The sequence below is a fragment of the Xanthobacter sp. NM-25 genome, assembly GCF_022138605.1.
In the GTDB taxonomy this organism is placed as follows: domain Bacteria; phylum Pseudomonadota; class Alphaproteobacteria; order Rhizobiales; family Xanthobacteraceae; genus Xanthobacter.
The window spans coordinates 1-113,571 of the sequence record NZ_JACBFS010000003.1; the positions used below are offsets into that span (position 1 = coordinate 1).

At 66.0% G+C, this 113,571-nt stretch carries 105 protein-coding genes and 3 pseudogenes (1 of these 108 only partly in view); 49 read left to right on the top strand and 59 right to left on the bottom strand.

Annotated features, from left to right (window positions below):
- Positions 1-28 precede the first annotated feature (28 nt).
- The 3 genes and pseudogenes from MEU52_RS08820 to MEU52_RS08830 form a co-directional block, all read right to left on the bottom strand.
- Positions 29-436 (bottom strand): annotated as a pseudogene (locus tag MEU52_RS08820) (hypothetical protein); the annotation flags it as partial.
- Positions 437-518: 82 nt separating this feature from the next.
- A complete protein-coding gene (locus MEU52_RS08825; RefSeq protein ID WP_238121402.1) occupies positions 519-947 on the bottom strand; it encodes a CopG family transcriptional regulator in 429 nt (142 codons plus the stop codon).
- A gap of 5 nt (positions 948-952) precedes the next feature.
- Positions 953-1,453, bottom strand: a pseudogene (locus tag MEU52_RS08830) (type IV secretory system conjugative DNA transfer family protein); the annotation flags it as partial.
- A gap of 43 nt (positions 1,454-1,496) precedes the next feature.
- Here MEU52_RS08830 and MEU52_RS08835 point away from each other — a divergent pair.
- A pseudogene (locus MEU52_RS08835) lies at positions 1,497-2,643 on the top strand (IS3 family transposase).
- Here MEU52_RS08835 and MEU52_RS08840 read toward each other — a convergent pair.
- Positions 2,640-3,524, bottom strand: a complete 885-nt coding sequence (locus MEU52_RS08840; RefSeq protein ID WP_238120919.1) for a LysR family transcriptional regulator — start codon at positions 3,522-3,524, stop codon at positions 2,640-2,642. The pseudogene MEU52_RS08835 and the gene MEU52_RS08840 sit on opposite strands and share 4 nt — an antisense overlap.
- Before the next feature lie 101 nt (positions 3,525-3,625).
- On the opposite strand from MEU52_RS08840, the gene MEU52_RS08845 reads away from it, so the two are divergent.
- Together MEU52_RS08845 and MEU52_RS08850 are read left to right on the top strand one after the other, a co-directional pair.
- Positions 3,626-4,420 carry an enoyl-CoA hydratase/isomerase family protein gene (locus tag MEU52_RS08845; protein WP_238120920.1) on the top strand — a complete coding sequence of 265 codons (795 nt, stop codon included), beginning with the start codon at positions 3,626-3,628 and terminating at the stop codon, positions 4,418-4,420.
- Between the two features lie 203 nt (positions 4,421-4,623).
- The gene (locus MEU52_RS08850; protein ID WP_238121403.1) at positions 4,624-5,796 is read left to right on the top strand and encodes an isovaleryl-CoA dehydrogenase; all 1,173 of its coding nucleotides are present in this window, start codon (positions 4,624-4,626) and stop codon (positions 5,794-5,796) included.
- A 436-nt stretch (positions 5,797-6,232) separates the two neighbouring features.
- Here the strand turns inward: MEU52_RS08850 and MEU52_RS08855 are convergent, their stop codons facing one another.
- Positions 6,233-7,123 (bottom strand): alpha/beta hydrolase family protein, encoded by an 891-nt coding sequence (locus tag MEU52_RS08855; RefSeq protein ID WP_238120921.1) that lies wholly within the window; start codon positions 7,121-7,123, stop codon positions 6,233-6,235.
- Between the two features lie 72 nt (positions 7,124-7,195).
- On the opposite strand from MEU52_RS08855, the gene MEU52_RS08860 reads away from it, so the two are divergent.
- Positions 7,196-7,753 carry a TetR/AcrR family transcriptional regulator gene (locus tag MEU52_RS08860; protein ID WP_238120922.1) on the top strand — a complete coding sequence of 186 codons (558 nt, stop codon included), beginning with the start codon at positions 7,196-7,198 and terminating at the stop codon, positions 7,751-7,753.
- A 65-nt stretch (positions 7,754-7,818) separates the two neighbouring features.
- Here the strand turns inward: MEU52_RS08860 and MEU52_RS08865 are convergent, their stop codons facing one another.
- On the bottom strand, positions 7,819-8,775 hold the full coding sequence (locus MEU52_RS08865; protein ID WP_238120923.1) for a LysR family transcriptional regulator: 957 nt from the start codon (positions 8,773-8,775) through the stop codon (positions 7,819-7,821).
- 103 nt (positions 8,776-8,878) lie between these two features.
- Between MEU52_RS08865 and MEU52_RS08870 the strand changes: the two genes are divergently transcribed.
- The 3 genes from MEU52_RS08870 (at position 8,879) to MEU52_RS08880 (ending at position 11,094) form a co-directional block, all read left to right on the top strand.
- Positions 8,879-9,940 carry an LLM class flavin-dependent oxidoreductase gene (locus MEU52_RS08870; RefSeq protein ID WP_238120924.1) on the top strand — a complete coding sequence of 354 codons (1,062 nt, stop codon included), beginning with the start codon at positions 8,879-8,881 and terminating at the stop codon, positions 9,938-9,940.
- Between the two features lie 65 nt (positions 9,941-10,005).
- Entirely contained in the window at positions 10,006-10,575 is a 570-nt protein-coding gene (locus MEU52_RS08875) for a flavodoxin family protein (RefSeq protein WP_238120925.1), read from the top strand.
- Positions 10,576-10,632: 57 nt separating this feature from the next.
- On the top strand, positions 10,633-11,094 hold the full coding sequence (locus MEU52_RS08880; protein ID WP_238120926.1) for a DoxX family protein: 462 nt from the start codon (positions 10,633-10,635) through the stop codon (positions 11,092-11,094).
- 89 nt (positions 11,095-11,183) lie between these two features.
- Here the strand turns inward: MEU52_RS08880 and MEU52_RS08885 are convergent, their stop codons facing one another.
- Positions 11,184-11,801 carry a PadR family transcriptional regulator gene (locus MEU52_RS08885; protein WP_238120927.1) on the bottom strand — a complete coding sequence of 206 codons (618 nt, stop codon included), beginning with the start codon at positions 11,799-11,801 and terminating at the stop codon, positions 11,184-11,186.
- A 103-nt stretch (positions 11,802-11,904) separates the two neighbouring features.
- Here MEU52_RS08885 and MEU52_RS08890 point away from each other — a divergent pair, with 103 nt between their 5' ends.
- The 3 genes from MEU52_RS08890 to MEU52_RS08900 all read left to right on the top strand — a co-directional run bounded on the left by MEU52_RS08890 (position 11,905) and on the right by MEU52_RS08900 (position 14,060).
- Positions 11,905-12,828 carry an NADP-dependent oxidoreductase gene (locus MEU52_RS08890; protein ID WP_238120928.1) on the top strand — a complete coding sequence of 308 codons (924 nt, stop codon included), beginning with the start codon at positions 11,905-11,907 and terminating at the stop codon, positions 12,826-12,828.
- Between the two features lie 25 nt (positions 12,829-12,853).
- Positions 12,854-13,717: an aldo/keto reductase family oxidoreductase gene (locus MEU52_RS08895; RefSeq protein ID WP_238120929.1), complete on the top strand. Its 864-nt coding sequence runs from the start codon at positions 12,854-12,856 to the stop codon at positions 13,715-13,717.
- Between the two features lie 100 nt (positions 13,718-13,817).
- Entirely contained in the window at positions 13,818-14,060 is a 243-nt protein-coding gene (locus MEU52_RS08900; protein WP_238120930.1) for a metal-dependent hydrolase, read from the top strand.
- Between the two features lie 151 nt (positions 14,061-14,211).
- Here the strand turns inward: MEU52_RS08900 and MEU52_RS08905 are convergent, their stop codons facing one another.
- From MEU52_RS08905 to MEU52_RS08920, 4 genes are all read right to left on the bottom strand, one after another.
- On the bottom strand, positions 14,212-14,997 hold the full coding sequence (locus MEU52_RS08905; protein WP_238120931.1) for an IclR family transcriptional regulator: 786 nt from the start codon (positions 14,995-14,997) through the stop codon (positions 14,212-14,214).
- 74 nt (positions 14,998-15,071) lie between these two features.
- Entirely contained in the window at positions 15,072-15,962 is an 891-nt protein-coding gene (locus MEU52_RS08910) for an oxidoreductase (protein ID WP_238120932.1), read from the bottom strand.
- A 24-nt stretch (positions 15,963-15,986) separates the two neighbouring features.
- The gene (locus MEU52_RS08915) at positions 15,987-17,435 is read right to left on the bottom strand and encodes an NAD-dependent succinate-semialdehyde dehydrogenase (protein ID WP_238120933.1); all 1,449 of its coding nucleotides are present in this window, start codon (positions 17,433-17,435) and stop codon (positions 15,987-15,989) included.
- Between the two features lie 34 nt (positions 17,436-17,469).
- Positions 17,470-18,441 carry a Bug family tripartite tricarboxylate transporter substrate binding protein gene (locus MEU52_RS08920; protein ID WP_238120934.1) on the bottom strand — a complete coding sequence of 324 codons (972 nt, stop codon included), beginning with the start codon at positions 18,439-18,441 and terminating at the stop codon, positions 17,470-17,472.
- Between the two features lie 219 nt (positions 18,442-18,660).
- On the opposite strand from MEU52_RS08920, the gene MEU52_RS08925 reads away from it, so the two are divergent.
- The 7 genes from MEU52_RS08925 (at position 18,661) to MEU52_RS08955 (ending at position 27,187) form a co-directional block, all read left to right on the top strand.
- Entirely contained in the window at positions 18,661-19,827 is a 1,167-nt protein-coding gene (locus tag MEU52_RS08925) for an acyl-CoA dehydrogenase family protein (RefSeq protein WP_238120935.1), read from the top strand.
- Complete coding sequence (locus tag MEU52_RS08930; protein WP_238120936.1) at positions 19,824-20,921, top strand: acyl-CoA dehydrogenase family protein; 1,098 nt, start codon at positions 19,824-19,826, stop codon at positions 20,919-20,921. Before MEU52_RS08925 ends, MEU52_RS08930 begins: the two co-directional genes overlap by 4 nt.
- Positions 20,914-23,028, top strand: a complete 2,115-nt coding sequence (locus MEU52_RS08935; protein WP_238120937.1) for an acetate--CoA ligase family protein — start codon at positions 20,914-20,916, stop codon at positions 23,026-23,028. The genes MEU52_RS08930 and MEU52_RS08935 overlap by 8 nt, the downstream gene beginning before the upstream one ends.
- A complete protein-coding gene (locus tag MEU52_RS08940; RefSeq protein ID WP_238120938.1) occupies positions 23,025-23,810 on the top strand; it encodes an enoyl-CoA hydratase/isomerase family protein in 786 nt (261 codons plus the stop codon). The genes MEU52_RS08935 and MEU52_RS08940 overlap by 4 nt, the downstream gene beginning before the upstream one ends.
- A 220-nt stretch (positions 23,811-24,030) precedes the next feature.
- A complete protein-coding gene (locus MEU52_RS08945; protein WP_337927104.1) occupies positions 24,031-24,453 on the top strand; it encodes a tripartite tricarboxylate transporter TctB family protein in 423 nt (140 codons plus the stop codon).
- Positions 24,454-24,464: 11 nt separating this feature from the next.
- The gene (locus tag MEU52_RS08950) at positions 24,465-25,964 is read left to right on the top strand and encodes a tripartite tricarboxylate transporter permease (protein WP_238120940.1); all 1,500 of its coding nucleotides are present in this window, start codon (positions 24,465-24,467) and stop codon (positions 25,962-25,964) included.
- Positions 25,965-26,431: 467 nt separating this feature from the next.
- Positions 26,432-27,187 (top strand): thioesterase family protein, encoded by a 756-nt coding sequence (locus MEU52_RS08955; RefSeq protein ID WP_238120941.1) that lies wholly within the window; start codon positions 26,432-26,434, stop codon positions 27,185-27,187.
- Positions 27,188-28,190: 1,003 nt separating this feature from the next.
- Here MEU52_RS08955 and MEU52_RS08960 read toward each other — a convergent pair.
- On the bottom strand, positions 28,191-28,400 hold the full coding sequence (locus MEU52_RS08960; protein ID WP_238120942.1) for a cold-shock protein: 210 nt from the start codon (positions 28,398-28,400) through the stop codon (positions 28,191-28,193).
- 523 nt (positions 28,401-28,923) lie between these two features.
- On the opposite strand from MEU52_RS08960, the gene MEU52_RS08965 reads away from it, so the two are divergent.
- Positions 28,924-29,298: a hypothetical protein gene (locus tag MEU52_RS08965; RefSeq protein ID WP_238120943.1), complete on the top strand. Its 375-nt coding sequence runs from the start codon at positions 28,924-28,926 to the stop codon at positions 29,296-29,298.
- Between the two features lie 52 nt (positions 29,299-29,350).
- On the opposite strand, the gene rpsU is transcribed toward MEU52_RS08965, so the two are convergent.
- Positions 29,351-29,605, bottom strand: coding sequence for a 30S ribosomal protein S21 (rpsU, locus tag MEU52_RS08970; protein ID WP_238121404.1), 255 nt, complete (start codon positions 29,603-29,605; stop codon positions 29,351-29,353).
- 138 nt (positions 29,606-29,743) lie between these two features.
- Complete coding sequence (locus MEU52_RS08975; protein WP_238120944.1) at positions 29,744-30,550, bottom strand: transglutaminase-like domain-containing protein; 807 nt, start codon at positions 30,548-30,550, stop codon at positions 29,744-29,746.
- Between the two features lie 160 nt (positions 30,551-30,710).
- Here MEU52_RS08975 and MEU52_RS08980 point away from each other — a divergent pair, with 160 nt between their 5' ends.
- From MEU52_RS08980 to MEU52_RS08995, 4 genes are all read left to right on the top strand, one after another.
- A complete protein-coding gene (locus tag MEU52_RS08980; RefSeq protein ID WP_238120945.1) occupies positions 30,711-31,496 on the top strand; it encodes an N-formylglutamate amidohydrolase in 786 nt (261 codons plus the stop codon).
- 138 nt (positions 31,497-31,634) lie between these two features.
- Positions 31,635-33,047 (top strand): O-linked N-acetylglucosamine transferase, SPINDLY family protein, encoded by a 1,413-nt coding sequence (locus MEU52_RS08985; protein ID WP_238120946.1) that lies wholly within the window; start codon positions 31,635-31,637, stop codon positions 33,045-33,047.
- A gap of 357 nt (positions 33,048-33,404) precedes the next feature.
- Positions 33,405-33,650, top strand: coding sequence for a hypothetical protein (locus MEU52_RS08990; RefSeq protein ID WP_238120947.1), 246 nt, complete (start codon positions 33,405-33,407; stop codon positions 33,648-33,650).
- Positions 33,651-33,652: 2 nt separating this feature from the next.
- On the top strand, positions 33,653-33,886 hold the full coding sequence (locus MEU52_RS08995; RefSeq protein ID WP_238120948.1) for a hypothetical protein: 234 nt from the start codon (positions 33,653-33,655) through the stop codon (positions 33,884-33,886).
- Between the two features lie 153 nt (positions 33,887-34,039).
- Here MEU52_RS08995 and MEU52_RS22000 read toward each other — a convergent pair whose 3' ends face one another.
- The 3 genes from MEU52_RS22000 to MEU52_RS09005 all read right to left on the bottom strand — a co-directional run bounded on the left by MEU52_RS22000 (position 34,040) and on the right by MEU52_RS09005 (position 35,151).
- Positions 34,040-34,213 (bottom strand): integrase core domain-containing protein, encoded by a 174-nt coding sequence (locus MEU52_RS22000; RefSeq protein ID WP_443266411.1) that lies wholly within the window; start codon positions 34,211-34,213, stop codon positions 34,040-34,042.
- Positions 34,185-34,532, bottom strand: coding sequence for a DDE-type integrase/transposase/recombinase (locus MEU52_RS09000; protein ID WP_337927115.1), 348 nt, complete (start codon positions 34,530-34,532; stop codon positions 34,185-34,187). The genes MEU52_RS22000 and MEU52_RS09000 overlap by 29 nt, the downstream gene beginning before the upstream one ends.
- Positions 34,533-35,025: 493 nt before the next feature.
- A complete protein-coding gene (locus MEU52_RS09005; RefSeq protein ID WP_443266414.1) occupies positions 35,026-35,151 on the bottom strand; it encodes an integrase core domain-containing protein in 126 nt (41 codons plus the stop codon).
- Between MEU52_RS09005 and MEU52_RS09010 the strand changes: the two genes are divergently transcribed.
- A complete protein-coding gene (locus MEU52_RS09010) occupies positions 35,135-35,896 on the top strand; it encodes a hypothetical protein (protein ID WP_238121437.1) in 762 nt (253 codons plus the stop codon). The two genes, MEU52_RS09005 and MEU52_RS09010, sit on opposite strands and share 17 nt — an antisense overlap.
- 96 nt (positions 35,897-35,992) lie before the next feature.
- Here MEU52_RS09010 and MEU52_RS09015 read toward each other — a convergent pair whose 3' ends face one another.
- The 20 genes from MEU52_RS09015 to MEU52_RS09105 all read right to left on the bottom strand — a co-directional run bounded on the left by MEU52_RS09015 (position 35,993) and on the right by MEU52_RS09105 (position 56,819).
- Positions 35,993-36,865: a MaoC/PaaZ C-terminal domain-containing protein gene (locus tag MEU52_RS09015; RefSeq protein WP_238120950.1), complete on the bottom strand. Its 873-nt coding sequence runs from the start codon at positions 36,863-36,865 to the stop codon at positions 35,993-35,995.
- Positions 36,862-38,472, bottom strand: coding sequence for an AMP-binding protein (locus tag MEU52_RS09020; protein ID WP_238120951.1), 1,611 nt, complete (start codon positions 38,470-38,472; stop codon positions 36,862-36,864). The genes MEU52_RS09015 and MEU52_RS09020 overlap by 4 nt, the downstream gene beginning before the upstream one ends.
- A 7-nt stretch (positions 38,473-38,479) precedes the next feature.
- Positions 38,480-39,250: an enoyl-CoA hydratase/isomerase family protein gene (locus MEU52_RS09025; RefSeq protein WP_238120952.1), complete on the bottom strand. Its 771-nt coding sequence runs from the start codon at positions 39,248-39,250 to the stop codon at positions 38,480-38,482.
- A 57-nt stretch (positions 39,251-39,307) separates the two neighbouring features.
- Positions 39,308-40,036, bottom strand: a complete 729-nt coding sequence (locus MEU52_RS09030; protein ID WP_238120953.1) for a GntR family transcriptional regulator — start codon at positions 40,034-40,036, stop codon at positions 39,308-39,310.
- Between the two features lie 54 nt (positions 40,037-40,090).
- Entirely contained in the window at positions 40,091-41,626 is a 1,536-nt protein-coding gene (locus MEU52_RS09035; RefSeq protein WP_238120954.1) for an acyl-CoA synthetase, read from the bottom strand.
- Between the two features lie 107 nt (positions 41,627-41,733).
- Positions 41,734-42,972: an ABC transporter substrate-binding protein gene (locus MEU52_RS09040; protein WP_238120955.1), complete on the bottom strand. Its 1,239-nt coding sequence runs from the start codon at positions 42,970-42,972 to the stop codon at positions 41,734-41,736.
- Positions 42,973-43,025: 53 nt separating this feature from the next.
- Entirely contained in the window at positions 43,026-44,543 is a 1,518-nt protein-coding gene (locus MEU52_RS09045; protein ID WP_238120956.1) for an aldehyde dehydrogenase, read from the bottom strand.
- A gap of 23 nt (positions 44,544-44,566) precedes the next feature.
- Positions 44,567-45,265: an ABC transporter ATP-binding protein gene (locus tag MEU52_RS09050; RefSeq protein ID WP_238120957.1), complete on the bottom strand. Its 699-nt coding sequence runs from the start codon at positions 45,263-45,265 to the stop codon at positions 44,567-44,569.
- Positions 45,258-46,034 (bottom strand): ABC transporter ATP-binding protein, encoded by a 777-nt coding sequence (locus MEU52_RS09055; protein ID WP_238120958.1) that lies wholly within the window; start codon positions 46,032-46,034, stop codon positions 45,258-45,260. The genes MEU52_RS09050 and MEU52_RS09055 overlap by 8 nt, the downstream gene beginning before the upstream one ends.
- Entirely contained in the window at positions 46,031-47,068 is a 1,038-nt protein-coding gene (locus MEU52_RS09060; RefSeq protein WP_238120959.1) for a branched-chain amino acid ABC transporter permease, read from the bottom strand. Before MEU52_RS09060 ends, MEU52_RS09055 begins: the two co-directional genes overlap by 4 nt.
- Before the next feature lie 5 nt (positions 47,069-47,073).
- On the bottom strand, positions 47,074-47,949 hold the full coding sequence (locus MEU52_RS09065) for a branched-chain amino acid ABC transporter permease (RefSeq protein WP_238120960.1): 876 nt from the start codon (positions 47,947-47,949) through the stop codon (positions 47,074-47,076).
- Between the two features lie 91 nt (positions 47,950-48,040).
- Complete coding sequence (locus MEU52_RS09070; RefSeq protein ID WP_238120961.1) at positions 48,041-48,853, bottom strand: enoyl-CoA hydratase; 813 nt, start codon at positions 48,851-48,853, stop codon at positions 48,041-48,043.
- A 524-nt stretch (positions 48,854-49,377) separates the two neighbouring features.
- Positions 49,378-49,512, bottom strand: coding sequence for a hypothetical protein (locus tag MEU52_RS21790; protein WP_273546146.1), 135 nt, complete (start codon positions 49,510-49,512; stop codon positions 49,378-49,380).
- 282 nt (positions 49,513-49,794) lie between these two features.
- A complete protein-coding gene (hydA, locus tag MEU52_RS09075) occupies positions 49,795-51,192 on the bottom strand; it encodes a dihydropyrimidinase (RefSeq protein WP_238120962.1) in 1,398 nt (465 codons plus the stop codon).
- Between the two features lie 3 nt (positions 51,193-51,195).
- Positions 51,196-51,987, bottom strand: a complete 792-nt coding sequence (locus tag MEU52_RS09080; protein ID WP_238120963.1) for an aspartate/glutamate racemase family protein — start codon at positions 51,985-51,987, stop codon at positions 51,196-51,198.
- 3 nt (positions 51,988-51,990) lie between these two features.
- Complete coding sequence (locus MEU52_RS09085) at positions 51,991-53,364, bottom strand: amidohydrolase family protein (protein ID WP_238120964.1); 1,374 nt, start codon at positions 53,362-53,364, stop codon at positions 51,991-51,993.
- Between the two features lie 4 nt (positions 53,365-53,368).
- Entirely contained in the window at positions 53,369-54,178 is an 810-nt protein-coding gene (locus MEU52_RS09090; RefSeq protein WP_273546147.1) for an amino acid ABC transporter ATP-binding protein, read from the bottom strand.
- 5 nt (positions 54,179-54,183) lie between these two features.
- Positions 54,184-54,837, bottom strand: coding sequence for an amino acid ABC transporter permease (locus MEU52_RS09095; protein WP_238120965.1), 654 nt, complete (start codon positions 54,835-54,837; stop codon positions 54,184-54,186).
- Between the two features lie 81 nt (positions 54,838-54,918).
- Entirely contained in the window at positions 54,919-55,809 is an 891-nt protein-coding gene (locus tag MEU52_RS09100; RefSeq protein ID WP_238120966.1) for a transporter substrate-binding domain-containing protein, read from the bottom strand.
- A gap of 323 nt (positions 55,810-56,132) precedes the next feature.
- Positions 56,133-56,819: a GntR family transcriptional regulator gene (locus tag MEU52_RS09105; RefSeq protein ID WP_238120967.1), complete on the bottom strand. Its 687-nt coding sequence runs from the start codon at positions 56,817-56,819 to the stop codon at positions 56,133-56,135.
- A gap of 382 nt (positions 56,820-57,201) precedes the next feature.
- On the opposite strand from MEU52_RS09105, the gene MEU52_RS09110 reads away from it, so the two are divergent.
- Complete coding sequence (locus tag MEU52_RS09110) at positions 57,202-58,356, top strand: winged helix-turn-helix transcriptional regulator (protein WP_238120968.1); 1,155 nt, start codon at positions 57,202-57,204, stop codon at positions 58,354-58,356.
- Here MEU52_RS09110 and MEU52_RS09115 read toward each other — a convergent pair.
- The gene (locus MEU52_RS09115) at positions 58,346-59,587 is read right to left on the bottom strand and encodes an ABC transporter substrate-binding protein (RefSeq protein ID WP_443266431.1); all 1,242 of its coding nucleotides are present in this window, start codon (positions 59,585-59,587) and stop codon (positions 58,346-58,348) included. The genes MEU52_RS09110 and MEU52_RS09115 overlap by 11 nt on opposite strands.
- Positions 59,588-59,954: 367 nt before the next feature.
- On the opposite strand from MEU52_RS09115, the gene MEU52_RS09120 reads away from it, so the two are divergent.
- The 5 genes from MEU52_RS09120 to MEU52_RS09140 all read left to right on the top strand — a co-directional run bounded on the left by MEU52_RS09120 (position 59,955) and on the right by MEU52_RS09140 (position 64,467).
- Complete coding sequence (locus MEU52_RS09120; protein ID WP_238120969.1) at positions 59,955-60,422, top strand: acyl-CoA thioesterase; 468 nt, start codon at positions 59,955-59,957, stop codon at positions 60,420-60,422.
- On the top strand, positions 60,423-61,196 hold the full coding sequence (locus MEU52_RS09125; RefSeq protein WP_238120970.1) for an enoyl-CoA hydratase-related protein: 774 nt from the start codon (positions 60,423-60,425) through the stop codon (positions 61,194-61,196). It begins immediately after the preceding gene.
- A 27-nt stretch (positions 61,197-61,223) separates the two neighbouring features.
- Positions 61,224-61,985, top strand: a complete 762-nt coding sequence (locus MEU52_RS09130; protein WP_238120971.1) for an N-acyl homoserine lactonase family protein — start codon at positions 61,224-61,226, stop codon at positions 61,983-61,985.
- A gap of 48 nt (positions 61,986-62,033) precedes the next feature.
- Positions 62,034-62,786 carry an SDR family NAD(P)-dependent oxidoreductase gene (locus tag MEU52_RS09135; protein ID WP_238120972.1) on the top strand — a complete coding sequence of 251 codons (753 nt, stop codon included), beginning with the start codon at positions 62,034-62,036 and terminating at the stop codon, positions 62,784-62,786.
- Positions 62,787-62,874: 88 nt separating this feature from the next.
- A complete protein-coding gene (locus MEU52_RS09140) occupies positions 62,875-64,467 on the top strand; it encodes a class I adenylate-forming enzyme family protein (RefSeq protein ID WP_238120973.1) in 1,593 nt (530 codons plus the stop codon).
- Between the two features lie 89 nt (positions 64,468-64,556).
- Here the strand turns inward: MEU52_RS09140 and MEU52_RS09145 are convergent, their stop codons facing one another.
- From MEU52_RS09145 to MEU52_RS09155, 3 genes are read right to left on the bottom strand one after another with little or no spacing between them, the layout of a single operon-like run.
- Complete coding sequence (locus MEU52_RS09145; RefSeq protein WP_238121407.1) at positions 64,557-66,914, bottom strand: xanthine dehydrogenase family protein molybdopterin-binding subunit; 2,358 nt, start codon at positions 66,912-66,914, stop codon at positions 64,557-64,559.
- Between the two features lie 23 nt (positions 66,915-66,937).
- Positions 66,938-67,414 carry a (2Fe-2S)-binding protein gene (locus MEU52_RS09150; RefSeq protein WP_238120974.1) on the bottom strand — a complete coding sequence of 159 codons (477 nt, stop codon included), beginning with the start codon at positions 67,412-67,414 and terminating at the stop codon, positions 66,938-66,940.
- A complete protein-coding gene (locus tag MEU52_RS09155) occupies positions 67,411-68,298 on the bottom strand; it encodes an FAD binding domain-containing protein (RefSeq protein ID WP_238120975.1) in 888 nt (295 codons plus the stop codon). The genes MEU52_RS09150 and MEU52_RS09155 overlap by 4 nt, the downstream gene beginning before the upstream one ends.
- A gap of 122 nt (positions 68,299-68,420) precedes the next feature.
- On the opposite strand from MEU52_RS09155, the gene MEU52_RS09160 reads away from it, so the two are divergent.
- Together MEU52_RS09160 and MEU52_RS09165 are read left to right on the top strand one after the other, a co-directional pair.
- Positions 68,421-69,560, top strand: a complete 1,140-nt coding sequence (locus MEU52_RS09160) for a zinc-dependent alcohol dehydrogenase family protein (RefSeq protein WP_238120976.1) — start codon at positions 68,421-68,423, stop codon at positions 69,558-69,560.
- A gap of 120 nt (positions 69,561-69,680) precedes the next feature.
- The gene (locus MEU52_RS09165) at positions 69,681-70,496 is read left to right on the top strand and encodes an SRPBCC family protein (RefSeq protein ID WP_238120977.1); all 816 of its coding nucleotides are present in this window, start codon (positions 69,681-69,683) and stop codon (positions 70,494-70,496) included.
- Between the two features lie 40 nt (positions 70,497-70,536).
- Here the strand turns inward: MEU52_RS09165 and MEU52_RS09170 are convergent, their stop codons facing one another.
- Positions 70,537-71,541: a LacI family DNA-binding transcriptional regulator gene (locus MEU52_RS09170; RefSeq protein ID WP_238120978.1), complete on the bottom strand. Its 1,005-nt coding sequence runs from the start codon at positions 71,539-71,541 to the stop codon at positions 70,537-70,539.
- 268 nt (positions 71,542-71,809) lie between these two features.
- Between MEU52_RS09170 and MEU52_RS09175 the strand changes: the two genes are divergently transcribed.
- The 7 genes from MEU52_RS09175 (at position 71,810) to MEU52_RS09205 (ending at position 81,164) form a co-directional block, all read left to right on the top strand.
- Positions 71,810-72,886: an ABC transporter ATP-binding protein gene (locus MEU52_RS09175; RefSeq protein WP_238120979.1), complete on the top strand. Its 1,077-nt coding sequence runs from the start codon at positions 71,810-71,812 to the stop codon at positions 72,884-72,886.
- A gap of 21 nt (positions 72,887-72,907) precedes the next feature.
- Complete coding sequence (locus MEU52_RS09180) at positions 72,908-74,974, top strand: hydantoinase/oxoprolinase family protein (protein WP_238120980.1); 2,067 nt, start codon at positions 72,908-72,910, stop codon at positions 74,972-74,974.
- Complete coding sequence (locus MEU52_RS09185; protein WP_238120981.1) at positions 74,971-76,959, top strand: hydantoinase B/oxoprolinase family protein; 1,989 nt, start codon at positions 74,971-74,973, stop codon at positions 76,957-76,959. Before MEU52_RS09180 ends, MEU52_RS09185 begins: the two co-directional genes overlap by 4 nt.
- Positions 76,960-77,002: 43 nt before the next feature.
- Complete coding sequence (locus MEU52_RS09190; protein ID WP_238120982.1) at positions 77,003-78,046, top strand: ABC transporter substrate-binding protein; 1,044 nt, start codon at positions 77,003-77,005, stop codon at positions 78,044-78,046.
- A gap of 90 nt (positions 78,047-78,136) precedes the next feature.
- Entirely contained in the window at positions 78,137-78,985 is an 849-nt protein-coding gene (locus MEU52_RS09195) for an ABC transporter permease (protein WP_238120983.1), read from the top strand.
- Position 78,986: 1 nt separating this feature from the next.
- Positions 78,987-79,772 (top strand): ABC transporter permease, encoded by a 786-nt coding sequence (locus MEU52_RS09200; RefSeq protein ID WP_238120984.1) that lies wholly within the window; start codon positions 78,987-78,989, stop codon positions 79,770-79,772.
- 111 nt (positions 79,773-79,883) lie between these two features.
- On the top strand, positions 79,884-81,164 hold the full coding sequence (locus MEU52_RS09205) for an NAD(P)/FAD-dependent oxidoreductase (protein WP_238120985.1): 1,281 nt from the start codon (positions 79,884-79,886) through the stop codon (positions 81,162-81,164).
- 41 nt (positions 81,165-81,205) lie between these two features.
- On the opposite strand, the gene MEU52_RS09210 is transcribed toward MEU52_RS09205, so the two are convergent.
- The 14 genes from MEU52_RS09210 to MEU52_RS09275 all read right to left on the bottom strand — a co-directional run bounded on the left by MEU52_RS09210 (position 81,206) and on the right by MEU52_RS09275 (position 97,868).
- A complete protein-coding gene (locus MEU52_RS09210) occupies positions 81,206-82,408 on the bottom strand; it encodes an MFS transporter (RefSeq protein WP_238120986.1) in 1,203 nt (400 codons plus the stop codon).
- Positions 82,405-83,127: an arsenical resistance protein ArsH gene (gene arsH / locus MEU52_RS09215; protein WP_337927105.1), complete on the bottom strand. Its 723-nt coding sequence runs from the start codon at positions 83,125-83,127 to the stop codon at positions 82,405-82,407. The genes MEU52_RS09210 and arsH overlap by 4 nt, the downstream gene beginning before the upstream one ends.
- A complete protein-coding gene (gene arsB, locus MEU52_RS09220) occupies positions 83,124-84,179 on the bottom strand; it encodes an ACR3 family arsenite efflux transporter (protein ID WP_238120987.1) in 1,056 nt (351 codons plus the stop codon). Before arsB ends, arsH begins: the two co-directional genes overlap by 4 nt.
- Before the next feature lie 17 nt (positions 84,180-84,196).
- The gene (gene arsC, locus MEU52_RS09225; RefSeq protein WP_238120988.1) at positions 84,197-84,619 is read right to left on the bottom strand and encodes an arsenate reductase (glutaredoxin); all 423 of its coding nucleotides are present in this window, start codon (positions 84,617-84,619) and stop codon (positions 84,197-84,199) included.
- 9 nt (positions 84,620-84,628) lie between these two features.
- Positions 84,629-85,168, bottom strand: coding sequence for an arsenate reductase ArsC (locus MEU52_RS09230; protein WP_238120989.1), 540 nt, complete (start codon positions 85,166-85,168; stop codon positions 84,629-84,631).
- Entirely contained in the window at positions 85,161-85,523 is a 363-nt protein-coding gene (locus MEU52_RS09235) for an ArsR/SmtB family transcription factor (RefSeq protein ID WP_238120990.1), read from the bottom strand. Before MEU52_RS09235 ends, MEU52_RS09230 begins: the two co-directional genes overlap by 8 nt.
- 88 nt (positions 85,524-85,611) lie before the next feature.
- Entirely contained in the window at positions 85,612-86,709 is a 1,098-nt protein-coding gene (locus tag MEU52_RS09240) for a helix-turn-helix transcriptional regulator (RefSeq protein ID WP_238120991.1), read from the bottom strand.
- A 354-nt stretch (positions 86,710-87,063) separates the two neighbouring features.
- Positions 87,064-88,203, bottom strand: a complete 1,140-nt coding sequence (locus MEU52_RS09245) for an aminomethyltransferase family protein (RefSeq protein WP_238120992.1) — start codon at positions 88,201-88,203, stop codon at positions 87,064-87,066.
- Positions 88,204-88,264: 61 nt separating this feature from the next.
- Complete coding sequence (locus tag MEU52_RS09250; RefSeq protein ID WP_238120993.1) at positions 88,265-89,980, bottom strand: APC family permease; 1,716 nt, start codon at positions 89,978-89,980, stop codon at positions 88,265-88,267.
- Between the two features lie 169 nt (positions 89,981-90,149).
- The gene (locus MEU52_RS09255) at positions 90,150-91,118 is read right to left on the bottom strand and encodes an electron transfer flavoprotein subunit alpha/FixB family protein (protein ID WP_238120994.1); all 969 of its coding nucleotides are present in this window, start codon (positions 91,116-91,118) and stop codon (positions 90,150-90,152) included.
- The gene (locus MEU52_RS09260) at positions 91,118-91,912 is read right to left on the bottom strand and encodes an electron transfer flavoprotein subunit beta/FixA family protein (RefSeq protein WP_238120995.1); all 795 of its coding nucleotides are present in this window, start codon (positions 91,910-91,912) and stop codon (positions 91,118-91,120) included. Before MEU52_RS09260 ends, MEU52_RS09255 begins: the two co-directional genes overlap by 1 nt.
- An 8-nt stretch (positions 91,913-91,920) precedes the next feature.
- Complete coding sequence (locus MEU52_RS09265) at positions 91,921-93,339, bottom strand: hypothetical protein (protein WP_238120996.1); 1,419 nt, start codon at positions 93,337-93,339, stop codon at positions 91,921-91,923.
- A 2-nt stretch (positions 93,340-93,341) separates the two neighbouring features.
- The gene (locus MEU52_RS09270; protein WP_238120997.1) at positions 93,342-95,504 is read right to left on the bottom strand and encodes a heterodisulfide reductase-related iron-sulfur binding cluster; all 2,163 of its coding nucleotides are present in this window, start codon (positions 95,502-95,504) and stop codon (positions 93,342-93,344) included.
- A gap of 156 nt (positions 95,505-95,660) precedes the next feature.
- The gene (locus MEU52_RS09275) at positions 95,661-97,868 is read right to left on the bottom strand and encodes an oxidoreductase (protein WP_238120998.1); all 2,208 of its coding nucleotides are present in this window, start codon (positions 97,866-97,868) and stop codon (positions 95,661-95,663) included.
- Positions 97,869-98,248: 380 nt separating this feature from the next.
- Between MEU52_RS09275 and MEU52_RS09280 the strand changes: the two genes are divergently transcribed.
- The 9 genes from MEU52_RS09280 (at position 98,249) to MEU52_RS09320 (ending at position 107,677) form a co-directional block, all read left to right on the top strand.
- Positions 98,249-99,151: a LysR family transcriptional regulator gene (locus MEU52_RS09280; protein ID WP_238120999.1), complete on the top strand. Its 903-nt coding sequence runs from the start codon at positions 98,249-98,251 to the stop codon at positions 99,149-99,151.
- Positions 99,152-99,286: 135 nt separating this feature from the next.
- On the top strand, positions 99,287-100,300 hold the full coding sequence (locus MEU52_RS09285) for a nitrilase-related carbon-nitrogen hydrolase (protein ID WP_238121000.1): 1,014 nt from the start codon (positions 99,287-99,289) through the stop codon (positions 100,298-100,300).
- A gap of 115 nt (positions 100,301-100,415) precedes the next feature.
- The gene (locus MEU52_RS09290) at positions 100,416-100,844 is read left to right on the top strand and encodes a Rid family hydrolase (RefSeq protein WP_238121001.1); all 429 of its coding nucleotides are present in this window, start codon (positions 100,416-100,418) and stop codon (positions 100,842-100,844) included.
- A gap of 78 nt (positions 100,845-100,922) precedes the next feature.
- Positions 100,923-102,155, top strand: coding sequence for an ABC transporter substrate-binding protein (locus MEU52_RS09295; protein ID WP_238121002.1), 1,233 nt, complete (start codon positions 100,923-100,925; stop codon positions 102,153-102,155).
- Positions 102,156-102,183: 28 nt separating this feature from the next.
- Positions 102,184-103,050, top strand: a complete 867-nt coding sequence (locus tag MEU52_RS09300) for a branched-chain amino acid ABC transporter permease (RefSeq protein WP_238121003.1) — start codon at positions 102,184-102,186, stop codon at positions 103,048-103,050.
- A complete protein-coding gene (locus tag MEU52_RS09305) occupies positions 103,047-104,819 on the top strand; it encodes a branched-chain amino acid ABC transporter ATP-binding protein/permease (protein ID WP_238121004.1) in 1,773 nt (590 codons plus the stop codon). The genes MEU52_RS09300 and MEU52_RS09305 overlap by 4 nt, the downstream gene beginning before the upstream one ends.
- Entirely contained in the window at positions 104,812-105,516 is a 705-nt protein-coding gene (locus MEU52_RS09310) for an ABC transporter ATP-binding protein (protein ID WP_238121409.1), read from the top strand. Before MEU52_RS09305 ends, MEU52_RS09310 begins: the two co-directional genes overlap by 8 nt.
- A 140-nt stretch (positions 105,517-105,656) precedes the next feature.
- A complete protein-coding gene (locus MEU52_RS09315; protein WP_238121005.1) occupies positions 105,657-106,634 on the top strand; it encodes a ketopantoate reductase family protein in 978 nt (325 codons plus the stop codon).
- Positions 106,631-107,677 carry a tartrate dehydrogenase gene (locus MEU52_RS09320; protein WP_238121006.1) on the top strand — a complete coding sequence of 349 codons (1,047 nt, stop codon included), beginning with the start codon at positions 106,631-106,633 and terminating at the stop codon, positions 107,675-107,677. Before MEU52_RS09315 ends, MEU52_RS09320 begins: the two co-directional genes overlap by 4 nt.
- A 13-nt stretch (positions 107,678-107,690) precedes the next feature.
- Here MEU52_RS09320 and MEU52_RS09325 read toward each other — a convergent pair whose 3' ends face one another.
- Together MEU52_RS09325 and MEU52_RS09330 are read right to left on the bottom strand one after the other, a co-directional pair.
- Positions 107,691-108,887, bottom strand: coding sequence for an acetyl-CoA acetyltransferase (locus MEU52_RS09325; RefSeq protein ID WP_238121007.1), 1,197 nt, complete (start codon positions 108,885-108,887; stop codon positions 107,691-107,693).
- Between the two features lie 15 nt (positions 108,888-108,902).
- Positions 108,903-110,381, bottom strand: coding sequence for an OB-fold domain-containing protein (locus MEU52_RS09330; protein WP_238121008.1), 1,479 nt, complete (start codon positions 110,379-110,381; stop codon positions 108,903-108,905).
- Positions 110,382-110,530: 149 nt separating this feature from the next.
- Here MEU52_RS09330 and MEU52_RS09335 point away from each other — a divergent pair, with 149 nt between their 5' ends.
- A complete protein-coding gene (locus MEU52_RS09335) occupies positions 110,531-111,751 on the top strand; it encodes an NAD(P)/FAD-dependent oxidoreductase (RefSeq protein WP_238121009.1) in 1,221 nt (406 codons plus the stop codon).
- Here MEU52_RS09335 and MEU52_RS09340 read toward each other — a convergent pair.
- Positions 111,746-112,381: a TetR/AcrR family transcriptional regulator gene (locus MEU52_RS09340; RefSeq protein WP_238121010.1), complete on the bottom strand. Its 636-nt coding sequence runs from the start codon at positions 112,379-112,381 to the stop codon at positions 111,746-111,748. The genes MEU52_RS09335 and MEU52_RS09340 overlap by 6 nt on opposite strands.
- Before the next feature lie 286 nt (positions 112,382-112,667).
- Between MEU52_RS09340 and MEU52_RS09345 the strand changes: the two genes are divergently transcribed.
- Positions 112,668-113,571, top strand: the 5' portion of a protein-coding gene (locus MEU52_RS09345) for a phenylacetate--CoA ligase family protein (protein ID WP_238121011.1). The gene runs 422 nt beyond the window's last position; only the first 904 of its 1,326 coding nucleotides appear in the window; it begins with the start codon at positions 112,668-112,670; its stop codon lies off the right edge, out of view.

The window sequence follows — 113,571 nt, forward strand, 5'->3', positions numbered from 1 at the left end:
CACTGCTTCAAACAGTGAAGCGGTGCCTCTACACCGCCTCCCAGACGCGGTTCAGGATCTGTGCGGCGAGCGCTGCCTTGTCCTGCGGCAGGAAGCGCCCATAGTGCTTGGCCACCATGTCAGGCGTATCCTGGATGGCGTAGCTCGCCTGCACATAGGAGCCGGTCTGCTTCAGGATATGGGTGGCGAGCACATCGCGGATATTGTGTGGGCCGTGCGGCAGTAGCCCCTTGATCGCGCCGCGATCCGTATAGGGATTATGGATGCCGTAGCGCTGGATTGCGAGCCGCCAGGCCTCATGGAAGGTATTCTGGCAATAGGCGGCATCCTTTCTGGTGAGTTTCACCGTCTTCACGAACAGCGTCCCAGGATCGGCAGCGTTCTTCAGCAGTGCTCTCCGGTGCCGGTCGATGTAGACGTCGAGATAGTGGTAGATCCCATTGCGCTCGATTAGATCGACCTACAACGTCCGGCTTCGAACACCTCGTCAATGTCTATATCTGGCGGGGGCCCCTTTCTCACGCTTTATAAACGCCGCTGTCCTCAGAAACCTCATGCGCCAGCGTCGGCCCCTTCGCGAGCCGCCGCCCAAGCGCCGCGACGAACGCCTCGTACCGCTCCCCCGCCTTGGTTCGCGCGGCCTGGACCGCAGGCTCCGGCAATGCCGACGTGGTGGCCAGCCAGAACCGCACGAACACCGCGAGTGTCTCGACTGAGATGCCGAGGTCCCGCTCCAGCCGGGCCATCCGACGGTCCATCTGGTCAAGGCGTTTGGCGATTGCAGCTTCCCGCTGCTCCGCGGCGTCCGGCGACAGGAAGGACGCGATGGCCGCCTCGGCGATCAGGGACTGAGGCTCGCCGCGCCGCGCGGCATAGTCGCCCAACAACCCCATCGTCGTCGGATCCAGATAGACCGAGATCTGAGCCTTCTTCTTGCGTGGGGTCATCACCATCACAGCTCCATGCCATCATTGGGATCGAGCGAGACCTGACGCGCGACGCCCTGCATGACGCCCGTTATGCGACTGGTCCGGGCCACGTCGTCTTCAGTCTCATCGACCAGATCGATCTCGAACTCGTTCCGCACTTGCTGCGACGTCTCCACCGTCTCTACTCGTGCAAGCTCCGGCTGGCGCCGTTGCTCCGAACCTGTGGTGTCCTCATCGTCACCGCCCTCGACCATCAGGCTCAGCTGTGACGGCGCGGGCAGCGGCAAGACGGTCCAGTCGTCGGGCGGGCGATCGCGAGGTGCCGAAAGCTCCGGTGGGTGCAGAAGCCGCTCCCTGAACCGATCATCCTCATAGTACCGCGCCTTCTTCGCGCGGATGGGCGGCGTACCGGCCACCATGACGATCTCGTCGACCGGAGAAAGCTGCATCACCTCGCCCGGAGTCAGAAGTGGGCGCGCAGTCTCTGAGCGGGACACCATGAGATGAGCTGCTGCCGGTTTCATGGACACGAAGATAAGATCGTGACCAAGGACCTGGAGTGGAGATATGACGAGACGGAAGTTCAGCGCGAGTTCAAAGTTGAGGCCGTCAGGCTTGTGACGGATGGGGGCGTTGCGGTGGCGCAGGCGGTCCGGGACCTCGATGTGGCGGAGAGCGTGCTGCGCCGCTGGATGCGGGAACTGACCGCGACCCCGGCCACAGCATTTCCTGGGAACGGGCAGATGCGGGCTGACCTGGCCGAGATTGCTGCCTTGAAGAAAGAGGTCGCCCGGCTTCGGGCGGAGCGTGACATCCTCAAGAAGGCGGCGGCTTTTTTCGCGCGCGAGGCGATATGAGGTTCGCCTTCATCGCCAAACACCGCCACATCTGGCCGGTCAGCTGGCTCTGCGATGTCCTGGAGGTCTCGCGCTCAGGCTTCCATGCCTGGTTCAATCGCCCGACCAGCACCCGCGAGCTCCATGACGCGAAGCTCGTCACAGCGATCGAGGCGAGCTTCAGGGCCAGCGACCGGACCTACGGCGCGCGCCGCGTCTGGCGCGATGTTCTGGAAGAAGGGCTGGCCTGCGGGCTGCACCGCATCGAACGGCTGATGCGCGTCAATGCCATGAGGGCGCGGCCCAGGCGGCGCGGCACGCCGAAGGATGATGGCGAACGCTCGGTCATCGCCGGCAACATCCTTGATCGCGACTTCCAGGCCGACCGGCCGAACCAGAAGTGGCTGGCTGACTTCACCTATATCTGGACCGCGGACGGCTGGCTTTACGTCGCTGCCGTCCTCGACCTGTTTTCCCGGCGTGTCGTTGGCTGGTCCATGAAGGCCGAGCGGGATGCCTCCCTGGTCATGGATGCGCTGATGATGGCAGTCTCGCGACGTGGCAAGGCCGACGCTCTGCTTCATCACCCGGACCAGGGATCGCAATATACAAGCGTGCAGTGTCAACCGCTTTTGGCCGATAACGGCATCACCTGTTCGATGGGCCGGGCCGGGCACGTCTGGGACAATTCGGCGATGGAGAGCTTTTTCTCGTCGTTGAAGACCGGACGGGCGGCCCGTAAGGTTTACCGCAGCCGTCACGAGGCGCGCGCCGATGTCTTCGACTACATCGAGCGCTTCTACAACCCGCGCAGGCGGCATTCGAAACTGGGTTACCTCAGCCCCACGGAGTTCGAGGCGCGCACCATGCTAGCTTAACCCGCTGTCCACGAAGCCGGCAGCAGCTCACCATGGTAAATTTGGCGTAGGCTTTCTCCAAGGCCGTTTTCTTCAGTCTGTAAGCCGTACAGCAGGCCGATCTCGCGCTGCAGGTCGAAATCGAATAGGCGGACAAATCGCACGGCTTCGCTTTGAAAGCTCTCAGGCATCATGCCGACCCCCATTCCTGAGCGAACCAGCGACAGCATGCGTTCGTCGCTGTCCGTCTTCAGGGCGAAATGCGGGCGCACCCCCTTCTGAGTGAAGAAGCGGCTGATTTCCGCCATCGCCTCACAATGCCGCCGGACCACCATGCGATCACCGGCGAGTTGCTCGGCATGAATGCAATCGGCTTCTGCCAAGCGATGATCGAGTGGCAACACCAACAAGTAACGCTCAGTGACCAAGGGGGCGCAGCGAAAGCGTGCATGATGCGGACGTAGCACCGTCAAAGCGACATCGAGACGCCCACGATCCAGTCGGTCAATAAGATCACGCTCGCTGCCGTCGAATATCTCTAATGTTTCAGTGCTTTGCCGCCGTGCGTGAAGCAGGACGAGTCTTTCGACAATTGCGGTTGGGACTGTTGAGAGAATGCCAAATCGTAGCACCCGTGGTTCGGAAGTGCCCTTCAACTCTTGCACGGCCAAATCGAATTCGGCCGCGATGCGCCGTGCCCTGATCAAGAAGCGGCTGCCGGAGGGTGTCAGCGTCACGGATCGCTTATTGCGCTCGAAAAGCCGATTGCCAAGCTTCTCCTCCAGCTTTGCGATCCCGGCCGACAAAGTGGGTTGGGTTACCCCAACGCGGTTGGCGGCACGGGTGAAATTCCCCAGTTCCGCGACCGCGAGGAAGTAGCGCAGCTGATACTGATCAATCATAGACGCTGTCTATCATAAGGGCGTTGATCTTTCAATTTCTCATGGAAAGGCGGCTTGGCTAGTGTCGATCCATTCCTCCTTTATCTGACTAGGACGCTGACATGAACGCTTCGAAAGACGGGCCAGCCATTCTCGTTGAACGCGAAGGTCCGGTCATGCGCGTCACTCTCAATCGCCCGTCAGCCGGCAACGCCATCACCCGCTCCATGGCTCACGAACTGATGCAAGCGGTGACGGCGGCGGAGGCGGATCCTGCCGTTCGCTGTGTGCTGGTCACGGGCCAGGGCAAATACTTTTGCGTGGGTGGCGATCTTGGCGAATTTCCCGGGTCGGGCCCGGATCTGCGGATCTATTTGAGGGAGTTAACCACCTATCTGCACGCCGCGCTCTCGATGCTGCTTAAGATGGAAAAGCCCTTGGTCACAGCGATCAATGGACCTGTAGCAGGCGGGGGGCTCGGCTTAGCGCTCCTCGGTGACGTCGTGATCGCCGCGCAATCGTCCCACTTCACGACTGCATATAGGACGATTGGAGTTACCCCCGATGGAGGATCTACGTGGATCCTTCCGAGGCTGGTCGGACTTCGCAGGGCACAGGACATGCTGATATCCAACAAGCGCATCACGGCCAACGAAGCGGTTGATATCGGGCTTGTATCCCGAACCGTCGAAGACGGAGCGCTTTCTACGGCGGCGACGGAAGTGGCGCAGGAACTCGCTCACTTCAATACCTTCGCTTTGAGTGGGACGCGCAAATTGCTTCTCTCGAGCTATGGGAACTCACCCGAGGCACAAATGGAACTTGAATCGAACATGATTGCGATTTCCGCAGATTCTGCTGGCGGGCAAGAAGGCATTCAGGCGTTCTTGGGAAAGCGCAAACCAAAGTTCCACTAGGCGCGATATCTGCGGTGTTGGGGGAGCCCACTGGCCTGTCGGAGAAACCGGCGCACGAGCTTCACTTTCGCACAAGCGCGCGTGTTTTCAACCGAGGCCGGCCTTAGCTCGTTGTGGTGAAGAAAGCCAAGGGTACAGGATCTAACGAGCGTGTGATCGCTTTTAAAATCAATATTGGGCCGCCGGCCGCAGTGGAGGATGCGATGCTTCAGAACTCGCTGAAAGAGTTCAATTTCGACCTCGGTGAGACCGCCGATGCGATCCGCGACACCGTCCATGCCTTCGCGCAGGAGAAGATTGCCCCCCGCGCCGAGGAGATCGACAGGACGAACCAGTTTCCTCGGGACCTGTGGCCGGAAATGGGCGCACTCGGCCTGCACGGAATTACCGTAGAAGAGGAGTATGGCGGCGCCGGCCTCGGCTATCTCGAGCATTGCGTTGCAGTCGAGGAGGTTTCGCGCGCTTCGGCCTCTGTCGGGCTCTCCTACGGAGCCCATTCTAACCTCTGCATCAATCAGATCCGCCGCAACGGCACGGAAGAGCAGAAGCGGAGATACTTGCCGAGGCTGATCTCGGGCGAGCATGTCGGCGCGCTCGCCATGTCGGAGCCAGGCTCCGGCTCTGATGTCGTCTCGATGAGGACAGCGGCGCTGAAAAAGGGCGACCGTTATGTCCTCACCGGTAACAAGATGTGGATCACCAATGGCCCTGTCGCTGAGACGCTGGTGGTTTACGCCAAGACCGATCCCCACGCAGGCCAGCACGGCATCACCGCCTTCCTGATCGAGAAGGGCATGAAGGGCTTCTCGACCCACCAGAAGCTCGATAAGCTGGGCATGCGCGGCTCCGACACCTGCGAACTCGTCTTTGAGGAGTGCGAGGTGCCGGAGGAGAATGTGCTTGGTTCGGTCGGGCGTGGCGTCAAGGTGCTGATGAGCGGGCTCGACTATGAGCGTGTCGTGCTCTCGGCCGGTCCGCTCGGCATCATGCAAGCTGCGATGGACATCGTGCTGCCTTATATTCACGAGCGCAAGCAGTTCGGTCAGCCGATCGGCGAGTTCCAACTCGTCCAAGGCAAGATCGCCGACATGTATGTCACGATGAATTCCTGCAAGGCCTATGTCTACGCTGTCGCCAAGGCCTGCGACCGCGGAGAGACCACTCGCGAGGATGCCGCCGGTGCGATCTTGATCGCGGCCGAGAAGGCGACGCAGCTCGCGCTCGACGCCATTCAGCTCCTGGGGGGCAATGGCTACATCAACGACTATCCCACTGGCCGCCTGCTGCGCGACGCCAAGCTCTACGAGATCGGTGCTGGAACGAGCCAGATCAGGCGGATGTTGATCGGCCGAGAACTGTTCAAGAAAGCATCGTGAACACGGGCGGGCAGGGCGTCATGAGGCAGCACTTTGCGATCGGGCACGGGAACCGTGCCGGACCGAGCGGCTGCTTCAGCCTTCGGCAAAAAGGCGGCCTACCTTCTTGCGGTGGCAATAGGCTCATCCTACGAGACCGTGCTGTTCCCGTTCGGCCCAGCCCCGTATGCGGGGATGGTCATGTTGGCTCCCGACAACGCATGGCACGTCCCCTGCATCGGAGACGAGGATCGACGCAGCATTCTCCGCGACTATTGGGGCTGCCTCCGCAACTTGGACCAACGGCCCCGGTTGGTCGTGCCCTCGCTGGATGCGTTCGATCCGCAGATGCGACTGCTTCAGCCGTGTCCCGCTTCTGCCGAGGCGGTGCGTTCTGCGTCGCCCCGGTAGAGTTGGAGGTGCACCGTCACTCCGCCAGTATCGTTGGCCGAATAGATCAGCAGCTTAGCGTCTCGTCCTCCGGTGCCCAGGGGAGTTCCAAAATTGCCGGCCAGGCGGCGGCCGAGCGCTTGGAGAAGATCTCGATGTGCCGCAGACAGGCCAGGCCGAATTCCGCAGGCGTCAGCGCGCGATAGGCGACGCGACCTTGCGGGAATGCATCAGCATAGCGCCGGACGGCAGCCGGCGGGACGACCACGTCGTCCTCCATCGTCAGCATCCGCAAGGCCGGACCATTCATATGGAAGTCCGGCTCAGGCAGGCTTAGGCCGATATCGCCGTGAAAGAAGTCCCGCCGCGTGCACCACCTGCGCCATTGCCAATAGACCCCGGCGGGAAGGTCTTCCCCGAGGAGTAGCCGCTTGCCTGGCAGATAGCCCGCGAGCGACGTCCCGATGGGTCCCAGGGCGTACCAGAAGGCGAGGGCGAGAGGGCGGTAGCTCCAGGGGTGGTCGCTGACGTGGCCGAACCCCGCACCGACCGTGGTGATCCGCTCGACCCGGATATCATGCCTGCGGAATGGGAAGGCCAGTCCGCCAAGGGAATGACCCAGCACCCACAAGGGCCCTTGCGGGGCGATATCCACCAACGCGCGCTCGGCCGCCCCCTGGTCGCGGATCGCCCAATCCGCGAATGTGGCATCGCTCTCCCGCATCGGCCGATGCTGGGAGGCCCCGAAGTCGCGGTAGTCATAGGTGAGGACGCCGACCCCGTGCTCCGCGGCCCAGCTCGCGAAGGCCGCGTAATAGCGTTGCGGTACGCCGGTGGCACCATGGAGCACCATGTTCGCCCGCAACGGTCCCGTTGGGGGGAAGTAACAGGCCGCAAGCCCTGCGCCCTCCGCCTCGATGGTCATGCGCCGTTGTTCCGCGCCCTGAGCCTGCTCCATGCCCTACTCCATTAGACCGTATGGTCCAATGGAGTTATAGACCATATGGTCTAGACAATATAGAGGTTCGATATGTCGGAAAACTCCAATCGGGATCTCCTTTTGCGCACCGCGTCCGGCCTCTTCCGGCGGAAGGGCTATGACGGTGTCGGACTGAACGAAATCCTTGCCGCCTCTGGGCTGCCCAAGGGGTCGCTGTACTACCATTTCCCCAGAGGCAAGCGTGAATTGGCGGAGGCGGCGACCGCCTGGGCTGGGCAGGCTGTCGAGACTTTGGTGGAGCGGATCTTTGCGGCTGCCACCGATTTCCCGAGTGGCGCGGCGGCGATCCCGCGCGCAATTGCCGATACGGTGAAGCAGAAGGGGCAAGTCCTGGCCTGCCCCGTCGCCAGCATCCTACAGGCCGGGACACAGGACGAGCGACTACGTCTCGCGGCTCGGCAGGTCATATCGAGCTGGACCGTCTGTGTCGCCAAGCACGCCGGTCGCCTCGGGCACCCCTCTCCCCAGAGCGCGGCTGAATCCCTCATCATCCAGCTTGAAGGCGCGTGGCTGCTGGCTCTCGCCGAGCAGAATGGCGGCCCCCTCGAACGTCTGGCGGACCGGTTGTCCGAGCGCGCGATGGTCTGATCATCGCAACCGCACGAAACTGTCGTTGACCCCTAACTGAAACGCCGGGAAAACTTGCGTCAGCTTCACACCGCCGGTCCGCTGGTATCGAGATTTGCTTCCCAGAATGGTGGGTCGCGCAGTCGAGAGGCAATCCAAGAGATAAGAGTCTCGGCAATCGGACGCGGCTCGCGTCGACGTGAGTGCAGTGCCCAAAGATCGACGGGTGCAATAGAAAAATCGAGCTTCAGCGCGATTATCCGACCCGCCGCGATATCGTCGGCGACGAAGAAGCTCGGCAGGTTGCCGATGCCAATTCCTGCCAAAACGGCATCGCGCACGGCCTCGCCGTTGTTTGCGAGCAGGACGGTGCGAGGAGGTTTCGCATTGACCAACTTGCCACTGTCAGACTGAAATCGCCAATCCTGCGTGCTCTGCAACAGACTGTATGCGATGCCTCGATGATGTCCAAGTTCTCCGACTGTTCGAGGCCGGCCGTGGTTCTCAATATAGCTGGGGCTGGCACATATAATGCGGCGGATCGCACATAGTCGTCGCCCGACAAGATCGCTATCACGCATCTGACCAATACGCAGCGCCACATCATAGTTCTCTGCGGCGATATCGACGAAGCGGTCATCATAGGTGATCTCAGCGTCGACATTTGGATGCTCGGCCAAATAATCGGTAATGATCGCACCAAGATAGCGCACGCCCAGTCCCGCCGAAGTGGTGATCTTGATGCGTCCGCCGAGCTCCTCGGGGTTGATGGTTACGACTTGGAAGAGATCATCAAGGGACCCGAGCAGCGGCCGTGCACCCTCTGCCAATACACGTCCACGCTCCGTCAACGAAAGCCGTTGGCCGCGATTGAAAAGCGTCACTCCGAGCGCCTTCTCCAGCGCGGTTACCCGTTCGCTGAAAACGGACTTGGCGACGCCGCTCCTGCGCGCGGCCGCCGAGATTCCGCCCGCCTCGACCACGGCGAGGAAGGCGCGGAGAGTGACCAGATCGACGCTCGTGGCGCGTTGAGGCGAGATCATATGCCAGATCTATCGTTCGAAATAGCCGAACACAAGGTTCGCCATCTCCCATCTTTGAGAAAGGGGGCGGGACGGGCCATTGTGGCTCGAACAAGGATCGGCAATGGAAATCGGACTTTACACTTTTGGGGACCTCACGCCGCACCCGGTAACGAAGCAGCCTCCGTCCGGTGCGCAAAGGGTTGCCGAAATCACCGCAGCAGCGCGGCTTGCCGACGAAGCGGGCCTGGATGTGTTCGGCATTGGAGAACATCATCGGCTCGATTATGCGGTGTCGACACCGGCTGTGGTGCTGTCAGCCATCGCCGCACAGACGAAATCCATTCGCTTGACGAGTGCCGTGACCGTTCTTGCTGCCGCCGATCCCGTGCGGGTATTCGAAGATTTCGCGACGCTCGACCTCGTGTCGGAAGGCCGCGCCGAGATTATGGCGGGACGCGGCGCCTTCGTGGAGCCATTCCCCTTATTCGGCTACGATCTCGATCATTATGAGGAAGTCTTCGTCGAAAACTATGCGCTCTTGCGAAAGCTCGGAGCTTCGGAGCGCGTCTCGTGGCGCGGCAGATTCCGGTTAGAACTGCGTGATGCCGCTGTCGCGCCGCGCCCCCAACAGAAGGACATTCCTGTCTGGATCGCCGTCGGCGGAAGTCCCCAGAGCGCCGTACGCACCGCCGCTCTCGGCGCGCCGATGGTCCTCGCCGCGCTCGGCGGCCCGATCGCCGCGCGGCAGGGCATTGTCGATCTCTACCGTCGGTCAGCGCCAGAAGATGCCGTTGGTCTAAGAGTTGCGCTCGCCAGCCACACCCATATCGGGGCCACTTCGCAGGCGGCACGGGACACCTTCCACGCCCACTACTCGCATTATTGGCACCATGCATCGGGCGGGCGCATGCCTCTTATGTCGCGCGCGCAGTTTGATCAGGCGGCCGCGCCAGGCTTGGCGCTCATGGTCGGGTCGCCGCAGGAGCTCATTGACCGGCTGCTGCTGGCGCATGAATTGTTAGGCATCGATCGCTTCCTGGCGCAGATCGACGTCGGCGCGCTGCCCTACACCGAAGTTGCCGCCGTGATCGAGCGTCTTGCGACGCAGGTTGCTCCGGTTGTGCGCAAGGCGACTCGAACGCCATCAACCTCTGATGATCCCTTGCCTATGACAGCCCCATGATGGAGGGCGTTGCGTCATACGCTGAACCATCGAAAACAACCACTTTTAAACACGGAGCATCACCGATGATCAAAATCGCCATCGTTTTCCATTCTGGCTACGGTCACACTCGGCGCGTTGCCGAGCACGTCCGGCAGGGCGCGGCGAGCACGGGAGCTGAGGTCGAGCTGATCGCGATCGATGCCGAGGGCCATGTGCCAGAGGGGACCTGGGAGGGGCTCAAGGCCGCTGACGCCATCATCTTCGGGGCGCCGACCTATATGGGCGGGCCGTCTTGGCAATTCAAGAAATTCGCTGATGCGTCCAGTAAGCCTTGGTATGGGATGGAGTGGAAAAACAAGATCGCCGCCGGCTTTACCAATTCGGCAACGTTGAACGGCGACAAAGAATCAACGCTGATGTACCTGTCGACGCTGGCAGCCCAGCACAAGATGCTTTGGACGGGCAGCGGCATGCACCCATCAAACAGCAAGGCGTCGACCCGTGATGACCTGAATAATCTCGGCGGCTATCGCGGCCTGCTGGTGGTTTCGCCGTCGGACGCGGCGGTCGATGAAATGATCCCGGGAGATCTGAAGACGGCTGAAGCCTTCGGCGCAAACGTGGCCGAGGTGGCGCGAGAGGTTAAGGGCTAAGAGCGTGCCGTCTGAGTGCTTAAGAACGCGAACTATCTCTCATGTGCCGATCAAGGGATGACCGCTCAAATGCATCAGACAGTGTTGCAGAAATCACTTCTTCTCGCCATGCGGCTTCTTGTCGGATGGCTCTTTCTCCGAGCGGGGCTGCGTCAACTTTTCAGTGGTGAATGGACGGCTGCAAATCTTCTAGGGGGAGCCCAAAATCTGAAATTCGTTTTCGATTTCATGATGCAGCCGCCCCTCCTGAATATCATCGATACCATCGTGCCGCTGGTGCATCTCGTGCTTGCCCTGTCGTTCATTCTAGGGATCTTCGTGAGCTTGGCGGGGGCGGTCGGGGCGACCCTTATGATGCTCTATTTCCTTCCTGTGGTGCAATTTTCATGGAGTCCACCACCGGCGATTACGAATGAGCACATCGTCTACGCACTTATCATGCTTTATCTTGCTTCCGTTGACGCGGGTCGCGTTTGGGGGTTGCAGACAGTGATCGACAAATTAAGGAGCCGACGCTGATATACGCGTCGGCGCTGGCGGCTCGCGCCGGATGCTGAGGGCCGGAAGCAGCCCGCATTCGTCAGCAACACGGCATCGATCGGCGCCGATCAATCCGGCTTGGCCGTGCCTGCTGGGGTCCGCCCTTTGCGCAGTATCTTTTCTTTGCGCGGCCGGGGATTGCGTTCGTCCTCAACGATTGCGGGGGCTGCTGCCACAAGCTCCATCAGATACCCGACCTCAGCGGCAAGCCTGCGTTCGGTATGGCGCAGCGCCCATTCCTCGGCCACGCCGACGTAGGGGAGCGCGCCCTCGATCATGGCGCGACGCTCGTCCAGAAGCCTCTGCGTGCGCGCGAGCCGATCGGTCAGGAGGCCGGTAAAGGCGGCCGCGTCGGCCGGCTTGGCTTTGGTCAAAGCAAGGTCGAATGGGTCGTATCTGAACCAGATCTCCGTCAGGCCGCCATCACGCAGTTCCGCCAAAGCCTGGCGACCCGTTTCCGTAATCTCGTAGAGCTGCCGTGTGGGGCGGTTGCCATCCTTCTCCTGTCCGGCTTCGCGCAGCAACCCTTCGGCCGCCAGCCGTTTCATCGCGCCATAGACCGCGCCGACCGGAATGTCGGTCCAGAACGGCACCCGCTTCTTCTCCGCTTCAAGTCGCAGCCTGTGGCCGTGCATAGGTCCCAGTTCGGCGAAGGAGGACAGGATGAAGAGCCGGATCGAAGACATATTGCTTAAATGCTCCCGTGAGAGTATATACATGAGAGTATATCATGCGGGCTGACGCGCCGCAAACGTGAGCACCCGCCCCAGCCCCGTCCGAAAGGTCGCCATGAAATCCATCCGCATCCATGCCTTCAATGGGCCAGCGGTCATTGAGGAAGTTCCCGTCCCGGCATTCGCCGCGGACCAGATGTTGGTTCGCATCCAGGCTTCCGCGCTCAATCCGCTTGACATCGGCCTGCTGACAGGCTGGGCGGCGCAGTTCTTCCCGATCACCTTTCCTTATGTGCTCGGTAGCGACTTCGCCGGTGTCATCGAGCGGGTCGGCGCATCCGTCGAGGGCTTCAAGCCAGGGGACGCGGTGATCGTATGGGCCGACCCGCTGACGGGTGGCGGCTTGTCTGAATATGCCGCCGTGCCGGCCTCCCATTGCGTGCCGCTGCCCTCGGCGCTGACACCAGTCGAAGGGGCCGCCATACCCACCGCTGGCAGCACGGCCTGGCACGGTCTGTTCTCGGTCGGTCATTTGAAGGCTGGCGAGACTGTGCTGATCCACGGGGCCGCCGGAGGGGTCGGCATGTTCGCGGTGCAGTTCGCCAAAAAGGCGGGCGCGCGAGTCCTGGCCACGGCGTCTGGCGATGGCGTCGATCTGTCGCGGTCGCTGGGTGCCGATGAGGTCGTGGACTACAAGCAGCAGGATTTCGCGCAGGTCTTCAGCGGTGTTGATCTTGTCTTCGATCTTGTCGGCGGCGAGACGCAAGCGCGCAGCTATTCGGTCATCAAGCAAGGCGGGCGCCTCGTGACGCCGGTCAGCCCTCCGGATGAGGCGACGGCCAAGGCGCATGGCGTGTCAGCGACCATGATGTACGTCAAACCCTATGCATCGCAGCTCGGCGACGTCGTTCACGCCGTTGTTCAGGACGGCCTCAAGGTGGTGTTCGACACGTCTGTCCCCTTCGCGGCCTTCGGCGAGGCAATCGAACGTCAGAAATCCCGCCACGCGCGCGGCAAGATCGTCATCACCCAGGTCTGAACAACAGCCCGAAAGGAATAGTAACATGACAGATATAGCGAAAGCGGGCGTCTATAAGATGGGCGACCGCGCCGTGAAGCGGATGGGCTATGGGGCCATGCAACTTGCCGGTCCTCATGTCTTCGGTCCGCCGAAAGAGCATGATGCGGCCATTGCAGTCTTGCGCGCGGCTGTTGAAGCTGGTGTCGATCACATCGACACCAGCGACTTCTACGGCCCGCACATCACCAATCAGCTGATCCGCGAGGCGCTGCATCCTTATTCGGACAAGCTCACCATCGTAACCAAGGTTGGCGCAAAACGCGGCGATGACGGATCATGGATGCCGGCGCAGGCCCCCGACGAGCTGAGGGGGGCTGTCCATGACAATCTGCGGAACCTTGGCCTGGACGTTCTGGATGTGGTGAATTTCCGGGTCATGGGGGAAGTGATGGCCCCCTCGGAGGGCTCGATCGAAGAGCGTTTCACGGCTCTCGCCGAATTGCGCGAGCAGGGCCTGATCCGCCACCTCGGCCTGAGCAATGCCACGGCGGTGCAGGTGGGCGAGGCGCAGAAGATCGCCCCCGTGGTCTGCGTGCAGAACGAATACAACATCGTCAACCGCGCCGATGACCCCCTGATTGACCTGCTGGCCGAACAGGGGATCGCCTACGTGCCGTTCTTCCCGCTCGGCGGGTTCTCTCCGATCCAGTCGGATGCCCTGGCGGCGATCGCGGCACGGGTCGGCGCGACCTCGCGCCAGATCGCCCTCACCTGGCTGTTGGCGCGCGCGCCGAATGTGCTCCTGATCCCCGGTACGTCCAGCGTCAAGCATCTCCACGAGAACCTTGCCGCGGCCGAGCTGGAACTCTCCGCCGACACGCTTGCCGCGTTGGACGCCATCGCGTGAGCTTGATCAACACGATCCCGGCGGACCAACGCTCGTCGGTATCGACCAGGGTTCCGGCCATCTGCGCGGGAGGAACTGAAACCCATGCGGGAGCCGTCGAATGGATAATCTCGCCCACTCCCTGATCGGTGCAACGCTTGCACAGACCGACCTCAAGCGGCTGACCGGGTTGGGGACCGCGACCCTCGTTATCGGCGCCAATCTCCCCGACCTCGATGCGTTCGGGTTGCTCGTCGGCGAGAACCTTGCATGGCGGCGCGGTTTGACGCACGGTCCGCTCGGCCTGCTTTTCCTGCCCTTACTGCTCGCCCTTGGGGTGGTGGCGTTCGACAGATGGCAGTGACGTGCTCCCTGAGTTTCGGCCAGCGGGAGCTGGAAAACTCCGGGGTTTGAAGTGCTCCCCATTTCTAGGCCACCCGTAGCTGGAAAATTCCGGGGTTAGGGCTCTTGCCGGCGGGGATGCTGATGAGCCGTTCGGCTTCGAGCGGGCGATATCAACCGCCGCAATATTCGCTGACCAATCGCTTCATCGTGATTGCGACGTGCTCAATGCGTGGCTTGAGGCGATGGGTGGGGCCACCGACGCCGAGCGCCATGGGCGGCTGCCGCGATCTGGCTGGTAGCGGAATTGCTATGGCGCTTACGCTTTCGGTGAGCTGATCACTATAGGCATAGCCGCGCGCTCGCACCTCCTCCAACTCAGCCGTCAGAACATCCAGCGGCACCACGTCGGCCGGGTCGGTCCGGCGCGCCTCGATCCGCTTGACCAGTTTTCGGATCCGATCCAAGGGCTGCATAGAAAGAAGCGCCAACCCTACTGCGCTGCGGCAGATGGGACGCAGAAGCCCAGGCTTCAAATAATATCTCAGAAGCTCTTGGGACTGCACCGTGTGAATGTATTGGGCAAATATGTCATTCTGGATCGCCAGCATGACTGTTTCGCCAGTTTCTTCCTGTAGCTGTGTCATTAGGGCGATGACCGCCCCTTCTTTGAAGATCTGGCCCTGAACCCATTCCCCGAGCATCGCCACGCGAATGGTGGGGCAGTATTTTTTTTCTCCAGGATCGTAGCTGATGTAATCGAGTGACTGCAGACTCTTGAGCAAAGCGAGCGTGCTCGACGGCGGATAGCCAAGATGGTTGGACAGCTCGGTGAGCGACATCGGCTCCTGATGCCGGTCGAACAATTCCAATATTTCGATCACGCGCCGCGCGGATTTGACGCCCGCCGACCGGCGGGCATCGGGGCCGTCTTCCGGGCTCAGGGGAGCATCTCGCATGAACGATCAACCGTCGCAGAATGGGAGGCCACAATCGATATTGTGGCCGCCATGTTCAGCAGGCTGCCTTGCCGTCAATCCGGCAAAGCAGGCGCGTCGAACGCGACAGATAGGGCAATCGCCTCCCAGGCGTCAAACTCGGCTGTTCCCGCCGCGATCTTGCTGCGCACCCGCGCCAATGCATCCTCCCCCAGAGGAAGCCGCAGGGGCACCGCATCTAGCCGCGATAGGCGGACAAGGACTTTGCCGAGCTTCTTGGGATCATTGGGCTGTGCGCCATCGCGCTGGGCCATGCGTTCTTGCGTGGTGCTGACGGCGGTGCCGGCATAGGCTAGGATCTGGTGCGCCGGTTTGCGAAGTGAGGCTCCGGCGAAAAGGGTGCGAAAAGAGCCGGGTTCCAGGATCGTCACCTTGATCCCGAACGGCGCCACCTCCTGTGCGAGCGCATCGGAAAATCCCTCTACCGCGAACTTACTCGCCGCATAGAAGGCGAAGCCCGGCGACGCCGCATAGCCGCCCAGGGAGGAGGTGTTGAAGATGTGGCCGCAGCCGCGCCCGCGCATGTGTGGTAAGATTGCCTTGGTCACTTCCGCAAGTCCGAAGAAATTAACCTCGAACATCGGCCGATATTCGCTGGCAGAGGTTTCCTCGGCTGCACCTAGAATGCCGAACCCCGCGTTGTTGAGCAGGACGTCGATGGCGCCTGCGCGGGACAGGGCGGCCTCGACCACCTCTCCGATCCGTTGCGTATTGGTCACGTCGAGCTGGAAGCCGTGCGCTGTGCCCGGAAACGCATCGATGAGCGGCTTGATGTTCGCCTCGTCCCGGGCGGTGAGGATGACCGTGTCGCCATATTCGAGCACCACCTGAGCGACCGCGTAGCCCATGCCGGAATCGCATCCGGTTATGAACCAGACCTTGCCAGGTTCGGCATTGGTTGATCCAGTCCTGCCTGTGTTAGTCATGTTCAGAATTCCGCCGCCATTGACCTAAATGCCAAACGCCTGGGTAACCGTCTTTGAAACCGTATAGCTCCGTACCCCTTCGCTTCCGCCTTCCCGGCCGATGCCGCTGTCTTTCACGCCGCCGAATGGAATGCCATTGGTGGAAACGGTCAGATGGTTGATGGCGACAGCGCCGCATTCCAGTGAACCGGCGATGTGCTCAAGCCGGGCGGCATCCTGGCCGAAGACGTAGCCCGCAAGGCCATAGGGAAGCGCATTAGCCTGTGCCAAGACCTCATTGAGGTCCGTATAGCGTGCTAGGCAAGCCACCGGTCCGAAGGGTTCCTCGTGCAAGATCCTGGCGTGTGGCGGAATGTCGGCGAGAATGGTGGGGGGGAAAAAATAACCGGGTCCGGGCTGTTCCACGCCGCCGCACACGAGGCGCGCACCTTGATCGACGGCTTCTGACACCAGCGCATGCACCGCGCTCCGGCGCCGGGGGCTGGCCAGCGGCCCCACGGCCACGCCGGGCTCATGCGGGGCACCGACCTTCAACGCCTGCGTCGCCGCGGCGAACGCTTTCTCGAAATCCCCATAGACCTTCTCATGGATGAAGAACCGCGTCGGGGCGATACAGGCCTGCCCTCCATTGCGGAATTTTGCTGCCACGCAACGCTTTGCGGCGAGGTCGATATCTGCGTCCTCGCAAACGATGACCGGGGCGTGGCCGCCCAGTTCCATAAGGATGGGTTTCATATGCATGCCGGCCCTCTGGGCGAGTTGTTTGCCCACCGGGACTGACCCGGTGAACGTCACCATGCGCACCTCTGGCGCATCGATCAGCTGTTCGGAAACCAGCGCGGGATTGCCGAACACCATGTTGATGACGCCGGCGGGTACGCCCGCATCGGCGAAGGCCTGCACCACGGCCATGGCGCTGGCGGGGGTTTCCTCCGCAGCCTTCATGATGAGGGCGCATCCGGCCGCGAGGGCGCTGCCGATCTTGCGGCATGGCGTGAGAACGGGAGCGTTCCAGGGCGTGAAGGCAGCGACGATGCCCACCGGCTCGGGGACAACCATCTGGCGCAGCCCCGGATCTGAGGGCACAACGCGGCCATAGAGTCGGCGCCCTTCATTGGCGTCCCATTCGACGATGTCGGCGGCGCGCAGGACGTAATTGCGGGCATCGGACATCGGAGTGCCGAGCTCCAGCGCGGACCAGGCCGCGATGGCATCGACACGCTCGCGCAGCAGCCTGCAGGCTGCAAGCTGGATCTCGGTGCGGCGGGCCGGGCCATAGGTCCGCCAGAGAGCCTGGCCCCGCCGGGCGGAGGCCAGGGCTGCCTCGATGGTCGTCGTGTCCGCCTTGGGCACGCGCCCGATGACGGATCCGGACGACGGATCATCGACATCCATGAATGCCGACACCGGCGGGCTCCCCAGCGTCCAGTGGCCATCAATATAAAAGCGAATGTCGGGATAGTCGTAATGCATGAAGAGGTCGTCCCGATGATCGTGGATGCGTGGCTCAGAGGTCTCGAAGGGGCAACTTTTCCTCTGTGGCAAGCTGCTTCCACTCCTGGCCTTCGGTCTTGAGTTTGAGAGCCAGTTCTTCGGGCGTGTCGGGAAGAGGCACAAGACCGCTATGGGCGAGCTTCTCCTTCACGCTCTTTTCGGCAAGCGCCGTGCGCAGCGCTTTGGAGAGTGTGGCGATCTTGGCGGGATCGGTTCCCGTCGGAGCCATGAGCGCGTTCCAGATCTCGAGGACGAAACCGGGAACGCCCGCCTCCTCCATGGTAGGCACGTTGGGAAGGACTTCCAGGCGCGACCTTCCAGACACCGCGATTGCTTTCAACTTCCCCGATTCGATGAGTGGCCCAGCCACGGTGGGGGCCAGGAAGGACATGTCGATCCGCCCCGCAATAAGATCGCTGAGCACAGCGGACTGTCCCGGATAGGGGATGATGTCGAACTGCACGCCGGTGAGCTTGCGGAACAGGGCGATGGAGAGGTCGTCGACGTTCCCGACCGAAGCGATGGTCATGGGAAGCTTGGCAGACTTGGCGTTGGCGATCAGCGTTTTGAGGTCCGGAACTGCCTTGGCGGGCGGCATGACCAGGATGTGGGAATAGCCGGCGACCGAACCGATCGGAACGAAATCGCGCTCAATGTCGAACGGCAGTGACTTATAGCGCGCTCCGGCGACGGTCAGGATGCCGTTCGAAGCGAGCAGGAGAGAGTAGCCATCGGGCTGGCTGCTCATCAGAGCGCGCGCGGCGATGGTGCTGTTCGCTCCGGGCCTGTTCTCCACCACGACAGGCTGGCCGAGGGGCGTCGCCATGGCTTCAGCCACGATCCGCGCCGCCTGATCCGTCGGGCCGCCAGCGGCGAAGCCCACGATCATGCGCACCGCACGTTGCGGATAGGGCTCTGCCGCGTGGCTGGCAGTTGGAGCCAAGAGGGCCCCCACCACAAGCGCGCGAATTGTGTTTTTGAACATTCGGTTCCTCCCTCGGGGCTTTGCCCACGTTGAATTGGCGGGCGAACGTTTGTGCCGGACGCCTACCCGCGCAGCCGCTTGCGCCTTTCCGGTGGCGCGCGCCGCTTTAAAAATTCATATATGAAAAAAAATGTTTCACAAGTGAGAAAAGCATCTATTGTCCGTCCGCCGCGATTTGCGAGGCCCGCGATCCGGCACGAAGCGAGTGGAGCAGCGCCTTTGGTCAGTCAGTCCATTCAGTTCGAGCCCCTTCCCCCTCGGCCCGAGCTTGCAGCCCTAAGAGACGAGGTCAGGCGATTCCTGGCGGAGCGCCAGTCTTCCGGCGCTTACGCGCCAGGCGCGGAAGGCTGGGCTGGCTACGACCCAGCCTTCACCCGGGCGCTTGCCCGCAAAGGCTGGATCGGCATGACCTGGCCTAAGCGCTATGGCGGGCACGAGCGCACCGCCATGGAGCGCTTGGTGGTGACGGAAGAGCTGCTTGCCGCGAGCGCGCCGGTCAGGGCGCACTGGGTCGCGGATCGACAGAGCGGCCCGTTGCTGTTGAAATTCGGAACCGAGGACCAGCGTCAGACCTACCTGCCGCGCATTGCGGCCGGGGAGTGTTTCTTCTGCATCGGCATGAGCGAGGCCGATTCAGGCTCGGACCTCGCCTCTATTCGCACCAAGGCGGTGAAGGTGGAGGGGGGCTGGCAGGTCAATGGCGCCAAGCTCTGGACCAGCAACGCCCACCGGGTCCACATGATGATTCTGTTCGCTCGCACGGGCGAAGCCGGGCCGACCCGGCGCGAAGGCGTCAGCCAGTTTCTCGTGGACCTGTCGTCCCCGGGGATCGCGGTGCGTCCGATCCGCAATCTTGCCGGCGAACAGGACTTTAACGAGGTGGTGTTCGACGGCGTGTTTGTGCCGGACGCGATGCTGGTGGGTGAAGAGGGGCAAGGCTGGAAGCAGGTCACAAGCGAGCTTGTCTACGAGCGTAGCGGGCCTGACCGGTGGCTCAGCTCCTACTTCCTGCTCCGCCAACTGGCGGACCAAGCGAAAAGGAAAGGGCCGGACGCCGGTGCGACGCGTCAGGCTGTGGGCCGCCTCGCGGCCCATCTCTGGACCCTCCACCAGATGTCGGGCTCCATTGCCGGAATGGTAGAGGAGGGCTCTCTGCCCAACACCGAGGCGGCGCTCGTCAAGGATCTCGGTACGACCTTCGAGCGGGAGATTCCTGAGGTGGTGCGCAAGGTGGTGCCGGAACAGGCGCGCTTCGGCGCCGCAGGTAATCCGGCCCTCGCCCATGCGCTCGACCATATTTCCCTGCACGCGCCTTCATTCACCATTCGAGGCGGTACGCGCGAGATCCTGCGCGGAATCCTCGCCAAGAGCCTGGGCATGCGATGAACGAACTTACGAAAATGATAAGCGACTCGGCGACAAAGCTGTTCGCCGACACCTGCACGGAGGCGCTCCGCGTCCTTGCCGAACAAGGAGAGTGGCAGAGTTCCTTGTGGGACATGGCGGCCGACCTCGGGCTGACGATGATCCGTCCGGGCGGTCCGGAGGAAGACCCTCTGGATCTCGTGGCGCTCGTCACCATCGCCGGCGTCGCGGGTGCTCACGCGGTTCCCCTTCCGCTGATGGAAAACCTCCTCGCGCGACGCGCTCTGGCTGCGGCGGGGCTGGACGACGAGGCGCTGGAGGGACCCCTTACGCTCGTTGGCCTGCCGTCGGACCTGAACTTGACGGGCGAGCCGGGTAGCTGGCGCCTTTCGGGCCGGCTGGCACGCGTGCCCTGGGGGCGTAACGCGACCGCCGTCGTCGCCACGGCCGCAAGTGCCGACGGGCCTCGTACCGTGGTGGTCATGGGAGCGCAGCCGACCCATCTCGATATCAACTGCGCACACGAACCGCGCGATACGTTCGATCTTTCGGCTTGGCCGATATCGGATGCATGGGTTGGCCAACCGGGCACCGCCGCGTCTGCCGGTGTGCTCTATCGTGAGGGCGCGCTGATCCGCGCGGCGCAGATGGCTGGCGCCATGCAGGCTGTGCTGACGATGACCGTTCAATATGCCCGTGAGCGCGTGCAGTTCGGGCGGCCCATTGCCCAGTTCCAGGCCATTCAGCACCAGGTGGTCGAGTTGGCGTCGCAGGCCGCTGCGTCACAGGCCGCTATGCTGGCGGCGGCGCTCGCCGGCGATGGCGCGGCGTTCGAGGCCGGTGCGGCTAAGCTTCGCGCCAGCGAGGCCGCCGGAACCGTCATCGCCGCCGCCCATCAAGTGCATGGCGCTATGGGCTTCACCTATGAGCATCCGCTGCACTTCCACACCCGTCGGCTGATGGCCTGGCGCGATGAATTCGGCAACGAGGTCGAATGGGCGCGCTGGATCGGCGAGCAAGTGGCCTGCCTTGGCGGGGACCATCTGTGGGCCATGATCGTAGCCCCGGAGCAGTATCGTTCACTTCAAACCGGGGCCGTTGCTGGACATGCTTGATCGTTTCTTCAATCCGGCCGGCATCGCGGTGATCGGCGCGTCGGACAGTCCCAGCAAGATCGGCGGCAAGATCCTGCGCATGCTTCAGCGTCACGGCTATGCTGGCGCGCTCTATCCGGTCAATCCGGCCCGTCCCACCGTCGGAGGGCTGGCGGCTTTCGCCCGCGTGGAGGACCTCCCCGATCCCATCGACCTCGCGCTCGTCGCGGTACCGGCGGCCCAGGTGCCCGAAACGCTGGAGCGGTGCGCGCAGCGTGGCATCGGCGGGGCTGTCGTGTTCAGTTCGGGCTTCTCGGAAGAGGGTGAGGAGGGACACCGTCTCCAGCGTGAGATCGCTGAGATCTGCGCCAGCACCGGCCTAAGGGTCTGCGGGCCCAATGCGGAGGGCTTCTACACGGTGGGCGCCAATATCGCCGCCACCTTTAGCCCTGGCGTCAATATCGATGCTCCGGCCCTCGCCGACACGACCCCTCGGTTGGGGATCGTGTCCCAGAGCGGCGGGCTGGGCTTCTCGCTCTACAATCGCGGCTGCCGTCGCAATCTCGCCTTCAGCCACATCGTGAGCGTGGGCAACCAGGTCGATCTGGAGAGCAACGACTTCCTCGACTATCTGCTTGACCAGCCCTCGGTCAAATGCGTGCTGATGTATGTGGAGAGCGTGCGCGATCCCGAGGCCTTCCTGCGCTCGGCGGAGCGTGCCGCCCGCCTGGGCAAGCCCATCATCATGGCGAAGGTGGGCCGCTCCTCAGCCGGACAGCGCGCGGCACAGTCCCATACCGGCGCCATCGCCGGCTCGGTGCGGGTGTCCGACGCGGTGCTCGATCATTATGGCGTTCAGTCGGCCGACGATCAGGACGATATGCTGGACCTCGCGACAGCGCTCGCCCATCAGCCCCTGCCACGGGGCAACCGGGTCGCCATCGTCTCCACCTCCGGCGGAACCGGCGTGTGGCTTGCCGACACCTGCGAGGGGCACGGCTTTGTGCTCCCACCCATCGATCCGGAGCGGCAGGCGCGGCTGGCGAGCTTCATCCCGTCCTATGGCTCCACGCAGAACCCGGTTGACATCACGGCCCAAGGGGTGAACGGCTATGCCCAGAGCCTGGAGGTGCTTGGCGATTGCGATGGGATCGACGCCATCATCGTCGCGGCTTCCTTCGCCCATGAGGCGCGCCTTCTGAGCGAAGGCAAGGACATCGCGCGGGTCGCCAAGTCTCTGGGCAAGCCCGTGCTCTTCTACACCTATTCGCTGCCCTCGGAGGCGGCGCTGAAGATCCTGAACGAGCTCGGCCTGCAGTGCTACACGACCATCACCGGTTGCGTGCGCGGGCTTCAAAGCCTGCTGCATTACGGCGAGGTGCAGCGAGAAATCGACCAGAGATTCAGCGTCTCGAAGGGCGCCGCGCCCTCGGCAGACGCGGCCGATGTGCTGCGATCTCCGGGCGCCAGCCTGTGCGAGTATGAGGCCAAAGCCCTGCTTGCAGCTTATGGTCTACCGATCGCGCGCGAGCACTTGGCACAGAGCGCCACCCAGGCGATGGAGATGGCGCAGGACGTGGGCTTTCCCGTTGCGCTCAAGATCCAGTCGCCGGACATCCCCCACAAGACCGAGGCGGATGGCATCCGTCTCGGTCTGGCGAGCGCTCCTGTCATTGCCGAGGCCTATGATAGCCTCATCTCGGCAGCCGGTCGTCATGCGCCGCAGGCCGATCTGCGCGGGGTTCTGGTCCAGCCAATGGCCCGGCCCGGCGTGGAGATGATCGCGGGCATCCTGCAGGACAGCACGTTCGGTCCGGCGGTCATGATCGGTATGGGCGGGATCTTCGCCGAGATACTCGATGACGTGCAGATCGCGCCTGCTCCGCTCTCACCGGACACCGCGCGGCGGACCATCGAACGCTTGAAGGGATTTCCCATTCTCAACGGTGCACGAGGGCGGCCGGTGTGCGACGTGACGGCCGTGTCCGAGCTGCTAGTTGTGCTGGGCCGGATCGCGGTCGACACGAAGGACACGCTCAAGGAGCTGGATCTCAACCCGGTGTTCGTCCACGCGTCGGGCGAGGGCCTCACCATCGTCGATGCGCTGGGTATTTGGAGCGAGCCATGAGCGAAGTGCTTTATGAGGTGAAGGAGCAGGTCGCGGTGATCACGCTGAACCGCCCCGAGAAGCTCAACGCCTTCACCACCGAGATGCTGCATGCCTGGGCCGATGCTCTACTGGACTCTCAGCGCCGTGACGACGTGCGAGTCATCGTCGTCACTGGGGCAGGGCGCGCCTTCTGCGCCGGGGGCGACGTGGGTTCCATGGACGAGCGCAAGGACGATGGGCCGTTGGCCCGCAAGGAGGGGCTGCGCAGCCGGGTCTATCGGGTGCCGCTCGCCCTCCTGGATATCGACAAGCCGGTGCTGGTGGCGGTGAACGGAGTCGCCACGGGTGCTGGCATGGACATGGCGCTGATGGGCGATATCCGCATCGCGGGGCGCAGTGCGCGTTTCGCCGAAACTTATGTGCGCATCGGGATCATGGCTGGCGACGGAGGGGCTTGGTACCTGCCGCGCCTGATCGGCATGCCGAAGGCGCTCGAGCTGCTGTGGACCGGCCGCTTCGTGGAAGCCGATGAGGCGGAGCGCATCGGACTGGTGAATTCGGTGGTGGATGACGCCTGCCTGATGAACCACACGATGGATTTGGCGGCGCGGATCGCAGCGGGGCCGCCGTTGGCTATCCGTTTCATGAAGCGTGCCGCTTATCAGGGCGTGACCATGGATCTGAGGACGCACCTCGATCAGGTTTCCTCCCACATGGGGCTGCTCTTCTCGTCGCGCGACCACAAGGAAGCCGTTGCAGCTTATCGGGAGCGGCGCCCGCCCATCTTCGAGGGGCGCTAGCGAACGGCGCGGGGGCCTCCCATCGCAGCCGGTCATGGGGCCCGACCCGCCGCGGTGGCTGGCTTCGGCTAGGCGGACCTAAAGCGGCCACACCTTGCCCGGACTTCCAGATGAGTCTGGCGCCGCTTTCGTATTCAAGAAAAATGTACTGAGAACAGTACTATTGAGGGAGGGGTGCGTGCCTTTGGTCAAGAACCCAACGAATGTGTTGTGCGGGGCCGTGTTCATCGTCCTGGGTGGGGTGTTTGCGTTTCAGGCAAGCGGCCTCATGTTCGGGAGCGCGGGGCGCATGGGGCCGGGATACTTCCCCATGGTGCTGTCGGTGGTCCTCGCCTTGTTCGGGGTGCTGCTGGTGGTGCTCGGCCTGCGGGTGCCGGGCGCCCAGGTTCATGGCGTCTTCGCCTGGCGCGGCTTCATCATGCTGCTTTGCGCCGTCATTGCCTTCGCCGCCGCCATGCAGCCCCTCGGCTTCCTGCCGGCGGTGGCCGCCAGCGTGCTCCTCGCCTTCCTGGGCAGCCGGAGCTTCTCGCTTGCCGCCGCCCTTCCTCTCGCCGCCGGTTTCACCTTCTTCAGCTGGCTCGTCTTCATCAAGGGGTTGGGGCTGCCGATCCAGCTCATCGGGCCTTGGCTCGGCGGATACTGAGGGGCAGGGCCATGGAACTCATTGATCATCTCGGCCTCGGCTTCACCGTCGCGCTGAGCTTCCAGAACATCCTCTACTGCTTCATCGGTGTGCTGCTGGGCACTCTGATCGGTGTGCTGCCGGGCCTCGGGCCGGTGGCCACCATTGCCATGCTCCTGCCGATCACCTTCGGGCTGTCGCCCGTGGCGGCGCTCATCATGCTCGCCGGCATCTATTACGGTGCGCAGTATGGCGGCTCCACCACGGCGATCCTCATTAACCTGCCGGGGGAGAGCTCCTCGGTGGTTACCGCGCTGGATGGTCACCAGATGGCCCGCAAGGGCCGGGCCGGGGCGGCTTTGGCCACCGCGGCACTGGGCTCGTTCTTCGCCGGCTCGGTGGCCACCGTGCTGCTGGCGGTCCTTTCCCCGCCATTGGCGCAGGTGGCGCTGGCCTTCGGACCGCCGGAATATTTCTCGCTGATGGTCCTCGGCCTCGTCGCCTCGGTGACGCTGGCCTCCGGCTCCATGATCAAAGCCCTGGGCATGATCGTGCTCGGCCTCCTGCTCGGTCTCTCCGGACAGGACATCTATACGGGCACGAGCCGCCTCACCTTCGGTCTGCCCGAACTCGCGGACGGCTTCGACTTCGTGGCGGTGGCCATGGGCATGTTCGGCATCGGCGAGGTGATCCGGAATCTTGAGGACGAGACCAGACGTTCCTTCGTCTCCGCCAAGGTGAAGGGGCTTTTGCTCACCAAGGAGGAGTTCAAGGCCATCATCGCCCCGGTGATCCGTGGCACGGCGCTGGGCTCCATCCTCGGCATCCTGCCGGGAGGCGGGGCGATGCTGTCCTCGTTTGCCTCCTACTCGCTGGAGAAGAAGGTCTCCAAGCATCCGCAGGAGTTCGGCAAGGGTGCCATCGCCGGCGTGGCGGGGCCGGAGAGCGCCAACAATGCGGGGGCCCAGACCTCTTTCATCCCCATGCTCACGCTCGGCATCCCGTCCAATCCGGTGATGGCGTTGATGATCGGGGCGATGATCATCCAGGGCATCACGCCGGGGCCGAACGTGATGAGCGAGAAGCCGGAGCTGTTCTGGGGGCTGATCGCCTCCATGTGGATCGGAAATGCCATGCTGGTGCTGCTCAACCTGCCCTTGATCGGGCTGTGGGTGCGGCTCCTGAGCGTGCCGTACCACCTCTTGTTCCCGGCCATCGTGGCGTTCTGCTGCATCGGCGTCTACAGCGTGAACAACAACCCGACGGACGTGTACACCATGGCCGCCTTCAGCGTGCTGGGCTATGTGCTGGTGAAGCTGGAATGCGAGCCGGCCCCGCTGCTGCTCGGCTTCGTGATCGGGCCTATGCTGGAGGAACATCTGCGGCGGGCGATGCTGATCTCCCGCGGCGATCCCACGGTGTTCGTCACCCAGCCGATCTCTGCCGCGTTGCTGGCGCTGGCCGCTTTCGCGCTGGTCGCCGTCCTCCTTCCCGCCATCCGGCAGACACGGGACGAGGCCTTCCAGGAATAGCCGGCAGGGTGCAGGCAAGGGCAGGTTCAAAATAGCAGAACCCGCCCTTCGGGTCCCTGCGATGACGCGTCTCGCGTATCTGTCCATACGGTGACGCGATCGAGAACTGGAGGGATCGAGATCTGCGCGCAGGCGAGGTGACGCTGCGCTGCTGTGCAAGGGCCCGCGGCGTCGCGTGGGAGTGCCTCGCACTGCGCTGGATCATCCGGTTGCGTCGGTGTTATGGCTCGCGAACGCGCTAGCCGCTACGGACATCGGGTTGAGGATCGGCCAGTTGATCATTACCGGCGCGCTGACTGCTCTGGTGTGCGCCCGGGCTGGCGAAACCGATGTGGCGGACTTTGGGGCCTGCGGGTCGGTCAGTGTGGCCTTTGCTTGAGGACCGGATTGCATTTCGCAGGCTGGCCTCTATTCCGGTCGCAACAGAGGAGGGAATATTGCTTCAGACGTCGGCGGAGAGCGCGTGTGTGATCGAAGCGCTTGGCGGTGGTCGGTGGCAGCCGGGACCTTTTGCCCGCGGCCCATTCAATGGCGTCCATGGCGGAGTGGTCACGAGCATGATGGCCGCGGAAATGGAGCGGGCGGCGCCCGATGGCCTGCGGCCTCTCTCCGTTCGCACGGACTTTCTCCGGCCGACTCCTTTGGGTTGCCCGTTGCAGGTCAGCGTGCAACCGGTTCGCGTTGGCCGTCGCGTGGCCTTGTTCGATGCGACCCTAAGCGCTGAAGGTGAGATAACGGCGCGCTGCTCGATGACATTCGTCGGGGAGACGCCCATTTCGACCCTTGAGGCTGATTATGCTTCGGACGCGCCGCCGCCCGCAATCGACCCTGAAGCACTGCCGCCGCGTGTTTCTAGCGCATCTCATGGCCTGCCGTGGCTGCTGGATGTCCTGGATCCACGCGCGGCGCCGGATGGCGCCGTGTGGTTTCGCTGGAAGATGCCGCTTTTCCCCAGGGCCTCAGCCTTTCTTGCCGCTCTTTCTCCCGCTGACACCATCCATGGCATGGCGCGTCCCGGTCTGCCGGGTCCGCCACCGGTCGCGGGCTATCCCAACGTGGATCTCTCCGTGCACTTCACGCGCGCGCCCGAAGGTGAATGGATCGGCGTGAGGCCCGTGACGCGATGGCTGGCGAGCGGCGCGGGCCTCGGCTTCGGCGATTTGGTGGACCGTGCGGGCGCCTTCGGTCATGGCGCGATGGGCGTTGTGCTCCTGCCGGCCTGAAGTGCTCGGCTCAGGATCCATCGGTTTGTGGCGATCGATCCTATTCAGGCTCTTTGAGGAGACTGAATATGGGCGATCGGTACGGGCTGATCGACACGTAGAGGGCGTTAATACATGGAAATAAACGATATAATTATATTATATTATGGATAATTGAGTTTATAATTGTTTCAGTTATATGAATCGAGCCCAGCACTGTCCTTATCGCGAGTGCCCCATGTCTGTGACAGGGGCGGCCTATCAGGAGGATACGTTCCGCCCGCTGACCGATGGAGCCGAAGCAGGTCACCTGGGTAAAATCAGCGAATTCATGCGCTAAGGCTTTCATCACGGCCATGCTCGGTCTCCTAGCCCTCCTTCTTTGTAGGAACCGCGCCAATGCGGCCTTCCGGGAGCCGTGATCGAGAGCGTAGGCCGGCTGCTTGAACTCAATTCCGTCGCGTAGCCCTGATGATCATGATCGCCTACGCCTTCCTCCAGCATCGACGCCTGGAGCAGGCCATAGGAGAAAAAGCCGCCGGCGGGGACTTCCGCCACCGATCCTGCCTCAGGCCCGCAGAGCCGTCCTCAAGGCGCTCTCCTCGACATCGCCGCCCCCGACACGCCCACACTGCTGAAGGGCTATCTGGAGACCGCCAATTTAATTCCGCCAAAGTAGTGCTAGGCGGCCGACCGCCCCCAATAAAAGGCGGCCATAGGGCCAGGGACTTGTCGGCATCCGGAATGTCGCGATCGCACGACAAGCGCACGCTCCTGCGGTACGGTCAGCTGTATCTTAAAGCGCTGGCGATACGTCACACGGAATAAAGGGCGTCTGATGTCGTTGTGCATACAATAAACACGTCAATTGTGGCGCTTAAAATATTCAGAATATTCGGTTTCTATACAGAGGTGTCGGTTTAACAATAAAAAGCTCCGCCTTAATGAGGCGGAGCCTTCAACTGCTTTCTTCATGTGCGATTCTGTCGTTGCCAGTACATCCGTGATCAACGACACGAAAGCGTCACGCAGCCTGAAGATTGCCTGCCGAGCTTTTGCCGGTCCGGTCGTCCCGGACGATCTCGAACTGGAGCTTCTGTCCTTCAGAGAGGGACTGCATCCCCGCCCGCTCCACGGCCGAGATATGCACGAACACATCCGCTCCGCCGCTCTCAGGCTGAATGAAGCCGAATCCTTTGGTGGCATTGAACCACTTCACAATACCGATATTCATGACGATTTCCTTTCAATCGCGCAGCGAAACGTCTGCCTGAGGACTCAGGCAGACAAAAAGTTAGATATTGAAGGGAATTATCGTCGACGGCATTGGAGGCGCCGGAAGATCTGCCGTCAAAATCATATGAGGGAGATGTAAGGAACGATTGTGTTGATGGCAAGGCCCAAAAATATTTAATCGAAAAGGCCGGTTTTCGCACCAAAGCGACGCAACTCCGATTCGCGCGCAACCCGCTCAAAAGCCTCGCGCTCGCCCTTAACGCGATAGCTCGGCTCGCTCCGATCGGTGGGCAATTCCCGGATAATCCGAAATTGCCCGGGTGGCGAACGGACGCCAACAACGAATTCCACTCTATCATCAATCTTAAAATTTGCAGCCATCACATTTTCTAGCACATTTCTCATTCTCTGCGCACTCAATTCTTCTGAGTGGCCACGTTTTTCCTGGAAGCTTTCCGGCGACCGGGCAACTCGGCTGTGCTAGCCTGCGCAGGGCTTCCGGCCGGAAGCCCTGAGGAATCATGATGAAAACTTTAAGCGTGCTGATCTGCCTGCTTTGTGCAGGCGCCTCAAGTGCTCTCGCGCTGCACCCCGACATGACGCTCGACTTCACTTGGGTCGGAACGCCGCTCTGCACGCCGACGCCGCGGAGCCCGGAGTTCCAGGTGGACAACGTGCCGTCGGGAACCCTGCTGCTGCGCTTCGCATTGCTCGGGCCCAGCGGCCGTGAGTTTGGAGGGGCTGACGTTCCGCTCCCGGGCCGCGGGACAATCCCCCGAGGTGCGGTTTCCTATCGTCCGCCCTGTGTCGGCGGTATGTATACGTGGATCGTGGAGGCGATTGACGCCGACGGCAACAGTCTTGCGCAGGCCACGCTCTCACGTCCGTTCTACTGAAAGGGGTGCCTATCCGGGACACGGATGCTTCCTCCGGTCCCGGCATTGGCCTTCAGCTGGCTGAAGATCGCCCCGGTGGTTTCGCGCGGCGCTTGGGCCCGGCGATCAATCCCTCATACTGCGCCTTCTTGCGGGCCGCTTTGCGGTGGCGGCGGACAGCCTCGGCATGTTCCCGCACCCGCCGTTCCGATGGCTTCTCGTAGGCGCGACGCTGCTTCATTTCGCGAAAGACGCCCTCGCGCTGCATGCGCTTCTTAAGGACCTTGAGGGCTTGCTCGATATTGTTGTCTCTGACGAGAACCTGCAAAAGATATCCAATCTGAATGTCGATCCGAATCCCGGGCCACTGCATGACCGCTCGGTCGGGTGACCGGCCGTAGCCGGTGACGGCATGATAAAGACAATGGCGCTGCAAAGCGACCATCTCGGCGAACCGCCTTTGGCCTCACACGGTTTTGTCCGTCACGACGTTGAAGCCGGTGAGGGTCGACGGCCCGAAGGTGGTCACCATGGCGACGTCGGTCGCGTCGCGTCCCCGAGCCATGAGGATGCGGCCGATGCGCGGCATGTTGTGTCGGGCGTCGAAGGTGTACCAGCGCCCGCCGAGATACACCTCGAACCAGGCGCTGAAATCCATCGGCGCGGGATCGGGTGGCACACCGATATCGCCGAGATAGCCTGTGCAGTAGCGGGCAGGAATGTTCATGCAGCGGCACAGGGTGATGGCGAGGTGGGCGAAGTCGCGACACACTCCCCGGCGCTGGGTGTAGGCATCGAAGGCGCTCTTCAGCGGGCTTGCGTGGGCGTAGTCGAAAGCGACACGGTGGTGAACGAAATCGCAGATTGCCTGCACCAGTGGCCACCCCTTGGGTATGTGACCGAACATGGACCAGGCGATCGCGCTCATGCGATCGGTTTCGCAATAGCGGCTGCCCAACAGGAAGATGAGCGCCTCCACCGGCAGGTCGCCGAGCGCGTGCTGCTCCGCGCCTGTCGCTACCTCGTCGGGCAGACCGCTGTCGCGGATCACGAAATCCGTGTGCATGGTGAGCCGGCCGGCTGGAGCCTCGATCACATGGCAGAAATTTCCGAAGCTGTCGTGATAGGTGTTGGCTGCAATCGGCGGGTCGAACAGCACGCGGTCAGGGTTCACCAAGTCGTTGATCCGCGAAGGATGCACGCTCAAGGTAAGGATCATGGGCGTCGGCTTAGGGCATGTGTAGGAAATTTCGTAGCCCGCGTGAATCTGCATGGGGAACCTCTGATGGGCGCGGCATGGAGCCCGCCTATGTCGGACGTATCGGCTGTGGTGTGCGAAACTCAAATGGCCCCGGCACCGCGCCGCCGGCGCTGGAGGAATCTCAGACGTGACTCGGACTTCTTCTTTGCTCGCCGCGGATGATAGGCCACCGGTGTCGGTGTTCAATTCTGAAGGCAGTTCCGCGTTCCTCATTGTCGCGGATCATGCGGGCAATGCCTTTCCGCGCGCGCTCGGGGAACTCGGGGTCGCTGCGCGGGATCGGGACCGGCACATCGCATGGGATATCGGCATAGCGGGCCTCTGCCATATGCTGGCAGATCTACTCGATGCCACGTTCATTCGACAGAACTATTCTCGCCTCGTCATCGACTGCAATCGCCCGCACAACGCGCCGGATTCCATCCCCTCGGTGAGCGATGGTAGCCATGTGCCCGGCAATGTGGGCCTCAGTCCCGTGGAGCGCGCTGCGCGCAAAGCCGCGATCTTCGACCCCTACCATGCGCACATCGCCGCCGAATTGGACCGGCGACAGGCTGTGTCCCGGCCCACAGTGCTGATTGCCATGCACAGCTTCACACCGGTTTTTCAAGGGGTCGAACGCCCCTGGCATGTCGGCGTGCTCTATCACCACGCCCCCCGCTTCGCCCAGGCCTTGCTCGCGACGCTTCGACTAGACCGTGGCCTCACAGTCGGAAACAACGAGCCTTACGCCGTCGGTGACACGACGGACTGGACCATTCCCCATCATGGAGAACGGCGGGGCATCCTCCATGTGGGTATCGAGATCCGCCAGGATCTCATTGCCCAGCCGCGAGGCCAGCAGGAATGGGCGGAACGCATGGCCATGGTGTTGCCGCTCAGCCTCGCCGAGTGCTTTGCCGGACAAGAGGCAGATGAGCCGGGTGCCTGGCAGGCGGGTGGTCGCCTGGATCGGTGAATGACGTCACTCGGCGCATTTCTTGCTTGTATCGAAGAATCTGAACTTCGAGATTGCGGTTTGTCTCCTCTCCGCCAACTCGGCCGACAGATGCTCCGCGCCAGACGGCCGGGGTGAACGGCGAGGTGTGGTGGTCCCGTGGATAGTTTCGGACGTAAGCGCCAGATGTGCGAGTGGGACGAGCTGGCGAGTGACGATGCCGGCCTGAAAGCTGTTCTGGCGAGGGAGGACGGCCACCGTCTCGCCCCCTTCCACCTCTTGTCCGTCCCTGGCATGAGCGCGGCGCAGCAGCGCGCGTGCTCAGAGCTTTGGACGCGCGATCGCCGCTCGGAGGCCGCTGCGAAGCGTACGGCCCTGGGCTTCACCTTTCCTGATCCCGGATCGGGGCCCATTCGGCTCGGCTATCTCTCCAATGATTTTCACGAGCACGCCACCGCGCATCTGCTCATCGAGGTCCTGGAGGCGCATCGGCGTGACGATTTCGAGGTCTTCTCTTATTCCTTCGGCGCCGATGATGGCCTGCCCATGCGCCGCCGGCTGACGACGGCCTGTGATCATTTCGTGGACATCTGCGAACTTGACGACACCGCGGCAGCCCGGCGCATTCATGCGGACGGCGTGGACATCCTTATCGATCTGAAAGGGTTCACCGCCCGGGCGCGGACAGGCATCGTGCTGCTGCGGCCGGCCCCGATCATCGTGAACTATCTCGGTTATCCGGGCACCATGGGGGCCGGGGTCTGCGACTATCTGATCACCGATCCGTTTCTAACCCCCGCCGACACCGCGGAGGACTATACCGAGTCATTCGCCTATATGCCCCACTCCTATCATCCCCATGGGCGCACCACGCCGCTCGGAAAGCGGCCGGGCCGACGTGAAGCCGGGCTGCCCGGAGAGGGCTTTGTCTTCTGCTGCTTCAACCAGCCCTATAAGATTTCGCCCGACGTCTTCGACATCTGGTGTCGCCTTCTGGCCATGGTGCCAGACAGCGTCCTGTGGCTAATGGATCATCCCGACGCCGCCGGAAATCTGCGCAGCGAGGCGATCCGGCGGGGCGTGGATGCCCGACGGCTCATCTTCGGAGGGAACCTGCCCCAAGCGGAGCACCTCGCGCGGCTTCAGCTCGCCGACCTAGTGCTCGACACCTCGCCGTTCAACGCACACACGACTGCGAGCGATGCCCTGTGGGCCGGGGTTCCGGTGGTGACCTATGCGGGGCAGACCTTCCCATCCCGCGTTGCCGGCTCAATCCTGCATGCCATCGGGCTTTCTGATCTCATAGCTGACAGTCCCGAGGCCTATTTCGAGCTTGCCTACAAACTCGCCATGGATGAGGCGCGCCATGCCGGCATCACCGCGCGCCTTGCCGCGAACCGTCTGAAGACGCCGCTATTCGACGTGGCGAGTTATACCGCCAGTTTGGAATGCCTTTATCGAACCATGGTGCACCGCCACCGCGCGCACCTTCTGCCGGACGCAATCGGAGCCAGCGACAAAGACGGACACCTTCGGAGCGTCCATCGCGAAGGTCGATCTCTGGGCGAATAGTCAGTTGCCGGTCGTGGCGATCGGGCACATCGGTGCCGACCCGTTCCCGGAGTGTAGCGCTGCCTTTGGCGATGCGGCGCCTTGGAAGAAGAGCGCCCCGCCTGGTGATTAACGGGTCAGACGCGCCCGAACCGGGGCGCCGCTCGGGTGGATACTCAACAATGTCCTTGGCCACGAGGCTTCTTTCGAGCTGAGCTGCACCTTCTGTAATCGTCGCACGGGTTTGGCAAACACCCCTACTTGCTTCCAGCGGACATCCGAAAACCGCATTCCTCGCCGATAATGTCTCTATCGTAAGGCTCGCCGAATGGGTGGGTGGCTTGCGTGTTCGCAGCACCGCAAAATTCGGAGTCCTCCATGCCCCAGCCCAACAACCACGCGCTTCGACTTTCCGTCGACGGACAGATCCAAGTGATGCGCTCTCTTGAGGAGGCTGCCACCTTCGTTCGGCGTCATCCCATGGGGCAACATGCAGGTTCTTTGTTGGACCAGATCGAGGGGGCGGCCAATTCTCGCCTGACAGCCCAGGCCTGGGTCGCCGTGGCCACATTCGCCGATGCCATGCAGCGCTCTGGGAGCGTCACCCTCACACGCAGCGCATGAACATGGTCGCCCTCACCGATGAGATCGTCGCCCGTTCCGTCTGCGAACGCGGCCTGCGCGCGCGAGGGGTGATCGTCGAAGCCGACATCCAGTCCTTCGTCGACCGCTTCTGGCAGATCGTTGCCGCGCAGCTTGACGCACAGCTCATCGATGTTTCCGGTCATCCGATTCCGCACACCCTCGAACAAGGTGTTGATGCCTATTGGGATTGGTGCCTGAGACAATCGGCCATATAAATGCAGGAGGAGAGATGCCGGTGCGACTTCAATCCTTGGAGGTCGCGCACCGGCTTGATGCGGCCAAACAGCTCCTTCGACAGCCTGGGGGATGTGGCGTGCGTCCCGTTTTCCTGGCAGCTCTAAGTTGGGCCCGGTTGGGTCTTGAATATTTTATGGGATCGGCAGGCGAACATCGACGGAGACGGGCTGTCGAGGCTCGTATGGCTCCCGACGATGTGTCGTCGATCCGCACCAAGACTCGATGATCCGCCGCGCCTCGGCAAGCGAGGAGAAGGCGCGCTCATTGATGCACTCGTTATGTATGCAGCCGTTGAAGCTCTCCACGAAGGCGTTCTGGATCGGCTTGCCCGGGGGCAATGTCGTGCCATTGGATGGCGGTTTCCTCGCCGAAGCCGAGGATGGCCCGGCTGACCAGCTCCGCGTGCCATTGTCCGAGACGATCATGCGGGGGGCGGCTGCGACGGGCGATGAGCTCATTGAGCTCGCGCGCCACTCGGGAACGAGAAAGCGAGGTGTCTACCACCAGCGCCAGGCATTCACGAGTGAAGTCGTCGACAATGTTCAGTACCCAAAAGCGGTGGCCGTCGTCCAGGGCAGCGGGCACGAAGTCGAGGCTCCAGTGCTGGTTCGCTCCCGGCGGGATGGCCGCCCGTGCTCCTGGGAGCCGCTACGGAAGAGCCGTGATCGACCTATGAACCCGTCCGGTGGAGAGCCGTAGCGGGCCAAGCGTTCGAATAGCCCGCACAGGCTATTTGGCTATTCCCAATTTTGAGAGTTTCGACGCTTCTTCCGCTTCCCGTGCCTCTCGCTCGGCGCGGAGGCGAGAGGTCTTCTCGCGAACTGCATCGAATTCGCTCCTATAGCGGGCCATTGCGCGGTTCGTTGACTCCTCAAGTTGGCGTCGACGTTCAGGAGTAGAAAGATAGGCGTTCTGTGCGATATTTTGTTTCATAAATAAAATCATAGCGCAATTTTGCGTATAATAGAATATAAATTTCGTTAATTTAATCTAAAAATATATTCTGCACGACGGGCGAAATGGTGAATCCGCAAATAGCGTGACCGTTGCGCATGGTTCCTGATCTGATCCCCATTTTTCCCGGTTCAGGCGAGAGTCCGCAGGTTGGTTTGTGGCCTCAGGCGGCCACGGTTTCCAGTGTGAGTGTTGCGGCAAACTCGGCGGGGGATCGATGGCCCAGCGCCGAATGGGGTCGGTTCAAATTGTAGTCCTCCTTCCATGAGCTGATGGTGCGCGGGGGCAAGGGCGTGCGGCTGGTGCTGTCGCCTCTGCAGAATGCTCATGCTCAATGCCATGCGCCGGCGGACGCGGCGGGGCGGGGCGCCAGCAGGAAATACGCGCAGTTCATCCGCCCCGGCTTCGCGCCGGCGGATCGTGACGGGATCGCGGATGCCATTGCCAGCGCGGGTCTCGCTGAGGTCCGTGGCGGCGTGGTGTTCCGCATCCCGCGTGGTGCTTCGCCCGCGGCGGAAACTGCCAAGGCGGTGGATTGGAGCGCCCGCAGCGGCGTGCCGGCGCGGCTGATGATCCGTCTGGCCGGGGACAATCCTGCGGGCCTTGCGACCGATGACGGCGCCAATGCCATGCGGGTGCCCGCCTTGACCATCCCTTACCACTGCGCTCGCATCGGTCCTCGCGGGTCTGATATTCGCGAGCTAGGGGAGATGTGGAACGCCATGAAGGATGCGAGTCTTCAACCGGAACGCACCAGTCTTTCGTCGTCGCGGACCGGCCTTGCAACCATGCTGGTGGCCCTGCTTTCCGTCCGGATGGGGTTGTCCGCATTCTGTCTGTTTCATTTAAGCGCGGCCGTATTGCCGGCGGCGGCGGCCGGCGCCATGTGGTACCGCGGCCACCGCCACACGCATCCGGGCGCGGGCGCGGCTGTCATCGCTCGCCGCGCACGCAATATCTCTGCGCTCATCAGCATGACTGTTGCTGCTGCCGCGACGTTTCACTGTCTTGCGCTGCTCATTCGTCTGAGATGAGCTTGCGTATTTGATGCCAGGCTTTGGCGTCCTCTCCTTCGCAGGAATCGAAGGATGCGCGCGCGGGCGGGTTATCGGCAGCGCTGCTGCTCAGCATTACGCGATGATTGCCTTTCCATCAGCGAGAATAACCGCGCCACGGTCATCGGTGACCTGGAAGCGCCAGAGCCGCCCTGCTGCGGGTTCCACCGAGATGAAGAGCTCGCGTTCGACCAGAGCGGGAGCAGAGAAACGCCCGCCGAGGCGACGCAGCCGGGTCGGATCGCCTTCTCCCAGCAGATCGATCAGCGCGCGGCCGGCCGCGGCCCAGGTGCACGTGCCATGCAGCAGAATGTCGGGCAGCCCGGTCTCGCGTGCGCGGAGGCGTTCCGTGTGGATTGGATTCCAGATCGCCGATGCTTCGCTGTAGAGATGGGGCAGGGTCCGCTCGACCCGGAGCAGCGGTCGTGGGGGCGTTGAGAACCCGCCCGTGAGCAGGTCCGGTGGCGTCGCCACAGCGCGGTCGGGTCCATCCGGGAAGCGGTCGAGGAAGATGCCGCAGAACCAGCTTTCGACGAGGGGGGCGCCGGTCGCGGCGCAGCAGGTGGTCAGCCGGGTCGCCACATAGGCTCCGAGCCGGGTTCGGCGCACACATGCGATCTCGCCGGACGTGGCGATCCGCATGCCCGGATGCAGCGGGGCAAGGAAGGTGCTGTCCTGCTGCACGTGAAGGCAGGCCCACATGCCGGCATCGTCCATGCCCACCGCATCGCGATAGGGGCGACCGTTCATGATCTCCCACTCGGGCACGACGGCAAAGGGCGGCAGGCCGATGATGCCGCCGGCCCGCAGGTCGTCCATGTAGATGTCGTTCGTGGCGCCCAGGGCGGCGGCGTAGCTCATCAGCTTGCGGGGTGTGAGCTCGGTTTCCACCGGACCCAGCCGGGTGCCGCAGCAGGCCGCGTTGAGATGGGGCAGGGGGCCGGTCATCGACGCCTCCGGTAGCCGTGCTGCTCACGGTCCCAGGCCTCGCGGACGGCGGTTTCCCGCAGTTCTGTTTTGATCACTTTGCCGGTGGGGGTCTTGGGCAGCGGCTCGCGGCGCGGGGTGACATAGCGCGGCACGCAGAAATGCGGCAGGCGGTCCCCCAGGAAGTCGAGAAGCTCCTCCGGCGCAAGGCTCGCATCGGCCTTCAGGACCACGACCGCGAGAACCTCCTGCTCTCCATCCGCCGAGGCCACGCCCACCACCGCGGCTTCTTCCACGGCGGCGTGGCAGAGGATCTGCTGCTCGACTTCAAAGGAGGCGATATTTTCGCCGCGCCGGCGGATGCAATCCTTCATCCGGTCGAGAAAGCGATAGTGGCCTGGTGGATTTTCCACGAACAGATCGCCGGTGTGGAACCATTGGTTCCGCCAGGCGTCCACGGTCGCCTCGGCATTGCGCCAATACCCGCGGCTGATCTGCCAGGGCGTGTCGTGGCGCACCACCAATTCCCCCGGCGTGCCGGGCGCCAGCGGCCGATCGTCCGCATCCACGATCCGGACCATGGCCCCTGCCCGTGGCCGAAGAGGCAGCGGCTCGGCCATGTGAGAAAACCCGCCCGTGTGCAGGGGGACGCTGAGCTCGGTCATGTTGAACCAGCTCATGACGGTCACACCGAAGCGCGCGCAGAAGTCGGAAACATCTTCGAGCAGCGGCACCATCAGCACCTTGCGCAAGGGGTGCTTGCGGTCATCGGGAGCAACCGGGCGGCTGGCCACAAAGTTCGCCACCGAGCCGAGCATCATGGTGACGGTGGCACCATAGGCTCGGACGTCGCTCCAAAAGGAGCTGGCGCTGAACTTGGCGCGCACGGCAAGGGTGCCCCCCGCCAGCAGGGCGGCGCCCAGGCAGTGCGGCAGGCTCACATGACACATGGGATTTGTCATGTAGAAGACGTCCGTGGCGTCGAGATGTTCCGCCACCGTCCAGGCGGTCTGCCAGCTCTGTGTGTGGGTGTAAGCCACGGCCTTCGATGGTCCGGTGGTGCCTGATGTGTAGAAGATCGACTGAATGGCGGAGAGAGCCGGACGTTCGATGGGCGCCAGGGCCGCCGGATCGCCCGGCGCGCGCCACAGATCCACGACGCGCGCACCCATGGGGTAGGGTGCCGCGGCCGGGGCGGCGCTTGTGCCATGAAACACGGTGGCGCCCTCGATCTGGCTCTGGTCTGGCAGGGCCGCGAGCTTGCCGGCCTGGACCTCGTCCAGCACGAAGGCGTCGGGCGCGGCAAGGCGGAGCTGGTGCTCCAGAATATCCCCAAGATGGGCCTGGTTGATGAGGACGGAGATGGCCCCCAGGCGGGCCAGAGCCAGCCAGGCCAGGGCATAGTCGAGCCCGTTCTCCATCAGGATGACGCAACGTTGCTCCGACCCGATGCCGTGGCTGGCGAACACCGCCGCCAGCCGCTCGATGGCCTCATGGGTCTCCCGATAGGTGAGGCTGGATTCACCGTCACGCAGGAAGACATGGGTGGGGCAGGTTACAGCGTGGCGGGCGATGGCCTCGGGGAAGGTCTGCGGGCCCGCACGCGCGAAATCGACGGGGTTGGTCATGGTCGGCTCATCCCCGCCGCAGGAAGGCATCAATGCTGGCGCGGTGCGCGTCGGTGGACTGGCACAGCGCATACTGCTCCAGATCCATGTAGCTGACGGCATGGTTGAGGGGACCGGCGGCCTGGTTCACCGCATGCTTGGTCATGCGTAGGGGAGCAGGGGGCATGGCGGCGAGCCGCTCGGCGAGCTGGCGTGCGGCATCGAAGGCCTCGCCCGGCGCGCAAACGCTGTCCACGAGGCCCCAGTCGAGGGCGTCCTGGGCGCCGATGCTTTCGGCGAGCATCACCAGACGTCGTGCGCGCGCCGGCCCCACCAGCGACACGAGGCGGGGCAGGCTCTGCCAGCTCATGTTCATGCCATGGCGCAGTTCTGGCGCGCTGAAGGTGGCGGCCTGGGAGGCGACGCGGAAATCCAGGGCCGTGGCGAACGCGATGCCGCCGCCGATGCAGTGACCTTCGATGGCCGCGACGGTGACCGCATCCAGCTCCTCCCACGCCTTGCACGCGCGCGCGCCGAAGGCATGGATGTGCAGGCGTTGCTCGACGCTGAACTGCTCGAATGCGCTCACCTCCTGCTGCCGCAGGTTCATGCCGGCGGAAAAGGCATTGGTGGATCCTGTCACCACGACGACCCGAAGGGCGTCGTCGGCCTGCAGGTCGTGAGCGGTTCGCCACAGCTCCGTCAGCATGGCATAGGACATGAGGTTGACGCGTCCCGCGCCCATCAGGCGCACGACCGCCAGCGCCGCAGAGGGACGCTCCACCGCGAGATGTTCCATTTTTGCCTCCCCAGAATGCGGGCGAGCGGCCACCGACGGTGGCGCCGCCGTCCGTCGCTAGATGACGTGTTCGTTGTGCAGGATGCGGTGGGCGAAGCTCTCGAGATAGACGAAGAGCTGGCCCACCGCGGCGCCGGCCGCGGCTTCGTCGCCGGCGGCGACCGCGTCCATCACGGCGAGATGGTGGTTGATGGCCACCTGGGCTTCATCGGCGTGCCATTGGTGCCGATAATAATACCAGAAGCGCCGGGACAGTGCGTGCATTGGCGCGATGATGTTGCCGATGAACGGGTTGCGGCAGGCCTCGACGATGAGGTCCTTGTAGGCGCGGTCCGCATAGACGAAGATGGCCTGCTCAGGCTCCATCATTCCCGCGCGCAGCTCAGCCGCGAGCTGCGCCATCGTCTCCCGCTGCTCGGCGGTGGCGCGCTTGGCGGCGCGGACTGCCATGAACAGTTCGAGCTGCTGCCGCAGGTCCAGGAGATGAAAATATTGCTTCACCTCCACATCGGTGACGAAAGCGCCCTTGCGGGGAAGGATCTCGATGATCTGGTCGAGAGCGAGCCGCCGGAATGCTTCGCGAACCGGCGTACGGCTGATGCCAAGCTCCTGGCTCAGCTGGTGCTCGGACAGCGGAAAGCCAGGTGGATACTTGAGCTGAACGATGCGCGCCTCGATGGTCTTGTAGGCGCGGTCTGCAACCGAGATGACATCCTCGCCCGTTTCCTCCGCTCCTGCCGCGGCGGTCAGGTCGGCATTGGCATGGGTGGCGGAACGCTTGCTCATGGATCTCTCTTCTGTTCGACATCGCAGCCGGTTGGCGCGCCATGGTGGCCCCGCTCAGAGGGTCTCGGGTTGCAAAAGCCCGAGCAGCTTTGAACGGTCAACCTTTCCGGTTGCATTGCGCGGCAACTGTTTGGTGAAGGAAATGAATTTGGGGACCTTATACCCGGCAATCTGGCTGCGGCAGTATCTGAGGATGTCGTCCGCCGCAAGGGAGCGGGCCGGGTCGCAGACGACGAAGGCACGGCCGACTTCGCCCCATCTGGCATCCGGCTCGGCGACCACCGCGACTTCGACGATGCCGCCGAACCCTTCGAGCACCCGCTCCACTTCGGCTGGATAGACGTTCTCGCCGCCCGAGATGTACATGTTCTTGCAGCGGTCCACGATGTAGAAATAACCGTCCGCATCCTGCCGCGCCATGTCTCCGGTGCGGAACCAGCCGGCGCGGAACGCCATGGAGCTCTCCTCGGGTCGGTTCCAGTAGCCGGTGGTGATCGAGGGCCCGCGCACACACAATTCACCGATCTCGCCGCGGGTGACCGGGGTGCCTTCGCCATCGGCGATCATGGTCTCCACATGCATCACCGGCAGGCCGGCGGAGCCGAGCTTGTCGAAGCCGCGTTCGGCGGCAAGGATGGTGACTGTGGGGCCGGTTTCGGTCATGCCAAAGGTCTGCTGCATGGAGACCCCCTTGTCCGCATAGGCCTGCAGCAGGGGAATGGGCATGGGGGCGCCGCCGACGCCGAGGCTGCGCACGCCGCGCAGGTCGGCGGTCGCGAATTCCGGCAGCTGGCGCATGAAGAGATAGTTCGCCGGCACGCCAAAGCTGTGCGTGACGGGCGCCCTCTCCTGCGACAGCAGCGCGAGCGCGCGCGCCGGGTCGAAGCGGCGCATCACGGTCACGCAGCCCCCCGCGTGCAGGATGGGGTTAGCCGGCAGATTGAGCCCGCTGGTGTGAAACATGGGCAGGAAGGTGAGGCCGTGGCTGTCGCGCGTCACACCGGTGGAGAAGCCGTAATTGAGCGCGTGGAACACCACCATCTGGTAGGAGATGAGCACGCCCTTCGGTCGGCCGGTGGTGCCTGAGGTGTAGATCAGGGTCCACGTCTCATCGAGTGTGCCGTCCTGGCGCGGGCCCCGCGGCGGGCAGCGGCCGATGGCCGCCTCGTAAGGGCAGGGACGGCCCTCTTCGTTCATTTCCACCGCGACGATGCCGCGCGCGTGCGCGACCTGCGCGGCGACAGCGGAGAACTCGCTGTCGTGCAGCAGCAGGCGCGCACCGCAGTCTTCCAGCACCTCGGCGATCTCCGGCGCGGCAAAGCGCACATTCAGTGGCACGAACAGAGCGCCAAGGCGCATGCAGGCGAACTGGACCTCGAGGATGTTCGTGGAATTGTGTGCCAGGGTGGCGATGCGGTCGCCGGGCCCGATGCCGATCTCATCGGCCAAATAGGTGGCAAGGGCGCCGACCCTCCGGTTCAGGGTCTGGTAGGTGAAGGTCCGGCCGGAGACATCGTCCACGAGGGCCAGGCGGTCCGGCTGGCTGTCGGCGTGGCGGGCAATCCAGTCAAAGATGGCGATCTGTGTCATGGTCGATGGGCCGGTTCGGTGGGCCGGGGTGGCAGGCCACCCGCGGGGTCGATGGGAGAGGCTGGAAGTGACGGCTCCAGGCAGGAGCCGCCACAGTGCGCGTTCGGTCACTGGGTCGCGAGGTCGGCCTTGCGCTCGGCCTCGGGCACGACGATGTCGGTCCCCTTCGCCACGGACACCAGATCGTAGATGTCGCCAGGTTCCGCGGAGGTCTTCGGGTCTTTCATGCGGAAGACGAAGAAGTCCTGAACCCACTGGTGGTCCTTGGCGCGGATGAGCATGGGGTTTGGCTTCAGAGAGTCCTTCACCTCATGGTTCTCCAGTGCGGCGATGATCTTGTCGGTATCGGTGGAACCGGCGCGCTGGATCGCCCGCAAGGTTTCGCGTACAGCGAGATAGGCGTTGACGCTGTTGGTGGTCGGCACCGGATACTGCGCCTTCGGATAGGCCTTCTGGTAACGAGCCTTGAAGGCTTGAGCGTCCTTGGCGGGCACGGTGTCATGCCACTCCACGCCCGCCAGAGAGATGAGCCGGTTCTTCTCGGGTCCGATCGCCCAGCTGTCCTCGAAATCCAGCAGCGGCACCACGATCTTGGTGTTCTTGAACAGCTCGAACTCCCAGATCTGCTCGAACAGGGCCGTGGCATCGACGCCGGCCACGTTCACCACCACCATGTCCGGCTTGGCGTTGCGGATGGCGATGATCTGGCTGGAAAAGTCGCGGGTGTTTAGCGGCACCTTGATCTCGCCCACTTCCTTGACGCCTCCGACCTCCTTCAGCACCCGCCGCTGCTCGGCGGTCTGGGCGTGGCCGAAGGAATAGTCATGGGTGAGGAAGAGCACCGTCTTGCCGAGTTTGGCGGCCTCGGGCATCACCGCGTTGGCGATCATGCTGCTCGGCGCGGGGACAAGGAACGAATACCGGTTCGCCTTGGTGGTCACGAGCTCCTCGGCGTTGGGATCGATGGCCAGGTCGATCACCTTGTTGCGCTGGGCGAACTCGAACATGGCGGCGCTCACCGCGCTGCCGCCGCCATTGACGAAGAAGGCGACCTTGTCGCGCTCCAGCATCTGGGTGGCCTTGCGCGTCGCCTGGGCCGGCGTGCCGGAGTCTTCGTACACCACCTCCACCTTGCGGCCGAGCACGCCGCCGGCGTCATTGATCTCGGACACCGCCAGGTCGATGCCCATCCGCTCGCTCACGCCGAGGAAGCCGTAATTCCCGCTCAGAGGCAGCAGCGCTCCGAACTTAAGGGGATCGAGGACCTGGGCATGGGCGGCAGTGACGACGAGCGCCGCGCCGGCCGCCAGCACGAGGCGTCGTGAGATTTTTCCAGTCAATGTCATGTCGTGTCCTCCCAATAGTCTTTGTTTTTGGGGTCCCGAGGTGGCCTGAAAGCTCAGCGCAGGTTGATCCAGACCGTCTTGAGCTGGGTGTACTTGTCGAGGGCATGCAGGGAGCGGTCGCGGCCAAAGCCGGATTGCTTGACGCCACCGAAAGGCACGGTCATGTCGCCGGCGTCGTAGCAATTCACCCACACGAGGCCGGACTTCAGGCGCTGGCCGAGGCGATGGGCGCGGTTGAGGTCGCGCGTCCACACCGCGGCCGCCAGGCCGTACATGGAATCGTTGGCGATGCTGATCGCCTCGTCCTCGCTGTCGAAGCCGATCACCGAGAGCACAGGTCCGAAGATCTCTTCCTGGGCGATGCGCATGCCGGGCGCGACGTCGTTGAAGATGGTTGGCTCCACGAAGCAGCCGCCGGCCACCGGTTCCGGCGCTGTGCCGCCTGCCACCAGACGGGCGCCCTCGTCATTGCCGATGGCGATGTAGTCAAGCACCCGGCGCATCTGCTCGGCGCTCGCCATGGCGCCGAGGATGGCACCCGGATCGAGCGGATCCGCCGGCCGCAGGCGCGCGGCGAAGGCCACCAGTTTCTCGACGAAGGCGCCCCTGATGGCATTGTGGACCAGGAGCCGCGAGCCGGCATTGCACACCTGGCCCTGGTTGAAGAAAATAGCCATGGCGGCCGCCTTCACCGCGGCGTCCATGTCATAGACGTCGTCGAAGACCACGTTGGGGCTTTTGCCCCCGCATTCCAGCCACACCTGCTTCAGGTTCGATTGGGCGGAATAGCCCAGGAAATATTTGCCCACCTGGGTCGAGCCGGTGAAGGCGAGCACGTCCACATCCGGGTGGAGCCCCAGCGCCTTGCCGGCCGTCTCGCCGAAGCCCGTCACCACATTGAAGACACCCGGCGGAATGCCGGCCTCGCTGGCGAGCTCCGCCACGCGCAGGGCAGTCAGGGGAGATTGCTCGGCCGGCTTCAGCACCACGCTGTTGCCGGTGGCGAGCGCGGGGGCGAACTTCCATGCCGCCATCAGCAGCGGAAAGTTCCACGGCACCACGGCGCCCACCACGCCCACCGGCTCGCGCCGGATGGTGGCGAGGGCCTTGGGGCCGGTGGGGGCGACCTCATCATAGAGCTTATCGATGGCCTCGGCATTCCAGGCGATGGCGTCTTCCACCTGGGCCATGTCCACGCCGCGCGAGAAGCGGATCGGCTTGCCTACGTCTAGGGTCTCGATGAGGGCGAGTTCGTCGGCATGGGCGCGCACCAGCTGGGCGAAACGCTGCAGGATCTTCTTGCGCTGGGCGGGCGGCAGATCGGACCAGACGCCGGACTCAAAAGCCGCCCGTGCCGCCTTGACGGCCCGATCCACGTCCGCGGTGTCACCGGCCGCCACCTTGGTGAGCACCCGTCCGTCAATGGGGCTCACGCAGTCGAAGGTCTGGCCCGAAGCGGCGGGCTCGTAACGGCCATTGATATAGAGCTGGTTTCGCAGGGACAGGCCGGCGGCGCGCGCGGACCAGTCCTCGCGCGTGGTTTCAGGTGGTCGTGCGGGCTTGGTGCTCATGTTCATTCATCCTGGATGGGGGATCAGACGCCGAGCAGGTCGGCGCGGAGCTGTTCGTCGGCACGAATGGTGTCGGCGGGGCCTTCGGCGACCACGCTGCCGTGGTCGAGCACGTAGCAGCGGTCAGCGAGCGCCAGCGCCACGTTGATGTTCTGCTCCACCAGCAGCACCGTCATGGCCTCGCGCTTCAGCCGGGCGATGGCGTGGACCAGTTCTTCCACCACGATGGGCGCGAGGCCTTCGGTGGGCTCGTCGAGCATGATGAGGTCGGGATTGCCCATCAGTGCGCGGGCGATGGTGAGCATCTGCTGCTCGCCGCCGCTGAGGTTGCCGCCGCTGCGCTCGCGCAGCACTTTCAGCTTCGGGAAGACCTCATAGACCCGCTCCAGCGTCCAACGCGCCGTGCCGGCGCCCTTCTTCTCGCCGAGCCGCAGGTTCTCTTCAACGGTCAGGACAGGGAAGATGCGCCGATCCTCAGGCACCAGAGCGATGCCGGATCGAGCGATCCGGTAGGGCACGCGGCCATGGATCTCCTCCGCCTTGAAGCGGATGGTGCCGCGCCGCGGGGCATTCAGCCCCATGATGGAGCGCAACGTGGTGGTCTTCCCGGCGCCGTTGCGGCCCAGCAGCGACACGCATTCTCCCGCTCCAACCCTGAGGCTGATGCCGAACAGCACGTGGGCGTTACCGTAGAAGGTGTCGATCTCGTGAACCTCAAGCATGGCCGGCGCCCTCCTGCGGCAGGTCGTAACGTCCGGTGCCCAGATAGGCCGCCTGGACCTGAGGGTTGGCCTGGATCTCGGCGGGCGTGCCAGAGGCAAGCAGGCGCCCTTGGCTGAGCACCAGGATGGTGTCGGAGATGGACAGCACCACCGACATGTGATGCTCCACCAGCACCACGGTGAGATCCTGCGCCAGCTCGCGTACGAACTCGCCCATGACCGAGCTTTCGTACATGCCGAGCCCGCTCATGGGTTCGTCGAGGAGCAGTGTGCGTGGCTCCGTGGCGAGGGACAGGCCGATTTCCAGATGACGGCGATGACCGTGGGAAAGATCGTTGGCGCGGATGTTGCGCTTTTCCTTGAGGCGCACCCGCTCGATGATCGCATCGACCTCGTCCTCCACCGGGCCGTGCCGGTCCGGTGCGCAGAACATGTAGGCGGAACGTCCATGGCGGCGCTGCACGGCGGCACGGATGTTCTCCGCCACCGTCAGCGTGTCGAAGACGTTGAGGATCTGGAACGTGCGGGTCAGGCCGCTGCGCACCTTCTGGTGCACCGGCATGTGGGTCACATCCTGGCCGTCGAAGAACACCTTGCCACGGGTCGGTTGGTAGAGCCCGGTCAAGAGGTTGAAGAAGGATGTCTTTCCGGCGCCGTTGGGGCCGATGATCGAGGTGAGCCGCCCGGCGGCGATCTCCACGCTCACATCGTCCACCGGCTTCACCGCGCCGAACTGCACCGAGAGGTTCTCGGTCTTCAGGCCGCTCATGGTGTGGTCCCCCGGTTTGGCGCAGCTCGGACGGCCGCAGTGGAAGCATCGGTGGTGCGGGTGGGACGACGCACCAGAGAAAGGAGCCGCGCGAGCGCTTCCGGCAGGCCGTTGGGGAAAGCTGTCACCACCAGGATGAAGATCAGCCCGAAGAAGAACATCCAGTGTTCTGTGTAGCTGCTGATGAGATCCTGGGCGCCCACGAACACGGCTGCGCCGAGGATAGGGCCGAAGAAACTCGACAGGCCACCGCCGAGCAATGTGAGGATGACGATGTTGCCGGATTCGATCCAGAACAGGTTCTGCGGGTAGGCGGCATACTGGAACCAGGCATAAAGGCCGCCCGCCAGGCCGGAGAAGGCGCCCGAGACGACGATCGCGCCGAGCTTGTAGCGGGCCGTGTGGTAGCCCAGATACTGGGTCCGCACCTCGTTGCTCTTGATGGCGGCGAGCACGCTGCCGAACGGCGAGTGGGTGATGCGCCAGATGACCCAGACCGCCACCATGAAGATGGCGAGCACGAAATAGTAGAAGGTGATGTGGTCGTTCAGGTCGAGGCCGAAGGGCGCCGGGCGCTTGAGCCCGGTGAGGCCGGTCTCGCCGCCCGTCAGGTCATCCCAGCGCAGCGCGACGATGTAGAACATCTGTCCGAAGGCCAGCGTCAGAAGGCCGAAATAGATTCCGCGCTTCTTCATCACCAGCAGGCCCACCAGCAGCGCGGCCACGAGCCCCGCGAGGAAGGCGAGCACCAGATCAATGGCGGCACCGCCGAGGCCATATTGCTGGGCGATGGCGACGGCGTAGGCGCCGGAGCCGAAGAACGCGGCGTGGCCGAACGAGGCCAGGCCCGTGGTGCCGAGCAGAATATTGTAGCTCATCGCGAACAGCGCGATGATGAGCACCTCGGTGCCCAGGGTGAGGCTGATGTCCAGCCCCCGCAGCGCCAGCGGCAGGACCGCGAACACGCCGAGCAGGGAGAGGAAGGCCGCGACGGGCGGCTTGCGGTGCGATCCGGAGACAGTTTCGCGGGTCATGCGCTTCACTCCAGGACGCTGCGCGTGCCGAGGAGGCCGCGGGGACGGTAGAGCAGGACAACCGCAGCCAGCACGTACATCATGAGGTCCGCGAAACGCGGGACGAACATGACGGCCAGCGAATTGGTGATGCCCACGAGAAGGCCTCCGAGCACGCTGCCCCAGAAGCTGCCCATGCCGCCGATGACAACGATGAGGAAGGCTGGCAGCAGGGCGTCGAGGCCCATCTGCGGACGCACGCTCCAGAGCGGTGCCGCGATGATGCCTGCCAGCGCCGCCATGGCCGCCGCGAGGCCGAACACCAGCGCCCGGATGAGGGGCAGGTTCTTGCCCAGGATGCCCACCATCTCGCTGTCGTGGGAACCGGCCCGGATCATGGCGCCATAGGGCGTCTTGGCGAGGAACAGCCAGACGCAGAAGATGGAGACCAGCGCAAACGCGCCCATGAACAGCCGATATTTTGAATAGATCATGAAGCCGAGATCAATGCTGCCCCGGGCGAGATCCGGCGCGGCGATGGAATAGGCTAGCTTCCCCCAGATCATCTGGATGACATCCTCGCCCATCATGGCGATGCCGAAGGTGAGCAGCAGGACGAACAAGGGATCCTTGGTGTAGAGGCGGCGAATAAAAGCCTGCTCCAAGAGGATGCCGATGAGGCCCACCGCAAGCGGCGCAAGGAGCAGCGCCGGCCAATAGCCGACCACATCCACCAGGGTCAGTGACAGATAGGCGCCCAGCGCGAAGAGCAACCCGTGGGCGAAATTGATGATGCCCATCACGCTGAGCACCATGGTGAAACCGGTGGCGACCAGGGCCAGGATCAGCCCCAGGATGACGCCATTGGTCAGCTGGCTGACCACCTCTGCAACGCTTGGCATGCGTTTCTCCCGGCGCACGCCACCGTTCGGCGCTTTCACGCCGGCCGGATGGTGCGCTCTCGTGTTGTTGGGACTTTGTTTATTCTTAAGTCTACTGGCCGGTGAAGCGAGCGGGGCGCCGCTCCAGGAAGTGAGCGACGCCTTCCTTAAAGTCATCGCTCTGGATGCTGAAGTACATTTCGCGATTGGCCTCGGCGATCACCTCGCCGAGGCTGCGGAAGGGGGCGTCCCAGATCTGGCGCTTCATGACGCCGACGGAGCGGGGCGACACCTCTGTCGCAAGCTGGGTGGCGAGGGCGAGGGCTGCCGGCATCAGATCGTCGGGGGGCAGCACGCGGGAGACAAGGCCCATGGCCATGGCTTCGGCGGCGTCGATCTTGCGGGAGGTCAGCAGCAGATCAATGGCGTTGGCGTGGCCCACCACGCGGGGCAGGATCCAGGCGATGCCATGCTCGGCGATGAGCCCTCGCTTGGCGAAGGCGGTCGCGAAAACCGCCTTTTCCGAAGCCAGGCGGAAGTCGCTGTAAAGCGCCATCACCATGCCGAGGCCGGCAGCAGCACCGTTGATCGCGCAGATGATGGGTGTGCGGGCCGCCGGAAAATAAGAATAGCGGGTCTGATAATCGGCCCGCCGGTTCATGTCGTAAGGACGCATCCAATCCTGACGATGAATATCGTCGGGGGGAAGGACTTCCAGCTCCTCCATATCCATTCCGGCGCAGAAGGCGCGACCTGCGCCAGTCAGGATGATGGCGCGCACCGCAGGATCCGCGTCTGCGTCTTCTATTGCAGCGCGGAGCTCGTTCTCCAGCACCTGCGTCAACGCATTCATGCGATCGGGGCGGTTCAGGCAGATGGTCGCCACAGGCCCATCGATGCTGCAAGTCAGCTGCGTGAAGTCCATTTTTCCTCCCGGGCCGCCATTGTTGGCGTGCCATCTACGTCTTTCGTTGCATGGAGTATTAGTGGTACATCAGATGGACGTCAACAGTTCTCAAGGCGTTTCGAGGGGCTGGATGCGCGCCCGGCCGCTCCGGGCATTGATGGTGTTCCCGCTTCATGGGGGGCTGCGCCGCTGCCTGCAAGGACACCGCGTTTCGCACGGTCTCCTTCTCTCCGGTCTGACCGGCGTTCGGCGTGTGCGGATGCATCCTGCCGCAGGGCGAGCTTTCCGGCGCCATAGCCCATGAGCTGAACCTGCCCCTGAGGACCATCCTGTCGAACCCCGAGGCCGCTGAGCCCCTTAGCCGTCGATCTCAACGACGGGCGACGGCCACGCTGTGGCCTGTGAACCATGAGCTCATCGCGCGGCATATCGCTGTTGAGTTCCGGCGCGCTCCAAGCAGCGATCATTCCTATGACTGAGAGGTGTCTTGGGATCCCCGTCTCCGCCCGCAGGGTCCGTTGCGTCACTTATAGACCTGAGCGTCAACAGGGACAGGGTCGGCGAGAAGAGGAGGGCCACCGGCTGATGTCGCTGACCGTGGACCGGTTCATGCCCACCAGCAGCGTGACGATGATGGTGACCGAGATGATCTCCAGCACGCAGCCCAGCAGGACCAAGGGCGCGCTGATCGCCAGAAGAAAGGTGGCGGGTCCGATATCCTACGCGCTGATGCAGCCTGCGAGCTGCGCCCGCCGGTTCACCCCGCCCGGAAGGCGATGGAGGGTGGCAGTCATGGCCATGGCGTGGATCACGCGGGATTGCGAGCCCGCGCCGTCGTCAGGCCGGGCGCAGATGCCGCACGCATCGGGGAGAAGGCCGCGGTCGACAGCGGTTGCAGGGCCGGGCCGTGGCATTGCCCGGCCGCATCCCGCCGGCAGAGGCGGGCGCGTTCGGGTGGATCAGGCGAAGGCGCTGAGCGCGCGCTGCAGATAGACGCCGTGGCCCTTTTTCCCCGCAAGCTGGCCGTCGCGCACCATGACCTTGCCGCGCACCAAAGTCGTCACCGGCCAGCCGGTGATGTCCCGGCCTTCATACGGCGTGTAGTCGCAGCCATCGGCGAGCATGGCGTGGGTCAGCGTGCGGCGCTGCTCGGGGTCCCAAATGGCGATGTCCGCATCCGCGCCCACTGCGATGGTGCCCTTGCGCGGATAGAGGCCATAGGCCTTGGCGTGGTTGGTGGAGGTGAGGGCGACGAAGCGGTTGATGTCGATCCGCCCCTTCATCACCCCTTCCGAGAACAGGATCGGTAGGCGCGCGCCCACCCCGGGGATGCCGTTGGGCACCCAGCGGAAGCTGGTGCGGCCCTTCGGCACGAGCTTGCCCTGCGGGTCGTCATAGCGGAACGGGCAGTGATCGGACGAAAATACGGAAAAGACCTCCTGCTCGATCCCCTCCCAGCACGCCGCCTGGCTCGCCACGTCGCGGGGGGGTGGTGAGCAGACATATTTGGCGCCCTCCATGTTGAGGCCATCGAGATCGCCCTCGGTGAGGACCAGATACTGTGGGCAGGTCTCGCCGAAGATTTTCAGACCGCGCTGGCGGGCGCGGCGGATCTCGTCCATCGCCTCGCGATTGGAGACGTGAACCACCATCAGCGGCACGTCGGAGAGCTCGGCGAGCGAGATGGCGCGATAGGTTGCCTCGCGCTCGGCGATGACGGGGCGCGACGTGGCGTGGAAGCGCGGCGCCGTGTGTCCAGCCGCCTCCAACTGGTCGGTCAGAAAGCGGATGATGTCATAGTTCTCGGCATGGACCATGACCAGCGCGCGGCTCTCCCGCGCCACCGCCATGACCTCCAGCATCTGCCGATCCGTCAGCGCCAGCCCGTCATAGGTCATGAACACCTTGAAGGAGGTGTAGCCATCGCGCACCAGTGCGGGCAGCTCCTGGCCGAGCACGGCGGGCGTGGGATCACAGATGATGAGGTGGAAGGAGACGTCCGTGTAGCATTCGCCGTCGGCCTTGGCGTGGTAGGCATTCACCGCCTCGCGCAGGGACATGTCGCGTTCCTGCAGGCAGAAGGGCAGCACGGTGGTGTTGCCGCCGATGACCGCCGAGCGGGTGGCGCTCTCGAAGTCGTCGGCCATCACGATGCCCTCGCCGGAGGGCTGCGAGATGTGCACGTGGCTGTCGATGCCGCCGGGCAGCACCCATTTGCCGCGGGCGTCGATGATCTCGCGCGCCCCGCCGAGATCGGCACCGAGCGCGGCGATGCGCCCGTCGCTGATGCCGATGTCACAGGTGAAGGTGTCGGATGCAGTTGAAACGCGCCCGCCGCGGATAATGGTGTCGAACATGGTTCAGTTCGCCTCCTGCCGTGCGTGCGGCGCCGGCATCCCCGCCGCCTCGTTTCGATGCTCGATCCAGGCCGCCAGCGCCGGGGTCAGCCCGACGGCGGTCTTGGCGCCGGGACGCGCGAAGCGTCCAGCCTGGGCCGGGCGGGTGCGCAGCCGTGCGAGCAGCGTCGCCTGACCGATCGCCGCATCCAGGGGGTCCACCAGCGGTACGGGCACGCGCGCCGCAATCCGCGCGGCGAGCCCGGTCAGCGGGGCGCCGGCCAGCAGCACGACATCGGCCTTGTCTTCTTCAACCGCGCGGCAGGCGAGCGCCGCGAGGTCGTCCTCAAGCTCATGCTGCACGTCGTGGACCGACCGGAACGCGGCGCGCGGCACGCGGATGCTGGCGCAACGCGGCTGAAGACCGGCCAGCGCGACGGCGTCCTCGTACCAGGCGGTGAGGGCGTGGGAGAAGGTGATGATCGAGAAGCGCGGTCCGAGCATGCAGGCGGTCAGCATGGCGGCTTCCGCCATGGCGGTGATCGGCAGGTCGAACAGTTCGCGCGCGGCGATCAGGCCGGGATCGCCGAAGGCGGCGATGACCACGGCGTCCATGCCGTGCTGGTGCCGGGCGATCAGCTCCAGCGTGGTGGTGCCGGCGACCAGCGCCTCGGCGCGGCTGGCAATGTAGGGCACGCCTTCTTCGGCGGTGATGGCGATGAGCTCCACATCGGGCGCGAGGTTGGCGCGCGCGCTGGTGATCATCCGCTCGGTCATGGCGAACGAGGTGTTGGGATTGATGAGGAGGATCCGCATCGTTCAGCCCTCCCGCGCCCGCTGCCACAGGGCCGCGATGGCGGCAGCGGCATCGCGGCGGATCGCTTCCGCGTCGACGCGGGTCGGCCGGCCGTCCTCGACCATGATCTCACCGCCGACCGCCACCAGCTCGACATCGCGCCCCTGGGCGACATGCACGAGGTTGCCGAGCGGGTTGGTCGCCGGCGTCAGATGCGGCTGGCGGAAATCGAAGGCGACGAAGTCCGCCTGCTTGCCGACAGCGATGCTGCCGATCTCGTTCTCCAGCCCCATGGCGCGTGCCCCGCCCATGGTCGCCATCTCGAACACGGTGGCGGGCTGCCAGTCCGCCGTCACCGCGCCGAGCTGAATGCGCCCGACCGCGAGCGCCCAGCGCATCACCTCCACCATGTCGGCGTGCATGTTGTCGGTGCCGAGGGCGAGGCTGGCGCCTGCCGCGCGCAGCTTCTGGGTCGGCGCGATGCTGCCTCCGGTGGCATTACCCTTGGCGATGTGCGCCACATGGATGCCGGCCTTGCCGATGCGGGCGATATCGGTCTCGCTGACGTGAATGCAGTGCGCCGCCGTCAGCCGGTCGTTCAACAGCCCGACCTCCTCGAGCAGTTCGGGTGGGCTCCTGTCATCGCGCTCGCGAATGCGCGCCAGTTCCACCGTGCTCTGCGACAGGTGGGTGGTGACGCGAAGTCCGGCCTCTTCCGCCGCGCGGGCAATGCGGCGCAGGAACGGGGTTGAGCAGGTGTCGGGCGCGTGGGCGGCGAGCTGGACGCCAATGCGCCCTTGGCTCTTGCCCTGGTAGCGCGCGGCAAGGTCGAGGGCCAGCTGCAGGGTGCGCTCGCCGATGGCGTCCACATAGTCCCAGCGCCCCACCGACACGCCGGAGAAATCGACGTCGTGGATCCGCCCGCAGGACCAGACGCGCAGGCCGATCTCCGCCATGGCGGGGGTCACGATGTCCGGATGAACGAAGGTATCGTTGATCAGCGTCGAGCCGAAGAGCAGCGCCTCCAGGGCGCCGAGCCGGGAAATCGCATAGGCCTCCTCCGGCGTGACCATGTGGCCCTGCGGGATGCCGGGCGTGTAGGCCGGTGCGAAGCCGAGATCCTCGGCGACGCCGCGCACCATAGAGAGATTGGCGTGGGTGTGGACGTTGACGAGGCCGGGCGTGATCACGCGGCCGGGCAGATGAACCGTGCGCCGCGCGGGCAGCGGGGCACCGGTGACACCAGCCCGCTCGATGCGGGCGAAGCGGCCGTCGGCGATGGCGATGACGGCATTGTCTATGGTCTGGCCGGCGGGCGCGCCGGTGAGCACGGTGGCGCCGGTGACGACGAGATCATAGAGCAGATCGGCCGCGGGTTCGGAAGACGGGTTCGACATGGGTCTACCGGTTGAGAACGTGAGTGAGGAAGCGGCGCGTCTTGTCTTCGCGCGGCGCCGTGAAGACATCTTCGGGCGGGCCTTCTTCGACGATGTGCCCGTCGGCCATGAAGATGACCTTGTCCGCCGCGCGGCGGGCGAAGCCCATCTCATGGGTGACGACGATCATCGTCATGCCCTCTCGGGCCAGGTCGCCCATGACGTCGAGCACCTCGTGCACCAGCTCGGGATCGAGCGCCGAGGTCGGCTCGTCGAACAGGATGAGGCGTGGCTCCATCGCCAGCGCCCGCGCGATGGCGACGCGCTGCTGCTGGCCGCCGGAAAGCTGGGAGGGCCGCTTGTCCATGTGTTCGGCGAGGCTGACGCGGGCCAGCTGCTGGGCCGCGCGTGCCTGCGCTGCCGCTGCGGAAAGGCCGAGCACCTTGCGCGGACCAATGGCCACATTCTGCAGTGCCGTCAGATGCGGGAAGAGATTGAAGCGCTGGAACACGAAGCCGAATTTGCTGCGCTGGAGCGCCAGGCGATGCTCCGGCAGGGGAACCCACCTTGGCGGCTCGCCCACATAGTCGCCGCCGACGGGCTCGCCTGCGAGCTCGATGGCACCGGCGGTGGGCGTCTCCAGGTAGTTGAGGCACCGCAGCACCGTGGTCTTGCCCGAACCCGAGGGGCCGATGAGCACCAGGGTCTGCCCGGCCATGACGTCGAAGGAGATCCCCTTGAGGATCTCGCGCTCGCCAAACGTCTTGCGCAGCCCCCTGACGGACAGCAGGGACTTCTCGTGTGGGCGGCGGGCGAAAGGAGTGTCGGTTGTCATGGCGATCACCAGGCCGGCAGGCGCCGTTCGATCACCCGCGAGATCCACGAAAGCACGGAGATGATGGCGTAGTAATAGATGGCAAGCAGGGCGAAGATCTCGAGCGGTGCGAAATGCGAGGCGATGATGGCCTGGCCCGAGCGCGTCAGCTCGTAGACTGAGATGACGGAGAGCAGCGACGTGTTCTTCAGCAGGGTGATGATGTCGTTGGTCAGGGCCGGGACCATGGGACGGATCGACTGGGGCAGCAGGATATAGAACAGGATCTTGCCTTGGGTCATGCCGATGGATTTGGCGGCCTCCGTCTGTCCTTTCTCCACGGACCCGACGGTGCCGCGCGCGATCTCGGCGATATAGGCGGCACTGTTGAGGGAGAGCGCGATCACCCCCGCCCAGAACTCACCCAGCCGGAAGCCCATCAGGGGCAGGCCGAAGAAGACGATGAAGATCTGGATCAGCAGTGGTGTGCCGCGGATGAAATCCACATAGCCGCGCACCAGCCATCGCATCCAGGTCCACCCGCCCAGTGAGACGAGGCCGAGGGCGATGCCGCCCGTGAGGCCGAACAGGGTGGCGACCGACGCGATCTTCAGCGTCATCACCGTGCCCACGGCCAGAAGAGGAATGGCCATCTCGACGATGGCCCAGTCTATCGTCATTGCGTCGCATCCGCGATCGAAGGGCCGGAGGCGTCCGGCCGAACCCGCGGGGCGGGCGGATCACCCGCCCCGCACCACTGTTCAGGAAAAGTCGGGGACCTTGTCGGACAGCTTCATCTTGGTGCCGAACCATTTTTCCTGAAGCTTGTAGATCTCGCCATCCGCCTTCAGCGCTTCGATGCGCTCATTGAGGAAGTTGATCAGCTGGGTGTCTTCCTTGCGCGTGCCGATGCCGGCCCAGTTGCGCGGGCCGATATCGCGCACGATCGCGTATTTGCCGGGCGCGTCCTTCACAACCTGGGTCAGCGTGGCAAAGGAGTTGATCACGCCATCGACCGAGCCCTGCGCCAGGGCCAGATAGGCCGCGGGGTGATCGTCATAGGTCTTGACCTCGGAGAAGCCCTTGCCGGTGTCCGCCTTCAGCTTCTCCGCGAGCTTGGTCTTCATCGTGTCGCCGGCCGAGCCGAGCTTCACGCCGAGGATCTTGCCGGCCATGCCGTCGAGATTGGTGATGGTGCCGGCGTCCGAGGCGCGGATCAGCATTTCCTGCGTCGCCTCGGTGTAGGGGATGGAATAGCCGACCTTGGCGACGCGCTCCTTGGTGTAGGTGAGCGAGGTCATGATGACATCGAAATTGCCGGCATAAAGCGCGGGAATGACGCCGGCCCAAGCGGTATCGACGAATTCCACCTTCACGCCGAGGGGCTTGAAGATCTCCTTGGCGAGGTCGACGTCGTAGCCGACGATCTTGCCGGCATCGTCGCGGAAGGTGAAGGGCCGGTAGGAGGCCTCGACGCCCACCCGCACGACGCCCGCCTTCTTGATGGCGTCGAGGGTGAGAGGCTCGGCGTGCGCCGGGCTGGGCACAGCGGCGCCGCCGAGGGGCAGGGCCGTGGCGATGGCGAGGAACAGACCCGAAATCTGAAGGACGCGGCGTCGGGAGGCGCCGGCTGCGGAGAAGCGGAATGACATGAAAATCTCTCTATGTCTCAAGGCTTTCGGTGGCGGATCCTGCGGTCATCAGATTGCATTCCATCTGATTTATTTAAGCTTATACAATGACTTAAATTAAAATCACCAGTTCCGCGTCGCTGATTAATTGTGCAGCATATGCCTGCATCTGCGGCAGCCGACCTCAATTCCGCCGGATGCCGGCGGAGGCTCTTCACGCGCATGGGGGTGTTTTTTTGAGTGGCGGCGCGGCATTGGTCGGCTGCGTTGTCGGCGGCCGATCGCGAGGCGCGGTCGGTGTGCCTGCCGACTATTTCAGCATCGGGCGCGCGCCTATGGTCGCCTCAGGAGGCGTCGGCCTTCACCGCGGCCGACGTGGGATCGCCCGCAGCCCTCAGCACGGCGCACACGGTCTCCCCGGTCCTCAGCAGATGGCGCTTCCATACCCGGCGCGCGGCATCTGCGTCGCGGGCATGCAGCGCCCTCATCAGGGCCTCGTGCTCGTTCACAGATTCCTCCCAGCGCAGCGGGTCGATGATCGCCATGTATCGCCCGCGCCGGGCTCGCAGCATGAGGTTGGCGTGGGTGGCGATGAGGATCGGGTTGTCCGACAGGCGCACCACCGTGTCGTGGATGGCGCTGTTGAGCTCGAAATAGGGGTCCTTTTCCTGCTGTCGGTAGTGCTCAAGCATGCGCGCATGCATCTGGTCGAGCTGCGCAAGTGCGTCGGCATCCATGCGCGTGGCGGCGATTTCGGCGGCAAGGCTTTCCAGGCCGGCGATCACCTCGAACAGGTTCGAGGCCTCCTCGGGCGTGAAGGACATGATCCGTGCACCGCGGTTCTGCGACAGCTCGACCAGGCCCTCCACCTCCAGCAGCTTCAGCGCCTCACGCAGCGGCGTGCGGGAGACTTCGAGCATCTCGCACAGGCTGCGCTCGACGATCCGGCTGCCCGGTGCCAGATCGCCGCGAATGATCCGGTCCCGCAGCGTGTTCGCCACCTGATGGGCGAACGGTACCCGTCGCGACATGGGGGTTTTGCCGGCCGATGGCCGGGACCGCCGGGGTTCGTCGCTGCGTCTTGCCGGCACTTGTCGATCACCATCTCTATGGGACCCGCGAAAGCTCCGGGTCGCGCCTGCGCCTGTGCCTCCTCGTTTACCTGCTCCGCAGCGGACGACAAAGCCTCGTTCCGCATAAAGAAGGGGATGGAGCGGCTGCGGTTTTCATCAATGGCCGTTCCGTTCGTGCTGCTGGCGACGCGGGGCATCCGTGACCGCCGGATCCGCGATGGCGCGGCGATGGGCCCACAGCGGCTGCAGCGATCAGACGCGCCGCAGCGGACGTGTTGCAGGCGACGTGGGGTGAGGTCCATAGTATAAACAGACCAATGCCACCATCGACAGGCTGAGGATGCCCAGGGAAAAGCAGGGGGCGCGGAGCGCCTCCGCCCAGCCGAAAAAGCGTGCCAGTCCGGTGGCTCAGCTGTTCGAGCGCAATTGTTCGGTGGGGCGCACCATCTCCATCGTCTCAGACGCCTGGAGCTTCCTGGTGATCCGCGAGGCGTTCTTCGGAGCGCGGCGCTTCGAGGAGTTCCGCGCGGCGCTGGGCCTGCCCCGCGGTACGCTGGCGGAACGCCTGAAGCGGCTGACGGTGCGTGGCATCTTTCGTCAGGTGCATTATTCCGCGCATTCGAGCCGCGCCGAATATCACCTGACCCGGTGCGGCATGGAGCTGTACCCGAGCTTCGTGGCGCTGATCCGCTTTGGCGACCGCTGGCTGTCCGGGCCCGAGGGGCCGCCCCTGAAGCTCATCCATGCCACGTGCGGCCAGGCTTGCACGCCTTATGTCGCCTGTTCCCACTGCCTCGGCGAGGTGAAGGCGAGCCGCGTGAGCTATCGCGATGGGCCGGGCGCCGGGCGCACGCCGGTGGAGCCGACCAAGCGCGCGCGGCGCACGGCGGAGTCCGCCAGCTTCTCCCGTGGCCGGCCGAGTTCCGTTTCGCGCTCGCTGGAAATCATCGGCGACCGCTGGAGCTTTCTGATCCTGCGCGAGGCCTTTTTCGGGGTGCGGCGCTTCGACCAGATGCAGGCCGAGTTGCGCATCGCCCCCAATATCCTCACCGAGCGTCTGGGGCGTCTGGTGGCGCGCGGGGTGTTCGAGCGGGTGAAGTATCAGGATCTGCCGGAGCGGTACGAATACCGTCTCACGGAGATGGGCATGGATCTCTATGGGGCATTCATCACCATGGGGGCCTGGGGCGACCGCTGGTTGTCTGCCGGCGACCCGCCGCTGGTGCTGACCCATCTGGATTGCGGCCACGATTTTTCTGCGGTGGTGATCTGCGACAAGTGCAAGAAGCCCATCGAGGCCCCCGACATGCGCTACCGCCTCAATTACGATCCCGCCCGTTATGGTGCGCCGCAGGCGGGCGACCGCATGGTCGAAATCCTGTTGCCTGGTGCGGTGCCGGACGAGACGAAGAAGGGGCAGGAGCAAAACCCGGCCGAAGGGCGCGCGAAGCGGGCGGCCCCGCGCCGGGGCCGCCCTGCGACGGCTATTTCTTGACCAGCGGGCACTGGCTCTGGGACAGCGGGCGGAACGCCTGCTCCCCCGGGATGACCTGCACCAGTTTGTAATAGTCCCATGGCCCCTTGGAGTCCGACGGGCTCTTCACCTGGTAGACATACATGTCGTGGATGAAGCGGCCGTCGGCGCGGATGTAGCCGTTCTTGGCGAAGAAATCGTTCACCTTCAATGCGCGCATCTTGGCCATCACCGCCTGCGCGTCGTCGGTTCCGGCGGCCTCTATGGCCTTCAGATAGTGCATGGTGGAAGAATAGTCTCCCGCATCGCCCATGTGGGGCTTGCGGCCCATGCGAGCTTCGAAGCGCTTGGAGAAGGCCCGGGTGTCGTCATCTCGATCCCAATAGAAGGCATTGGTGAGCACCAGCCCCTGGGCGTTTTCCAGGCCCATGGAATGGATGTCCGTGATCCATACCAGAAGCCCGGCGAGGGATTGCTTACCCGATTGGGTGAGGCCGAAATCGTGCGCCGCCTTCACCGCATTGATGAAGACGGTGCCCGAGCCGGCGACGGCAATCACGTCGGCTCCAGATCCCTGCGCCTGCAGCATGAAGGAGCCATGGTCGAGGGTATTGATGGGGTAGCGAACCGCGCCCACCACCTGGCCGCCACCTGCCTTCACCACCGCGGCCGTGTCGGCCTCCAGCGCATGGCCGAAGGCGTAGTCTGCGGTGAGGAAGAACCAGTTCTTCTTCCCCTGCTTGATCAGGGCGTTGCCGGTGCCCACGGCCAGTGCATAGGTGTCATAGGCATAGTGGATCGAATTCGGCGTGCACATGTCGCCGGTCAGCCGGGACGAGCCGGAGCCGTTGATGATGGCGATGCCGTTTTTCTCCTTGGCGACGCCGGCCACGCCGATGGCCACCGCCGAATTGATCAGGTTCGCGATCATGTCGACCTTGTCCACATCGAACCATTCCTTGGCCTTGGCGATGGCCACCTCGGTCTTGTTCTGGTGGTCGGCGACAATGACCTCGATGGGTTTGCCCAGCACCTTGCCGCCGAAGTCCTCCACCGCCATCTTCACGGCCGTGACGGACCCTTCGCCGGCTTCGTGGGAGAACTGCCCCGACATGTCGGTGAGCACGCCGATCTTCACCATGTCGCCCGAGACCTTGCCGGGCGCCGCCGTCGGCGCCGGAGATTGGGCAAGGGCTGGCAGCGGCATGGCAAGCGCGGCGCAAATGGTCGCCACCTGTGCAATCCTGGTCATCCGTTTCCTCCTGGTGATCCGGCGCGCCTTTCCGGCTTAGCGTCCGGCAGTTCCGTCCCTGCACCGACGAAGTGCTTTCATAGATAGACACTTTGTGTGCGTCTCTTGCGCGAAGGCGGCCGCGGTTACGCAACAATGTCGGCTTTCCGCGCAAACTGAGCTCGAGATGTGAGCTGGATGTGTTCAGCTTGTCAGTGCGGCATTGACAACAGCATTATCAGTCTAATAATGCAAGTTATGAATTGACCGATGGATCCGATCCGTCCGCCGCTCCCTGGAGCCGGCCGGCGGCATGGGAAGCCGCCGGCGCCCACGCCAGGGAGCCTTCAGGGCCAGCCGCTGGGTCGTTTTGCAGGGGAGGCGGCCAGTGAATGCGCGCGCGACGCCGGACAGGCGGGCGGATTATCCGCACTTTCGGGAGATCACCACGCGCTGGATGGACAACGATGTCTATCAGCACGTGAATAACGTCGTTTATTACTCGTTCTTCGATACTGCGGTGGGGCATTATCTCATCGAAGCCGGCGCCCTTGATGCGCGTTCCAGTCCGGTTATCGGCCTCGTCGTGGAAACGCGCTGTCAGTATTTCTCGCCTCTGGTCTTTCCATCCAAGGTGCAGGCCGGGCTGCGCGTGGCTCGCATGGGCACCACCAGCGTGCGCTACGAAATTGGCATCTTCCGCGAGGGGGATGATGCGGCCGCTGCGCAGGGGCATTTCGTTCATGTCTATGTGGACCGCGCCACCGGCCGGCCGCTTCCGCTTTCCGATACGCTGCGGCAGGTTCTTGCGCCCCTCGCCGCCGGCGCGGCGGCACGTGCGCCAAGGGAGAGCTGAATGGCAGATATCGAAGTCACCATCGAGGATCACATCGCGACCGTCACGCTGAACCGCCCGGCACAGCGGAACGCCATGACGCTCGCCATGTGGCGGGAGGTGGCGCGCCAGTTCTCGGAGCTGGGTGCGGACCGCGACGTGCGGGCCATCCTATTGGTCGGCGCGGGAGCGGATTTCAGCGTCGGTGCCGACATTTCGGAGTTCCCCGTGGTGCGACACACGCTGGAGCAGAGCGTCGACTACGAGGTTGCGGTGGATGCATCCTCGGACGCCATTGCCGGGGCGGGAAAGCCGACCATCGCGGTGGTGTCGGGCTATTGCCTGGGCGGCGGCTGCCACCTCTCCATGGCCTGCGACTTCCGCGTCGCCGCGCCCTCGGCCATCTTCGGCATCCCCGCCGCCAAGCTCTCCATCGTCTATGGGGTGCGCAGCACACAGCGGCTGCTTGCGCTGGTGGGCCTCACCCAGGCCAAGCGCATCCTCTACACGGCCGATCGCGTCCCGGCGGAGGAAGCGCTGCGGATCGGTTTTGCCGACAACGTGGCGGATGACCCGCAGGCGGCGGCGCTGGCGCTGGCCCGCCGCATCGCCGGCAATGCACCGCTTTCGGTAGGCGGCGCGAAGTTCATCCTCGACGGTCTCGCCATGGGCCCGGGCGGCCTCGATCTTGATGCGGCCCAGGAGCGGATCGACCGGGCTTCCCGCAGCTTCGACTACCAGGAGGGGCGCAACGCCTTTGCCCAGAAGCGCCCGCCGCGTTTCGAGGGGCGCTGAGCCCGTCGCCCAGGGAAGGAAACCGCAGTGAAGATGCATGTGCTTTCTGGCGGCCGCCTCAGGATGAAGCGGCACATCTATCAGCCGGATGCCGACCGCAGCGAGAGCATCGAGCTGCCGGTGTCCTCGGTGCTGCTGCGCCATGCGCAGGGCAACGTGCTGTTCGACACCGGCTGTCACCCCTCGGTGGCAGAGGACGCCACGGCGCGGTGGGGCGGCATCGCGCGGGCCATGACACCGATCATGGGGCGGGAGGACAACGTCGTCTCCCAGCTCGCCTGCGTGGGGCTTGGCGCCGACGATATCGACGTGGTGGTGTGCTCTCACTTCCATCCCGATCACTGCGGCTGCAACAGCTTCTTCCGCAAGGCGACGGTGGTCGTGCATGCCGCCGAGCTCGCGGCGGCCCGGGCGGATAACGCCGCGGCCGCGGGATATCTGCCGGTGGAGTGGGATCAGCCCAACCCCATGGAGCTGATCGACGGGCAGAAGGACCTGTTCGGTGACGGCCGCATCACCCTCATTCCGCTGCCGGGCCACACGCCGGGATTGACCGGCGCGTTCGTGACCCTCGACCGGGACGGCGCCTTCCTGCTGGCTTCGGATGCGGTGAGCCTGAAGGCCAGCCTCGAGACGGACGTGGTGCCGAAGAACACCTGGAGCGTCGATCTGCATCACCGCTCCATCGCCGAGATCCGCAAGATCGAGGCGGCCGGCGCCACCGTGCTCTGCGGGCATGACGATGCCCAGTGGCACACCCTGAGGACGGGTGCGCACGCCTATGCATGAGGCGTGCGCGCCGCTTGAATTCACCCATTTAGGCAAGGCGGATTTTCCATGGATCTCAATCTCAAGGGCAAGGTTGCGCTCGTCACCGGCGGCGCGCGGGACGTGGGGCGCGAAATCTCCCTCGCCCTCGCCGCGGAAGGGGCGGCGGTGGCGCTGAACTACCGCAATTCCGCACAGGAGGCGCAGGCGGTCGTCGACGAGATCCGCGCCCGCGGCGGTACCGCCAAGGCGTACAAGGCGGACGTTGCCGATTGCGCCGCCGTCAAGGCCATGGTGGATGCCATCGTCGCGGACTTCGGGCATCTGAACATCGTCGTCAACAATGCCGGCCTCGCGATCCGCCAGAAGTTCACCGAGTCCACCGAGGCGGAATGGAAGGCGCAGATCGACACCTGCCTCTATGGGGCCATCCATCTCGCCCATGCGGCGGCGCCGTACCTGGCAAAGGCGGGCGACGGGCGTCTCATCGCCATCGTGGGGGATTCCTCGCGGGTGGGCGAATCCGGCCTCGCCATCGTGGCGGCGGCGCGGGCCGGCACCATCGCGCTTATGAAATCGCTGGCGCGGGAGCTGGGCCGCAATGGGGTGACCGCCAACACCGTCTCCCTCGGTCTGGTCGAGACTGCCCATGATCGCACTTGGGTGGAGGCCAACCGCGACAAGCTGACCAAATTCTACCCCCTGCGCCGTCTCGGCCTGCCGGAAGACATCGCGCCCACCGTCGCCCTTCTCGCCTCCCCCAAGGCGGGTTGGATCACTGGTCAGGTGCTGTCCATCTCCGGCGGCTTCTCGATGGTGTGACGGCAGCCGCGCGAGCGGAACGCGGGATATGGCAGAGAGCGCGGCGGAGACCGCGCCAAGACCCGCGATAACGACAGCGGAGGACTGGATGCTCAAAGCGGATCTCATCGCTCCCGTGCCGGAGCTGTTGCGGCGGCATGCGGCGGAGCGTGGCGCGAAGATCGCATTCCGCGATGCCCAGGGCGGGGTCACCTATGGCGCGTTGGAGCGGCGGACGGCGCACCTGGCGGGGCATCTGGCCGGGCTCGGCGTTGGCCCCGGCGACCGGGTGGCGATCCTGCTGCCCAATTCGGTGGCCTGGGTCGAGGCATGCCTCGCCATCGTCCGGGCGGGGGGCGTGGTGGTGCCCATCAGTGCCGAGGCGGCGCCGGGAGAAGTGGCCCATCGCCTGTCCGATTCCGGGTGCCGGATCGTCATCACCACCACGGGTTTGGCGGAGATGGTGGAGGGCCTGCGCGGGCAGGCGCCGAGCGTTGCCGGCCTGCTGCTCGCCGATGCGCCGGCCGGCGATCGGCGCAGTCTTGAGGCGCTGGCGCGGATGCAGCCGTCCGCGCCGCCGCGCGACCTCACCGATCTCGATGCGGCATCGTTCATCATCTACACCTCCGGCACCACGGGGCGCGCCAAAGGGGTGCTGCTGACCTGCCGCAGCATGCTCTGGGTGACTGCGGCCTGCTGGAGCCCCATCGTGGGATTGAGTACCGACGACACGGTGCTATCGCCGTTGCCGCTCTTTCATTCCTACGCACTCAATTTTTCGGTTCTGTCCATTCTGGCAGTGGGCGCGAGCGAGTATATCCGGGAGAAATACTCGACGCGCGAGGTTCTTCGGCTTCTGGAAACCGGTGAATTCACCGTGTTCCCCGGCGTGCCCACCATGTTCCATTACCTGATGGAGGCGGCGCACGCGCAGGGGCAAGTGCAACGGCAGCGGCAGCGGCAGCGGCAGGGGCAGGCGGAGCAGCGAGGGGCTTTCCCGGGCCTGCGCGTCTGTGTCTCCGCCGGGGCCATCATGCCGGCGACGCTCAATGCGGCGTTTGAAGGCGCCTTCGACGTGCCGCTGCTGGACGGCTACGGCATTACCGAAACCTCCACCATGGTGACCATGAACGCCGCCTCGTCCTCGCGTGTCATGGGGTCCTGCGGGCTGCCGCTGCCGGGCGTGGCGCTGCGCATCGTCGATCCGCTGAGCGGGCGCGACCTCGATGCCGGGACGGAGGGCGAACTGATCGTGCGGGGACCGAACGTGATGCTCGGCTATCACAACAAGCCGGAGGAGACCGCCAAGGCCCTGCGCGATGGCTGGTACCATACCGGTGATCTCGCCCGCGCCGACCGCAATGGCTTCGTCACCATTACCGGCCGGCTCAAGGAACTGATCATCCGTGGCGGGCAGAACATCGCGCCGGCGGAGATCGAGGAGGCGGTGCTGCTGTTCGCCGGCGTGCTCGACTGCGCGGTGGCGGGGGTGCCTCATCCCCAGCTCGGGGAAGTGCCGGCCCTGTACGTGGTGCCACGGGACGGGAGCTTCGATGCGGAGCTGCTGCTCGAACACTGCCGCCACCACCTCTCCGCCTACAAGGTGCCCCATGTGGTGCATCGGGTGGACGAAATCCCGCGAACCGGCTCCGGCAAGATCATCCGCTTCCGGCTGAAGGAGATGGTGCAGCCGCTGCCCTGACCGCGCTGCCCCATCCGCCTTCCCGGAAGGGTCGGGCGCCGGCACCTTCTCGGGGTCGGCGCCCGTTCCCGTCGCGGGGCTTTGGGGGGTCAGTCTGACGTGGCATTGCGGGCGGCTGCCACCAGCCGGAACAGGCGCTCCGGCGTCACCGGCAGCGTGTCCACCTCGATGCCGAGCGGGGCAAGGGCGTCGGCCACCGCATTGGCGATGGCGGCGGGCGCGCCGATGGTGCCGCCCTCGCCCATGCCGCGGAAGCCGCCGATCGTGTCCGGCAGTTCCGCCTCCACATGGAGAATCTCGATCTCCGGCATGGTGGTGGCGATCGGCACCAGATAATCGGCGAGGCTGGCGGTGAGCAGCTGTCCAGTGTCGTCGTGGACCACCTCTTCCAGCAGGGCGGCGCCAATGCCCTGTGCCACCGCTCCATGCACCTGGCCGTCGACGATCAGCGGGTTGATGATGCGCCCGCAATCCTCCGCCACGGCGAAGCGCGTCACGCTGACGGCATAGGTCGCCGGATCGATCTCCACCATGGCGAGGTGGGTGGAGGCGCAGGCCGTGCCCAGATAGGGGTCGTAGCTTTCGGAGGCGACAAGGTCTTCCCGCTGCGCATGGGGAATGCATCCCATCTGGGCGTAGACGGCGTGGGCGACGTCCCGGAACGTGATGGTGGCGTTGGAGGAACGGGCGCGGATGATGCCGCCTTCGGCTTCGAGGTCCTCCACCGCGACATCCATGAGGAAGGCCGCCGCCTTCAGCACCTTCGCCTTGACCACCCGTGCGGCCTTGGTGGCCGCGCCGCCGCCGAGCACGGCGGACCGGCTAGCATAGGTGCCCGTGCCCATGGGCACCAGGGCGCTGTCGCCGTGCTGGATCTCGATGTCGTCCATCCGGCAACCCAGTTCGTCGGCCACCACCTGCGCCAGCGTCGTCTCCAGCCCCTGCCCGTGGGAGGAGATGCCGAAGGCCGCGGTCACCGCGCCCGTGGCATCGATGCGCAGGGTGGCGGTTTCGGTCCCGGTGTTGATGGGCATGCCGGGCGCGACGGCGATGCGCGAGCCGATGCCGGTCAATTCGGCATAGCTCGCCAGGCCGATGCCCACCCACCGGCCCTCAGCGTGCGCCGCATCCCGTTGGCGCAGCAGGGCAGGGTAATCCACCAGCGCGCACACGCCCTGAAGGCAGTCCTGGAAGGCGGAGCGATCCCAGATGATGCCGGAGCCGGTGCGATAGGGAAACTCCTCGGCCGTCACCAGGTTGCGGCGCCGGATCTCAGCCGGGTCCAGGCCCAGGTTGCGCGCCGCCATGTCCATCAGCCGCTCCATGGCGAAGGTGGAGGTGGGGCGGCCCACCCCGCGATAGGGCCCCGTCGGCGGCTTGGGGGTGAGGACGCCGCGCACCCGGCCGCGGTAATGCTCCATGCGGTAGGGGCCGGGCAGGAAGCTCACCACCTGCACGGGCTCGAGCGCACCGGTCCAGGGATAGATGGAATAGGCACCGATGTCGCCGATCACGTCCGCCTTGAGGCCCAGCAGGTGCCCCGCCCCATCCACCGCCAGCTCGGCCTCCACGGTCTCGTCGAAGGCCTGGCTCATGGCGGTGAGGTCCTCCATGCGGTCGGCGATGAACTTCACCGGCCGTTCCAGCTTGCGGGCCAGCACGCACACCAGCATTTCCTCGTGGTTCAGCGAACCCTTGCCGCCGAAACTGCCGCCCACGTCCGGCGCGACCACGCGCACCCGGTGGCCGGGCAGATCGAGGCAGGCGCCGAGCACATCGCAGATGATGCCGGGGATGTTGGTGGAGGAATGCAGCGTCAGCGCCTCGCGTCGCCGGTCCCACTCGGCCAGGTAGGAGCGGCATTCCATGGGCATGGGCGTCTTTCGCGTCATGCGGAAGCGGCCCTTCACGACCACTGCGGCATGGGCGATGGCCGCGTCCACGTCGCCACGGGCGAAGGTGCGCGCGATGATCACATTGGTCCCGGCCTCTTCGTGCAGCAGCGGCGCATCCCCGGCCGCCGCCTCCTCCTTCGCGCCCGCGAAGGGCAGGGGTGCATAGTCGATGGAGATCCGCTCCAGCGCGTCCTCGGCCGCATAGCGGCTCTCCGCCACCACGGCGACCACCGGCTCGCCCACATAACGCACCTTGCCTTCGGCGAGGGGCCGAAAGGGCGTCGCATAATAGCCCTTCATGCGCGATGCCGGGATGGCGGGGCGGATGTCGCCGGCGAGGTCGTGCGCGTCGAAGATGGCGACGACGCCCGGCACCGTGAAGGCCTCGCCCACATGGATGGAGCGGATGCGCGCATGGGGCTGATCACTGCGCAGCACGGCGACATGGAGGAGGCCCTTGGGGGCCATGTCATCCACATAGCGGCCGGAGCCGGCAAGGAGGCGCGGATCCTCTGTGCGCTTGACACGCTGGCCCACGAGCTTGGGCCGCATCTCCACGGAAGCATCGAAGGCGGTCACTTGAGCGGCCCCCTTTCCCGCGCCAGTTCGCGCACGGCATCGACGATGTGTTGGTAGCCCGTGCAGCGGCAGATGTTGCCGGACAGGGCTTCCCGGATCTCTGCGTCGCTGTCCAGGCTATGGTGGCGCAGCATGTCGGTGATGGTCATGAGGAAGCCCGGCGTGCAGAAGCCGCATTGCAGGCCGTGATGGTCGCGGAAGGCTTGCTGCACGCGCCCCAGATCGCTCATGCGGCCAAGCCCTTCCACGGTCTCGATGGTGGCGCCGTCGGCCTGGATGGCGAGGGTGAGGCAGGACCGGGCGCTGCGTCCGTCCAGGAGAATGGTGCAGGCCCCGCACACGCCGTGCTCGCACCCCACATGGGTGCCGGTGAGGCCGAGTTCGTGCCGCAGGAAATCGCTCAGCAACAGCCGCGCGTCCACCACGCCGGTGTAGGTCAGCCCGTTGACCGTGAGGGTCATGGCATGCGTCATGGCGTGTCTCCACCGCTGAGAGCGCCGGCGCGATCCCACGCCTGGCTGAGCGCACGGCGGGCGAGGGCGCCGGCGAGGTGGCGCCGGTAATCGGCGGAGGCATTCAGATCGGTGTTTGGGGTGATGGATGCCACGATCAGCTCCGCGGCCTCGTCGAACACGTGCGCGCGGCCCTCGCGGCCTGCAAGGGCCGCCTCCACCGCCGTGAGGCGCAGCGCGGTGTCTGCGATGCCCATCATGGCGATGCGCGGGTTGCGGACCCGTCCATCCGCCCGCTCCATCAGCACGGCGATGGCCGCAAGGGCATAGTCGCCGTGGCGTCGGGAGAATTCCTCGAACCCCCAGCCGGTGCCCGCCGCAGGCGGAACCAGGTCTACCGCTGTGACCATCTCGTCGGCGGCCAGCGCGGTGGTGAGGGCGCCTGTGAGGAAGTCGCGCGCCGCCATGGTGCGGGTGCCGTGCGGCGACGCCACATGGATGGTGCCGTCGAGCAGCAGGGTCATCATGGGCATTTCAGCGGCGGGGTCGGCGTGGCACACGCTGCCGCAGAAGGTGCCGCGGTTGCGCACGGTGAGGTGTGCGACATGCTTCATGGCGTGATGCAGCACCGGGATGTGGCGCGCCACCTGCAGATCCTGCGCCGTCATGCGGTGACGCACCAGCGCGCCCAGCCGCACGGCGCCGGGCCCCAGCTCGATGCGGTCGAGCCCCGGGATGTGGTTGATGTCCACCAGCACCGAGGGCTTCACCAGCCGAAAATTCATCATGGGCATGAGGCTCTGGCCGCCAGCCAGAACCTTGCCGTCGCCGCCGGCATTGGCGAGCACCTCGACCGCGTGGGCGATGCTCTCGGCGCGAACATAGTCGAACCGGGCGGGCTTCATCGGCGCTTGTCCGGCATTTGGTTTTCGCTCCCTAGTGACTTGCATTATTAGACTATGATAGAGCGTGTCAAGCAGCCGGGCCTGCGCTGAAGGTGGCCTGGAGCGGGGAGGAGCACCGAACCATGAAGATCAAAGCCGCCGTTCTGCGCAGCATGGGCGCGCAGATGCCTTATGCGCGGAGCCAGCCGCTCCGCATCGAGGATGTGGAACTCGACCGCCCGGGGCGGGGCGAGGTTCTGGTGAAGATCGCGGCGGCGGGTCTGTGCCATTCCGACCTGTCCATCATCAACGGCAGCCGCCCGCGCCCCATGCCCATGGCCATCGGCCACGAGGCGGCAGGGATCGTAGTGGAGGCCGGCGAGGGGGTGGACGACCTGCGGCCGGGCGACCACGTGGTGATGGTGTTCATGCCCAGCTGTGGGCACTGCCAGCCGTGCTCGCAGGGGCGCCCGACCCTGTGTGAGCCCGGCGCCGTGGCCAATGGCAAGGGCGAGCTCCTCACCGGCGCGATCCGGCTCCACGAGGATGGGGAGACCATCCACCATCATCTGGGATGCTCCGCCTTCGCCGACCATGCCGTCGTGTCGCGGCGCTCATTGGTGCAGATAGACAAGGATATTCCGCTCGACGTCGCCGCGCTGTTCGGTTGCGCGGTGCTGACCGGCGTGGGTGCCGTGGTGAATACCGCGCGTGTCCAGGCGGGGGAGACCGTGGCAGTGGTCGGGCTGGGGGGTGTTGGCCTGGCGGCGGTGCTCGGCGCGCTGGCCGCCGGCGCGGCACGGGTGGTTGCGGTCGACCTGTCGGCGGAAAAGCTGACGCTTGCGCAGGAACTGGGCGCGACCGCCGTGGTGGACGCGCGGGCGCCCGACGCGATCGAGCAGGTGCGGGCACTCACCGGCGGCGGGGCGGATTTCGTCTTCGAGTTCGCCGGCGCCGCGCGGGCGTTGGAGAATGCCTATCGCATGACGAAGCGTGGCGGCACCACCGTCACCGCCGGTCTGCCGCCGCCCGATGCCGTGCTGCCGGTGAACATTGTGAGCCTGGTGGCAGAGGAGCGCACGGTGAAGGGCAGCTACATCGGCACCTGCGTCCCGGTGCGCGATGTGCCGCGCTACATCGAATTGTATAAGGCCGGCCGCCTGCCGGTGGATCGCCTGATGAGCGGGCGCATTCGGCTCGACGAGATCAATGCCGGGTTCGACCGGTTGCACGATGGCTCCGTCGTCCGGTTGGTCGTCGATTTCCAGGGCGGAGCGGCGTGAAATCCTTGGGCCGCGGCTGCGAGGGCTCGCCATGCGGCAGCGCGGACGATCTCGAATTCCAAGACCTCTGCCTTGGTGGCATCGATACGCAAGCCTGATGCGGAAAAGGGAGACACGCACATGGATATGAGCGGCGAGCAGCGCATCCCGGCTCCGCGCGCGGTGGTCTGGCAGGCTCTCAACGATCCCGAGATCCTGAAGCTCTGCATTCCGGGATGCCAGGAGCTGGTGAAAAGCTCCGACACCCAGATGAGCGCGAAGGTGGTGCTCAAGGTGGGTCCCGTCAGCGCACGTTTCGACGGCGCGGTGACCTTCTCCGATCTCGATCCGCCCACCAGCTATCGCATCACCGGCGAAGGGCAGGGCGGCATGGCGGGCTTCGCCAAGGGCGAGGCGCGGGTCCGGCTGGAGGCCGATGGCGAGGAGACCATCCTGCACTACGCGGTGGAGGCCCAGGTGGGCGGCCGGCTGGCCCAGCTGGGAGCCCGTCTCATCGACGCCACGGCCAAGCAGATGTCGGGCGCCTTCTTCAAGCGGTTCGCGGCGGAGATCATCGCGCGCATGGCGCCGGCGGGCACATCGGCGGCCGCGGCGCCGCTTGCCGGAGCACCCGTGGGGGAGGCGCCGCCGGCCCCGTTGCCCCCTCCGGCTGCGGCCGCTGCTCCGTCACCCCATGGCGGTTTCAACACGAGCCTTGCGGGCCTGTGCGTGGCGGCCGCCGCGCTGGCTGCCGTCGCCTATTTCCTCTCGGAGAGCGTGCGGGGAGGCGGGGGCGGGGCGGGCGTCTCCATGGATTTCGCCGCTGCCGTCATCCTTCTTCTTACCGCGGCGGTGGGTTATCTCCTCGGCCGGCTGACCTCGGCAGACCGGGCCGTGATCGTGATCGACCGCGATGCCGTCACGGCGCTGCTGGACCGCACACGGACGCGTCCCTAATCCGCCGTCCGCATCTCGCCGGCCGGGCGGGTCCGCCTGGTCATGGGGATCGGTGGGCGCGCTCTCGGGTGGAGGCCCGCTCGAGGATCTCGAAGCCGGTGTCGATGGAATAGCCGGCGGGAATGGTGCCCTGGCCGCGTCGAATCAAGAGATCAATGGCGGCGGCGCCCATCTCGCTGGCGTTCGGGTGGACGGTGGTGAGCTGTGGCGTCACCTCCTGGGCCAGCTCGTAGTCGCCCCAGCCGGCGACGGCCAGTTGATCGGGGACGGCGAGGCCGCGCCGGCTGCACTCAAACAGAATGCCGGCGGCGACGATATCGGTGGGGCAGATCACGGCATCGAGCTCGGGTTCCCGCTGCAACAGCGCATCGAGAGCGCGCCGGCCGGCGCCGAAGCCGTCCGTCTCCTGGGCGAAATGGACCAGGTCGTCCTTGCGCCCGGCGGCCGCCAACTCGGCACGAAAGGCCGGCACGCGCTCCAGAAAGCGGCGTGATCCGGTGCCTTCGTGAACGATCAGGGCGATCCGTTGCCGTCGTTCGTCCTTCAGCAGCAGGCGAACCAGGGTGCGGGTGGCGGCGGCGGTGTCGAAGCCAACCCCGAGGTCCATGGCACCGGCGGGGGTCCAGGATTCGACCACCGGAATGCCGGAGCGCTTGAGCAGCGTCATGGCTTCGGGGGCGTGCTCGGTGCCCACCAGCACCAGGCCGGCGACCCGCAGGCCGATGAGCGCCTCGATGGCGGAGCGCTCCTGCTCGATGGTGTCGGCGAGCATCAGAACCAGCTTGTAGCCGTGTGCGTTGGCGCAGTTCTGCATGCCGAGCACGTATTTGTAGAAGCTGGAGTTCCGCATGGACGGGATGGTGCCGCCGATCACCCGGCTTTCGCCGGCGGCCAGATTGCCGGCGGCGATATTGGGCACATAGCCGAGCTCTGCGGCGCATTCGAGCACGCGCGCGCGCGTCTGCTCCTGCACCCGCTCGGGATACTTGTATGTATTGGAGACGGTCATCGGGGAGACGCCGGCGGCTGCAGCAACATCCGTCATCGTAGTCTTGGGGGGCGTCACACTCGTCTTCTCCCAATCCGATCGCAATCTGCCCAAATTCCACGCAAAAATATGTCAATAGCCTGAGCGGGAGCAAGAAATGAAGGCGTAGCCTGAAAACAGGATTGACTTGCAGGGGCTTCCAAGTTGAATTGTAGCGCTACAATATGTGGGCAAGAGGCGGCGCCTGCAAGCCCGAATCAGCGTGCCTCCCGGCTCTCGACACGCGCCGCTGGGCGCTTCCACCGTAACGAAGGGTCCGCCCTGCATGTCCGCCTCAACTGCCCTTCGTCTCGATCGCGTGCGCAAGGATTACGGCTCGACCACCGCGGTGCAGGAGCTCAATCTGGAGGTGGCGGCGGGCACGCTGGTGGCGCTGCTCGGGCCATCGGGCTGCGGCAAGACGACGACGCTGCGCATGGTGGCTGGCTTCGAGACGCCTACCTCGGGCCGGGTGCTGATCGGCGACCAGGACGTGACGCCGCTGCCGCCGAACCGGCGCAACCTGGGCATGGTGTTCCAGAACTACAGCCTGTTTCCCCATCGCACGGTGGCCGAAAACATCGCCTTCGGCCTGCGCATGGCCGGCAGGAGCCGCGCCGAGCAGGAGGTCGCGGTGACGCGGATGCTGGACCTCGTGCGTCTTGAGGGGCGCGGCGACATGTATCCGCGCCAGCTCTCCGGTGGCCAGCAGCAGCGCGTCGCGCTCGCCCGCTCGCTGGTGCTCAACCCGCGGGTGCTGCTGCTCGACGAGCCCCTCGGGGCCCTCGACAAGGCGCTGCGCGAGAGCATGCAGTTCGAGATCCGCGAGACCCAGCAGCGACTCGGCATCACCACGCTCCTGGTCACCCATGACCAGGAGGAGGCGATGACCATGTCGGACCAGATCGCGGTGATGAACGGCGGGCGGGTGCTGCAGCTCGGTGCGCCGACCGAGATCTATGACCGGCCGAAGACCCGCTTCGTCGCGGAATTCCTGGGCACCTCCAACATTTTCACCGGTCGGGCCGAAAGCACGGGGCGGGAGATCATCGCCGATGGCATGGTCATCACCCTGCCGGAGACGGTGCCGGTCGGCAGCGAGGTCTGCCTTTCCATCCGGCCGGAGCGGGTGCGTATCGGCCCGGAGGCGGACGGGCTGGCGAACCGCATCCAGGGGCACCTGAGCGGCGCCGTGTTCCGTGGCGCCTATGCGGCCTACCACCTCGACATCGGGCCCGACCGGCGACAGCTGTTCGCATATCAGCAATCCCACGGCCCGCACGGCACCCTTCGCTATGGGGCGGGCGTCGACTGCTGGCTCGGCTGGGCCACCGAAGACAGCGTGATCGTGACGGTGGATTGAGACATGAAGGATCGCACGAGTATGGATCAGCTTCCCGGCGCGGGCGTGCGCATCGGCATCGACGTGGGTGGAACCTTCACGGACTTCGTGCTGTCGGACCCGCGCGACGGCCGGCTCGCCTTCTTCAAGGAGCCCTCGACGCCGGATGATCCCTCGCGGGCGCTGCTGGTGGGCCTCAACGCGCTGTTGGAGCGCGAGGGGCTGCGCGCCACTGATGTCGGCGCGTTGATGCACGGCACCACTATCGGTCTCAATGCCATCATCCAGCGGCGGGGCGCCCGCATCGGCCTGATCGTCACCCGTGGCTTCCGCGACATTCTGGAAATCGCCCGCAGCCGCATGCCGTCCTCGTTCGACTTTCATGCCACCAAGGAAGCGCCCCTGGTTCCGCGGGCGCGGATCGTCGAGATCGGGGCGCGCCTGAACGCCAGGGGCGAGGTGACGGAGGCGCCCGACGCGGACGAGATCGCCCGTGTCGCCGCCGCCCTGCGCGCCCTCGATCTGGACGCGGCCGCGCTCGTCACCGTCAACGGCTATGCCAATCCCGCCTTCGAGCTCGATCTGTGCCAGGCGCTGTCGCAGCAGGCGGGCGGGCTCGACATCACCTCCGCGGCGGCGATCTGGCCGGAAATCCGGGAATATGAGCGCACGCTGGTCGCCTGCCTCAATGCGTATATCCAGCCGCTGATGCAGCGCTATTTCGATGGCCTGCTCGCCGGCCTGGCGGAGCGGGGGGTGGGAGCGCCCCTGCTGGTGACCGCCTCGAACGGCGGTTCCCTCTCGGTGGGCTCGGCAGCGGCGCGGCCGGTGGACACCATCCTCTCCGGTCCCGCCTCGGGGGTGATGGCCGCGGTGCGGCTCGCCAAGGCGGCGGGCACCGCAGGGATCATCACTTTCGACATGGGGGGCACCTCTTCCGACATTGCGGTGGCTACCGGTGACACGCCGGAACTTGCCACCCGCACCGACATCGGCGGCCTGCCGCTGGTGCTGCCGGTGGTGGATGTTTCCGCCATCGGCGCCGGCGGTGGCTCCATTGTGTGGGTCGATCCCCATGGGCTGTTGAAGGTGGGGCCGCAGAGCGCCGGGGCGGCGCCCGGCCCGGTCTCCTATCGTCGCGGGGGCACCGAGCCGACCGTCACCGACTGCTATCTGACCCTGGGCTATGTGGATCCCGCCGGCTTCCTCGGTGGCCGCATGCCTCTCGATGCCGATGCGGCTCGCCAGGCGCTGGCGCGTGTCGGGGCCGCCATCGGCCTTGAGGGGTCGGTTGAGGATGTCGCCGCCGTCACCGCCGACGGGGCCCTCGCGGTCACCACCGCGGGCATGGCGAGCGCGCTCTACAAGACCCTGGCCGAGCGCGGGCTCGACCCGCGCGGGTTCGCCCTGTTGCCGTTCGGCGGCGCCGGCCCGACCCATGCCAACCGCCTGGCCGAGGAGGCCGACATTCCCCATGTGGTGATCCCCCCGGCCGCCGGCACCTTCTGTGCCCTGGGGGCGGCGGGCGCCGATCTGCGCCGTGACTTCGTGCGCAGCCTGCGCATGCCGCTCACCGAGGAGACCGCGCCGGTTCTCGCCGAGGCCTTCGCCGCGCTGGAAGCGGAGGGGGGCCTGTGGCTCGATGCGGAGGACGGCGTGGGCAAGCCCCGCCGTTTCGCGCGGGGCGCTGATATGCGCTATCGCGGCCAGGCTTATGAGCTGCGCGTCAATCTCGGCGAGGATCTCGACCGGGCGGCGGTGATCGAGGCGTTCCAGCGTGAGCACGAGCGGATCTACGGGTTTCGCGATGGCGAGGCGGTGGTTGAGGTCGGCACCGTTCGTCTCGCCGCCATCGGTCCCACGCCCCCACTGCAGACGCCGGTGGTGGCCGAGCGCCCGGCGCCGGAGCCCAAGGGCGTCCGGAGGATCTTCCACAAGGGGGCATGGACCGAGGCGATGGTTTTCGACCGCGCGGCGCTGGGCGCCGGATCGGTGCTGACCGGTCCCGCCGTGGTGGAGCAGGACGACACCACGAGCATTGTCCTGCCCGGGTGGACGGCCATCACCGATCTCGCGGGAAACCTGCATCTTCAGAGGCAAGCTCAATGAAACTCGATGCCGTCACGCTGGAGATCCTGAACAACAAGGTCGCCGCGATCACCGAAGAGATGTGCCTGACGCTGCAGCGCACCGGCCGCACGCTCTATGTGAAGGAAACCGCCGATTTCGCCTGCGCGCTCGCCGGGCTCGACGGCCGCTTCTTCGCCTATCCGCGCTCCATCGGCGTCTCGGGCTTCGTCGGCCTTGAATGCGGTCCGACCATCGAGGCGGTGGAGCGCACGGCCGGCCCGCTAGCGCCGGGCGACGTCATCCTCACCAACGATCCCTATCGTTCGGTGGGCCTTGCCACCCATCTGCCCGACCTGCAGCTGATCGAGCCCTATTTCCACGATGGGCGGATCGTTGCTTATGGCTGGTGCTTCGTGCACTGCTCGGATGTGGGCGGCCGCGTGCCATCCTCGATCTCGCCGCTCAATTCGGAGATTTTCCAGGAGGGGCTGCGCATTCCGCCGGTGAAGCTGCTGCGCGGCGGTGTCCTCAATCCCGAGGTGAAGCTCTTCCTTGATGCCAACAGCCGCACGCCGGAGGCCAATTTTGGCGACATTCGCGCCATGCTGGCCGCCCTTGGCGCCGGCCGCCGGCGGGTGGAACAGGTGATCGCCCAGCACGGCGCCGAGACCCTGCTGGACGCCCAGACCGATCTCGTCGCCTTCGCCGAGGCCAAGGCCCGCGCGGTGCTGCGGCGGATTCCGGAGGGCACCTATCGCTTCAGCGACTATCTGGACGACGATGCGGCCACCGCCCTGCCGGTGCGCCTCGCCCTCGCCCTCACCATTGCCGACGGCACCGTGACGCTCGATTTCACCGGGTCCGACCCGCAGGTCGCCACGGCCATGAACATTCCCTCGCACGGCCGGCCGCACGCCTGGCTGACACTGCGGGTGCTGGCCCTGGTCCACACCCTCGACAAGACGGTGCCGCTCAATGCCGGCCTGCTCGGGCCGGTGTCGATTATCGCGCCGAAAGGTTCCATCGTGAACCCGCAGGAGCCGGCGGCGACCGGGGTGCGTCACGCGGCGGCGATCCGCGTCAACGACCTGCTCAACGGCGCGTTCGGTCTGGCCTTGCCCGCGGTGATGCCGGCGGCCTCCTCGGGAACGGTGATCCCGGTGGTGGTGGCCGAGCCGCTGCCGCAGGGCGGGCGCAACGTGCAGGTGGTGGAGCCGATGATCGGCGGCACCGGCGCCCGCGAGGGCCACGACGGCGTGGACGGGCGCGACAGCGGCATCTCCAACCTCGCCAACAATCCGGTGGAGACGGTGGAGGCGGAGCTGGGGGTCGAGGTGCTCCGCTATGCGCTGCGCCCGGATTCCGGCGGCGCCGGCCGGTGGCGTGGAGGCTGCGGCATGGAGCTGACTTTCCGCATCGAGACCGATGGCGCCTCCGTTCTGGGACGCGGCATGGAGCGGCTTCTGTTCCGCCCCTGGGGGCGTGCCGGCGCCCGGCCGGGCGCGCCCGGCGCGCTGATCATCAACCGCGGCCGGCCCGATGAGCGCCACCTCGGCAAGATCGACATGCTGTCGGTGGCGGCGGGCGACACCGTCACCTTCCTCACCCCCGGCGCCGGCGGGTGGGGGGACCCGTTGCTGCGGGATGTGGAGGCGGTGCGCCGCGACGTCGAGAATGGCTTCGTCTCCGTCGCGGCGGCGCGGGCGGATTATGGCGTGGTCCTCGTCGACGGCGCGGTGGATGTCGCCGCGACCAAGGCCCTGCGGGCAGCGGCGGTGGCCGAGCCACGCGACGTCGACTTCGGACCCGAGCGCGAGGCCTGGGACGCTGCCTTCTCGCCCGAGTTCATGGGGCGGCTGAACCTGCGCCTGCTCGAGGCGCCGCTGGAGGCCCGGCAGCGGATGCGCCGCGAGGTTCTGGAACGGGTGCTGGCGACGCTGCCCGAGGGGTTCCCCCGCCGGCCCGCGGCGCCGGCCGCGGCGGATGCGGCGCGGCGCACCCTGGAAGCCGCTCTGGCCGAATGAACGGCCCGAGCTTCGCGAGACTTCGGACGACAGGAGACGGCAGATGACCATGCTGACCAGAAGACGACTGTTGCAGACCGGTGCCGGCGCGGGCCTGATGCTGGCCGGCGCCTCGCGAATGGCCATGGGCCAGGCGCGGACGCTGAACGTGACCGCTTATGGCGGGGTTTGGGAAACGACCATCCGCAGCTGCTTCGTCGCCCCCTTCGAGGCCAAGACCGGCGCCAAGGCGACGGTTTCCCTGGGCAGCCCGGCGCAATGGCTGGCGCAGGTGGAAGCCTCGCCGGCGAAGCCACCCCTCGACGTTCTGATCATGACGCCGGATCTGGCCATCACCGCCGCCCAGGCCGACCGGATGCAGGATTTCACGGTGGAGAAGATCCCCAACCTGGCCAAGATCCCGCGCCAGTTCACCGATGCCTGCCTGGGCAAGGGCACCTATTTCGACTACGGCGTCGCCGGCATCACCTACAACAAGAAGACCGTGCCGAACCCGCCCAAGTCCTTCGCGGAATTCGTCGATCGGGTCGCCGCCGGTGATTTCGTCGCCTCGGTCCCCTCCATCACCTATGCGGTCACACCGATCATGCTGATCTGGGCCATGGCGCAGGCCCTGGGCGGCTCGGTGGAGAATGTGGACCCCTTCTTCGATGCCATGAAGAAGATGAAGAAAAATCTCCTTTTCTGGTCCGGCCCGAATGATTTCTTCAATCACCTGGCATCCGGCGAGGCGGATCTCGGCATCTATTTCGATGGGCGCACCTGGAATCACTACGATGAGGGGGCGACCTGGATCGACTTCGTCAATCCGAAGGAAGGCGGCGCACTGGCCGCGGTGGCGATCCAGATCCCCAAGAATGCCGATCCGCTCGCCTTCGCCTATCTGAACGAAGTGCTGGATGCCCAGAACCAGACCCGGTTCGCCGAGGTGATGAACTACGCGGTGACCAACGAGGACGTGGTCTACAGCGCCAAGCTCAAGCCCCGCATCACCCCGTGGCAGCAGGCCGCCTTCCCGCCCTACGAGAAGATCGCCGCGGTTCGCAACGGGTGGGTGGATCGCTGGAACCGCGAGATCGGCCGCTGAGGCGCCACCGCTGCTTCCCGCCGGCCTGACGCCGGCGGGGCTTTCTCACCGCGCTGGCGTTGGCCTGCGCACCAAGACCGGGGACGCCGCATGGCCAGGGCGAATGCCTCCCGCTTCCGTTTCAACCCGCCGGGGTGGTTCCTGCTGCTGCCGGCGGTGCTGTTCCTCATCGCCTTCTTCGTGCTGCCGCTGGTGGACGACGGGCTGCGCAGCATCCGGGCCGACGACGGCAGCCTGACGCTCGCGCGCTATGTGGCCATCCTGTCCGATCGCTTCTATCTCGGGGTCATCGTCGAGACGGTGGCTTTGTCGTCCGCGGTCACCGTGATCTGCGTGCTGATCGGCTATCCGGTCGCCTATCACCTGGTCCGCAGGGCGGGGTGCTGGAGCGCGCTGATCGTGTTCCTGCTGATCGCGCCGCTGCTCACCTCGATCATCATGCGCACCTTCGGCTGGCAGGTGTTGTTCGCCCGTCGTGGCTTGATCAATACCCTTCTGGTGCAGGATCTCGGGCTGCTGGAGCAGCCGCTGCGCATTCTCAATACGCCGGGCCTCGCCATCGCCGCGCTGGTGCATGTGCTGGTGCCCTTCATGGTGCTGTCCATCGCCGCCGTGCTGCAGGGCATCGACCAGCGGCTGGAGGAGGGGGCGCAGGTGCTCGGCGCCAGCCGCTGGCGGACCTTCGTGGAGATTACGCTGCCGCTCTCCCTCGATGGCATCGGCACCGGCGCCATCCTCGTCTTCATGATCGCCAACGGCAGCTTCGTGACGCTGGCGCTGTTGGGCGGCGGTTTCCAGACGCTGCCGCTCTTCATCTTCCAGCAGTTCAACACCACCCGGGATTTCGGCATGGCCAGCACCATGAGCACCGTGCTTCTGGTGATCGCCATGGCCTGCCTCTACCTCCAGCTGCGTCTCGTGCGGCGCCAGGGCATCTGACATGGGCGGCTTTCTTCTCTCCCTCTTCGTCGTCGCCTTCTTCGCCTTCATGCTGGCGCCGATCGTGGTGGTGGTGGTGATCTCCTTCACCTCCGCCGGCTATGCCGCCTTTCCCATTCCCGGCTGGTCGCTGCGGTGGTTCTACCGCATCTGGGAGTATCCCCCCTTCGTCGATGCGATGATCACCAGCGTGCAGGTGGCGGTTCTGGCCACGGTGCTGTCGTGCGTGCTGGCCATCCCCGCCGCGCTTTACCTGACGCGCGCGCGGTCCGGCTGGGCCGATGGGGTCACCACCTTTCTGTTGTCGCCCCTGTCGGTGCCGATGATCGTCATCGGCTTTTCCTCCCTGTTCTTTCTGACCTGGATCGGGATCGGCATTTCCTTCACCGCCCTGGTCATCACCCACACGGTGGCGTGCCTGCCCTATGTGCTGCGCACCGTCACCGCCGTTCACCGCGCGGTGCCGCCGGCCTATGAGGAGGCGGCCGCCATCCTGGGGGCCGGCAGATGGGCCACCTTCAGGGAGGTCACCCTGCCGTTGATCCGTCCGGGCATCGCGGCGGGGGCGCTGTTCTCCTTCCTCACCTCGTTCGACAATCTGCCGATCTCCTTTTTCTTCGGCAGCGCGCAGACCAACACCTTGCCGGTTGTGATGCTGAGCTACATCGAGAACCAGTTCGATCCCTCCATCGCCGCCCTCAGCACCCTGCAGCTGCTGCTCGCGGTGATCTGCCTGCTCGCTGCCGATCGGATCTACGGCATCGAGAAGATGACGGTGGCGGCGTGATCCCGCGGCGGCCGGCGCGGTGCCCGCCGCCCCTCTTTCCTCAAGTCCCGCACCCGGCGCGCGAGGCGATCTCGCGTTGCGCCGGGGGCGCAAGCCTCAGCAGGTGATCTTATGTCGTCGTGGCCTCGAGACGCCGCCTCGTCCCTGTGGACGCGGCTCTCCCGCGAACGTTTCTCCGCGCCGGTCCTGAGCGGTGATCTGGCTGCCGATGTGGTCGTCATCGGCGGCGGCATCGCCGGCCTTTCCACCGCCCTCGCTTTGCGCGAGCGGGGCCTCGACGTGGTGGTGGTGGAGGCGGTGCGCATCGGCAGCGGCGCATCCGGGCGGGCGAACGGCCAGGTCATCGCCACTCTGACGCGGCTCGGCCCCGAGGGCATGGCAAAGGCGCTGGGCAAGCCGTTCCTGGACATGGTGGCCGGCTCTGCCGACGTACTCTATGGCTTCGTCGCGCGCTTCGGCATCGATTGCGACGCCGTGCGCCACGGCTGGCTGCAGCCGGCCCACAGCCCCGGCCGCGCCGCCGCCGCCCGGGGGCTCGCCCGCCAATGGGCCGCCGCCGGCGCGCCGGCGGTCGCCCTCGATCGCGCGGACGTGGAAGCGTTGATCGGCGCCCCCGGCTACGCCGGCGGCTGGCTGCACCGGGGCGGTGGCCACATCAACCCCTATGCCTTCACCGTCGGCCTGGCCCGTGGGGTCGCCGGCACCGGCGTGCGCATCTTCGAGGGCAGCCCGGCCACGGCCTTGGAGAGGGTAGGGGGGCTGTGGCAGGTGACGACGCCGGCTGGTACCGTGCGGGCGCCGCGGGTCGCCCTCGCCACCGGCGCCCATACCGGCGATCTGTGGCCGGGTCTGCGGCGGACCTTCGTGCCGGTCACGTCCTATCAGGTGGCGACCGCGCCGCTGGGATCGCTCGCCGCGCGCATCCTGCCGGGAGATGAGGCCTTCTCGGACACCCGCCGCGATCTGCGCTACATGCGGAAGGATCGCGAGGGGCGTCTCGTCTCCGGGGCGGCGCTGGCGATCCAGATGGGGGCGGCATCCCGGCTGCCGGCGGCGGTGCGGCGGCGGCTGGCGCAGCTCTTTCCCGAGCTCGCGGCGGTGCCGATGCCGGATTTCTGGGGCGGGCGCATCGCGATGACGGTCGATCGGCTGCCCCATCTCCATCGCACCGACGAGGGCCTCGCCGCTTGGGTCGGCTGTAACGGGCGGGGACTGGCCCTGTGCTGCGGGATGGGCACTGTTCTGGCCGATGCGGTGCTCGGCCGGCCCGATGCCGAGCTGGCCCTGCCGCCCACTCCAGTGAAGCCGCTGCCCCTGCACGGTTTCGTCACCGCCACCGCGCGGATGATCCTGCCCTATTATCGCTGGCTGGATGGGCGCGAGGTCCATTGAGCTACCAGGGCATCGCCGGTGGGGGCCTCATGGCGTCCGGGTCACGCCTGCCGGCGCCAGAGCAGCACCAGCAGCGTGCCCGACACCAGCCACAGCACCAGCACGGCCGCGAGCACGCTTTGGGCGCCGCCTGCCGTGAGGAGATAGGCGGCGCCGAGCGGTGCGAGGGCCTGGGCCAGCAGGGCGGGCCGGGCGAGGCGCCCGGCGAGCCGCGGATAGCGCGCCGCACCCAGCAGCGCCAGCGGCACCGTGCCCTTGGCGATGGAGAAGATGCCGTTGCCGGCGCCATAGGCGGCCAGTGCCATGGCAACGACAGGGAAGCCGGCGGCGAGAAGCACCAGGCCGAGGCCCATCAGCCCCACCGCGCCGGCCATGGTCCATAGAGGATGATGCCGGCCGCCGCTCAGCTGCTCGACGATGCGCGCCAGGACCTGCGCGGGGCCGATGATGGCGCCGGCGGCCACCGCTTCGGCGAGGCTGAAGCCGCGCGCCTGCAACAGCGCCAGCACCTGCACCGACATGGTGGAGGCAATGGCCCCGACCAGGGTGACGATGCCGGCGAGAAGGAGAAAGGCGGTGCGCTCGCGCCCGTGTAGCGCGAGGGGCTCGGACTTCGCGGCCACGTCGTCCTGCGCGCCTGCCCGGATGGTCGCGGGGAGAAACGCCGCCAGCAGCGGGAGACACACGCACAGCTGGGCCGCGGCATAGGCGAGGCAGGCGCCCCGCCAGCCCACATGGGCCTCCAGTGCGGCCGAGACGGGCCAGCAGACGGTGCTGGCAAAGCCGCCCCAGAGGGTCAGCAGGGTGATGGGCCGGCGGGCGGCGGCGCCATAAAGGTGGCCCAGGGTGGCGAAGGCCGCATCATAGAGGCTCGCCGCCATGCCGAGGCCCATGAGGCACCAGCCGAGGGCAAACACGGCGAGGTGCGGCGCCGTGGCGACCACCGTGAGGCCGAGGGCGATGCACGCGCAGCCGGCCATCAGCACCGGCCGGCCGCCGCGCGCATGGATCCACACGCCCACGCGGGGAGAGGCGATGCCGGCCACCAGCAGCCCCAGCGAAAGGCTGCCCATGATCCAGGGCATGGGCCAGCCGGTGTCGCGGGCGATGGGCGCGGCCAGCACCGCAAGCAGGTAGAAGGAGGAGCCCCAGGTCAGGATCTGGACGATGCCCAGGGCATTGACAACGCGGCGCTGGGCGCCGCGCTCGGCCGTTTCGGAGGGGGCCGAAGCGGGGGCGCTCACCGCACGGCCGCGCCGAGGGCGAGCCGCTCCTCCAGCTTCGCCGCCGCTTCCTTGCGTTCGCTGTAGCGGTCGGTGAGATAAGGGGAGATGTCGCGGGTCAGCAGGGTGAATTTCACCAGCTCTTCCATCACGTCGACCACCCGGTCGTAATAGCCGGACGGCTTCATGCGGCCACCTTCCTCGAACTCCTGATAGGCCTTGGCCACGGACGACTGGTTGGGGATGGTGAGCATGCGCATCCAGCGGCCGAGAATGCGCATCTGGTTCACCGCATTGAAGGATTGCGAGCCGCCGCACACCTGCATCAGGGCCAGGGTTCGGCCCTGGGTGGGGCGGATGGCGCCCATGGCGAGAGGAATCCAGTCGATCTGCGCCTTCATCACGGCGCTCATGGCGCCGTGCCGCTCCGGGCTGCACCACACCTGGCCTTCCGACCACAAGGTCAGCGCGCGCAGTTCTTGCACCTTGGGATGCTCCACCGGTGCCCCGTCCGGCAGCGGCAGGCCGTCGGCATGGAAGACGCGGGTTTCGGCACCGAAATGGCGCAGCAGCCGTTCGGCCTCCAGCGTCAGCAGACGGGAATAGGAGCGGTCCCGGAGCGAGCCGTAAAGCAGCAGGATGCGCGGCGGATGGCGCGACGGCGTGACGGGGAACAACCGTTCGGGGGAGGGAATGTCGAGCAGGCCCTCATCCACGTTTGGCAGGCTGGTGTCGGTCACGGCGTGCTCCTTGCCGCCGCGCCGGTGGCGGCTCCACGTTCATACCAGCCCTTGGAGCGGTTCACGATCCAGACGACCGACAGCATCACCGGCACCTCGATCAGCACCCCCACCACGGTGGCGAGCGCGGCGCCGGAGGTGAAGCCAAACAGGGAGATGGCCGCCGCCACCGCCAGCTCGAAGAAGTTGGAGGCGCCGATGAGGGCGGAGGGGCCGGCGACGCAATGGGCCTCGCCGACGATCCGGTTCAGCACATAGGCAAGGCCGGCGTTGAAATAGACCTGGATCAGGATCGGCACCGCCAGCAGCGCGATGACCAGGGGCTGGGCGATGATGGCCTCGCCTTGAAAGCCGAACAGCAGCACCAATGTGGCGAGCAGCGCCACCAGGGAGAGCGGGCCGAGCCGCGACAGAAGCCGGTCCAGCGCCGCCTGTCCACCGTGCGCCAGCAGGCGCCGCCGCAGCATCTGCGCGGCGATCACTGGAATGACGATGTAGAGCACCACCGACAGCACCAGCGTGCCCCACGGCACGGTGATGGCGGACAGGCCCAGCAGCAGCGCGACGATGGGGGCGAAGGCCACCACCATGATGGCGTCGTTGAGCGCCACCTGGGACAGGGTGAAATGGGGCTCGCCTCGGGTCAGGTTCGACCACACGAACACCATGGCGGTGCAGGGCGCGGCGGCGAGGATGATGAGGCCGGCGATATAGCTGTCGATCTGGTCGGCGGGCAGCAGGGGGCGGAACAGCCAGCCAATGAACAGCCAGCCCAGCAGCGCCATGGAAAAGGGCTTCACCGCCCAGTTCACCAGCAGCGTCACGCCGATGCCCCGCCAGTGCTTTCCCACTTCGCCCAGGGCGGCGAAGTCGATCTTCAGCAGCATGGGCACGATCATCAGCCAGATCAGCACCGCCACCGGCAGGTTCACCTGGGCGATTTCGATGGCGCCGATGGCGTGGAACACCGCCGGCACCAGATGGCCGAGGAGCACGCCCGCGACGATGCACAGGCCGACCCACACGGTGAGATACCGCTCGAACAGGGACATGGGGGATCTCCGATGGCTCAGCCGGTGACGCGGTGGCCGGCTGCGTCCACCACGCGCTCGCCATCTTCCTTGGAGAAGGCGCCCTGCTGCGGGGGCAGCAGGTCCAGCACCAATTCGGAGGGGCGGCACAAGCGCACGCCCTTGGGCGAGACGACGATGGGGCGGTTGATGAGAATGGGATGGGCCATCATGGCGTCGAGCAGCGCCTCGTCGGACAGGGCCGGGTCGCCAAGGCCAAGCTCGGCATAGGGCGTGCCCTTTTCCCGCAACACGTCACGCACCGAAAGGCCGGCGCGGGCGATGAGCTGCTGCAGCAGCGCGCGGGAGGGCGGCGTCTTCAGATATTCGATCACGTGCGGCTCGATGCCCGCATTGCGGATCATGGCCAGGGTGTTGCGCGAGGTGCCGCAATCCGGGTTGTGATAGATGATGACGTCCATGATCAGGCCTCATGCCACATCCGGTCGGGGGGAGGTGGCGCCGGCCAGATGGCCGATCTCGCGCAGCTTGGCATTCAGCGCCAGCCGATCCAGTTTGGCGATGGGCAGGGCGGTGAAGACCGAGATGCGGTTCTTCAGGTAGCGGAAGGCCGCGTTGAACGCCGCCTCCTTCTCGATGTCCGAGCCTTCCACCGCTGCGGGGTCCTCGATGCCCCAATGGGCGGTCATGGGCTGGCCCGGCCAGAGGGGGCAGGCTTCGCCCGCCGCGTTGTCACAGACCGTGAAGACGAAATCCATGACCGGCGCGCCGGGCTCGGCGAACTCGAGCCAGCTTTTGGAGCGGAAACCTTGCGCAGGATAGCCATAGGCTTCAAGCGTCTTGAGGGCGAAGGGGTTCACCTCCCCCTTGGGCGCGCTGCCCGCAGAGAAGGCCCGGAAGCGGCCGGCGCCATCCTTGGCCAGGATGCTTTCGGCGAGGATGGAGCGGGCGGAATTGCCGGTGCACAGGAACAGCACGTTATAGACGTGCCCGTGAGCGACCTCAGGCATGGGTGTCGTCCTTGTTCGGTTCGCAGGCGCAGGAGAGGGCGGCGACCGCAGGCGCGCACACTTCGGGATGTCCGCTACAGCAGTCGCGCATGAGGAAGGCGATGAGGTCGGAGAGGGCCGGATAGACCGCGCTGTAGATGATGGAGCGGCCGTCCCGGCGGGATTGAACCAGCCCGGCGTGTTCCAGATGGCTCAGGTGGAAGGACAGGCGGGAGGAGGAGGCGTCGCCCAGCGCCGCGCCGATGGCACCCGCTGGACGCCCCTCAGGACCAGCCTCGACCAGCAGGCGCACGATGCGCAGCCGCGTCTCCTGGGCCAGGGCGGCGAAGGCGGAAAGGGCGTGGGTCTCGTCCATAATTCAATAACTCAATGAATATTGAGATATTGAATGCATACACCGTTCCAGCGCCGCCCGCAAGCCATGAGTGACCGGGCCGGTGGGGTCAGCCCGGCGGCGCGTCGCGCCGGGGATCGAGGTGCTGCATCACGTGCTTCACCAGGGCGCGTTCGGAGCCCACGCCGGTCTTGCGATACATGCGCAGCCGGCAGTTCTTGATGGTGCCCTTGCTGAGGTTGAGCTTTTGAGCAATGCCGCCGGTGGTCTCGCCATTCATGAGCAGGAGCACGATCTCCCGCTCGCGTGGCGTGAAGATCTTCAGCGCTTCCTCCAGCAGGCGGTCGGGATCCTCCACCCGGGGCGGGGCATCGGTGTCGAGCACATACATGCGCCCGCCCGGTGCCAGCGGGAAATCGCGATCGAATGCCTCCACCTTCACGGTGAACGGCGGCAGCGCCCGCGGCTGGCAATCGCCGGTGGTGTGCAAGTCCTCTACCAGCGTCGTCAGCGCCGGCTCGCCCGTCGCCGCCTTCTGCCAGGCCTCGTTGGAAAAGACATCCACCCCGAAGCGGTCCTTGATGAGGGTGGGGCGGGTGATGAAGCCTTCCACCTGCGGCCCGCGCAGGTGGCGCAGGCTGTTGAACAGGGCGCCCAGATGGGAGCGGTGGAAACCCTCCAGCATGGGGAAGATGAGCTTGGCGCGTGCGATATCCGCCGGTGAGAAGCCACCGCTCTCCCGCTCCAGGAACAGCCCGAAGCAGCAGTGGCCCACCGTGGAGAAGAAAATGCCGAGCTCGTCGGAGATGCTGGCGACGGTCTGGAACACCTTGTGGTAGAGGTCCCAGGCGCGGCCCGGGGCGCGCACGTCATTCAGCTGAAGCACGCCTGGATTGCCATTATTGCGCCAATACTCGGAAAACGGGTCGACCGAGGCGTAGATATTAGTGTAATATGCAACCACATCGCTCGCCACGTTCTTGGTGAAGAGCACGTCGGGCGGGGCCACGCGCGAATAGCGAATAATCCAGCACGCATCATGGTCGATGGCGGCGCCGAACAATTCCACCAGCTCGCGATGAAAGCGGTCGCTGCCGATCACCCGCGCCACCTGTCCCACATGGGCGAACCACTCCGGACTGTTCAGCGGCACGGCGCTGTATCGCCCGAATGCGGAAGCCAGTGGAACGGGAAGTGATTCTGCCATGCCTCACGCTCCCGTCGGCATGTGTGTACACTTGAATAGTTCCGATCTGAGTAAAGCCGAGCGGTTGCCCCCTGGCAATGCGGACGTTGCGTCATCATGCTCCCTATCTCTTTCGATGTTGCAGTGCATATGGGGGGTGAAGCCGCCGGCAATTCTGCCTTTTCGGCGAGCGTTGCCGCCCGGCATCTCGCGGCTGCGAGGAACGTCGGGCGGAGTTCGGGTGGAAGCTGCACGCAAAGGGGCCTCACGGGAAAGGACCGGAGGCGGGCGGCCTCGCACCGCCCGCGCTCCGGCAAGGTTCCCAGGAGGAAGCCCCCGGGTTACGGCTCGGCCTGCAGCGGCAGCTGCGGAAGGTCAGGCCGTCCGTTCGTCGAGCGGGTGGGTCCGCAGGCGCAGCGGATCATAGAAGGGGGTCTTCACCACCCGCGCCGGGAAGCGCTCCTCGCCGCTGTGAACCTCCAGCTCGGTGCCGCAGCCGGCGAGGTGGGGCGCCACATGCACCAGGGCCAGTGATCGCATGAGGTAGCGGCTGTAGGTGGTGGAATTCACGATGCCCACCTCCCGGCCATCGCGGAACAGTTTCGCCCCCGGCTCGATGGCCGCGTGATGGTCGATCTCAATGCCCGCCTGCGCCACCCGCCCTTGTCCGCGTCGGCGCAGCACGGCGTCGCGGCCGCGGAAGGCGGGCTTGTCCGGATTCACCGTCCAGCCGAGCCCGGCTTCCCACGGCGTCGTATCTCCTTCCGGCATGTCATAGGGATAGAAGAGCAGGCCGCCTTCGACGCGGACGATGTCGAGGCAGGACCACGACACAGCCATGGCCCCGTGCGGCCGGCCGGCCTCGAGAATGGCATCCCACAGGACCACGGCGTCGCCGGAGGCGCAGGACACCTCATAGCCGCGCTCGCCGGAATAGCCGCCGCGGGCGATGGAGACCGGGCGGCCGAACAGGCTGGTCCGCCGATGCCCGAAATAGGGCAGGGTCTTCAGCTCGAAGCCGGTGTGCGGCGCCAGGATGTCGAGGGCCTTGGGTCCCTGCAGCGACAGCATGTGCACGTCATTATCCTTGCGGAAGGTCACGTCGCGCCCCGCAGCGGCCGCCGGCAGCAGGTCCTCCAGGGCGCCACTGCCGTGGGATACCCGATAGGCGTTCGGCCCATCGCAATAGACGAGGACGTCATCGATGATGCTGCCGTTGTCGTCCAGCAGTCCGGTGAGGGAGGCGGCGCCGGGGGCGATGCTGGCAATATCGGAGGTGAACAGCTCCTCCAGCACGGCCAGGGCATCGCGGCCCGAGACGTCGATGATGCGAAGGGCGGAGACGTCGAACAGGCCGGCGGCGGTACGCACGGCGACCACCTCGTCATCGGGGTTGGTGGCGTAGTTCTGCGGCACGGGCATGTCGTTCCACGCCGCCTCGAAGGTGGTGCCGAGGGCCCGGTGGCGATCGGACAGGGCGGAAAGACGGGAATAGGCGGGCAGGCCAGCGGTCATGCTGCGGGTCCTTTCTTGATGCGGGGAGAGGACGGCCCGGCAGGCGCCGGGCCGCCGGGGGTCAGAGCTGGAACAGCCAGTTGGAGGCGAGCACCACCACAAGTCCGGCGATGAGCGCGAGATAGGGCAGCATGCCGGCACGCTTCTGCGTGTGCTTGCCGTCGCCGATGGTCAGGTCCTCAAAGGTCTCATGCGGGAACTTGCCGCCGTCCTGGATGTAATGGCGGTAGATGAAGACCGGGATGATGAGGGCGGCGGTGATGAGCCCGGCCCACAGCGCCACCGGGTTCCACACCTTCGCGCCGGCGCCCATGAACACCGCATTGACGAAGGCGAACACGGTGCCGAGGGCGAGGATGAAGGTGGGCGCCCGATAGGGCCGGTCCACATGGGCGCTGTCGATGCGGTGGATCCAGCCGGAGTTCAGGTTGAGGAAGTTGAAGATGATGTAGCCCACATTCGCCACCGCCAGCACGAAGAAGAAGCTGGTGCTGTCGGCGCACGCGATGGCCAGGAGCACGATGTTGAACCACAGGTCGGTCCACATGGCGCGGGTGGGCGCGCCGTGCTCGTTCACATGGTCGAGGAAGCGGGGCAGCCAGCCGTCCACCGCGCCCTGGTAGAGGGTGCGCGAGGAGCCGGCCATGGCGGTCATGATGGATAGCATCAGCGCCAGGATCATCAGCATGACGAGCACGCTCTCGACGATCTTGCCGCCGCCCACCATGTGGGCCATGGCCTGGGCGACGCCGGAGCCGTCGACGATGGCTGGATCAAGCATGCCGCCGAGGCCCAGAACACCCTGGAAGGTGAACGGCACCAGGATGAACAAAGCGAGGCACAGGAGGCCCGAATAGAAGATGGCCTTGAAGGTGTCGCGCTCGGGGTTGCGGAATTCGCCGGTGTAGCACACGGCGGTCTCGAAGCCGTAGGTGGACCATGCGGCGATGAACAGGCCGCCAAGCACCAGCGTCCAGCCGGGAATGTTCCAACTGCCGGCCTCTGGGGCCCCGGCGGCGGCCAACGGCACCAGCGGCGAGAAATTGCTCCAGTTCACCTGTCCCGTCAGCAGCGGCACGATGCCCACCACCAGCATGGGCACGATCACCGACAGACCGATCCATTTCTGCACATTGGCGGTGCCGAGAATGCCGCGATGCTGGATGGCGAACACCAGCAGCATGAGCGCCGCGCCCACGAAGAACGCGGCATTGAGGGAGAAGGACACCGGACCGATGGCGTGGGTCATCAGCGTCCAGTCCCGGATGTGGGGCGTCAGCGCGGCCACCGCGGCGGCGGCCTTCTCGGCCTCGGTGCCGGTGAGGCTGGCGCCGTGCACGGTGAGCCACTGCGCCACTTCCGGGCTGTTGAGCGCGGGCACCGGGGCGAGGGCGTTGAGGATGTAGGCGGCGGCGATGGAGCAGCCAAGCGAGAGCACCGGGCTCCAGGCGAACCAGTTGCACCACACCGAGAGCGGCGCCACCAGCTTCACATATCGCACCCAGGCGGCCGCGCCATAGATGGAGGCGCCGCCGGACTTGTTGGGAAACAGGCCGGCGATCTCGGCATAGATGAAGGACTGGATGAAGCCCATGCCGATGGAGATGCCCCAGATCAGGAATGACAGGGTCCCGGTCATGCCGGCGATGCCGCCGATGGAGAACAGCACGAGGGCGGGCACGCCGCTCGCGACCCAGAAAGCGCCGGTCCAGCTGATGGAGCGATGCAGTCGCCCCTCAGTCGTGGTCCCCTCTTGGACAGTGGTGATGGTGGTCACGATTTCCTCCCTCGCCCGTGTGCTCGGCTTCAGGTCAGGCAGGCGTGCCGGCCCGGGCGTTCTTGTGGACGTGTTCTATGGTTTGCGTGTTCAGCACTTGGCATGTTCAGCACTTGGCGTGTGCGCCGCCCGGCGCGTGCAGCCGGGCGGCCGGGTGCTGCGGCGAGGCCTAAAGGCCCTTCTGCTTGCGCACTTCCTCGGCGATCTCCAGCATGTCGCCGACGATGCCGTAGCGGGCGATGGAGAAGATGGAGGCTTCGGGGTCCTTGTTGACCGCGATGATGTTCTCCACGTGCTTCATGCCCCACTGGTGCTGCACCGAGCCGGAGATGCCCATGGCGACGTAGAGGTTGCACTTCGCCGCCAATTGGCCGGACTGGCCCACCTGGCGCGCCTTGGGCAGCCAGCCGTTGTCGGCGATGGGCCGCGAGCAGCCCAGGGTCGCGCCCAGGCCCTCGGCGAGCTCCAGGAACTGGGCCACGTTGGCCTCGTCGCCGACACCGCGGCCGATGGAGAGGATGAAGGGCGAGCCGGGAATATCGATGCCGCCGGTGGCCGGGGGATCACGCCAGTCCAGGTGCCGGCTGCGTCGCTGGGCATCGCCGGCCTCGAACGGGGTGATCCGGGGCTGGGCCGGGCCGGCGGCGGGCTCGAACGCCCCGCTACGCAGGGTGACGAGCACCCCTGCGCGACCGGGGAAGTCGATCTCCACGAACACCTTTTCCTGGTAGCCGGCGCGCGTCGCGACGACGGCGCCCTCCTCCACCTGGAGGCCGAATACGTCGGTGGCGAAGCCGAGGTCGTTGGCGATGGCCACCGCCGGGGCCAGCGCCCAGCTGTCGACGCTGTGGGGCATCAGCACCAGGGCCGGCTTGCGCGCGGCGATCAGGTCGCTGAGGGCCCGCTCATACAGGTGCGGCTCGAAGGTCGCGGCCTCGGGTGTGGTGATGGTGACCACCTCGTCCACCGCGCCGACGCTGACCGCGGGCACGAAGGCGGAGGGGTCGGTGGCGATCACCGCCACGCTCACCTCGCCGCCCACCGCCGCCTTCAACTGGCCGGCGGCGCCGATGGCTTCCAGCGTGGCGGCCCGCAGCTCGCCGCGCCGATGTTCTGCCAGAATGAGAATTCCAGACATCAGCCCTGCACCTCCTCGATGATTTCCAACAGACGGGCCGCCTGCTGGGACGGCGTGCCCTCGATCATTTCGCTCTTGCCCCGCTCGGGCACGTAGACACGCCGCACCCGGCTCAGCGCGCCAGCGCCGCCGATCTCCCCGGTGCTCAGGCCGAGGTCGGTGGGCGTGCGGCTTTCGATGGCCTTGGCGTTGGCCTGCTTGATGGCGCGCAGGGAGGCGTAACGCGGCGTGTTGATGCCGAGCTGGATGGTCAGCACCGCCGGTGTTTCCACCTCGATGCGCTCCACCAGCCCGCCTTCCAGCTCGCGCTCGACCGTGGCGCTGGCGGCGCCGGGCGCATAGTCGAGGCGGGAAACCACGGCCACCCGCGGCCAGCCGAGGAGGGCTGCCACCGACATGCCCGTCTGCGCATGGCCGAAGTCCGAGGACTGGGCGCCGCACAGCACCAGGCCCGGCTCCTCCTGTTCCGCCACCTTGGCGATGATGCGGGCGATGGCGACCCGGTCGGCGTCGCCGAGGTCCGCATCATCCACCCGAATGGCCCGGTCGGCGCCCTTGGCAAGAGCCTTGCGCAGGGTGTCGTCGGCATCGTCGGGGCCGATGGTGAGAACCACCACCTCCACGGTCCCCTCCGGTGCGGCTTCCTTGATGAGGACGGCGGTTTCGAGCGCGTATTCGTCGAACTCGTTGAGATCGAACTCGCAGAAGTCGGGGTCGACATCGCGGCCATCATCGCGGAGCTCGAACTCGTCATCGAGGGAAGCGACACGTTTCACCGGCACGAGTATTTTCATGGGCGTCCTCACAGGGCTGGAGAGAATTCGGCGGCGTGCGCCCGCTGCATGGGCGCGTGCGCGGCGAGCCGCGCGACCATCCGCGCGCCGACCGCGAACCGCACCTGCGGCTCGAGATCGTCGGCCAGGGACCAGGCATCGGCATCGGCCAGATTGGGATGGCGCACGGCCATGGCGCGGTTGAGCGGATAGGGGTCGGCGAGCAGCGGCTGCAGCGCGAGGGCGGGCGCGCACGGGTTCAAGGCCACCGCCCGGCGCACATCGGCATCGGCATGCCGGGCGCGGGCCACCAGGGCGGGGCCGCGAGCCTTGGGATTGCGGGCGACGGCGGAGGAGACGTCGACATGCGCATCGCCCTCCAGCGCGCGCAGGGCGTCGGCCGGCAGGTCCGGCCGATCGGCGACGCTGGCACGAACCCACGCATCCCCATCCGTGGCGAGGGCGGCAAGGGCGTCGCCAGGGCACTGCGGATTGCGCCCCGCCGCATGGCGGACTTGAGCTGCATCGTCGCGGCAGAGGGCGAGGAGGACGGTGTTCGGCAGTCTGGGGTTGCGTGCCAGCCAGGTGCGCACCCACACGTCGGGGTCGCGGCTCAGCGCCATGGCGAGGGCACGCGGCAGCCGCAGATGGCGCGCCTGGGCCCGGCGCACACGGGCCGCCGGGTCCTCGCCGGCGCCCGCCCGGCCGCCGGCCGTCGCGCGCACCGCTTCGGCCCGCACGGCGGGGTCGGGATCACCCAGCAGGCTCCGCGCGGCCGCGCGCGCCAGCGCCGGATTGCCGGCGCAGCGCCGGCGGAAGGCGGGATCTGGATCGCGCCAGGCGGCATTGAGCAGCGCCGGCGGGCAGGCCGGGTGGGCGACCAGCTCCAAGGTTGCCGCCGGCACGCCACGTGCGGCGATCGCGAGAAGGAGGGCGGCATCGGCTTGCGGATGACGGGCCAGCAGGGCGGCTTCGGCGGGGCTGGCCCCCACATGCAGGCGGTGCAGCACCAGTGTGGGCGTGGCGGGGTTGCGCAGCAGGGCGCCGCGCACCACCGTATCGGCATCGCCGGCCAGCCCGGCCAGCAGCAGCGCCGGTGCGTTGGCATGGCCGGCGACGGCGATGCGTGTCTCTTGGTCCGGCAGATGCTGGGCCACGTTCAGAAGCACCGCCGCGCTGCTGGCGGGATTGCGGGCGAGGCGCCGCAGCACGGCGGGGCGCTGCTCCTGCGCCAGCCGTTCCAGGAAGCGGACGGGTGTGAAGGGCAGGGCGGCGAATGCGAGCTTCAGGCGCTCCCGTGCGAGCAGGATGCGCGCCAGGCCCGCCTGCGCCCCCGTGGCGCCGGCCGCGCCATAGGCGGGCAGGCACAGATAGGGGTCGGCCCGCCGTTCAAGGGCCAGCAGCAGGGCCGCCATGTCGGTGGGGGGAGCGGCCGCCGGCGCCCGCATGGCTAGCCCACCTCGGCCGGAGCCGCCGCCGGGGCGACCGCGTCGGCCTCCAGCGCCTCCGCCAGCAGCTCGGTGAGCTCCATCACCCGGAAGTTGCGCTCATTGCCGGTGGTCTTCACCGCATCTTCGAGCATCGTCATGCACTTGGGACAATTGACCACGAGCACGTCGAGCCCTTCGATCTCGGCCGCCTCGCGGGCCCGGATCTCGCTGACCTTGGAGGTGCCGGGCGGGTCCGGTACCCACACCCGCCCGCCGCCGGCGCCGCAGCAGAAGGAATTGTCGCGGCTGCGCGGCAGCTCCACCAGCTTGGCGCCGGTGGCGGCCACCACCTCGCGCGGGGCGTCATAGCCCTTGTTGAGCCGGCCGAGATGGCAGGGGTCGTGATAGGTGACGGTGAAGTCGAGCTGCCGCGCCGGCGCGATGCGGCCGGCGTCCAGCAGCTCCTTCAGATAGGCGCTGGCATGGCTCACCTGATAGCTGCCGCCGAGGTCCGGATACTCGTTCTTGAGGGTGTTGAAGGAGTGCGGATCGGTGGTGACGATGCGCGAGAAGGTGCAGCCGGAAAGCGTCTCCACATTGCCTTCCGCCAGTTGCTGGAACAGGCCTTCCTCGCCCACGCGCCGCACGTCGTTGCCGGCGGTGGTTTCCCCCTCATAGAGGATGCCGAAATCGATGCCGGCGGCATGCAGGATGCGGGCGAAGGCGCGGCTGACCTTCTGGCTGCGCGGATCGAAGCTTGCGTAGTCGCCCACGAACCACAGCACCTCCACCGGCTCCTTGCGGGCGTCCTTGATCTTGAGCGGCAGGTCGCGGGTCCATTGCGGCCGCTTGCGACGGCTTTCGTTGAAGCAGTTGCCGGTCTTGCCGATGGCGCCGAGGGTGCGCTGCAGGGCGCTGTCCATGTTGCCCTGGTCCACCATGTCGCGGCGCAGCAGGTTGATGAGTGGCAGATGCTCCACCCCCACCGGGCAGATCTCGGTGCAGGCGCCGCACTGGCGGCATGACCACAGGGTGTCCGGCCGGAATTCGCCAGTGGCGAGGCCGACGAGCGGCGTGGCGCAGGCGGCGGCGCGCGGCTTCGGCAGCACTTCCCCCAGAAGCGCGTTGGCTTGCTCGCGCAGCGTCAGAATGACGTCGCGCGGGGAGAGCGGATAGCCGGCGGCGCGGGCCGGGCAGGCCTCGTGGCAGCGGCCGCACTTGGTGCAGGCATCGGCCTGGACCAGATAGCGGCTGGAGACGTCGCCGAGGGTGCGATAGCCGATGTGGTCGGCATCGAGATTGCCCAGCGGCAAGTGGTTCAGCGCGTTGGGGTCCTTCAGCAGCCAGGAGGTGGCGGCCGTGACGATGTGCTTGGCCTTGGTATAGGGGATGAGGGCGACGAAGGTGAGCGCCAGCACGCCGTGGAACCACCACAGGCCCATGCGCAGGGCGCCGGCGCCCTCGCTGCTCATGCCGATGGCTTTCAGCCCGGCCGCCACCAGCGCGCCGAACGGCGCCCACCAGCGGGTTTCCCACACCGCCGGCTCGGCCTGCAGCCACACCATGCGCGCGCCGGAGAGCAGGAAGCCGGTGATGCCGATGAGCAGCAGGGTCCACAGGAAGGCCCAATCCTCGATGCGGTAGCGCTCGCGGCTGAAATCCGCATCCTCGGGGGTGCGGTCCGGGCGGGCATAGTCGAGCTTGGGCGGACGCAGCCAGCCGCGCCGGTACATCATATAGGTGAGCCCGGCGATGAAGCCGGCGCCGGCCAGGTTCAGCACCAGCTTGAAGAGGAGATAGAACTGCCCGTGCCAGAAATTCACGCCGAGCAGCGGGCCCAGAATGTCTTCCTGCAAGGTGATGGTGGCGGTGCCGATGAACAGCAGCGTGAAGCCATAGAAGATAAAGGCGTGGAGGCGCCCGGTGCGGGCATCACGCCGGCGCAGGGCGCGGTGGCTGGCGATGACCTTCGCGGTGTCCGCAAGACGGGTGGCGAGCTGGCGCCAGGAGAAGGCCGCGCCGCGCTGCCCGCTGCGATACTTGCGCACCTGCACATAGACGCCGAAGGCGAACACGGCCATGGCGGTGATGGCATAGGCATAGAACGCCAGCAGCATCCACAGGGAGAAGTCCTGGAACAGGATGCGCGTGACCTCGGTGGGGGCGATGCCGCTCGGAATCATCTCGTGCTCGTCCTCGGCGCTTTCAGGCGCACGGCGTCCCGCCGGGCCGCCGCCTGCGTCTCGTCCAGTGAAGAAGAAGGGCGCCGCCCGGCGGAGCGGGCGGCGCTTGCGGGACGCGGCTCTGGCGTCCCGCCCGCATGACCGGGGCGAGGGGAACTAGCCCTGGTAGCGGATCTCGTAGGAGCCCCCCGGCTGGTAGGGGGCGCCGTAGACGGCCGCCTCGCGGCGATACGGCTTGGGCTCCTGCGGGTTCGCCTCCTCGATTTCGCGGGCGAGCCGCTGGCCGTCGAAGGTGGCGTCGGCGATGAGCTTGGGCGCCCAGGCATCGCCGATGATGTAGACCCCCTTCACCCCGTGCGCGGCCCACTCGCCGGCACGGTCCTTCAGCCCCCGGAACAGGGTGTCGTCGGAGCGGCGGGCGGTCACCAGCACCAGCGTGTCGAACTCGTGCCAGGCATGGGTGGTGTTGGCCGCGCGGGGCATCTTGCCGGGGCCGGTGTAGCTGCGCTTATGGCCGTCACCCCAGATGTTGTAGAGCTCGATCCGCCCCTCCTCGACCCGGCTCGCCCAGGTATCGCCCATCACGTTGATGTGCAGCTCGTGCAGCATCCGGTGCATGTTGGGCGCTTCCAGGGTGAAGTGCATGTAGCGGCCGAGCTCGACGCCGCTGGCCACCGTCACCTGGTGTCCCGCTTCCGCCAGCTTCTGCGCCAGGCTGGGCGCCATGTAGTAGGGATCGGCATTGAGGATGACGACGCGCTTGCCGATGGGCTTGGTGCCGCGGATCACGTCCTCTGGCGTCAGCACATTGTCGCGCCGCGCGCCGTCGAGGCCGGGAATGGGGGCGTGGGTGAGGCAGTTGGTGCCGTCGGCCACCCAGTGGGCGCCGGTGGCGACCACCACCTTGTCGGCGCCATAGTCCAGCACATCATCCACGGTGAGGCGCTTGCTGCCCAGGGCCATCTGGCTGTCGCGGCTGCGCTTCATCAGCTTGGTGAGCTGCACCTCGCGATAGTCGCGGTGGTAGCTCCATTCGCCGAGGCCCGGCAGGGTGGCGACATCGTTCACATAGCCGCCCACCTTCTCGGCGCTGTCCACCAGATGCACCACATAGCCGCGCTCCAGCAGCACGCGGGCGCATTCCGAACCGGCGGGGCCCGCCCCCACCACCAAGATGGAGTCGTCCGATCCCTTCTTGGGGAAGCGCTCCGGATGCCAGCCGCGCCGGAATTCCTCGCCGGCGGTGGCGTTCTGGGTGCAGATCATGGGCGGGCCGCCGATCTCCCAGCGGGAGATGCACACGTTGCAGCCGATGCAGGTGCGGATGTCATCCAGCCGGCCATCGCGGATCTTCTGTGGCAGGAACGGATCGGCGATGGAGGGGCGCGCCGCGCCGATCACGTCCAGCTCACCGTTGCGGATGACTTCCACCATCTTTTCGGGATCAGTAAAGCGGCCGACGCCGAGCACGCATTTCTTGGACGCCTGCTTCACGAATTTCTGCCAGGAGAGCTGATGGCCCTGGCGGTAGAAGCGCGAGGGGCCAGCATCCTCACCCCACTCGGCGATGTCGCCGACATTCACGTCCCACAGGTCCACCACATCGTCGGCCAGTTCAACGAACTTCAGGCCATCGCGCTCCACCTCCACGCCTTCCTCGCCGATCAGGGTGTCGACGGCAAAGCGGGTGGCGATGGCGCATTCGGAGCCCACCGCGGCCTTCATCTGCTCCAGGGTTTCGATCCAGAAGCGGGCGCGGTTCTCGAAGCTTCCTCCGTATTTATCGGTGCGCTTGTTGTAATATTTGGAGAGAAACTGCAGCGGAAGATAGGAGTGCGCACCATAGCAATAGATGATGTCGAAGCCAGCATCGCGGGCGCGCCGGGCCGCTTCCACGTAGAAGCCCTGCACGCGACGGATGTCGTCGTAATCCATCTCGTGGCAATAGGTGAGGGATTCGAACTCAGAGGCATACTGGCTGGGGCCGCGGGCGGTCTGGCGGGTTTCCATGCAGGGGGCGTGCGCACCGCCATACCAGAGCTCGACGCCTGCCAGGGCGCCGTATTTGTGGATCTCCGAGGTCATCGCCGAGAGATTCCGCACGTCGCCTTCGTCCCAGATACGCGCTGAGACACGGTGGGTGTCATCCGCTTCCGGATGGATGGAGCAATATTCGGTGTTGACCGCGCCCCAGCCGCCTTCGGCCTTGATGGAGCGATGGGCCGCCTGGAAACCGGGCTTGTCGGAGCCCGCGCCAATGCAGTGCGGCACCTGATAGAACCGGTTCTTCAGCACCTTCGGGCCGATCTTGATAGGCTCGAACAGAATATCGTATTTGCTGATGGTCAGGTCGTCGTGGGTCATTTCACTCCCCATGCAGATCCGGCCTGCCTGAACTTGGCAGCCGAATATTTTTCCCGAAAAGGCGCAAGGAGAAGTCTGGCGCGCAACTAACCGCGCCCGAAAACATCATGTTTTCGGTGGCTCGCCCCTGGTCGTTTCCGGTCGTTCTTTATTGGGAGAATTCTAACTGCGGGAGGGATGGTGCCCGCAATGGTGCCAAATGGCACTATGTCGCACGTGTCACCCGGACACAGCTGCGGAGACTCTTGTTTTGCAGTGCGGTGGTCGGCATGTTGCACTTGCGTTGGCGGTGGCTCTACCTGCAATGGGTGCGGGGCGCGCGCGGGTTGCCGGCGGCGGGCGGTGCGGTGGATTATGGCCGCCCGGGGAAGGCGGGGCCGATGCAAGCAGATCTGAAATACCTGGTGGAAATCGCCAATGCCGGCTCGGTGCGGCGCGCGGCGGAGGTGCTGCACATCGCTCCCTCGGCGCTGAGCCGCCAGATTGCCAATCTGGAGCATGAACTGGGCGTGCCGCTGTTCGATCGCCACGCGGGCGGCATGAAGCCCACGGCCTTCGGGGAGGTGGTGATCCGCTATGCCCGCACCACCATGCGCGGCTTTGAGCGCATGCGCTCGGAAATCGACGATCTCCAGTCGCTCAAGCGCGGCCATGTGAAGATCAATACCGCCGAAGGGGCAGTGGCAGATCTGGTGTTCGAGCTCATCGGCGAGTTGCGGCGGGAGTTTCCCGGTATCACTTATGAGGTGCAGGTGGCCGGCTCGCGCTCCAGCCTCGATGCCCTGGCTCAGGACAAATGCGATATCGGCGTCATCTTCCAGCCGGAGGTCCATCCCGACGTGGCGGTGCTGCGTGAGATCGTCCATCCCATCCGCCTCATCGCCGCGCCCAACCACCCGTTCAGCCAACGCGAGATCGTCGCGCTGCACGAGCTGGAAGCCGGGCCGCTCTGCCTGCAGTCGCCGGATTACACGGTGCGCGTGGTGTTCGATCAGGCGGTCAAGGCGGCCCACATGGTGATCGAGCCGGCGGTGGTCATCAATTCCGTGGAGTTTTCCAAGACCTTCGCGCGGGATGGCCTGGGGGTGTCGCTGGTGCCACTGTTCGCGGTGCGGCGCGATGTGCATGCGGGCACGCTGTGCGCCATCAAGGTGGATTGCGCAGCCTTCGAGACCTCGACCATCGCCGTGTGCGTTCACAAGGAGCGGTTGATGTCGCTGGCAGCCGAGACGGTGCTGCAGCGGCTGCTCGATGCCTTCGAGACCTTTGCCGCGCCGCGATGAATTGGGCGGCAGAGTGCATAGCGTTGCCGAAATGGCAACGAAAAGTTCTATTCTTTCGTCTTCTGAGAACGCTTTCCCTGCCGGATGATCCTTCGCGCCGATGCTGCTGTTGTCGCGCCGAAGGAGTTTTTCCCCATGCCGTCGCCGTCCGCTTCTCCCTTCGTCCCCAAGATTCCCGCCCCGTTCACCGCGGCGGTGGTCCAGGCGGCTCCGGTGTCCTTCGACATCGAGCGGACCCTGGACAAGGTGGCCGATCTCGCGGCCGACGCGGCCCGGGCCGGCGCGGCTTTGGCGGTGTTCCCTGAGGCCTTCATCTCGGCTTATCCGCGCGGGCTCGACTTTGGCGCGTTCGTGGGGCTGCGCACGGCGGAGGGACGGGAGCAGTTCCGGCTCTATTGGGAAAGCTCGGTGGAGGTGCCCGGCCCGGTGGTGGACCGCCTCAGCGCCATTGCCCGCGCCTCGGCCCTGCAACTGGTCATCGGTGTCATCGAGCGGGATGGCGGCACGCTTTACTGCACGGTGCTGTCGTTTGCCGCCGACGGCACCTATCTCGGCAAGCATCGCAAGCTGATGCCCACCGGTTCCGAGCGTCTCATCTGGGGCTTCGGCGATGGCTCCACCTTGCCGGTCTATGAGACGCCGCTCGGTCGCATGGGCGCGGTGATCTGCTGGGAAAACTACATGCCGCTGCTGCGCGCGGCCATGTATGGCAAAGGCGTGGAACTCTATTGCGCCCCCACCGCCGATGGCCGCGAGACCTGGCTGCCCACCATGCGGCACATCGCCATGGAAGGCCGGTGCTTCGTCTTGTCGGCCAACCAGTTCTGTCGCCGGACCGACTATCCCGCCAGCTATCCCTCGCACCTGGGCGAGGATCCGAACACGGTCTTCTCCCGGGGTGGGTCCTGCATCATCGATCCCATGGGGCAGGTGCTGGCCGGGCCGGATTTCGAGGGCGAGGCATTGCTGACCGCGCAGATCGACCTGCGCGAGGTGGTGCGCGCCAAGTTCGATTTCGATCCCGTCGGGCATTATGCGCGGCCCGATGTGCTGGCGCTGACCGTGCATCAGGACGCGCGGGCACCGGTGACCTTCACGCCCCCCGCACCGCTGCCGGCGGTGGAGGACCCCACCGCCGAGGTGGTCTGATCCGCGGGGCCGCACGGCGCCGCACCTCGTCCCTTCCCACACCCATCGTAAACCTCCGCCTCGGCCGGTCCCGGGCGGCAGCGATGGCGCACGTCCCGAAGTCACAGGAGAGAACATGGCCTTGTCCCCCGCTCCCCATGTCGCGAACGCGCTGGAAAAGCAGGTTCCCACGGTGCCCGGCCTGTCCGAGGCCATCCAGGCGCGCGACATCCCGCTGTCGGTGGTGACGCGCGGCGGGGGCCTCGTGTTCGTCTCCGGCCTGCCGCCCATCGATCCGGCCACCGGCGCCATGGTGGAGGGGGATATCCGCGTCCAGACCCGGCAGGTGCTGGAGAACGTGGCGGCGGCCCTGGCCGCCGCCGGCAGCAGCGTCGAGAAGGTGCTGAAGGTGACCGTCTACTGCACCAACACGGGCTATTTCGAGCAGGTCAACGCCGTCTATCGCGAGATGTTCGCCGCCGCGCCGCCCGCCCGCACTTTCGTGGCCGTGGGTTCATGGCCGTTTGCCGCCGATATCGAGATCGAGGCCATCGCGCTCGCCTGAACAGTCAAGCCAAGATCCGAGACAATCGGACGAAAGAACATCCAGAGAAAAATCAGAGCCAGAACAGAGGGGTTATCCATGACACACGCGAGCACCATCACGCATTTGCGGGCTCCGGCGCGCGCCTCCCTTTTCACGCGGCTTGCCGCCGCGGCGCTCACCACCGTGGGCGTGCTGGCCTCCGGCGCGGCGGCCGCGGTCGAGCCGGTGAAGCTCGGCGTCATCATGCCGCTCACCGGCGGGCAGGCGCCGTTCGGGCAGAATTCGCTGCGTGCCATCGAGCTGGCGGTGGAGCGCATCAATGCCGCCGGGGGCATCGAGGGGCTTGGCGGCGCCAAGATCGAGCTGGTGGTGGCCGATGCGGCGAGCGATCCCACCACGGCCGCCTCGGTGGCCCAGCGCATCATTTCGCGTGATCGCGTTTCGGCGATCATCTGCTGCTTCGCAAGCTCCCTGACCATCGCCGCCAGCGAGGTGGCGGAGCGCAATCGTACCCCGCTGCTGGGCATGGCCACCTCGGACACGCTGACCACCCGCGGCTTCAAGAATTATTTCCAGATCACCACCCGCGCCTCGGTCTACGGCGCCGCGCAGCTCGACGACACCATCGCCCTGGCCAAGGCCAACGGCAAGCAGATCAAGAAGATCGCGGTGGTCTATGAGGACACCGCCTATGGCCAGTCCACCGCCGCGGGCCTGCTGAAGCGCGCCAAGGAGATCGGCATGGATGTCGCCCTGGCGGAAGCCTATCCGCAGGGCATCAACGACGTGATGCCGTTGATCCAGAAGATCCGCGCGGGCAACCCCGACGTGGTGCTGGGCGTGTCCTATTTCTCGGATGCGGTGCTGCTGGTGCGCGGCATGCGCCAGGCCGGGCTCACCATGCCCATCGTCGGCGCGGCGGCCGGCTATGTGATCCCCGAGTTCAAGGAGGCCCTGGGGCCGCTGGCCAATGGGGTGATGAGCACCGTCTACGCCAATTACGACCATTATGGCGCGTTCGGCGAGGCCTATCGCAAGAAGTACGGCACCTTCATGACCCATGATGCGTTCGAGCACAGCGCGCTGGTCTATGTGGTGGCGGAAGCCATGAGCAAGGGCAAGACCACCAAGCCCGCCGAGCTCGGCCCGGTGCTGCGCACCCTCGACGTCACATCCGCGCCGGTGAACGGCATGCCGGGCGGTGGCGCGAAGTTCGACGAGACCGGCCTCAATTCCCGCGCCCACCCCATCCTGGTGCAATGGCAGGACGGCGAGCTCTTCACCGTGTGGCCCAAGCAGGATGCCACCCGTTCGGTCATCTGGCCCTGAGCCACGCCTTAAGGATCAGGGTGCCCTCATGACGGAACAGATCCTCCAAGCGATCGTGAACGGCATCCTGATCGGGGGTGTTTACGCGGTCCTCGCGGTTGGCCTGGCGCTGGTGTTCGGCGTCATGGAGATCGTCAACTTTGCCCAGTCGGAATTCGTGATGCTGGGCATGTACATCGCTTATGCGGTGTTCGCAGCGGTGGGGCTCGACCCCATCGCTGCGGTCCCCATCGTCTTCCTGGCGGTGTTCGCGTTCGGCGCGGCGGTGCAGCGGCTGCTGATCCAGCCGGTGCTGCGCGCACCGATGGTGTCGCAGATCTTTCTCACCGTGGGCCTCTCGTTCGTGCTGGTGGCCGGTGCCCAGCTTCTGTTCGGCGCCACCTTCCTCAGTGTCGTCACGCCCTATCAGACCGCCGCCCTCACCTTCGGCGGGCTGCAGGTCTCGGTGCCCTACCTGCTCGCCTTCCTCGCCTCGGCGGTGATGGCGGCGCTGCTCTGGGCCTTCCTGGAGCGCACCGACATGGGGCGCGCCATGCGCGCCACCTCCCAGAACCGCACGGCGGCGCAGCTCATGGGCATCAATCCCACGCGCATCTACATGATCGCCTTCGGCCTTGGGACCGGCCTTGCCGGCGTCGCCGGCGCGGTGATCCTGCCCTACGCCTATGTGTTCCCCACTGTCGGCCACAATTACTCGCTGGTGATGTTCACCGTGGTGACCCTGGGCGGTCTCGGCAGCGTCTCCGGCGCTGTGGTGGGTGGCCTCGTAGTGGGGGTCATTCATGCGGTCAGCGCGGTGTTCCTGCCCACGCAGCTGCAGAACGTGGTGGTGTTCGCCATCTTCCTCGCCACCCTCCTGTTCCGTCCCTCCGGCCTCCTGGGAGCCAAGGCATGAGCGGCTTTCTTCGCGGCCTCGCCGTCTCGCGCGCCGAAGCCCTGTGTATCCTCGCAACCGTGCTGGCGATGGTCGCCCTCGGCCTTCTGATGGAAGGCGACGGCTATAATTTGCGCATCCTGACCCTGGCGGTTCTGTTTGCCGGGGCAGCCACCGCCTGGAACCTGGTGGGCGGCTTCGCCAACCTCATCTCCATGGGCCACGCGGCCTTCTTCGGCCTCGGCGCCTATGCCTCCACCCTGCTGTTCATCCATTACGGGCTCAGCCCATGGGGCGGCATGCTGGTGGCCGGCTTCATCGGGGTGCTGGCGAGCCTCGTCATCGGCATCCCGACCATGCATCTGCGGGGCCATTACTACACCCTGGCGACCCTCGCCGCAGTGGAGTTGCTGCGCATCCTGGCGCTCTACTTCACCGGGCTCACCGGCGGCCCCGTGGGCCTCTCCGTGCCCTACCTGCCGAATGCGAGTTTCTGGGCCTTCCAGTTCGAGGGCAGCCGGCCCTATTACTTCATCGCCCTGGGCATGCTCGCGGTGGTTCTCGCCGTCAGCTACGGCTTTGATCGTGGGCCTCTGGGCTATCGTCTGCGGGCGCTGAAGAACAGTCCGGAGGCGGCCGAGGCGAGCGGGGTGGACACCACCCGCGCCAAATTGATCGCCAATGCCTGGAGCGGCGGGCTCATGGCGGCGTTCGGCACCCTTTACGCGCAGTTCCAGTTCTTCATCGATCCCGACACGGTGTTCGGCTTCTGGACCATCTCCATCAAGCTCGCCATGATGACCATTCTGGGGGGCATCGGCCTCATCTGGGGGCCGTTCGTGGGCGCGCTCATCCTGGTGCCGCTGGATGAATGGGCCAACGCCACCTTCACCGGCAATTCCGCGGCCCTCAGCCGGTTCATCTATGGCGCCTTGCTCATTGCCCTCATCCTCATCCGGCCCAATGGATTGCTGAGCATCGTGAAGGGGCGGCTGCCCACCGCGCGCCCGCAGGTCGCGCCCGCCACCGCAGTGCTCACCACGGCGGACGCGGCGCCGGGGGATCCGCTGCTGGTGGTGGAGGGGCTGACCCGCCAGTTCGGGGGGCTTATCGCGGTGAACGAGGTCAGCTTCACCCTGAACGGGGCGGAGATCCTCGGCCTCATCGGTCCCAATGGGGCCGGCAAGAGCACCACCTTCACCCTGCTCGCCGGGCTCGATCAGCCCACCCGCGGCAGTGTCATCTTGGAGGGCACGCGCCTGACCGGCCTGCCGGCCCATGCGGTGGCGCGGCTCGGGGTAGTGAAGACCTTCCAGAACACGGCCCTGTTCGAGGACATGTCGATCCTCGACAATGTGGTGGTGGCCGGGCTGCTGCGCTGCCCGACGCTGGCGCAGGCCCGCGCGCTGGGGCTGGAGGCGCTGGAGCTGGTGGGGCTCGATCCCGATCTCGCCCCCACGGCCGGCGAGCTCAATACGGTGGACCGGCTGCGGCTGGAGATCGCCCGCGCCGTCACCACCCGCCCGAAGGTGCTGCTGCTGGACGAGGCCATGGCCGGCCTGACGCCACAGGAGACCGATCTGGCCCTTGAGATGATCCGCCGGCTGCGGGCATCGGGCATGGCGATCATCGTGGTGGAGCACAACATGCGCGCGGTGATGGCGGTGGCCGATCGCATCGTGGCCATGGATCACGGGGTGAAGATCGCCGAGGGCCGCCCGCAGGAGGTGGCTCGGCACCCGAAGGTGATTGAATCTTATCTCGGCGGGGAGCATCGCGATGTTGCTTGAAGTGTCCGACCTGCGCGTGTCGTACGGCCGCGTCAACGCGCTGTGCGGCGTCTCGCTGCAGATGGACCGCCACCAATGTGTCGGCGTTCTCGGCGCGAACCGGGCCGGAAAGACCACTTTGGCGCGGGCCATCTCCCGCCTGGTGCCGTTCCAGTCCGGAGACATCCGATGGCAGGGCCGCAGCACCGCCAGGATGCGCCCCGACGAGGTGCCGGGCCTGGGCGTCGCCCATGTGCCGGAAGGGCGCCAGATCTTCAAGCGCATGAGCGTCGAGGAAAACCTGCTGGTGGGGGCGCTCACCGCCGACAGCCGGCCCCATCGGGCGCAGTCGCTGGAGCGGATCTATGCGCTGTTCCCCCGCCTTGGCGAGCGCAAGGCGCAGATGGCGGGCACCCTCTCCGGTGGGGAGCAGCAGATGGTGGCCATCGGCCGCGCGCTGATGCTGCGGCCGCAGCTTCTGATCCTCGACGAGCCCTCGCTCGGGTTGGCGCCTATCGTGGTGCAGGAGGTGTACCGCACCATCGCCGCGATCCGCGAGGAGGGCATCGCCATCCTGCTCGTGGAACAGAACGTGGCGCTGGCGCTCGACTGTATCGATCGCGGCTATGTGCTGGAGAACGGCTGCGTCGCGGTGGCCGGAAGCGCGGCGGAACTGCGCGACAGCGCCGCCGTGCGGGAGGCCTATCTGGGGCTCTAGCTCATTGAATTCTCGCCTTTTTTTCACGCGAGCCGAGATCCGCTTCGCTTGAAGAGGCTTGAGGAGCACGCCTTTCCTCAATGGTGGACACAACGACCCGCGCCGGTGCACCGGCTGCGGGCAGGGAGGATATGACTGTGATGAGACAGCGGATTTTGGTGTTGGGCGCGGGCGGCATTGGCGGCTATTTCGGTGGGCGGCTTGCCGAGGCACGCGCGGACGTGACCTTTCTCGTGCGCGCCGCCCGGCAGGAGCGCCTCGCCCGCGACGGGCTGCGCATCGAGAGCCCGTTCGGCGCCGCGCACATCCCGGTGCGCACCGTTCGGGCCGAGACGCTGGAGGGGCCGTTCGATGTGGTGCTCATCGCCTGCAAGGCCTATGACCTGGAGGCGGCCATTGCCGATGTGACGCCGGCGGTGGGGCCGCAGACGGCGGTGCTGCCCCTCCTGAACGGCCTCGCCCATCTCGATCGGCTGAACGATGTGTTCGGCGCGTCGCGGGTGCTCGGCGGCCTCGCCAAGATTCAGGCGGCGGTGAGTGAGGACGGCACCATTCGCCAGTTGAACGACTGGCGCTTCGTGGTGTTCGGCGAGCAGAATGGCACCCTGAGCCCGCGCGTTCTGGCGCTGCAGGCGGCCTTTGCCGGAGCGCTGGGGGTGGAGGCCGAAGCGGTCTCCGACATCCGCCAGCGCATGTGGGAGAAGCTCGTTCACCTGGCGACGGCGGCCGCCATGACCTGCCTGATGCGGGCGAGCGTGGGCGACATCGTGCGCACGCCCGATGGCGCGCGGCAGTTCGCTGAGCTCTTCGATGCGGTGTGCGCTATCGCCGGGCACGAGGGATTCGCCCCGGGCGCCGACTTCGTGCGCAGCTATCGCGAGGTGTTCTCCGATCCGGCCTCGGCCTATGAAACTTCCATGCTGCGGGATATCCGGCAGGGCCGGCGCATCGAGGGCGATCACATTGTCGGCTACGTGCGCGACAAGGCGCGCCGGCATGGCATCACCAGCCCCGAACTGGAGCTCGCCTTTACCCATCTGAAGGCCTACGAGCAGTGGCTGGCCCGATCGTCGCCGCGGCGCGAGCCGGTGCCGTCCACAGCGGAGCAAAGCCGATGAAGCGTTATTCCATTGCCCTCATCCCCGGCGACGGCATCGGTGTCGACGTCATCGATGCCGCGCTGCCGGTTCTCGATGCGGCAGGGCAGCGTTTCGGCTTCGCCCTCGACACGCAGAGCTTTCCCTGGTCCTGCCGCTATTACCTGGAACACGGCGCCATGATGCCTGCCGATGGCATCGACCGCCTGCGCGGTTTCGATGCCATCTTCCTCGGCGCGGTGGGCTGGCCGCAGACGGTGCCCGATGCCGTCTCCCTGCACGGCCTGCTGCTGCCGATCCGCAAGGCGTTCAACCAATATGCCAATATCCGTCCGCATCGCCTGCTGGCCGGGGTGGAGGGGCCGCTGAAAGCGTCCGGCTTCGACATCCTGTGCATCCGCGAGAACACCGAGGGCGAATATGCCGGGGCCGGTGGCCGGGTGCATCAGGGCGCTGCGAACGAGGTAGCGGTGGAAACCGCCATCTTCACCCGGGCCGGGGTGGAGCGGATCCTGCGCTTTGCCTTCGAACAGGCGCGGCTCCGGCGCAAGCATGTGACCTCGGTCACCAAGTCCAATGCGCAGAAATACTCCATGGTGTTCTGGGACGAGATGACCCGCGCGGTGGCCGCCGATTATCCGGACATCGCCGTCAGCCACATGCACATCGATGCCATGGCCGCCAGGATGGTGATGGCGCCCGAGAGCCTGGATGTGGTTGTCGCCTCCAACCTGTTCGGCGACATCCTGACCGATCTGGGGGCCGCCATCCAGGGCGGGCTCGGCTATGCGGCATCGGCCAATGTCTGTCCCGACCGGTCGGCGCCCTCCATGTTCGAGCCGGTGCATGGTTCCGCCCCCGACATCGCCGGTCAGGGCGTGGCCAATCCCATTGCCGCCATCTGGTCGGGAGCGATGATGCTGGATCATCTCGGCGAGGGCGCGGCCGCCGCCGCGGTGCTGCGGGCGATCGAGGCGGTCACCGCCCGCGGCATCGGCGTGCGCCCGCGCAGCCATTCCACCGCGGCTATCGCCGCCGCGGTCGGTGCGGCGCTGGCGGAGTGAGCTGCGGCGCCGGTCAGTCGGCGCCGAGGATGGTGATGGAACACACGTTCTGGGCCGGCGCGCCGCCCAGATTGTGGGTGAGGGCGAGGCTGGGGGCGCCGAGCTGGCGCGCCCCCGCCTGGCCGGTCAGCTGGAGCCAGCACTCGTAGAGCATGCGCAGGCCGGAGGCCCCTACCGGATGGCCGAAGCACTTCAGCCCGCCGTCCACCTGGCAGGGCAGGGCGCCATCCGCGTCGAAGGCGCCGTCCAGCATCCGCTTCCAGGCGGTGCCCTCGTCGGCGAGGCCGATGTCCTCCAGGGTCACCAGCTCGGTGACGGAAAAGCAGTCGTGCAGCTCGGCGAGACTGAGCGCGGCGCGCGGATCGCCAATACCGGCTTCCGCATAGGCGCGGTGGGCGGCGATGCGGGCGGTGTGCACATAGGCCCCGTTCCAATCGCTCTGCTGCACCTCCCAGCCGTTGGAGGTGACGAGCTGGATGGCTTTCACCAGCACTGGCGCGTTGGCGCCGAGGCTGCGGGCGATGTCTGGCGTGGTGACGATGGCGCAGGCCGCGCCATCGGAAACGGGGCAGCAATCGAACAGCCCCAGGGGATCGGCCACCATGGGGGCATTCAGCGCCTGTTCCATGGTGATGGCCTTGCGCAGGTGGGCGTTCTTGTTGGTCACCGCATTGGCATGGCTCTTCATGGAAGTGTGAGCCATGGCCCGCTTCAGGTCATGGGGCGCGATGCCATGGCGGGCGCCGTAGGCCCGGGCCAGCTGCGCGAAGTTGCCGGGATTGGTGTGGGTGGGCAGATACATGGGCGCGAAGGTGCCGCGCGAGGCCGGCGGCAGGCCGGCAAATCCCGTGTCCTTCAGCTTTTCCACGCCGACCGCCAGCGCCATGTCCACCGCGCCGGAGGCCACCGCATAGACGGCGCCGCGAAAGGCCTCGGTGCCGCCGGCGCAGAAATTCTCCACCCGGGTGACGCCGATGGCCGGCAGCCGCAGCGCCTGGGCCATGGGAGTGCCCGCCTTGCCGGCGCCGATGTCGTCATAATGGGATGAATACCATGCCGCCTCGATCATGCCGGGGTCGATGCCGGCGTGGCCGAGTGCTTCCAGATAGGCTTCCACCATCAGCTCTTCCTGGCCCACGTCCCAGCGTTCGCCGAAACGCGAGCAGCCCATAGCGAGAATGGCGACCTTGTCCTTGATCCCTGTGGCCATTGTGGTGCCTTTCTCTCAAGCGGCGGGGGCCGGCTGCGGGCGGTCCGCCACGGCCTTCCAGAAGTAGCGGCGGTAGCCGGTGCGCTCGTCCAGATCCTTGACGCGGAAGACGAAGCGCACTGGATCGCCGGGCGCGAGATCGGCCGCGTCGGGGTCCGTGAAGTCCATCATCAGCCGGCCGCCACCGGGAAGGTCGACGAGGCCATAGCAATTGGGTGGGTGCCGCGAGAAGGCGAGGCGATCGGCGGTGGCGGTGGCCACCGTGCCGCCGAGGTCCGCCAGCGGCCAAGGTTCTTGAACAGGCGGCTCCTGAGGCCATGGCCCCTGGGGTGCGCGGTGCAGGCCGGCCTCGGTGACGGGGAGGCGCGAGGCGGGGAACTGCACGCGCCCGGTTTCGACGCAGCGGCCGCCGACGAAGCCCAGGAGCGCTCCGGCCTGGCGATAGGCGGTGGTCAGGGCCTCGTTGACGGGTAGGCGGCCGCGCAGTCCGCGCTCCCACGCGAGCTGGCCGCGAAAGAGGGGCAGCTTGAGATAATTGGTCTCGGGAATGCCGGCAGCCAGGGCGGCCCGCGCTCCGGTGGAGTAACCACGGATGGCGTCGGTGGCCTCCAGCACCAGAGCCGTCGCGCCCTGGCCGAATTGCGCCACGACCACGCGCTCGCCCGGCTGCATGTCTTCCAGGGCGTGGGTGAGCATCATCAGCCCATGGGCGGCACCGGTGTCGCCGCACTCGGCGCCGAGGTCATCGGCGAGCCGGGCGTGGCCGAGGCCCGCCGCCTGGGCCACAGCCTTGGCGCAGCCGGGGATGACGCAGGGCAGCACCAAATGATGGATGTCGGCGGCCGTCAGGCCAGCCTCCGCCAGGGCCGCGGCGATGGCGCGGGGCACGAAGTCGAGAAAGCCGTCCTCGCGCACCCAGCGTTCCTCCCAGTCGGTGGCGAAAGGCCGATCGGCGGCGCGGTAGCGCTCGATGAACGGCGCGGTGAGGCTGGCGCCGCCGCGATAGGCCAGAAGCGCCGGCCCCTGGTTCACCAGGGCCGCCGCGGCGCCATCGCCATAGCGCCATTCGGCGAGGCTCCCGGCCGGGCTCGTCGGGCAGTCGGCGGCCACCACGAGGGCGGGTCTGGAGTTCTCCAGGGCCGTGTGGAGCGCCGCCAGCCCACAGCGCAGGGTGCCCGAGGTGTCCTGCGTGGCGGCCCGTTCCGGCAGGCGCAGCGCGGCATGGACGAGGCTCGCATTCTGCGGCTCGGCGAACACCGGCGTGGTGGTCGCGAAGGTGAGGGCGCCGATGGCGGCCCGCGCCTGCGGCGCTTGTACAAGGCTGGCGCGGGCAGCGGCGACACCCATGGAAATGGGGTCTTCGTCCCAGAAGGCGAGGGTGCGCGCGCCCCGCGCCGGCGCGCGCGGTGACAGCCAATCCATGGCGGCGGCCATACTGCTGCGGGCGAGGCGCAGCCGCGGCAGATGGAGTCCCAGTGCTGAAATGCCCGTCACCTCGTGTCCTCACCTGTCTGGTCGGTTCGTGGGGCTCGCCCCGCGCGCCCGGCTGGGGGCCGATGGGGCGCGCGAAAACCCGTTTGCAAGCCCGAGTATCGGAATATAATAGTCAGAATGATCGGTCAACTAATGAGGGGAGGAACGTCATGGCAACGGAACATGTGGCGATTGTCGGCGCCGGGCAGGCAGCGGCATCCTTGGCATTGCGGCTGCGCCATGGCGGATATTCCGGGCCGATCACCATGTTTGGCGAGGAGCCATATCCGCCCTATCAACGTCCGCCTCTGTCCAAGGCCTATCTAAAAAGAGATTGGTCGGTTGATCGGCTTTATCTGCGTCCGGAGGAGTTCTGGCGGACGCAGGATGTGCGCGTGGTGCGCGAGGCGGTGGTGAGCGCCATTGATCCGGCGTCGCGCACGCTGGTGGCGGGTGGCCGCACTCACGGCTGGAGTCGTCTCGCGCTGGTGACCGGCACCCGCCCGCGCCCGCTACCCGTGGGCTTTGCCGGCCTGCGCGGGGTTCATGAGCTGCGGGACCTGGCCGATGCCGACCGCCTGCAGGGGGAGATTCGCCCGGGGCGGCGTCTGCTGGTGCTGGGCGGCGGCTATGTGGGCTTGGAGACCGCGGCGGTGGCGGTCAAGGCGGGGCTGGAGGTGGTGGTGGTGGAGCGGGCCGCGCGCATTCTGGAGCGTGTGGCCTGCGCCGAAACCTCGGCCGTGATCCGCGGGCTGCATGAGAGCCATGGCGTGCGCATCGTGGAAGGGCGCGGGGTGGCGGGCGTGCGCGCGCGTGATGGAGCGATCGCGGCGGTGGAACTGGAAGGGGGCGCGCGCCTCGAGGTGGATGTGGCGGTGGTCGGCATCGGTGTGCAGGCGCGCGATGAGCTGGCGCGTGCGGCGGGCCTTGCCTGCGATGCGGGCATCGTGGTGGACGGCTTTGGCCGCACCTCGGCGCCGGATGTGTGGGCCGCGGGCGATTGCGCCACCTTTCCCCTGGATGGCCAGCCGACCCGCTTGGAGAGTGTGCAGAACGCGGTGGATCAGGCGGAATGCGTCGCCGATGACATGCTGGGCCGCGGGCGGATCTATGCGCCGGTTCCCTGGTTCTGGTCCGACCAGTATGACGTGAAGCTGCAGATCGTCGGCCTCAATCGTGGCTACGATGCGGTGGTGCCGCACCGCTCCGCCCAGGGCCAGTCCCATTGGTATTTTCGCGGCGATCGTATGATCGCGGTGGACGCCATCAACGACGCCCGCACCTATATGGCCGCGAAGAAGATGCTGGAGGGCGGCAAGGGCGTAGGCCGCGCCGATGTGGCCGCCGACGGCTTCGATCCTGTCGCGTGGCTGCGGCGGCCGGCGTCATGATCCATCGGTGTTGGGGATCGGGCGCGCGCTGGGCGCGCCCACCTGGGCGTAGCCTTTGACGAACAGGTCCACCGCCCGGTCGGCCAGCTCGCCGGGGGTCACGGTGCCGTCGGCGTGGTACCACGTATAGGTCCAGTTAATCATGCCGAAGAACAGCATGGTGTCCACGTGGGCCATCATCGCGTCCTGGGCCAGATCCGGCCGCAGTTGCAGCAGGATATCGCGCACATAGGCGATCAGCTCCCGCTGCTTGGCCACCAGCACCTTGCGTGTTTCGGGCGCGAGGAACTCGGCGCAGGTCAGCAGCGCCACGTGCTGGTCGCGAGAGACCGCATACACGTCCAGAAACAGCCGCGTGAGCTGGCGGAAGCGCTCCTCAGGATCCTGAAAGCCGTAAAGGGTGTGCCGGCACTTCTGGAGCAGCGATTCCACATGGGACGTCAGCAGGTCGGAAAGGATCGCTTCCTTGGAGGTGAAATAGTGATAAAGGCGCGACTTGGAGCATTCGCAGGCCTCGGCGATGTCTCCGATGGAGGTGGCCGCGTAGCCATGCCGGGCGAAGACCGATGCCGCACGTTCAAGTATGGTATCGTGAATATTGTCATATTCGGCTGAGCGTGTTCTCGCCACGGCACCTACCCACCATAGTGTTCCGATCATTCGGTCTATAGGCGCCACATCTGCCGTTGCCAAGCCTTTCGCCGCCGCTCACCCGGTTTGACGCTCCATCACCGGGCGGTGCAGGGGCCAAGGATCAGAGGTCAAGTGCCGAGACGGGCCGGGGTGGCCGCATGCGTATGTTGAGATGAATCAAATTTGCCGTTTACATAGACCATTCGTTCGGTCTATTAATTTTGGAAAGCGCCAAGGGCCGTCAGAGCCCAGGCCGGGACCAAAGGAAACGCGGAGGATGCCCATGCAGCACCCAGAGGTGGAGTCGCTTGACCGCGACGGAATTCTGAAAATCCAGCGTGACGGCCTTGCCGCCCTCGGCGCGCGCCTGGCGCAGTGCGACACCTGGCGGGCGCATTTCGCCGAGGCCGGCATGGCGCCGGAGGATCTCGCCTCGGCCGACGGGCTCGCCAACGCGCCATTCATGGACAAGTCGCAGCTGCGGGACCGCTATCCCTTTCCCTTCCTCACCGTGCCCATGGATCAGGTCGAGCGCTTTGTCGCCACCTCCGGCACCACTGGCTTGCCGGTCACCTTCGGCATGACCTCCCGCGATCTGCGCGACCTGCTGCCCTATCAGATGTCGCGCCTGCTGGCCGCGGCCGGCGTGCAGCCGGGCTTTCGCGCCTATCAGGGCTACGGCTACGGCCTGTGGATCGGCGGCCCGGCCCTTGATGCCGGCTTCGCCGCCTGTGGCTGCACCAATTTCCCCATCGGACCGGGCCGTGGCGAGCTCGCCGCCCGCTGGCTGCGTGACCACGCCTATGATGTGGCCTCCATGTCGCCCCTGTGGCTGATGACCCTGGTGCAGGCGGCCAAGCAGCAGGGGATCGATCCGCGCACGGAATGGACCCTCAAGGTAGCGATCCTCGGGGGGCAGTCCGTTTCGGCCGAGTTCCGCGCGCAGCTCGAGGCGGAACTGCCGGAGGGCTTCATGAGCCACAACATCTACGGCACCACCGAGGCCGGCGGGCCGATCCTGGCGATCTCCACGCCCTACACCCATGCCGATGACGAGCTGCAGCTGCTCAACGAGGATACGGTGATCGTCGAGATCCTCGATCCCAACACCATGCAGCCGGTGGCCGATGGCGAGGTGGGCGAAGTGGTGGTCACCACCTTGCGCAAGGAAGCCTCACCGGTGGTGC

Coding starts and splice junctions, on each gene's coding strand:
- MEU52_RS08825 (WP_238121402.1), bottom strand. CDS start 947: ATGACCCCACGCAAGAAGAAGGCTCAGATCTCGGTCTATCTGGATCCG.
- MEU52_RS08840 (WP_238120919.1), bottom strand. CDS start 3,524: ATGATTGATCAGTATCAGCTGCGCTACTTCCTCGCGGTCGCGGAACTG.
- MEU52_RS08845 (WP_238120920.1), top strand. CDS start 3,626: ATGAACGCTTCGAAAGACGGGCCAGCCATTCTCGTTGAACGCGAAGGT.
- MEU52_RS08850 (WP_238121403.1), top strand. CDS start 4,624: ATGCTTCAGAACTCGCTGAAAGAGTTCAATTTCGACCTCGGTGAGACC.
- MEU52_RS08855 (WP_238120921.1), bottom strand. CDS start 7,123: ATGGAGCAGGCTCAGGGCGCGGAACAACGGCGCATGACCATCGAGGCG.
- MEU52_RS08860 (WP_238120922.1), top strand. CDS start 7,196: ATGTCGGAAAACTCCAATCGGGATCTCCTTTTGCGCACCGCGTCCGGC.
- MEU52_RS08865 (WP_238120923.1), bottom strand. CDS start 8,775: ATGATCTCGCCTCAACGCGCCACGAGCGTCGATCTGGTCACTCTCCGC.
- MEU52_RS08870 (WP_238120924.1), top strand. CDS start 8,879: ATGGAAATCGGACTTTACACTTTTGGGGACCTCACGCCGCACCCGGTA.
- MEU52_RS08875 (WP_238120925.1), top strand. CDS start 10,006: ATGATCAAAATCGCCATCGTTTTCCATTCTGGCTACGGTCACACTCGG.
- MEU52_RS08880 (WP_238120926.1), top strand. CDS start 10,633: ATGACCGCTCAAATGCATCAGACAGTGTTGCAGAAATCACTTCTTCTC.
- MEU52_RS08885 (WP_238120927.1), bottom strand. CDS start 11,801: ATGTCTTCGATCCGGCTCTTCATCCTGTCCTCCTTCGCCGAACTGGGA.
- MEU52_RS08890 (WP_238120928.1), top strand. CDS start 11,905: ATGAAATCCATCCGCATCCATGCCTTCAATGGGCCAGCGGTCATTGAG.
- MEU52_RS08895 (WP_238120929.1), top strand. CDS start 12,854: ATGACAGATATAGCGAAAGCGGGCGTCTATAAGATGGGCGACCGCGCC.
- MEU52_RS08900 (WP_238120930.1), top strand. CDS start 13,818: ATGGATAATCTCGCCCACTCCCTGATCGGTGCAACGCTTGCACAGACC.
- MEU52_RS08905 (WP_238120931.1), bottom strand. CDS start 14,997: ATGCGAGATGCTCCCCTGAGCCCGGAAGACGGCCCCGATGCCCGCCGG.
- MEU52_RS08910 (WP_238120932.1), bottom strand. CDS start 15,962: ATGACTAACACAGGCAGGACTGGATCAACCAATGCCGAACCTGGCAAG.
- MEU52_RS08915 (WP_238120933.1), bottom strand. CDS start 17,435: ATGCATTACGACTATCCCGACATTCGCTTTTATATTGATGGCCACTGG.
- MEU52_RS08920 (WP_238120934.1), bottom strand. CDS start 18,441: ATGTTCAAAAACACAATTCGCGCGCTTGTGGTGGGGGCCCTCTTGGCT.
- MEU52_RS08930 (WP_238120936.1), top strand. CDS start 19,824: ATGAACGAACTTACGAAAATGATAAGCGACTCGGCGACAAAGCTGTTC.
- MEU52_RS08935 (WP_238120937.1), top strand. CDS start 20,914: ATGCTTGATCGTTTCTTCAATCCGGCCGGCATCGCGGTGATCGGCGCG.
- MEU52_RS08940 (WP_238120938.1), top strand. CDS start 23,025: ATGAGCGAAGTGCTTTATGAGGTGAAGGAGCAGGTCGCGGTGATCACG.
- MEU52_RS08950 (WP_238120940.1), top strand. CDS start 24,465: ATGGAACTCATTGATCATCTCGGCCTCGGCTTCACCGTCGCGCTGAGC.
- MEU52_RS08960 (WP_238120942.1), bottom strand. CDS start 28,400: ATGAATATCGGTATTGTGAAGTGGTTCAATGCCACCAAAGGATTCGGC.
- MEU52_RS08965 (WP_238120943.1), top strand. CDS start 28,924: ATGATGAAAACTTTAAGCGTGCTGATCTGCCTGCTTTGTGCAGGCGCC.
- MEU52_RS08975 (WP_238120944.1), bottom strand. CDS start 30,550: ATGCAGATTCACGCGGGCTACGAAATTTCCTACACATGCCCTAAGCCG.
- MEU52_RS08990 (WP_238120947.1), top strand. CDS start 33,405: ATGCCCCAGCCCAACAACCACGCGCTTCGACTTTCCGTCGACGGACAG.
- MEU52_RS08995 (WP_238120948.1), top strand. CDS start 33,653: ATGGTCGCCCTCACCGATGAGATCGTCGCCCGTTCCGTCTGCGAACGC.
- MEU52_RS09010 (WP_238121437.1), top strand. CDS start 35,135: ATGGTGCGCGGGGGCAAGGGCGTGCGGCTGGTGCTGTCGCCTCTGCAG.
- MEU52_RS09015 (WP_238120950.1), bottom strand. CDS start 36,865: ATGACCGGCCCCCTGCCCCATCTCAACGCGGCCTGCTGCGGCACCCGG.
- MEU52_RS09020 (WP_238120951.1), bottom strand. CDS start 38,472: ATGACCAACCCCGTCGATTTCGCGCGTGCGGGCCCGCAGACCTTCCCC.
- MEU52_RS09025 (WP_238120952.1), bottom strand. CDS start 39,250: ATGGAACATCTCGCGGTGGAGCGTCCCTCTGCGGCGCTGGCGGTCGTG.
- MEU52_RS09030 (WP_238120953.1), bottom strand. CDS start 40,036: ATGAGCAAGCGTTCCGCCACCCATGCCAATGCCGACCTGACCGCCGCG.
- MEU52_RS09035 (WP_238120954.1), bottom strand. CDS start 41,626: ATGACACAGATCGCCATCTTTGACTGGATTGCCCGCCACGCCGACAGC.
- MEU52_RS09040 (WP_238120955.1), bottom strand. CDS start 42,972: ATGACATTGACTGGAAAAATCTCACGACGCCTCGTGCTGGCGGCCGGC.
- MEU52_RS09045 (WP_238120956.1), bottom strand. CDS start 44,543: ATGAGCACCAAGCCCGCACGACCACCTGAAACCACGCGCGAGGACTGG.
- MEU52_RS09050 (WP_238120957.1), bottom strand. CDS start 45,265: ATGCTTGAGGTTCACGAGATCGACACCTTCTACGGTAACGCCCACGTG.
- MEU52_RS09055 (WP_238120958.1), bottom strand. CDS start 46,034: ATGAGCGGCCTGAAGACCGAGAACCTCTCGGTGCAGTTCGGCGCGGTG.
- MEU52_RS09060 (WP_238120959.1), bottom strand. CDS start 47,068: ATGACCCGCGAAACTGTCTCCGGATCGCACCGCAAGCCGCCCGTCGCG.
- MEU52_RS09065 (WP_238120960.1), bottom strand. CDS start 47,949: ATGCCAAGCGTTGCAGAGGTGGTCAGCCAGCTGACCAATGGCGTCATC.
- MEU52_RS09070 (WP_238120961.1), bottom strand. CDS start 48,853: ATGGACTTCACGCAGCTGACTTGCAGCATCGATGGGCCTGTGGCGACC.
- hydA (WP_238120962.1), bottom strand. CDS start 51,192: ATGTTCGACACCATTATCCGCGGCGGGCGCGTTTCAACTGCATCCGAC.
- MEU52_RS09080 (WP_238120963.1), bottom strand. CDS start 51,987: ATGCGGATCCTCCTCATCAATCCCAACACCTCGTTCGCCATGACCGAG.
- MEU52_RS09085 (WP_238120964.1), bottom strand. CDS start 53,364: ATGTCGAACCCGTCTTCCGAACCCGCGGCCGATCTGCTCTATGATCTC.
- MEU52_RS09090 (WP_273546147.1), bottom strand. CDS start 54,178: ATGACAACCGACACTCCTTTCGCCCGCCGCCCACACGAGAAGTCCCTG.
- MEU52_RS09095 (WP_238120965.1), bottom strand. CDS start 54,837: ATGACGATAGACTGGGCCATCGTCGAGATGGCCATTCCTCTTCTGGCC.
- MEU52_RS09100 (WP_238120966.1), bottom strand. CDS start 55,809: ATGTCATTCCGCTTCTCCGCAGCCGGCGCCTCCCGACGCCGCGTCCTT.
- MEU52_RS09105 (WP_238120967.1), bottom strand. CDS start 56,819: ATGTCGCGACGGGTACCGTTCGCCCATCAGGTGGCGAACACGCTGCGG.
- MEU52_RS09110 (WP_238120968.1), top strand. CDS start 57,202: ATGCCCAGGGAAAAGCAGGGGGCGCGGAGCGCCTCCGCCCAGCCGAAA.
- MEU52_RS09115 (WP_443266431.1), bottom strand. CDS start 59,587: ATGACCAGGATTGCACAGGTGGCGACCATTTGCGCCGCGCTTGCCATG.
- MEU52_RS09125 (WP_238120970.1), top strand. CDS start 60,423: ATGGCAGATATCGAAGTCACCATCGAGGATCACATCGCGACCGTCACG.
- MEU52_RS09135 (WP_238120972.1), top strand. CDS start 62,034: ATGGATCTCAATCTCAAGGGCAAGGTTGCGCTCGTCACCGGCGGCGCG.
- MEU52_RS09140 (WP_238120973.1), top strand. CDS start 62,875: ATGCTCAAAGCGGATCTCATCGCTCCCGTGCCGGAGCTGTTGCGGCGG.
- MEU52_RS09145 (WP_238121407.1), bottom strand. CDS start 66,914: ATGCGGCCCAAGCTCGTGGGCCAGCGTGTCAAGCGCACAGAGGATCCG.
- MEU52_RS09150 (WP_238120974.1), bottom strand. CDS start 67,414: ATGACGCATGCCATGACCCTCACGGTCAACGGGCTGACCTACACCGGC.
- MEU52_RS09155 (WP_238120975.1), bottom strand. CDS start 68,298: ATGAAGCCCGCCCGGTTCGACTATGTTCGCGCCGAGAGCATCGCCCAC.
- MEU52_RS09160 (WP_238120976.1), top strand. CDS start 68,421: ATGAAGATCAAAGCCGCCGTTCTGCGCAGCATGGGCGCGCAGATGCCT.
- MEU52_RS09165 (WP_238120977.1), top strand. CDS start 69,681: ATGGATATGAGCGGCGAGCAGCGCATCCCGGCTCCGCGCGCGGTGGTC.
- MEU52_RS09170 (WP_238120978.1), bottom strand. CDS start 71,541: ATGACGGATGTTGCTGCAGCCGCCGGCGTCTCCCCGATGACCGTCTCC.
- MEU52_RS09175 (WP_238120979.1), top strand. CDS start 71,810: ATGTCCGCCTCAACTGCCCTTCGTCTCGATCGCGTGCGCAAGGATTAC.
- MEU52_RS09180 (WP_238120980.1), top strand. CDS start 72,908: ATGGATCAGCTTCCCGGCGCGGGCGTGCGCATCGGCATCGACGTGGGT.
- MEU52_RS09185 (WP_238120981.1), top strand. CDS start 74,971: ATGAAACTCGATGCCGTCACGCTGGAGATCCTGAACAACAAGGTCGCC.
- MEU52_RS09190 (WP_238120982.1), top strand. CDS start 77,003: ATGACCATGCTGACCAGAAGACGACTGTTGCAGACCGGTGCCGGCGCG.
- MEU52_RS09195 (WP_238120983.1), top strand. CDS start 78,137: ATGGCCAGGGCGAATGCCTCCCGCTTCCGTTTCAACCCGCCGGGGTGG.
- MEU52_RS09200 (WP_238120984.1), top strand. CDS start 78,987: ATGGGCGGCTTTCTTCTCTCCCTCTTCGTCGTCGCCTTCTTCGCCTTC.
- MEU52_RS09205 (WP_238120985.1), top strand. CDS start 79,884: ATGTCGTCGTGGCCTCGAGACGCCGCCTCGTCCCTGTGGACGCGGCTC.
- arsB (WP_238120987.1), bottom strand. CDS start 84,179: ATGTCCCTGTTCGAGCGGTATCTCACCGTGTGGGTCGGCCTGTGCATC.
- arsC (WP_238120988.1), bottom strand. CDS start 84,619: ATGGACGTCATCATCTATCACAACCCGGATTGCGGCACCTCGCGCAAC.
- MEU52_RS09230 (WP_238120989.1), bottom strand. CDS start 85,168: ATGCCTGAGGTCGCTCACGGGCACGTCTATAACGTGCTGTTCCTGTGC.
- MEU52_RS09235 (WP_238120990.1), bottom strand. CDS start 85,523: ATGGACGAGACCCACGCCCTTTCCGCCTTCGCCGCCCTGGCCCAGGAG.
- MEU52_RS09240 (WP_238120991.1), bottom strand. CDS start 86,709: ATGGCAGAATCACTTCCCGTTCCACTGGCTTCCGCATTCGGGCGATAC.
- MEU52_RS09245 (WP_238120992.1), bottom strand. CDS start 88,203: ATGACCGCTGGCCTGCCCGCCTATTCCCGTCTTTCCGCCCTGTCCGAT.
- MEU52_RS09255 (WP_238120994.1), bottom strand. CDS start 91,118: ATGTCTGGAATTCTCATTCTGGCAGAACATCGGCGCGGCGAGCTGCGG.
- MEU52_RS09260 (WP_238120995.1), bottom strand. CDS start 91,912: ATGAAAATACTCGTGCCGGTGAAACGTGTCGCTTCCCTCGATGACGAG.
- MEU52_RS09265 (WP_238120996.1), bottom strand. CDS start 93,339: ATGCGGGCGCCGGCGGCCGCTCCCCCCACCGACATGGCGGCCCTGCTG.
- MEU52_RS09270 (WP_238120997.1), bottom strand. CDS start 95,504: ATGATTCCGAGCGGCATCGCCCCCACCGAGGTCACGCGCATCCTGTTC.
- MEU52_RS09275 (WP_238120998.1), bottom strand. CDS start 97,868: ATGACCCACGACGACCTGACCATCAGCAAATACGATATTCTGTTCGAG.
- MEU52_RS09280 (WP_238120999.1), top strand. CDS start 98,249: ATGCAAGCAGATCTGAAATACCTGGTGGAAATCGCCAATGCCGGCTCG.
- MEU52_RS09285 (WP_238121000.1), top strand. CDS start 99,287: ATGCCGTCGCCGTCCGCTTCTCCCTTCGTCCCCAAGATTCCCGCCCCG.
- MEU52_RS09290 (WP_238121001.1), top strand. CDS start 100,416: ATGGCCTTGTCCCCCGCTCCCCATGTCGCGAACGCGCTGGAAAAGCAG.
- MEU52_RS09295 (WP_238121002.1), top strand. CDS start 100,923: ATGACACACGCGAGCACCATCACGCATTTGCGGGCTCCGGCGCGCGCC.
- MEU52_RS09300 (WP_238121003.1), top strand. CDS start 102,184: ATGACGGAACAGATCCTCCAAGCGATCGTGAACGGCATCCTGATCGGG.
- MEU52_RS09305 (WP_238121004.1), top strand. CDS start 103,047: ATGAGCGGCTTTCTTCGCGGCCTCGCCGTCTCGCGCGCCGAAGCCCTG.
- MEU52_RS09315 (WP_238121005.1), top strand. CDS start 105,657: ATGAGACAGCGGATTTTGGTGTTGGGCGCGGGCGGCATTGGCGGCTAT.
- MEU52_RS09320 (WP_238121006.1), top strand. CDS start 106,631: ATGAAGCGTTATTCCATTGCCCTCATCCCCGGCGACGGCATCGGTGTC.
- MEU52_RS09325 (WP_238121007.1), bottom strand. CDS start 108,887: ATGGCCACAGGGATCAAGGACAAGGTCGCCATTCTCGCTATGGGCTGC.
- MEU52_RS09335 (WP_238121009.1), top strand. CDS start 110,531: ATGGCAACGGAACATGTGGCGATTGTCGGCGCCGGGCAGGCAGCGGCA.